The 107652-nt window shown below is 72.4% G+C and carries 89 protein-coding genes, 1 rRNA gene and 2 pseudogenes; 35 read left to right on the top strand and 57 right to left on the bottom strand.

The window, feature by feature from the left end:
* Window positions 1-250: 250 nt before the first annotated feature.
* Window positions 251-550, bottom strand: a complete 300-nt coding sequence (locus tag AC07GB_RS31950; protein WP_144320352.1) for a WXG100 family type VII secretion target — start codon at window positions 548-550, stop codon at window positions 251-253.
* Window positions 551-914: 364 nt separating this feature from the next.
* Here AC07GB_RS31950 and AC07GB_RS31945 point away from each other — a divergent pair, with 364 nt between their 5' ends.
* Entirely contained in the window at window positions 915-5522 is a 4608-nt protein-coding gene (locus tag AC07GB_RS31945; protein ID WP_478851555.1) for an FtsK/SpoIIIE domain-containing protein, read from the top strand.
* Window positions 5523-5722: 200 nt separating this feature from the next.
* Here the strand turns inward: AC07GB_RS31945 and AC07GB_RS31940 are convergent, their stop codons facing one another.
* The 5 genes and pseudogenes from AC07GB_RS31940 to AC07GB_RS31920 form a co-directional block, all read right to left on the bottom strand.
* The gene (locus AC07GB_RS31940) at window positions 5723-6070 is read right to left on the bottom strand and encodes a hypothetical protein (protein WP_478851553.1); all 348 of its coding nucleotides are present in this window, start codon (window positions 6068-6070) and stop codon (window positions 5723-5725) included.
* A 27-nt stretch (window positions 6071-6097) separates the two neighbouring features.
* Window positions 6098-7006 carry a radical SAM/SPASM domain-containing protein gene (locus AC07GB_RS31935; RefSeq protein WP_478851551.1) on the bottom strand — a complete coding sequence of 303 codons (909 nt, stop codon included), beginning with the start codon at window positions 7004-7006 and terminating at the stop codon, window positions 6098-6100.
* A gap of 925 nt (window positions 7007-7931) precedes the next feature.
* Window positions 7932-9110, bottom strand: coding sequence for a helix-turn-helix domain-containing protein (locus AC07GB_RS31930; RefSeq protein WP_478851549.1), 1179 nt, complete (start codon window positions 9108-9110; stop codon window positions 7932-7934).
* Between the two features lie 447 nt (window positions 9111-9557).
* Window positions 9558-10193 (bottom strand): annotated as a pseudogene (locus AC07GB_RS31925) (recombinase family protein); the annotation flags it as partial.
* 126 nt (window positions 10194-10319) lie between these two features.
* Complete coding sequence (locus tag AC07GB_RS31920) at window positions 10320-12005, bottom strand: serine/threonine-protein kinase (RefSeq protein WP_478851563.1); 1686 nt, start codon at window positions 12003-12005, stop codon at window positions 10320-10322.
* Window positions 12006-12150: 145 nt separating this feature from the next.
* On the opposite strand from AC07GB_RS31920, the gene AC07GB_RS31915 reads away from it, so the two are divergent.
* Window positions 12151-13176: an alpha/beta hydrolase gene (locus AC07GB_RS31915; RefSeq protein WP_478851547.1), complete on the top strand. Its 1026-nt coding sequence runs from the start codon at window positions 12151-12153 to the stop codon at window positions 13174-13176.
* A gap of 18 nt (window positions 13177-13194) precedes the next feature.
* Here the strand turns inward: AC07GB_RS31915 and AC07GB_RS31910 are convergent, their stop codons facing one another.
* On the bottom strand, window positions 13195-14073 hold the full coding sequence (locus tag AC07GB_RS31910) for a menaquinone biosynthetic enzyme MqnA/MqnD family protein (RefSeq protein ID WP_478851561.1): 879 nt from the start codon (window positions 14071-14073) through the stop codon (window positions 13195-13197).
* Window positions 14074-14542: 469 nt separating this feature from the next.
* Between AC07GB_RS31910 and AC07GB_RS31905 the strand changes: the two genes are divergently transcribed.
* Complete coding sequence (locus AC07GB_RS31905; protein WP_016645643.1) at window positions 14543-14746, top strand: cold-shock protein; 204 nt, start codon at window positions 14543-14545, stop codon at window positions 14744-14746.
* Between the two features lie 719 nt (window positions 14747-15465).
* On the opposite strand, the gene AC07GB_RS31900 is transcribed toward AC07GB_RS31905, so the two are convergent.
* From AC07GB_RS31900 to AC07GB_RS31875, 6 genes are read right to left on the bottom strand one after another with little or no spacing between them, the layout of a single operon-like run.
* Window positions 15466-16293 (bottom strand): ABC transporter ATP-binding protein, encoded by an 828-nt coding sequence (locus AC07GB_RS31900; RefSeq protein WP_478851545.1) that lies wholly within the window; start codon window positions 16291-16293, stop codon window positions 15466-15468.
* Complete coding sequence (locus AC07GB_RS31895) at window positions 16290-17237, bottom strand: ABC transporter ATP-binding protein (protein WP_478851544.1); 948 nt, start codon at window positions 17235-17237, stop codon at window positions 16290-16292. The genes AC07GB_RS31900 and AC07GB_RS31895 overlap by 4 nt, the downstream gene beginning before the upstream one ends.
* Window positions 17237-18085, bottom strand: a complete 849-nt coding sequence (locus AC07GB_RS31890; RefSeq protein WP_478851542.1) for an ABC transporter permease — start codon at window positions 18083-18085, stop codon at window positions 17237-17239. Before AC07GB_RS31890 ends, AC07GB_RS31895 begins: the two co-directional genes overlap by 1 nt.
* Complete coding sequence (locus AC07GB_RS31885; RefSeq protein WP_478851540.1) at window positions 18082-19041, bottom strand: ABC transporter permease; 960 nt, start codon at window positions 19039-19041, stop codon at window positions 18082-18084. Before AC07GB_RS31885 ends, AC07GB_RS31890 begins: the two co-directional genes overlap by 4 nt.
* 6 nt (window positions 19042-19047) lie before the next feature.
* Window positions 19048-20730, bottom strand: a complete 1683-nt coding sequence (locus AC07GB_RS31880; RefSeq protein ID WP_478851538.1) for an ABC transporter substrate-binding protein — start codon at window positions 20728-20730, stop codon at window positions 19048-19050.
* Complete coding sequence (locus AC07GB_RS31875; RefSeq protein ID WP_478851536.1) at window positions 20727-21971, bottom strand: C45 family autoproteolytic acyltransferase/hydolase; 1245 nt, start codon at window positions 21969-21971, stop codon at window positions 20727-20729. The genes AC07GB_RS31880 and AC07GB_RS31875 overlap by 4 nt, the downstream gene beginning before the upstream one ends.
* A 91-nt stretch (window positions 21972-22062) precedes the next feature.
* Between AC07GB_RS31875 and AC07GB_RS31870 the strand changes: the two genes are divergently transcribed.
* A complete protein-coding gene (locus AC07GB_RS31870; protein ID WP_478851534.1) occupies window positions 22063-23079 on the top strand; it encodes a MurR/RpiR family transcriptional regulator in 1017 nt (338 codons plus the stop codon).
* A gap of 15 nt (window positions 23080-23094) precedes the next feature.
* On the opposite strand, the gene AC07GB_RS31865 is transcribed toward AC07GB_RS31870, so the two are convergent.
* Window positions 23095-23754, bottom strand: a complete 660-nt coding sequence (locus tag AC07GB_RS31865; RefSeq protein WP_478851531.1) for a helix-turn-helix domain-containing protein — start codon at window positions 23752-23754, stop codon at window positions 23095-23097.
* Between the two features lie 81 nt (window positions 23755-23835).
* On the opposite strand from AC07GB_RS31865, the gene AC07GB_RS31860 reads away from it, so the two are divergent.
* Window positions 23836-24570: an AzlC family ABC transporter permease gene (locus AC07GB_RS31860; RefSeq protein WP_478851529.1), complete on the top strand. Its 735-nt coding sequence runs from the start codon at window positions 23836-23838 to the stop codon at window positions 24568-24570.
* A complete protein-coding gene (locus tag AC07GB_RS31855) occupies window positions 24567-24881 on the top strand; it encodes an AzlD domain-containing protein (protein WP_478851527.1) in 315 nt (104 codons plus the stop codon). Before AC07GB_RS31860 ends, AC07GB_RS31855 begins: the two co-directional genes overlap by 4 nt.
* 406 nt (window positions 24882-25287) lie before the next feature.
* Here AC07GB_RS31855 and AC07GB_RS31850 read toward each other — a convergent pair whose 3' ends face one another.
* A complete protein-coding gene (locus AC07GB_RS31850; protein WP_478851525.1) occupies window positions 25288-27189 on the bottom strand; it encodes an AMP-dependent synthetase/ligase in 1902 nt (633 codons plus the stop codon).
* Window positions 27190-27354: 165 nt separating this feature from the next.
* Between AC07GB_RS31850 and AC07GB_RS31845 the strand changes: the two genes are divergently transcribed.
* Both AC07GB_RS31845 and AC07GB_RS31840 read left to right on the top strand, forming a co-directional pair.
* Window positions 27355-28380 carry an AraC family transcriptional regulator gene (locus AC07GB_RS31845; protein WP_478851523.1) on the top strand — a complete coding sequence of 342 codons (1026 nt, stop codon included), beginning with the start codon at window positions 27355-27357 and terminating at the stop codon, window positions 28378-28380.
* Window positions 28381-28477: 97 nt separating this feature from the next.
* On the top strand, window positions 28478-29695 hold the full coding sequence (locus tag AC07GB_RS31840; protein ID WP_478851520.1) for a lipase family protein: 1218 nt from the start codon (window positions 28478-28480) through the stop codon (window positions 29693-29695).
* A gap of 153 nt (window positions 29696-29848) precedes the next feature.
* Here AC07GB_RS31840 and AC07GB_RS31835 read toward each other — a convergent pair whose 3' ends face one another.
* The gene (locus tag AC07GB_RS31835; protein WP_478851518.1) at window positions 29849-31348 is read right to left on the bottom strand and encodes an MFS transporter; all 1500 of its coding nucleotides are present in this window, start codon (window positions 31346-31348) and stop codon (window positions 29849-29851) included.
* A gap of 151 nt (window positions 31349-31499) precedes the next feature.
* Here AC07GB_RS31835 and AC07GB_RS31830 point away from each other — a divergent pair, with 151 nt between their 5' ends.
* On the top strand, window positions 31500-32369 hold the full coding sequence (locus AC07GB_RS31830; protein WP_478851516.1) for a helix-turn-helix transcriptional regulator: 870 nt from the start codon (window positions 31500-31502) through the stop codon (window positions 32367-32369).
* Between the two features lie 13 nt (window positions 32370-32382).
* Here AC07GB_RS31830 and AC07GB_RS31825 read toward each other — a convergent pair whose 3' ends face one another.
* Entirely contained in the window at window positions 32383-33906 is a 1524-nt protein-coding gene (locus AC07GB_RS31825; RefSeq protein WP_478851513.1) for an alpha/beta hydrolase, read from the bottom strand.
* Between the two features lie 663 nt (window positions 33907-34569).
* Between AC07GB_RS31825 and AC07GB_RS31820 the strand changes: the two genes are divergently transcribed.
* Both AC07GB_RS31820 and AC07GB_RS31815 read left to right on the top strand, forming a co-directional pair.
* Entirely contained in the window at window positions 34570-35886 is a 1317-nt protein-coding gene (locus AC07GB_RS31820; protein WP_478851510.1) for a 3-oxoacyl-ACP reductase, read from the top strand.
* 169 nt (window positions 35887-36055) lie between these two features.
* The gene (locus AC07GB_RS31815) at window positions 36056-36889 is read left to right on the top strand and encodes a MaoC/PaaZ C-terminal domain-containing protein (RefSeq protein ID WP_478851507.1); all 834 of its coding nucleotides are present in this window, start codon (window positions 36056-36058) and stop codon (window positions 36887-36889) included.
* Window positions 36890-37200: 311 nt separating this feature from the next.
* On the opposite strand, the gene AC07GB_RS31810 is transcribed toward AC07GB_RS31815, so the two are convergent.
* The 4 genes from AC07GB_RS31810 to AC07GB_RS31795 form a co-directional block, all read right to left on the bottom strand.
* Entirely contained in the window at window positions 37201-38541 is a 1341-nt protein-coding gene (locus AC07GB_RS31810) for a dicarboxylate/amino acid:cation symporter (RefSeq protein ID WP_478851505.1), read from the bottom strand.
* 352 nt (window positions 38542-38893) lie between these two features.
* On the bottom strand, window positions 38894-39184 hold the full coding sequence (locus tag AC07GB_RS31805; protein WP_478851504.1) for a DUF4229 domain-containing protein: 291 nt from the start codon (window positions 39182-39184) through the stop codon (window positions 38894-38896).
* Window positions 39185-39290: 106 nt separating this feature from the next.
* Window positions 39291-40454 carry an aminofutalosine synthase MqnE gene (gene mqnE, locus AC07GB_RS31800; protein WP_478851503.1) on the bottom strand — a complete coding sequence of 388 codons (1164 nt, stop codon included), beginning with the start codon at window positions 40452-40454 and terminating at the stop codon, window positions 39291-39293.
* A 105-nt stretch (window positions 40455-40559) separates the two neighbouring features.
* Window positions 40560-41015, bottom strand: a complete 456-nt coding sequence (locus AC07GB_RS31795) for an Lrp/AsnC family transcriptional regulator (protein WP_030685400.1) — start codon at window positions 41013-41015, stop codon at window positions 40560-40562.
* Window positions 41016-41154: 139 nt separating this feature from the next.
* Between AC07GB_RS31795 and AC07GB_RS31790 the strand changes: the two genes are divergently transcribed.
* Complete coding sequence (locus tag AC07GB_RS31790; protein ID WP_478851565.1) at window positions 41155-41280, top strand: hypothetical protein; 126 nt, start codon at window positions 41155-41157, stop codon at window positions 41278-41280.
* Window positions 41281-41361: 81 nt separating this feature from the next.
* Here AC07GB_RS31790 and AC07GB_RS31785 read toward each other — a convergent pair whose 3' ends face one another.
* Genes AC07GB_RS31785 through AC07GB_RS31775 form a run of 3 tightly spaced genes read right to left on the bottom strand, consistent with a single transcriptional unit; the run spans window position 41362 to window position 44428 of the window.
* Window positions 41362-42042: a UbiX family flavin prenyltransferase gene (locus tag AC07GB_RS31785; protein ID WP_478851501.1), complete on the bottom strand. Its 681-nt coding sequence runs from the start codon at window positions 42040-42042 to the stop codon at window positions 41362-41364.
* A gap of 35 nt (window positions 42043-42077) precedes the next feature.
* Window positions 42078-42980 (bottom strand): menaquinone biosynthesis prenyltransferase MqnP, encoded by a 903-nt coding sequence (gene mqnP / locus AC07GB_RS31780; protein ID WP_478851499.1) that lies wholly within the window; start codon window positions 42978-42980, stop codon window positions 42078-42080.
* Window positions 42977-44428 carry a menaquinone biosynthesis decarboxylase gene (locus AC07GB_RS31775; protein ID WP_478851497.1) on the bottom strand — a complete coding sequence of 484 codons (1452 nt, stop codon included), beginning with the start codon at window positions 44426-44428 and terminating at the stop codon, window positions 42977-42979. Before AC07GB_RS31775 ends, mqnP begins: the two co-directional genes overlap by 4 nt.
* 88 nt (window positions 44429-44516) lie before the next feature.
* Between AC07GB_RS31775 and AC07GB_RS31770 the strand changes: the two genes are divergently transcribed.
* Together AC07GB_RS31770 and AC07GB_RS31765 are read left to right on the top strand one after the other, a co-directional pair.
* A complete protein-coding gene (locus AC07GB_RS31770; RefSeq protein WP_478851495.1) occupies window positions 44517-44825 on the top strand; it encodes a PLDc N-terminal domain-containing protein in 309 nt (102 codons plus the stop codon).
* A 68-nt stretch (window positions 44826-44893) separates the two neighbouring features.
* Window positions 44894-45815 (top strand): annotated as a pseudogene (locus AC07GB_RS31765) (isopenicillin N synthase family dioxygenase).
* Between the two features lie 18 nt (window positions 45816-45833).
* Here the strand turns inward: AC07GB_RS31765 and AC07GB_RS31760 are convergent.
* Window positions 45834-46160, bottom strand: a complete 327-nt coding sequence (locus AC07GB_RS31760; RefSeq protein ID WP_478851493.1) for an ArsR/SmtB family transcription factor — start codon at window positions 46158-46160, stop codon at window positions 45834-45836.
* A gap of 157 nt (window positions 46161-46317) precedes the next feature.
* On the opposite strand from AC07GB_RS31760, the gene AC07GB_RS31755 reads away from it, so the two are divergent.
* Window positions 46318-47295 (top strand): quinone oxidoreductase family protein, encoded by a 978-nt coding sequence (locus AC07GB_RS31755; RefSeq protein WP_478851491.1) that lies wholly within the window; start codon window positions 46318-46320, stop codon window positions 47293-47295.
* Window positions 47296-47417: 122 nt separating this feature from the next.
* On the opposite strand, the gene AC07GB_RS31750 is transcribed toward AC07GB_RS31755, so the two are convergent.
* From AC07GB_RS31750 to hemL, 8 genes are all read right to left on the bottom strand, one after another.
* Entirely contained in the window at window positions 47418-47921 is a 504-nt protein-coding gene (locus tag AC07GB_RS31750) for an SRPBCC domain-containing protein (protein ID WP_478851489.1), read from the bottom strand.
* Window positions 47922-47976: 55 nt separating this feature from the next.
* On the bottom strand, window positions 47977-49089 hold the full coding sequence (gene ccsB, locus AC07GB_RS31745) for a c-type cytochrome biogenesis protein CcsB (RefSeq protein ID WP_478851487.1): 1113 nt from the start codon (window positions 49087-49089) through the stop codon (window positions 47977-47979).
* Window positions 49086-50969 (bottom strand): cytochrome c biogenesis protein ResB, encoded by a 1884-nt coding sequence (gene resB, locus AC07GB_RS31740; protein ID WP_478851485.1) that lies wholly within the window; start codon window positions 50967-50969, stop codon window positions 49086-49088. The genes ccsB and resB overlap by 4 nt, the downstream gene beginning before the upstream one ends.
* Before the next feature lie 3 nt (window positions 50970-50972).
* Window positions 50973-51743, bottom strand: a complete 771-nt coding sequence (locus AC07GB_RS31735; RefSeq protein WP_478851559.1) for a cytochrome c biogenesis CcdA family protein — start codon at window positions 51741-51743, stop codon at window positions 50973-50975.
* A gap of 17 nt (window positions 51744-51760) precedes the next feature.
* Window positions 51761-52408 carry a TlpA family protein disulfide reductase gene (locus AC07GB_RS31730; RefSeq protein ID WP_478851483.1) on the bottom strand — a complete coding sequence of 216 codons (648 nt, stop codon included), beginning with the start codon at window positions 52406-52408 and terminating at the stop codon, window positions 51761-51763.
* A gap of 102 nt (window positions 52409-52510) precedes the next feature.
* On the bottom strand, window positions 52511-53863 hold the full coding sequence (locus AC07GB_RS31725) for a polysaccharide deacetylase family protein (protein WP_478851481.1): 1353 nt from the start codon (window positions 53861-53863) through the stop codon (window positions 52511-52513).
* Between the two features lie 280 nt (window positions 53864-54143).
* Window positions 54144-54791 (bottom strand): histidine phosphatase family protein, encoded by a 648-nt coding sequence (locus AC07GB_RS31720; protein ID WP_478851557.1) that lies wholly within the window; start codon window positions 54789-54791, stop codon window positions 54144-54146.
* Between the two features lie 32 nt (window positions 54792-54823).
* Window positions 54824-56149, bottom strand: coding sequence for a glutamate-1-semialdehyde 2,1-aminomutase (hemL, locus tag AC07GB_RS31715; protein WP_478851479.1), 1326 nt, complete (start codon window positions 56147-56149; stop codon window positions 54824-54826).
* Window positions 56150-56527: 378 nt separating this feature from the next.
* On the opposite strand from hemL, the gene AC07GB_RS31710 reads away from it, so the two are divergent.
* The 5 genes from AC07GB_RS31710 (at window position 56528) to fxsT (ending at window position 65706) form a co-directional block, all read left to right on the top strand.
* A complete protein-coding gene (locus tag AC07GB_RS31710) occupies window positions 56528-56965 on the top strand; it encodes a hypothetical protein (protein ID WP_030565229.1) in 438 nt (145 codons plus the stop codon).
* A gap of 202 nt (window positions 56966-57167) precedes the next feature.
* Window positions 57168-58130, top strand: a complete 963-nt coding sequence (locus AC07GB_RS31705) for an effector-associated domain 2-containing protein (RefSeq protein WP_478851477.1) — start codon at window positions 57168-57170, stop codon at window positions 58128-58130.
* Entirely contained in the window at window positions 58127-59758 is a 1632-nt protein-coding gene (locus AC07GB_RS31700) for a VMAP-C domain-containing protein (protein ID WP_478851475.1), read from the top strand. The genes AC07GB_RS31705 and AC07GB_RS31700 overlap by 4 nt, the downstream gene beginning before the upstream one ends.
* Before the next feature lie 84 nt (window positions 59759-59842).
* The gene (locus tag AC07GB_RS31695; protein ID WP_478851473.1) at window positions 59843-61141 is read left to right on the top strand and encodes an AAA family ATPase; all 1299 of its coding nucleotides are present in this window, start codon (window positions 59843-59845) and stop codon (window positions 61139-61141) included.
* Window positions 61138-65706 carry an FxSxx-COOH system tetratricopeptide repeat protein gene (fxsT, locus tag AC07GB_RS31690; protein WP_478851472.1) on the top strand — a complete coding sequence of 1523 codons (4569 nt, stop codon included), beginning with the start codon at window positions 61138-61140 and terminating at the stop codon, window positions 65704-65706. The genes AC07GB_RS31695 and fxsT overlap by 4 nt, the downstream gene beginning before the upstream one ends.
* Window positions 65707-65713: 7 nt before the next feature.
* Here fxsT and AC07GB_RS31685 read toward each other — a convergent pair whose 3' ends face one another.
* Window positions 65714-67609 (bottom strand): aKG-HExxH-type peptide beta-hydroxylase, encoded by a 1896-nt coding sequence (locus tag AC07GB_RS31685; protein WP_478851470.1) that lies wholly within the window; start codon window positions 67607-67609, stop codon window positions 65714-65716.
* Window positions 67606-67812 (bottom strand): hypothetical protein, encoded by a 207-nt coding sequence (locus tag AC07GB_RS31680; protein ID WP_478851468.1) that lies wholly within the window; start codon window positions 67810-67812, stop codon window positions 67606-67608. The genes AC07GB_RS31685 and AC07GB_RS31680 overlap by 4 nt, the downstream gene beginning before the upstream one ends.
* A 242-nt stretch (window positions 67813-68054) precedes the next feature.
* On the opposite strand from AC07GB_RS31680, the gene AC07GB_RS31675 reads away from it, so the two are divergent.
* The 5 genes from AC07GB_RS31675 (at window position 68055) to AC07GB_RS31655 (ending at window position 70905) form a co-directional block, all read left to right on the top strand.
* Window positions 68055-68867 (top strand): DUF6597 domain-containing transcriptional factor, encoded by an 813-nt coding sequence (locus tag AC07GB_RS31675; protein ID WP_478851466.1) that lies wholly within the window; start codon window positions 68055-68057, stop codon window positions 68865-68867.
* Between the two features lie 56 nt (window positions 68868-68923).
* Window positions 68924-69475, top strand: a complete 552-nt coding sequence (locus AC07GB_RS31670; protein ID WP_478851464.1) for a GNAT family N-acetyltransferase — start codon at window positions 68924-68926, stop codon at window positions 69473-69475.
* 28 nt (window positions 69476-69503) lie between these two features.
* Window positions 69504-69839 carry a YnfA family protein gene (locus AC07GB_RS31665; RefSeq protein WP_144320309.1) on the top strand — a complete coding sequence of 112 codons (336 nt, stop codon included), beginning with the start codon at window positions 69504-69506 and terminating at the stop codon, window positions 69837-69839.
* Between the two features lie 71 nt (window positions 69840-69910).
* Window positions 69911-70699, top strand: coding sequence for an SDR family NAD(P)-dependent oxidoreductase (locus tag AC07GB_RS31660; RefSeq protein WP_478851462.1), 789 nt, complete (start codon window positions 69911-69913; stop codon window positions 70697-70699).
* A complete protein-coding gene (locus AC07GB_RS31655) occupies window positions 70696-70905 on the top strand; it encodes a hypothetical protein (RefSeq protein ID WP_478851460.1) in 210 nt (69 codons plus the stop codon). The genes AC07GB_RS31660 and AC07GB_RS31655 overlap by 4 nt, the downstream gene beginning before the upstream one ends.
* Window positions 70906-70927: 22 nt before the next feature.
* Here the strand turns inward: AC07GB_RS31655 and AC07GB_RS31650 are convergent, their stop codons facing one another.
* Window positions 70928-72121, bottom strand: coding sequence for an RtcB family protein (locus AC07GB_RS31650; protein ID WP_478851458.1), 1194 nt, complete (start codon window positions 72119-72121; stop codon window positions 70928-70930).
* 192 nt (window positions 72122-72313) lie between these two features.
* On the opposite strand from AC07GB_RS31650, the gene AC07GB_RS31645 reads away from it, so the two are divergent.
* Both AC07GB_RS31645 and AC07GB_RS31640 read left to right on the top strand, forming a co-directional pair.
* Window positions 72314-73264 (top strand): DUF3558 domain-containing protein, encoded by a 951-nt coding sequence (locus tag AC07GB_RS31645; protein WP_478851456.1) that lies wholly within the window; start codon window positions 72314-72316, stop codon window positions 73262-73264.
* 135 nt (window positions 73265-73399) lie between these two features.
* Entirely contained in the window at window positions 73400-74344 is a 945-nt protein-coding gene (locus AC07GB_RS31640) for a DUF3558 domain-containing protein (protein ID WP_478851454.1), read from the top strand.
* 69 nt (window positions 74345-74413) lie between these two features.
* Here AC07GB_RS31640 and AC07GB_RS31635 read toward each other — a convergent pair whose 3' ends face one another.
* Window positions 74414-75349 (bottom strand): trypsin-like serine peptidase, encoded by a 936-nt coding sequence (locus AC07GB_RS31635; RefSeq protein ID WP_478851452.1) that lies wholly within the window; start codon window positions 75347-75349, stop codon window positions 74414-74416.
* Between the two features lie 230 nt (window positions 75350-75579).
* Between AC07GB_RS31635 and AC07GB_RS31630 the strand changes: the two genes are divergently transcribed.
* On the top strand, window positions 75580-77097 hold the full coding sequence (locus AC07GB_RS31630; RefSeq protein WP_478851450.1) for a DUF2637 domain-containing protein: 1518 nt from the start codon (window positions 75580-75582) through the stop codon (window positions 77095-77097).
* 186 nt (window positions 77098-77283) lie between these two features.
* On the opposite strand, the gene lysS is transcribed toward AC07GB_RS31630, so the two are convergent.
* Window positions 77284-79059 carry a lysine--tRNA ligase gene (lysS, locus tag AC07GB_RS31625; protein WP_478851448.1) on the bottom strand — a complete coding sequence of 592 codons (1776 nt, stop codon included), beginning with the start codon at window positions 79057-79059 and terminating at the stop codon, window positions 77284-77286.
* 229 nt (window positions 79060-79288) lie between these two features.
* On the opposite strand from lysS, the gene argS reads away from it, so the two are divergent.
* Window positions 79289-81046: an arginine--tRNA ligase gene (gene argS, locus AC07GB_RS31620; RefSeq protein ID WP_478851446.1), complete on the top strand. Its 1758-nt coding sequence runs from the start codon at window positions 79289-79291 to the stop codon at window positions 81044-81046.
* A gap of 70 nt (window positions 81047-81116) precedes the next feature.
* On the opposite strand, the gene AC07GB_RS31615 is transcribed toward argS, so the two are convergent.
* From AC07GB_RS31615 to AC07GB_RS31605, 3 genes are all read right to left on the bottom strand, one after another.
* Window positions 81117-81686, bottom strand: a complete 570-nt coding sequence (locus AC07GB_RS31615) for a Uma2 family endonuclease (RefSeq protein ID WP_478851444.1) — start codon at window positions 81684-81686, stop codon at window positions 81117-81119.
* Between the two features lie 51 nt (window positions 81687-81737).
* Window positions 81738-82955 carry an aminotransferase-like domain-containing protein gene (locus AC07GB_RS31610; RefSeq protein ID WP_478851442.1) on the bottom strand — a complete coding sequence of 406 codons (1218 nt, stop codon included), beginning with the start codon at window positions 82953-82955 and terminating at the stop codon, window positions 81738-81740.
* Between the two features lie 93 nt (window positions 82956-83048).
* Window positions 83049-84557 carry a helix-turn-helix domain-containing protein gene (locus AC07GB_RS31605; protein WP_478851440.1) on the bottom strand — a complete coding sequence of 503 codons (1509 nt, stop codon included), beginning with the start codon at window positions 84555-84557 and terminating at the stop codon, window positions 83049-83051.
* Window positions 84558-84763: 206 nt separating this feature from the next.
* Between AC07GB_RS31605 and AC07GB_RS31600 the strand changes: the two genes are divergently transcribed.
* From AC07GB_RS31600 to AC07GB_RS31590, 3 genes are all read left to right on the top strand, one after another.
* Entirely contained in the window at window positions 84764-85519 is a 756-nt protein-coding gene (locus AC07GB_RS31600) for a DUF4232 domain-containing protein (RefSeq protein ID WP_478851438.1), read from the top strand.
* A 131-nt stretch (window positions 85520-85650) separates the two neighbouring features.
* Window positions 85651-86181: a DUF4232 domain-containing protein gene (locus AC07GB_RS31595; RefSeq protein WP_478851436.1), complete on the top strand. Its 531-nt coding sequence runs from the start codon at window positions 85651-85653 to the stop codon at window positions 86179-86181.
* Window positions 86182-86377: 196 nt separating this feature from the next.
* Window positions 86378-87259, top strand: a complete 882-nt coding sequence (locus tag AC07GB_RS31590; protein WP_478851434.1) for an NAD(P)-dependent oxidoreductase — start codon at window positions 86378-86380, stop codon at window positions 87257-87259.
* Between the two features lie 10 nt (window positions 87260-87269).
* On the opposite strand, the gene AC07GB_RS31585 is transcribed toward AC07GB_RS31590, so the two are convergent.
* The 7 genes from AC07GB_RS31585 to AC07GB_RS31555 form a co-directional block, all read right to left on the bottom strand.
* The gene (locus AC07GB_RS31585; protein ID WP_478851432.1) at window positions 87270-88232 is read right to left on the bottom strand and encodes a zinc-binding dehydrogenase; all 963 of its coding nucleotides are present in this window, start codon (window positions 88230-88232) and stop codon (window positions 87270-87272) included.
* A 92-nt stretch (window positions 88233-88324) separates the two neighbouring features.
* On the bottom strand, window positions 88325-89314 hold the full coding sequence (hemB, locus tag AC07GB_RS31580) for a porphobilinogen synthase (protein ID WP_478851430.1): 990 nt from the start codon (window positions 89312-89314) through the stop codon (window positions 88325-88327).
* A 143-nt stretch (window positions 89315-89457) separates the two neighbouring features.
* Window positions 89458-91128, bottom strand: coding sequence for a bifunctional uroporphyrinogen-III C-methyltransferase/uroporphyrinogen-III synthase (locus tag AC07GB_RS31575; RefSeq protein WP_478851428.1), 1671 nt, complete (start codon window positions 91126-91128; stop codon window positions 89458-89460).
* Window positions 91125-92084: a hydroxymethylbilane synthase gene (gene hemC, locus AC07GB_RS31570; protein WP_478851427.1), complete on the bottom strand. Its 960-nt coding sequence runs from the start codon at window positions 92082-92084 to the stop codon at window positions 91125-91127. Before hemC ends, AC07GB_RS31575 begins: the two co-directional genes overlap by 4 nt.
* Window positions 92081-93751, bottom strand: coding sequence for a glutamyl-tRNA reductase (locus AC07GB_RS31565; RefSeq protein ID WP_478851426.1), 1671 nt, complete (start codon window positions 93749-93751; stop codon window positions 92081-92083). The genes hemC and AC07GB_RS31565 overlap by 4 nt, the downstream gene beginning before the upstream one ends.
* Window positions 93748-94503: a redox-sensing transcriptional repressor Rex gene (locus AC07GB_RS31560; protein ID WP_030687529.1), complete on the bottom strand. Its 756-nt coding sequence runs from the start codon at window positions 94501-94503 to the stop codon at window positions 93748-93750. The genes AC07GB_RS31565 and AC07GB_RS31560 overlap by 4 nt, the downstream gene beginning before the upstream one ends.
* Before the next feature lie 408 nt (window positions 94504-94911).
* Window positions 94912-95235, bottom strand: a complete 324-nt coding sequence (locus AC07GB_RS31555; protein WP_478851424.1) for a glutaredoxin family protein — start codon at window positions 95233-95235, stop codon at window positions 94912-94914.
* Between the two features lie 129 nt (window positions 95236-95364).
* Between AC07GB_RS31555 and AC07GB_RS31550 the strand changes: the two genes are divergently transcribed.
* The 3 genes from AC07GB_RS31550 to AC07GB_RS31540 all read left to right on the top strand — a co-directional run bounded on the left by AC07GB_RS31550 (window position 95365) and on the right by AC07GB_RS31540 (window position 100133).
* Window positions 95365-96303, top strand: a complete 939-nt coding sequence (locus AC07GB_RS31550; protein ID WP_478851422.1) for an HAD family hydrolase — start codon at window positions 95365-95367, stop codon at window positions 96301-96303.
* A 1475-nt stretch (window positions 96304-97778) separates the two neighbouring features.
* Window positions 97779-98549: an ECF subfamily RNA polymerase sigma factor, BldN family gene (locus AC07GB_RS31545; RefSeq protein WP_150512413.1), complete on the top strand. Its 771-nt coding sequence runs from the start codon at window positions 97779-97781 to the stop codon at window positions 98547-98549.
* 348 nt (window positions 98550-98897) lie between these two features.
* Window positions 98898-100133, top strand: coding sequence for a DUF5667 domain-containing protein (locus AC07GB_RS31540; protein WP_478851420.1), 1236 nt, complete (start codon window positions 98898-98900; stop codon window positions 100131-100133).
* Between the two features lie 92 nt (window positions 100134-100225).
* Here AC07GB_RS31540 and AC07GB_RS31535 read toward each other — a convergent pair whose 3' ends face one another.
* The 9 genes from AC07GB_RS31535 to rrf form a co-directional block, all read right to left on the bottom strand.
* Window positions 100226-101353: a lysophospholipid acyltransferase family protein gene (locus AC07GB_RS31535; protein WP_478851418.1), complete on the bottom strand. Its 1128-nt coding sequence runs from the start codon at window positions 101351-101353 to the stop codon at window positions 100226-100228.
* A gap of 14 nt (window positions 101354-101367) precedes the next feature.
* The gene (locus AC07GB_RS31530; protein WP_478851416.1) at window positions 101368-102471 is read right to left on the bottom strand and encodes an NAD-dependent epimerase/dehydratase family protein; all 1104 of its coding nucleotides are present in this window, start codon (window positions 102469-102471) and stop codon (window positions 101368-101370) included.
* A 316-nt stretch (window positions 102472-102787) separates the two neighbouring features.
* The gene (locus AC07GB_RS31525) at window positions 102788-102886 is read right to left on the bottom strand and encodes a 30S ribosomal protein bS22 (protein WP_003948845.1); all 99 of its coding nucleotides are present in this window, start codon (window positions 102884-102886) and stop codon (window positions 102788-102790) included.
* A gap of 132 nt (window positions 102887-103018) precedes the next feature.
* Window positions 103019-103228, bottom strand: coding sequence for a helix-turn-helix domain-containing protein (locus tag AC07GB_RS31520; RefSeq protein WP_157164103.1), 210 nt, complete (start codon window positions 103226-103228; stop codon window positions 103019-103021).
* Between the two features lie 129 nt (window positions 103229-103357).
* Window positions 103358-104173, bottom strand: coding sequence for a phosphatase (locus tag AC07GB_RS31515; RefSeq protein WP_478851414.1), 816 nt, complete (start codon window positions 104171-104173; stop codon window positions 103358-103360).
* 196 nt (window positions 104174-104369) lie between these two features.
* Window positions 104370-105542 carry an acetoin utilization protein AcuC gene (locus tag AC07GB_RS31510; RefSeq protein WP_478851412.1) on the bottom strand — a complete coding sequence of 391 codons (1173 nt, stop codon included), beginning with the start codon at window positions 105540-105542 and terminating at the stop codon, window positions 104370-104372.
* The gene (locus AC07GB_RS31505; RefSeq protein WP_478851410.1) at window positions 105493-106737 is read right to left on the bottom strand and encodes an MFS transporter; all 1245 of its coding nucleotides are present in this window, start codon (window positions 106735-106737) and stop codon (window positions 105493-105495) included. The genes AC07GB_RS31510 and AC07GB_RS31505 overlap by 50 nt, the downstream gene beginning before the upstream one ends.
* A gap of 43 nt (window positions 106738-106780) precedes the next feature.
* Window positions 106781-107497, bottom strand: a complete 717-nt coding sequence (locus AC07GB_RS31500) for an HAD family hydrolase (protein ID WP_478851408.1) — start codon at window positions 107495-107497, stop codon at window positions 106781-106783.
* A gap of 62 nt (window positions 107498-107559) precedes the next feature.
* Window positions 107560-107652 (bottom strand): 5S ribosomal RNA (rrf, locus tag AC07GB_RS31495); the annotation flags it as partial.

Below are 107652 nucleotides of genomic sequence, written 5' to 3'. Positions count from 1 at the left end.
GGACATCCGTCGAGGGTAGCCCTCGCGGTGCGCCCCGGGCCCGCCCCTTCCCGATCGGGGGGGGGGGGGGCCCCCCCCCCCCCCCCCCCTCCTCTCCCCCCCCCCCCCCCCCCCCCCCCCCCCCACCCCCCCACCCCCCCCCCCCCCCCCCCCCCCCCCCCCCCCCCCGCCCCTGGTGCGGCGTGGCCGGCGCGCCGCCGGGCCCTAGGGCCTGTCCGATGGGTCGGCGCGGCGACCCACCGGACAGGCCCTAGCCGCGTGCGGCCTTGCCCAGCTCGTCGTCGATCTGCTCGAACTTGTCCGCGGCGTTCGTCAGGTAGTCGCCCATGCCGTCCAGGCCGTCGAGCATGTCCTTGGCGCCGCGCACGAACTCGTCGAAGTTCTCGTCGAACGCCTTCGAGGAGCTCTTGGTGACATAGCCCGTCTCGACGAGGTTCGCGATGTACTTGCGGAGGCCGTCGAGCTTCTCCTTGAGCTTGTCCTTCTCCTTGACGACATGCTTGGCCGCATCCCGCATGTCCTGATATGTGACATCAAGGTCCTTGGCCATGAAGCCCACTCCCTATCCCACACGCCGCAGGGCCAACCCCCGTGGCTCCACTGATTGGTGCGAATCGCACCTGAAACGGCGCGAATCACGCTGTCGGCACCGCGGATCCGCCCGAACACGCCCGGTGCGATCGTCCGCTTGTGCGCCAGCAGCTTACGGGTGTGGTCATGGAGGGAATACCCCAGTTGAGTCACAGCTCTGCTATGAGCACGTGCCGGGGCGCGGGTGAGGCGACTGCCGGGCGTTGCCGGTGGAAAGCGTGCCCCGCCGGGCCGTTGCCGCCGACCGGGAGGGAGCGGTTATCGTCGCTCCCACTGGGGGCCGTGGTCCGGAAGCGGCCACGGGGGGCCATGGGAGGACGAGCGTGCGCCTGACACTGACCGTCGTCGATCCGGTCGGCGGCGGTTCCACCGACGTCGTGCTCGACGCCGATCCCGAGTCCTCCGTCAGGGACATCGCCGCCGAACTGGCCCGTGCGGCGGGCCGTGGCGGCGCGCGGGTCATTCCGCTCGGCCAGCACCAGCCCGGGCCCGAGGGCGCGCCCGCGGTCTACATCGACGGGTACGCCGTCGACCCGGACGCCACGGCCGTCGGCTCGCCCCTGCGCGAGGGCGCCGTCGTCAGCCTCCACGACCCCGCGGGCTGCGTGCCCGGCGAGCCGACCGGGCTCGTCGAACTGCGCGTGGTGGGCGGCCCCGGCGCGGGCGCCGTTCACCGGCTCGGCATCGGCCGGTACGACATCGGCGGCGGCCCAGCCGCGTACGTCCGGGTCGATGACCCCGAACTGGCCGCGCGCGCCCTGACGTTGTCGGTCGCGGCCGACGGCACCTGCCGCGTCACCGTGCACGGCAGCGACGAGGAGAAGGGCGAAGTCACCCTCGAAGGCGAGAAGTTCACCGATGCCGAGTCCGACGCCTGGCCCCTCGGCGCGCAGATATCCGCCGGGAACACCCTCTTCGAGCTGGTGCGGTACGCGCCGCCGAACGCGGCCCTCAAGTGGTCCGACGACGGCACGGGCCTCGACTACAACCGGCCGCCGCGCCTCCGCCCGCCCGAGCGGCAGACCACCTTCCGCCTGCCGTCACCGCCGCGGGACTTCGAGGCCCGGCCGCTGCCGTGGCTGATGGCGCTGTTCCCGCTGGTCGGCGCCGTGATCGCAGCGATGATCTTCAACCGCTGGTACTACCTCATCATCGCCGGGCTCAGCCCGATCATGCTCTTCGGCAACTACTTCCTGGACAAGAAGCACGGCCGCAAGTCTCACGCCAAGCAGGTCAAGGAGTACAAGGAGACCAAGGAGCGGATCGAGAAGGACGCGCAGGACGCCCTGGTCGCCGAGCGGCTCGACCGGCGCCACGCCGTCCCCGACCCGGCCACCGTCCTCACCCTCGGCACCGGCCCGCGCACCCGCCTGTGGGAGCGGCGCCGCACCGACGCCGACCACCTGCTGCTGCGCTTCGGCACCGGGCGACTGCCGTCCGACGTCGTCCTCGACGACCCGGAGCAGGACGAGCACAAGCGGCAGGTCACCTGGACGATCGAGGACGCGCCGGTGGCCCTCGGCCTGAAGCAGCTCGGCGTCATCGGCCTGGCCGGGCCCGGCGACTCGGCGGCGGCGCTCGGCCGCTGGGCGGTCGCGCAGACCGCCGCGCTGCACAGCCCGATGGACGTCCAGTTCTACGTCCTGACGGAGAACTCCGCCTGGGAGACCTGGGACTGGCTGCGCTGGCTGCCGCACGCACGCCCCACCAGCGGCCAGGACGTCAACGTGCTGATCGGCACGGACGCCGAGACCGTCGCGGCCCGTATCGGCGAGCTGACGCAGGTCCTGGACGCGCGCGAGAAGGTCAAGCAGGAGACCCGGGGTCAGACCGGCGGGTTCAGCGACCCGGACGTCGTGGTCGTCTGGGACGGCTCGCGGCGCCTCCGCTCGCTGCCCGGCGTGGTCCGGCTCCTGCGCGACGGCCCGGCCGTGGGCATCTACGCGCTGTGCCTCGACACCGAGCAGCGGTTCCTGCCCGGCGAGTGCCAGGCCTTCGTGGTGGCCGAGCCCAAGGCACGGGAGCCGGCCGAACCGGGCGCCGGGGCCGCGCCCGCGGCGGGCGGCATCCCCCCGCGGCCCGCCACCGCGCCCGCGGGCGGCGGCTTCCCCTCCTTCCCCTCCTTCCCCTCCTTCCATGCCTGGCACACCACGGACGCCGGAGCCGACCGGGCGGGCGCCCCCGAGGAACTGCGCCTGCGCGTCGAGCAGACCGGCGCCCGGCGCCTGCTCGACGTACGCCCCGACTTCGTGTCGCCCGCGTGGTGCCTGCGGCTCGCGCGTGCCATGGCGCCGCTGCGGGACATCAGCGGTGAGACCGAGGACTCGGCGCTGCCCGGCGCGAGCCGCCTGCTCGACGTGCTCCAGCTGGAGCCGCCGACCCGCGAGGCGATCACCGCGCGCTGGCAGTCGGGCGGACAGTCCACGACGGCCGTCATCGGCGAGTCGTACGACGGTCCGTTCGGCATCGACCTGCGCAAGGACGGGCCGCACGGCCTGATCGCGGGCACCACGGGGTCCGGCAAGTCGGAACTCCTCCAGACCATCGTGGCCGCGCTCGCCGTCGCCAACACGCCGGAGAACATGACGTTCGTCCTCGTCGACTACAAGGGCGGCTCCGCGTTCAAGGACTGCGTGAAGCTGCCGCACACCGTCGGCATGGTCACCGACCTCGACGCGCACCTCGTCGAGCGCGCCCTGGAGTCCCTGGGCGCCGAGCTGAAGCGGCGCGAGCACATCCTCGCCGACGCCGACGCCAAGGACATCGAGGACTACCAGGACCTGGTGCGCCGCGACCCCACGCGCGCGCCGGTGCCCCGGCTCCTCATCGTCATCGACGAGTTCGCCTCCATGGTCCGTGACCTGCCCGACTTCGTCACCGGCCTGGTCAACATCGCCCAGCGGGGCCGCTCCCTCGGCATCCACCTGCTCCTCGCCACGCAGCGGCCGAGCGGTGTCGTGTCGCCCGAGATCCGCGCCAACACCAACCTGCGCATCGCGCTGCGCGTCACCGACGGCGGCGAGTCATCGGACGTCATCGACGCGCCCGACGCCGGGCACATCTCCAAGAACACGCCCGGCCGCGCCTACGTCCGCCTCGGCCACGCGTCCCTGGTGCCCTTCCAGTCCGGCCGCGTCGGCGGCCGCCGCCCCGGCGCCGCCGACCCGCGGGCGCTCGCGCCCTGGGCGGACGAGCTGAGCTGGCCCGGCCTCGGGCGCGCCGCCGCCACCCGGCCCAAGGCGCAGGCCCGCGAGGAGGAGGAGATCACCGACCTGAAGGTCCTCGTCGACGCGGTCCGCGAGGCCACCACCGCCCTCGCCATCCCCGCCCAGCACAGCCCCTGGCTGCCCGCGCTCGACGAGACCCTGCTGCTCGACGCCATCACGGCGCCGCCCGCCCCCGCCGGGGCGCTGCCTGCCGCTCCGTACGGCGTCGAGGACCTGCCCGCCGACCAGGCGCGCCGCCCCGTCACGGTGGACTTCGCGACCTTCGGGCACCTGATGATCGGCGGCGCCCCGCGCAGCGGCCGCTCCCAGGTGCTGCGCACGATCGCGGGCTCCCTGGCGCGCACCCACTCGTGCGCCGACGTCCACCTGTACGGCATCGACTGCGGCAACGGCGCGCTCAACGCGCTCACCCGGCTCCCGCACTGCGGCGCCGTCGTCAGCCGCAACCAGACCGAGCGCGTGGTCCGCCTCGTCAACCGGCTCAAGGGCGAACTCACCCGCCGCCAGGACCTCCTCGCCGAGAAGGGGTACGCCGACATCGGCGAGCAGCGGTCCGGGGCCGCGCCCGACGAGCGCCTGCCCCACCTCGTGGTCCTCCTCGACCGCTGGGAAGGCTGGCTGCCCACGCTCGGCGAGATCGACCACGGCAGCCTGACCGACGAGGTCACCACGCTCCTGCGCGAGGGCGCGAGCGTGGGCATCCACCTGGTCCTCACCGGCGACCGCCAGCTCCTCGTCGGCCGCGTCTCGTCCCTCACCGAGGACAAGTACGGCCTGCGCCTCGCCGACCGCTCCGACTTCTCCATGCTCGGCATCCCCGCCCGCAAGGTGCCCGAGGAGATCCCCCCGGGCCGCGCCTTCCGCAACGAGAGCGGTACGGAGACGCAGTTCGCCCTGCTCTCCGCCGACGCCACCGGGCAGGGCCAGGCCGCGGCGCTCGCCGCCATCGGCGAGGCCGCCACGGTCCGCGACGCCGGTGTGCCGCGCCGCCTGCGCCCGTTCCGCGTCGACACGCTGCCCGGCCGGATCTCCTTCGCCGAGGCCTGGGAGCTGCGCGACCCGGACGCCGCGCGCTCGAAGCTGTGGGCCCTGGTCGGCGTCGGCGGCGACGAACTCATGGGCCACGGACCCGACCTGGCCGAGGGCGTGCCCGCCTTCGTCATCGCGGGCCCCGCCAAGTCCGGCCGCTCCACCGTCCTGATGAACGTGGCCCGCTCCTGCCTCGCGCAGGGCGTACGCCTCGTCGTCGCGGCGCCCCGGCAGTCCCCGCTGCGCGGGCTCGACGGCACCGAGGGCGTCCTGAAGGTCTTCACCGGCGACGACATCGACGAGGACGACCTCGAAGAGGCCATCGAGTCGGCGACCCCCGAGTCCCCGATCGCCGTCCTCGTCGACGACGGCGAGATCCTGGAGGACTGCGACGCCGCGAGCCAGTTCAAGCGGATCATCCAGCGGGGTGCCGACGAGGGCCTCGCCCTCGTGCTCGCCGGGGACGAGGAGGACGTGTGCAGCGGGTTCTCCGGGTGGCAGGTCGACGCGAAGAAGGGGCGGCGGGGCATCCTGCTCTCCCCGCAGGACTCGTCCAGCGGGGACCTCATCGGCGTCCGGATCTCCCGCAGTATGGTCGGCGGCCCGGTGACCCCGGGGAAGGGTCTGCTCCACCTGGGCTCGGGGGAATCGGCGACGGTGACGACTCCCCTGTAGCAGGGGACAATTTCAGCCCGTCCGGCGTTTGAGGACGAGGCGCGGAGCACCGATTGACGGGGGTCCAAGGGGGCGGAGCCCCCTTGTTCGGGAAGGCCCGATGCTCGCTAGTAGGAGTTCTGAGGATATCGGCTGGTCAGAGCATGCAAAGCCCTCCCCGTGCGCCTCTCAGGTGAGCGCACGGGCAGGGGTCGTGCCGGTCACTGCTGAATGTGTTCGGAGCTGTCCAAGGCGCGAAGCTGAGCGAGCCGCTGCTGATACAGGGGTCCGGCCACATGCGCGGCTCGTGCCTCGCTCGGCGCTGACTGCTCAATGAGGTGATGGGCCACGGCTTTCAGGTGTGCTGCCCACGCCAGCACGTGTTGCTGAGCGGTCCGCCCGCACTCCTGCGGCTCGCCAGGGAGGCACAGCGGGAGATCAGGGCCGACCTTGTTCGCGGCGTGCCGGACGTACCTGGCGATTGCGGCCCACTCCTCCTCGCTCCGCTGCACGGCAGCGTGGGAGGTCGCCACTCCCCACCTGCCGAAGTCGTCTCCGTGGTCGTCCATCCGTGCACTCCTGCGGTTCTCGGAGGGTCAAACGGGTGCGCCGATCGTAGCCGTCGCCGTCGTGGCGTCTGCCTCTCTTGGGTCGCAGTGCCCCACAGAGGGGACGCACGGGCCGCAGGGCCCGCACATGGGGAGGAACTGAGGCGGTGTGCACGACTGGGCGCCCTCCCCGTGCACGGCCGTGATCTCGGCCTTCACCGTGGCCGTCTGCGCTCCTCCCCAGACATCGGCCAGCGGCGTTTGCAGCACGTTGCCCAGGAGCAGGAACCGACCCAGCACGCACGGCCACACGTCCCCCGTCGGACCGATGGCGCACTTCTCGTGGGCGCAGTGCCCGCATAGGTCAGCGATCGTCGGCATGGCTCCTTTGCCGGCCCGTCCGAACGCCCGCGTACGGTCCCCGCCGACCGTTTCCACCCCCAGCGCCGCCAGGTCCCGCGCCGCCTCGTGGACGCGTTGGCCTTGGTTCACGGCGACGACTCCGCCCCGCAGCGGGATACCGAGGCTGAGTGCCTTGGCCACGTTCGCGCGGGTCCGCTTGTGCGAGCCTCGGAGCCGGGTCACCTGATCGTGCTCGCTGGCCGTGTCCGAGTAGTACGACGTGGCGAGCTTGACTCCGCACGCCTTGAACGTCTCCCACAGGTGGCCCCGGACCTGGGTCAAGTTGGAGAACACTTCGACGGAAAGACCTGCTCCGTGGGCGCGCGTGATCAGCTCTCCCAGGTGCGGGTACAAGGTCGGCTCGCCGCCGATGAACTGGACGTCCTTCACACCCATGGCGGCCAACTGGTCGATGGTGCGCGTCCAGTGTCGAGCGGTCATCGTGCCGTGTGTCCCCTTGGGGGACGAGTCGGCGTAGCAGTGATCGCAGAACTCATTACAGAGTCCCGTGACCTCTAACCACGCGAATTTCAGATGGTTTTGGGCAGCGCTCATCGGAACACTCCTTGCTGCTGGGGTGAGGATTGCGCGACCCGCCCGGCCGACTCCGCTTCACGGGAATGAGGGCGTGCGGCCGGACGGGCTCTTGCCCTCCCGGGACAGAGCGGGGTCTAGGCAGCCGTCCAGAGAGGGAGCCTTGGGGGCGCCTGGTGCTGGATCAGGAGGTTCGCAGGCGTCCTGCCGCGCGGCAGTGTCGACAGGGGAAACGGCAGGATGGGAGTTCGCGGGCGCGGTCCTGCGGGACGTGGACGACGCCGGAGCGTTGGTCTAGAGCGCCGTCATACTTGGTCCACCAGCCGGGCGGAGAGTCTGCGTACGGGCTGCTGGCGTCGTCTGCGAGGTCGGTCAACTCCGGAACCGGTACGGGGCGCCCAGCGTGCCAGTGGGGACGCCGTGCCGCCGTCATCGCTGCGCCGCCCTCAAGACCAGGACACGCAGTTCGTCAAGGTCGCTGGCGGGGCCGAACGTGTCCGTCTCCCAAAGTTCCCCATCCCGCAGCGAAGCCAGCGTGACCGTGTCCGTCGCACCGTCCCACGCGAGCACTTCCCCGACCCTGCCGCGTGCGTCCTTGACCAGGTCGCCCGGCGCTGGAACCCAAGGAGCCGTCACGGCAGCGACCCAACCGGGCGCGTCCAGATACGCGCCTTCCATGTCTCGTCATCGGTCGGCTTGCGCAGTCGGCCAGGCGGTGCAGCCCATTCGATCCCGCCGCCCGGAGGGACTAGGTACACGTGCCCCGCACTCAGTCTGCGAACTTCTCCGATGCGGCCCTCTGCCGTGTCCACCGCGTACGTTCCCGTGGTGGGGGCCCATTCGTCAGCCATGGCTTCTCGCCGTCCCCTCGCGTCGTGTGTGTCACGACCATCGGACGGCAATGAGCTTCAAACAATTGGGAGTTTGGGAGTCGCCTGAGCAGAAGTCACATATCCGCAGGTAGGCGTACCACGTCGGCCAGGTCCCGCATCTCAGGGGTCAACCGCCTACGCCGACGTACCACTTTGCCGAGGATGTCCCGCGCGAACCGCTGGTTCGGCAGCCACTCAGGGGAGTTGTTCCTGATCTCGACCAGCTTCTCTACGGCACGCCCGTAGTTCCGTAGCTCCACTTCGGCATTCGCCACGTCGAGCAGGTGACGGTTCCAGTTGTTCGACGTGGGGCGGCGACCACCTACGGGTACGAGGGCGGAAAGCCTCAACACCTCATCCGGGCGCTGCGTGACCGAAGCGTTCTCCGCCCGCTTCATCGCTACGGTGGTCGGCCCGAAGGCGCGCAGAAAGTCTCCACCCGGCGCGTGCTCCTGCCCCAGGGCCACAGCGGCGGCATGAGCCAAACGGAGCGCATCGACAGCGTCGCCAGGCCGCGCGTCCCGAACGCTGGCAGCGGAGAGCCGCAGTAGTGCCCAGCCCCATGCACTCAACTCATCCGGCGTCGCTCTGGACATGCGGGGCTCAAGGTCGTCAGCCCATCGGACAGCCAGCTCACGAGCTGCTGACAGCCGTCCCTGACGGAGGAGCAGCCAACACTGCGTGGTGACCGTGGCGGCTCCTTCCAACCTGTCGGCGGAGCCGTCCAACGCGCGCGCGAGGGCCACCTCTGCGGCCTCGAACTGGCGGGTCTGGACCATGAGCCACCCGGCGAGCTGCAAGAGCCGTACGCGTACTCTTCGCCCCTCGGCGCCGAGTAGTTCAGCCTCACGAAGCAACGGCGGGAGCACCGTGGACAGCTCCGCGAACTGGTCCCCTGAGAACAGGGGCGTCATGTCCTGCACGAGGGACCGAACGCCCGCCACAGTCGGCGGCGCGTCATCCGGGCCCAGTACCGGCGGCGGGCCAAGGAGAGTGGCCCGTACGCCCGCCCAGCGATCCACCGTGTCAGCGTCCGGGTCACCGGCCTCTGTCTGGTCGCCCCGTAGGTAACTGGTGGTCGTACGCAAGGGGACGGCTAGCTTTCGGAGCGTCTCCAGGCGAGGCGTGCCGCCCCTGCCTTGCTCTAGGTTCTCGACAGTCCGGAATGACACCCGGGCCTCTTCGGCCAGCTCGCGCTGCGTGAGGTCTGCACGCTTGCGGAGTTCCCTCAAACGATCCCCGACAGTGCTCATGGTTCGCAGCGTACGCCGGAGGTGTTACGGCAGGCAGGGGGTAACTTGCGTCCGGCGGGTGGCCTCGGAAACACGAAAGGCCCCCGCCCTCGCCGCCCCGAAGGGTGACGAGCACGGGGGCTCTGTGAAGCCTCAGCCGTTCAGGACGTTTGTGAGGCGTGCGGCTGCCTTGCCCCCGAACAGGGCGAGTCCGCAGTAGAAGTCGATGCGGGTGCGGTAGACGGGCTTGTCGTGGGACTCGCCGAGGTCGGTGACCTGGATGCCGCCGTTGGTCAGTCCGGAGACAGCGGCATCGGCTTCGGAGGAACCGAAGCGCACGGCGTAGATGTCGCCGGTCTGCTTGCCGCCCGTGCCGGTGGTCAGCGGCAGGACGTCGGTGCCGTCGAGCTTCTGCCCGGCGTCCAGGAGCTGGATGCCGTTCCAAGCAACCGTGATCTTCACCGCGTCCGCGTCCGGGTCCGGGACCAGGGTCCAGCCGATGCCGTCGTGCTCGGCGGGCATCGCAGCGGGCAGGTAGCCGTACGCGGGCTTGCCGCCGCCCCGCCACCGCAACGGCATCTTCCGCATGGCCGCTTGCGCCCCGGTGACGCGGTCCTTGATGCTCTGCGACTCGACCTGAGCGGCAAAGGCCAGCATGAGCATCATGAGCTGACCCATGGGGTCCATGGGGTTGCGGAAGTCGAACACGAGCCGACCCCCGCCGATGCCCTCGGCGAACGCGATGAGCTTGCGGTGCTTGCGGGCCCACTTGGCAAGCTCGTGCATGTCGCCCATGTCCCGGATGGCGCGGTCGAAGCGCCAGAACACCAGGGCGTCAAAGTCCTCCGGACGCGTCAGCCATCCACCGAGCTGCGGACGGTCGAAGGGGCCGGCCTGAGACGCGGACACGTCCAGGTCGACCGCTTCCCGCAGGGCGGCGCCCTCGCCGAAGGTGATGCCGAGGGCTGCCGCCGCCGCGTCGTCGGCCTCGCGCTGCCGCTCCGGGCTCGTCGTCTCATCCGTACGGACGGACAGCCGGACGCAGCGGACGCCCCACAGGGTCTCCGTGCCGGTCTGCCTCGTACTTTCGTTCCAGTCCCCCATGCCTCCCGGGAGGAGCGGAGGTTGCTGTACGTCCCTGACCTGCGTAGATGCCGCCATGACCCGACCACTCCAGAAGTGTCACTCTGGAGCATCGGGAAGGGGAGGGCCTGGGGCGCCCCGTGAGGGTCAGCCCCGGACGCGCCGCAGCCGGGCCTCCGGGTCACCGGCCTTGGGATCCTCGGAGGTGTACTGCAACTCCGTCCCCACCGGCCGCAGCGACACCGTGTGGGCGGCCTGTGAGCAGCCCCCGCCGTTGGACTTCGCCCCGACCCCCTTCACCACCAGCTCCTTCTCCGTGGCCGACTTGAGGGTGAGCAGGTCGACGCACGTGCCGCCGATGAGGTCCGTCTGCGTCACCGTGCCGACCCGCTGCCCCGGCTTCGCCGCCTGGCGGATCGTCACGTCGAAGGTGCCGAGCGCGACGAGGCCGTTCTGCGCGGAGGCCTTGCCGCGCCACTTGCCCAGGTACCGCTTGGGGACGAGGCCATCGGGCCGGGGGCCGCCGCTCTCCGAGGTGTCGCCGGACGCGGCGGGCGGGCGCCCGGTGTCACTTGAGCCATCCGTGCCGGACCCGGGCAGCACGTCGAACAGGAACGCCGAGGCCACCATCACCGCCGCGAGCGCCCCCGCCACGGCGAGCGCGACCGTGCAGCTCACCTTCCGCCCCCGGCCGTCCGGCGTCCCGGGCGCGCTCGTCGCCGCGACGGAGAGGGAGACCTTGCCGGGGGCCGACGTGGCAGAGGGGGCCGACGTGGCAGAGGGGGCCGGCGGGGTCGGTGAGGCGTCGGCGGGGCCGCCCTGCGAGGGCGCCGCCGCGCCCGCCGCCCCGTACGACGTGTCCGGCGGTCCGAACACCCCTACGGCCGGACCCGCGAACGCCACCGGCCCCGAGGCCGCCGCGCCACCGCCGTCCTCACGCGCCTCCAGGTCGAGCAGCCGCACCGCTCTGCGGCTCACGCGCTCCACGAGCGGCCCGGGCAGCCAGCCCGCCGCCACCAGCGGGGCCGCTCCGGCGGGGGCGAGGCGGCGGGCGACCAGGGCGGGGGCGGGCCGCGCCGCCGCGTCCTTCGCCAGGCAGTCGGCGGCGAGGTCGCGCAGGTCACCGTCCAGCGTGCCCAGTTCGGGCTCCTCGTGGACGACCTTGTAGAGCAGCGCGGCGGACGTGTCGCCGGTGAAGGGAGGCGCCCCCGTCGCCGCGTACACGAGTGACGCGCCGAGGGAGAAGACGTCCGCCGCACCCGTGACGGCCTTGCCGAGGATCTGCTCGGGCGCCATGTAGCCGGGCGAGCCGATGGACACGCCGGTGGACGTGAGCGAGGCCGTGCCGTCCGTCGCGCGGGCGATGCCGAAGTCGATCAGACGCGGGCCGTCCAACGTCAGCAGGACGTTCGACGGCTTCACGTCGCGGTGCACCAGGCCGAGGCCGTGGACGTGCGCGAGCGCCTCCGCGAGGCCCGCGCCGAGGACGCGCACCGAGTGCTCGGGCAGCGGGCCCGCGTCCCGTACGGCCTCCGTGAGGGAGGGGCCCGCCGCGTACCCGGTCGCCACCCAGGGCTGGGCGGCCTCGGGATCGGCGTCCAGGACGGGGGCCGTCCACTCGCCGCCGACCCGCCGGGCCGCGTCGACCTCGCGGCGGAAGCGGGCGCGGAACTCCTCGTCGAGGGCGAAGTGCGGGTGCACGACCTTCACCGCGACCGTACGACCGCCCGTACTGCGGCCCACGTAGACGCGGCCCATGCCGCCGGAGCCGAGCCGGCCGAGGAGTCGGTAGGGCCCGACGGCCGTGGGCTCGTCCGGTTCGAGCGGGTGCATCGCGAAGGCCTCCCCCTGGTGCGCCGTACGCATACCACTGCCTCGGATCAGCCTACGGCCCCGGGAACCCGGGCCCCGGTTTCCCCCTCTACCCAGAAGGAATTGACCGTATTGCCACCCTTGTCCCCCGGTCCGTCGAGGTCACATGAACGTCCGTCGCACCACCGTCCCCCTGGCCGCCGCCGCGCTCGTCACCGTCGCGGCGCTGCTCACCGGCTGCTCGTCCGACCGGAGCGAGCCCATGAGCTTCGACGGCCCGAGCGCGTCCGCCCCGGCCCACGCCAAGGCCCCCGGGGGTCCCGGGGCCAAGGACACGGGGACCCGGCTCCCCACCGGCCCGCGCGCCTCCTTCACCACCGAGAGCACCCTCGACGACGGCACCAAGATCGGCGTCACCACCTTGCGCGGCAAGAAGTCGGGGTTCACCGGAAAGGTCTGGGTCTGGGCGCCGAAACAGTACTTCGACCCGAAGTACTCCCGTAGTGGCTTTCCCGTACTCATCGCGCTGCCCGGCGGCCCCGGCTACCCCAATAACTATTGGATGGGTACGGACCTGAAGCTGGAGAGTTCGATCGCCAAGTGGTCGAAGGAGGGAAAGAGCCTGCCGTTCATCGTGGTGATGCCCGTGCTCAATCCCGACGACAAGTTCTATTACGACGGCAGTGACATACCGGGGCAGCCGAAAATGGGCACCTGGATGACCGAGGACGTACCGGATTTCGTCAAGGCGAATTTCCGCACCTTCACGTCCCGGGACGGGTGGGGCTTCATGGGGTCCTCGTCGGGCGGCTTCGTGGGCCTGAAGTCCGTCCTGAAGCACCCGGACAAGTTCAGGGCCGTCATCGCCTCGGGCCCTGACACCGTGCCCGACTCGCCGCTGTGGCGCGGGCACGAGGCGCAGCGGCTCGCCAACGACCCGGGGCGCCTCGCCGAGAAGCTCATCCGGCGCGGGGGCCCCGAGGTCGACATCGCCTTCCAGGTCGGCACGGCCGAATCCGGCCAGCCGAACCTGCGGGCCTTCATGAAGAAGTACGGCAAGGGGCCGGTCAAGACCCGGCTCAACGTCATCCCCGGCGGCACTCACAGCGCCCGCTCGTACGTCCCCGCCATGGAGAACGGGCCGATCCAGTGGATCAGCAAGAAGATGAAGGGCCCGGTCCCCAGCGGCTGAGGTCCGGGCCCGGCACGGCTACGGCCGCAGCAGCTCGACCTTCACGTCCCCGGGGAAGCCCGTCGTCGGCCCCACCCGGCGCGCGAACTCCTCGACGCCCTCCAGCTGCGGGCCGCCGAAGCGGAAGTCCAGCGTCGTGAAGTACCGCTCCAGGACACCCGCGTCGAAGGACTCCCAGCGCGAGGCCTGCTCGGCGACCTTCGTGACCTCCTCCAGGGACAGGTCCCGGGAGGCCAGGAACGCCTTGTGCACCTCGCGGACCACCTCGGGCTCGCGCGCGAGGTAGTCGCGACGGGCCGCCCACACCGCGAAGACGAACGGCAGGCCCGTCCAGTCCTTCCACATCTGCCCGAGGTCGTGCACCTCCAGGCCGAGCTTGGGCGCGTCGATCAGGTTCGCGCGCAGCGCCGCGTCCCCGATCAGGACGGCCGCCTCGGCCTCCCGCATCATCAGGCCCAGGTCGGGGGGGCAGGTGTAGTACTCGGGCCGCACCCCGTGGCGCTCGGCGAGCAGCAGCTGCGCCAGGCGCACGGAGGTGCGCGAGGTGGAGCCGAGCGCCACGCGCGCCCCGTCCAGACGGTCGAGCGGCACCTGGGAGACGATCACGCACGACATGACCGGGCCGTCGCAGCCCACGGCCAGGTCGGGGAAGGCCACCAGGTCGCCGGCGTTGCGCAGGAACTCGACCAGGGTGACCGGCGCCACGTCGAGGTCACCGCGCACGAGCTGCTCACTGAGCTTCTCCGGGGTGTCCTTGGTCAGCTCGAAGTCGAGGAGGGTGCCGGTCCGCGCGAGGCCCCAGTACAGGGGCATGCAGTTCAGGAACTGGATGTGGCCGACGCGCGGCCGTGCGGTGCGGCGGGAACTGGGGACGGGGTGTTCCCCGCCCGAGCGCAGCCGGGAGCTTGGGGAAGGGTCGGCTTCGACCGCCCCGCCCGAGGGGTCAGCGGGAGAATTGTCCACATCCGTGAGGCTAGCCCCCACCCGGCGCGGCACGACCGCCGGGTCCCGCCACGCCCCCGGCGGGGCCTCCGCACGGGCCGGGTCCCACCTCCGCCAGGGCTCCCGCCGCGAGCCGCGCCACGGCTCCCCCTCGGGCCGCGCCTCGCGTCCGCCGCGAGGCCTCATGGGGCCCCAGTCAACCCGGCGCGCGGGCCCGTCAAACCTATGAGTGACGTGATCTTGATCCCTATTGCTTCCGGGTGCCTGCGTGCTAAGCTCGCCGCAAGTTGCAGTTTGGTTTCCCTTGCAGTACAGAGCCTGCGGAGCATGTGACCCGCAGGCTCTCGTCGTTTTCAGACTTTTGCAGTTGTTTCAACAATCGCAGGTTCTGGAGCAGGGCAACCCTTTGGCCCAAGGAGGGCTTATGGCTACCGGAACCGTGAAGTGGTTCAACGCCGAAAAGGGCTTTGGATTCATCGCCCAGGAAGGCGGCGGCCCCGACGTCTTCGTTCACTACTCCGCGATCAACGCCAGCGGTTTCCGTTCCCTCGAGGAGAACCAGGCCGTGACCTTCGACGTCACGCAGGGCCCGAAGGGCCCGCAGGCGGAGAACGTCACCCCTGCCTAGTCAGGGACGGCTTGATCCTCCCGTAAGGGTGGCTTGATCCAACGGAAGCAGTACCCAAGGGGCCCCGCGCCCTCGCTTCGGCGAGGCATCGGGGCCCCTGCCTTCTTCTGGCGTGGGCGCCTTGAACCGGATGCTCCCTCGGGCGGGGTGGGCCTCTCTTGGCGCGGGTCGATCGGCCTGCGGCCTCGTCCTCAAACGCCGGACAGGCTGAATCTTCCCTGCGGCGCCGTCGTCACCCATCGCGCTCCGCGCTCGTCCTCAAACGCCGGACAGGCTGGAGAGTGCCGGTGCGCGCCGGATCTCGGCTGCGGGCCTCGCCCGTCCCCAGCTGACGCACTCGCCCTCAAACGCCGGACAGGCTGGAGAGTGCCGGTGCGCGCCGGATCTCGGCTGCGGGCCTCGCCCGTCCCCAGCTGACGCACTCGCCCTCGAACACCGGACAGGCTGGAGAATGCCGGAGCGCGCCGGATCTCGGCTGCGGGCCTCGCCCGTCCCCAGCTGACGCACTCGCCCTCGAACACCGGACGGGCTGGAAGGTGCCGGTGCGTGTCGGGTCTTGGGTGTGGGCTTGGCGGTCCGCAGATGAGATGTCGACTGCGCCGGGGACTCTCAGCCCGTCCGGCGTTTGAGGACGAGGCGCGGAGCGCCGATGAAGGCGGGGGTACGGGGGCGGCAGCCCCCGGAGCGGGAAGGGGTGGGCCAGGGGCGCCCCGCGAGGGTCAGCCCGCGGCCAAGGCCTCGCGGGTGCGGGACACCGCCGCCGGGTCCCAGTTCTCGCCGGGCACGCTGGCCAGGAGGAGCCGGGTGTAGGCGTGCTCCGGGGCCGCGAGGACCCGGCCCGTCGGCCCCTGCTCCACCACCACGCCCCGGCGCATCACGAGGACCTCGTCCGTCACGTGCCGCACCACCGCCAGGTCATGGCTGACGAAGACCAGGGCCACCCCCGTGCTCTCCCGGATCTCCTCCAGAAGCTGGAGTATCTGCGCCTGGATCGACACGTCGAGCGCGGCGACGGCCTCGTCGAGGACCAGGACCCGGGGATCCACCGCCAGGGCCCGGGCTATCGCCAGGCGCTGGCGCTGACCACCGGAGAGATCGCGGGGGCGCGCGGCCGCCTCGCGCGCGCCGAGCCCGACGCGGTCCAGGAGGTCACGGGCCGCCGCGCCGCCCTGCTCGTCCTTGCCGTGCAGGCGCAGCGCCGTACGGAGGCACTGCGTGGCGGTGAGCCTCGGGTCCAAGGAGACGTACGGGTCCTGGAAGACCATCTGGATCTCCCTCGCCCTGGCGAGACGGGCCCGGGAGGTGCGCGGGGTGCGCGGCTCGCGGCGGCGGCCCGCCACCGTGATCTCCCCCCGGTCCGGTGGGACGAGTCCCACCAGCATGCGGGCCACGGTCGTCTTGCCGGAGCCCGATTCGCCGACGATGCCGAGGGCGCCGCCCTCGGGGACCGTGAAGCTCACGTCGTCCGCGGCCCGGTGGCCGCCGCCCCCGGGCAGGGCGTACGTCTTGCTCAGGCCGGTGGCCCGGAGCAGTGCGGTCGTCGTCACGGCTTCACCTCGATCTCAAGAGTGCGGCCGGCGGCGAGGCAGGCGGACGCGCCCCCGTCCGGCAGGGGCACCGGCGCCGGGGACCACGTCCCGCACTCCGGCAGCGCCTCACCGCAGCGCTCCACGAACGCGCACCCCTCGAACACGTCCGAAAGGGACGGCGGCCTGCCCGGGATCGGCCGGAGCGGGGCGTCGAGGGCGTCCAGGGTCGGGGAACAGGCCAGCAGGCCGCGGGTGTACGGATGGGCAGGGGTGGTGAACAGGGACTTCGCCGTGCGCTCCTCCACCACCCGGCCCGCGTACATCACGTACACGCGGTCGCTGTACGCAGCCGCCAGATGCAGGTCGTGGGTGATGAACAGCAGGCCGAGGCCGTGCTCGGCGCGCAGGCGGCGCAGCAGGGCGAGGATGTCGGCCTGGGTGGTGACGTCCAGGGCGCTGGTGGCCTCGTCGGCCAGGAGCAGACGGGGGCGCGCGGCGAGGGCGCCCGCGATGACGACGCGCTGGAGCATGCCGCCGGACAGCTCGTGCGGGCGCTGGCGCACGCGGCGCTCGGGCTCCGGCAGGCCGACGGAGGCGAGGAGCGCGACGGCCTCGGCGCGGGTGGCGCCCCGCTCGGTGAGGAAGTCACCGACACGCCGCACCGGGTTGAGGGCCGCGCGCGGGTCCTGGTGGACCAGGGCGACCGACCCGGCGCGGTGGGCGCGAAGCCGCTCGCCGGTCAGGGCGAGGACCTCGGTGCCGTCGAACCGTACGGAACCGGAGATTCCCGCGCCGTCCGGCAGCAGGCCGAGCGCCGTGCGCGCGGTCGTCGACTTGCCCGAGCCCGACTCGCCGACCAGGGCCACCACCTCGCCCTCGGCGACCCGCAGGGACACGGAGTCGAGGAGCGGGCGGGCGGCGCCCGGCACGGTCACGGTCACGTCGTCGATGTCGAGCAGCATCACTGCCTCCCCAGGCGGTCGGCGGCCCAGACGCCGACGACGTTGAAACAGACGACGACCAGGGCGATCGCGGTGCCGGGCACCAGGGCGGGGAGCATCGCGCCCTGGACGATCGCCGCCTGCCCCTCCTGCACCATCAGGCCCCAGTCGGAGGACGGCGGCTGGGCGCCGAAGCCCAGGTACGAGAGCGTCGCCAGGGACATCAGGGCCTCGCCGAAGAGGACCACGAGATAGCCGAGGACGGACCGGCCCAGGTTCGGTATCAGATGGCGGACGCAGATGCGGGCGCCGCCCATGCCCTGCACGCGGTACGCGTCGACGTACGGCTTGCGGGCCTCGGACAAGGCCAGGGAGCGGGTGTACTTGGCGACGGTGGGCGTGAAGGCCAGGCCGAGGGCGAGGACGGACGTCGTCGTGCCGGTGCCGGACACGGCGATGATCAGGACGGTGAACAGCAGGCCCGGGAAGGCGTACATCACGTCCGTGACGCGGGAGACGAGCGTGTCCACCCAGCCCCCGCGCCAGGCCGCGAGGACCCCGAGCGTGACGCCGAGCACCCCGGCCACGGCGAGCAGCAGGAGCGGCGCGACGAGGCTGGTCCGCGCGCCGTACAGGGCGCGGGAGAGCAGGTCCTGGCCGGAGGAGTCGGTGCCCAGGAGGTGCTCGCGGCCGGTGCCCACCAGGGAGGAGGACAGGTCGATCGCGTCCGGGGCGTAGGGCGCGAGGAGGGGCGCGAAGACGGCCGCGAGGACGACGAGGCCGAGGAGCGCGCCCGCGGCCAGGACGCCGAAGGGGCGCCGTCCCCGGGCCGCCTTCACGGCACTCGTCCCAGTCAGGGTCAGGGTCATGGGCGCACCTCCTTCACGTGCGGGTCGAGCAGCGGGTGGACGGCGTCCACGGCCGTGGTGACGACGATGTAGCCGGTGACCATCAGGAGCAGGACGGCCTGCGCCACGGGGAAGTCGTGGGTGTTGACGGCACCGACGAGCAGGGATCCGATGCCGCTCAGGCCGAAGGCGGTCTCGACGACGACGGTGCCGGCGAGCATGCCCGCCATGACCAGGCCGCACATGGTGACGATGGGCCCCAGCGCGTTGCGCAGGACGTGGCGGCGGACTATCTCCCGCTCGGGCACGCCGGACGCGCGGGCCGCCGCCACGTGGTCGGAGGCCGCCGCGTCCGCCATCGCCTGCCGGGTCACGCGGCTGACCAGGGCGAGCGCGCCGAGCGCCAGCGAGAGGGCGGGCAGCGTGAGGTGGTGGACGGTGCCGAGGAAGCCGGAGCCGCTGCCGGTCACCGGGAACCAGCCGAGCCGCACCCCGAAGAACGACACCAGGGCGATCGCCGCGACGAACGACGGCACCGACGCGGCGAGCGTCGTGATCCCCACGACCGCCGAGTCCACCCAGGTGGACCGCTTCACGGCGGCGAGGACCCCGGCGCCCACACCGAGGACGACGAACAGGACCGTGGCGTACAGGACCAGTTGGAGCGTCGTCGGGAAGCGGGCCGCGACCAGGTCGGACACCTGGTCGCTGTACTTGAAGGACCGGCCGAGGTCGAAGTGCAGGCAGTCCCACAGCCAGCGGCCGTACTGCGCGGCCAGCGGCTCGTCCAGGTGGTACTCGGAGCGCACCTGGGCCAGGCGCTCGGGGGTCAGCTTGTCGCGGCCGCCCGCGAGGAAGACGGCGGGGTCGCCGGGCGCGGCGTACACGGCGGCGAAGATGACGAACGACGCGGCGAGGAGCGTGGCGAACACGCCCGCGAGACGCCGTACGAGACGGACGACGATGCCCTTTCCCATGGCGGCCTAGCCTTTCCGCGCGCCCAGGCGGGCGGCCCACGGGTAGTAGAGGTAGGACTGGGAGGCGGGTGGCCCGGTCAGCCGATCGCTGAGGACGAGTGCCGTCGGCACCTGCGCGACGGGGATCCACACGGCGGCGTCGACGAACCGCCGCTGGACTTCGGTGGTGAGCCGGGCCCGCTCGGAGTCGTCGAGCGTGGCGAGGGCCTCGCGGACCAGGCGGTCGTACGTCGCGTCCTTGAAGCCGACCCAGTTGTTGGACGAGTCGGACAGGCCGTTGTCGTAGAAGCCCATGGGGTCGGCCTTGGAGATGTACCAGTCGCCGACGAGGACGTCGATGCCGTCGCGGGCCTGGGGGTCGCTGTAGAACTCCTCGAACTGCGCGGGCGGCACGGTCTTGATCTGCGCCTTGACCCCGATGCGCTGGAGCGCGGCACGGGTGGCGTTGGCGACGACGATGCGGCCCTGGCTGCTGTCGGTGCCGATGACGACCGGGTCACCGGGGGCGCCGGCCTCCTTGACCAGCTTCTTGGCCTCGGCGATGCCGGCCGCGGTCGGGGTCGCGGGGGCGGCGGCGCCGAGCTTCTTCTGGGCGGCGGCGAACCGGGGACGCTCATACCCCCAGGCCCCGGCTCCGACGGGGGCGGCCCAGGGCTGCACCAGGCCGCCGTAACCGGAGTCGGCGATGCCCTTGCGGTCCAGGGAGAGGGACAGGGCGCGGCGGATCGCGGGGTCCTGGAGGCCGCCGCGCGCGGTGGGGATGAGCACGAGCGAGGCGGTGGAGGGGCCGTAGTACTGCCGGAGGTTCTTCGCGCGGCGCAGCGCCGCCGCCGTGTTCGGCGACTCGGCGTACGTGCCGTCGGCCGCGCCGGTCCTCAGCGCGTTGACCAAGGCGCTGTCGGAGGCCCAGCGGAAGACGACGCTTCGGGTGAGGGGTTTCGGGCCCCAGTAGTCCTCGTACGCCTCGATGGTGAGGGAGTCGCCGGACTTCCACTCCTTGAGGCGGTACGGGCCCGAGCAGGCGTCTTCCTGGCCGGGGGTGCCGAACTCCTTGCCCGCCGCGGTGACCCCTCGGGGGTTCCACACGATGCCCGCGTCTCCGGCGAGGGCCTTGGTGAACAGGGCGTCGGGCTCCTTGAAGCGGATCGTCAGCTCGCGGGGGCCTGTCCTGCGCATCGAGGCCACGTTGCCGAACTCGTCCGACTGCTCCATGTCTTGCGCGGCATGCCGCTTGAGGCTCCACAGGACGTCGGCGGCGGTGAGCTTCGAGCCGTCGTGGAAGGTGACGCCGTCGCGGACGGTCAGGACGAGCGTGCGGTCGTCCGGCGTGCGGGCCTTCTCGGCGAGGAAGGGCTTGACGCTCATGTCGGGCTGGAGCTGATACAGCCGCTCGCAGACGTTGGTGAGGACGACGCGGCCCGCGCTGCCGCCCTGGCGGTCCAGGTCGAGGGAGTCCGGCTCGTCCTCCAGGAGCCAGTCGGCCCGGTCCAGGCGGCCCTGGGCGGGCGGCGTGGTGGCGCGCAGGGTCAGCTTCGCGGCGTCGGCGGGGGCGCCGCCGAGGGCGCTGGTGTCGGCTCCCGCGCAGCCCGCCGCGAGCAGGGCCGTGGCGACGAGCCCGGCGGCGGCGCGCGCCCCGCGCCGTGGCGCGGCTCCGCCCCGGCGCGTCGGCTTCCTCGGTCGGTTCGTCATCTGGGGTCTCCGCCCGGGCCGTCGTACAAGTTCCACGGAAGGTGTTGGTAGTCGCGGTCGCAGGGGGTGCCCGCCGTGACGCGGTAGTCGCCGGTGGTCAGGTCCACGCAGGAGGAGACGAGCGTGGCCCAGCGCCGCAGCTCGGGGCGGCGCGGGTCCGGGTGGGTGCACAGGGACTCGGGGTGGCCCAGGTGGTCGGACATGGCCTGCTTGATGATCTTGAGCGATTCGTCGGGCCCGGTGGCGCCGCGCAGGGCGGCCAGGCCCTCCTCCGCGCGCGGGACGCGGACCAGGGAGTCCGGGGACAGGGGGCGGTAGCCGGGGGCCAGGGCGGCGGGCACTCCTGCCTGGTAGTGGTTGCCGTGCACGAGCAGGCCGTCCTTCGGATACATCCAGCCGTGCCCCGCGGGTGTGGTCTCCAGGTCGATGGCGAAGCCCTCTCGGCAGGTCAGGAGCGCGTTCGACGCGATGTGGGCGCGGGTGCGGCAGAGCACGTCCACGGCGTCGGTGACGGCGTGCTGGTCGAGCACGCTGCGGCGCACGACCGTCTGCGGCAGGCCCACGGCGTCGCTGAAGCGTCCGCCCAGGCCGTTCGCATTGAGGGCGATGCCCGCCGAATTGGCTCCCTGGCGGCCTATCTGGCCCGCCTCGACCTGCATGATCAGGGTGGGCCTCGGCGGCTGCACGACGCGCAGCATCACCACGGTGTCGGCCACTCCGGCGCGCCAGTCCCAGTTCTGTCCGGCGTACACATGGCCGTCGCCGCTGGCGGGGCCGTAGGCCGCGAAGGAGGTGCAGCCGTCGGAGGCCTCGGAGGCGGCTTCGGCCTCGGAAGCGGCTTCGGCCTTGGCTTCGGCTTCGGCTTCGAGGGGCGTGCCCTCCGTCCGCCCGGGGGCCGCCATCCGCTTGAAGGATCTGTCGTAGATCACCTCACCGCGCGCGTTCAACGCGAGGACGTCGAGCAGGTCCACCCCCGCGCCGTCCGCGATGCCCGCCATCTCCTCCTCCAGACGCGGCGCGAACTCCCGCACGGGCCGGAGCCAGCGGGCGGCGCGGGCGGTCACCTGGTCCCAGGTGAGGCCCGCCGACTGGCCGAACGCTTCCGCGTAGTACCCGAGCGCCGCGTGCAGCTGGGGGCGGACGGCCTCGCCGTACTGCCGGCCGCGCTCGGTCGGCGTGCCGGAGATCTCGACCACGGGGAGGACCCGGGCGGATCGGTCGGAGGTGGTGCGCGGCGCCATTCTTCTCCTGTAACGTCGGTTACGAAAAGCTCGATGCTTGGAACGTGCCATCCAGCATGTAACGTCCATCACACGGGAGTCAAGACCTGTAATGAAGATTTCAGAGCCGTCGGAGGGCGGAGCTGTGGACGGACCCGAGGGGCCGGGCGACGCGGGCGGCAGGGGCAGCCCGGACGGCAAGGGCAGCGCGGACGGCAAGGGCGGTCCGGACGACGCGGGCGGTCCGGACGACGCGGGCGGCGCCGCGCGGCTGCGCTCCGCCGTGCTCGGGCAGTGGGAGACCCTCTCCGCGTCCGAGCGCGCCGTCGCCCAGTACCTGGCGAGCGTGCCCGCCGAGTCCCTGCTCTTCGCCTCCGCGCAGGAGCTGGGTTCGGCCAGCGGGACCAGCAACGCCACGGTCGTCCGCGCCCTCCAGCGCCTGGGGTACGCGGGCCTGCCCGCGCTCAAGCGCGACCTGGCCACGGACTTCACGGCGGCGGTCGCGCCCGAGGTGCGGCTCGCCAAGCGCATCGCGCACGTCGGCCGCGACCTCGGCGGCATCTGGGACGAGGTCTTCGACGAGGCGCAGGAGCGCATCGAGCACGCCCGCCGCCTCACCCCCGACGACGCGCTGCGGACGGCCGTCGGCGTCCTCGCCGACGCGGGCGAGATCCACGCGTACGGCGTCGCCGCGTCCGAGCTGGCCGCGCGGCACCTGGCCCTGACCCTCGGCCGCGTCGGGCGGCGCGCGCGGTACGTGGGCGCGACCGGCTTCGCCCTCGCCGACCACCTGCTCGCGCTGCGCCAGGGCGACGCCGTGGTGATCTTCCAGCCGGGGCGGGACCTGGCGGAGCTGTCCGTGTTCATCGAGCGGGCACGGGCGGTCGGGGCGCGGGTCCTCCTGGTGACGGACGAGCTGGCCGAGCGGTACGGGGGGCGCGTGGACGCCGTGCTCACCGCGCCCCACACACCCACGGGGATCACGACCGAGGCACTGACCGCCCTGGTCGTGGCGGACGTGCTGCTGCTCGCGCTGACCACGCTCGACGAGGCCCGGGCCGTGGACACGTCACATCAACTGACGGCCCTGCGCGAGCAGTTGCTGGCACCGCGACCGCGGAAGGGCTAGCGCCACCCCGGCCGCCTACACGTGCTGCATCACCAGCACGAACGTCGTCCCCGGCGCCAACGCCTCGTACGCGTGCGGCACATCGCCCCGGTACGCCATGTAGTCCCCGGGAAACAGCTCCACCGGCTCCTCGCGGGGCCCCGCGAGAAGGTGGCCGGTGGAGACGATCAGGTGCTCCACGGTGCCCGGGTTGTGCGGGTCGGACTCGCGCGCCGGGCCGGGCTCCATGGCGCCGTGGTAGATGTCGCGACGGAGGCCTGACGGGCCCCTGGAGAGCAGCGTGCCCGCGTACGAGGAGCGTTCCGCGTGCATGGTCGGGCCCTCGCCCGCGCGGATCACGGTGACGGCGGGGGCGGGCGACTCCATGAGCGCGCTGAACGGCACGCCGAGCGCCACGGCGAGCGCCCAGACGGTCTCGATGCCCGGGTTGCCCGTCGCCGCCTCCAGCTGGGACAGCGTGGACTTGGCGATGCCGGCGCGCTTGGCCAGTTCGGAGAGGGAGAGCCCGGCGCGCGCCCGCTCCCGGCGGAGCGCCTCGGCGACCCATTCGCGCGGGGCACGGGGGGCGCGGGCGCCCTCGGGAGCGCCGGGCCCCTGCGGGGTGCGCGGGGCGCGAGAGAGGGCCGCGCCACCCTCGGGGTTTTCGGTGGCTTCGGTGGTGCGATCCGTTCTCACACTTACGACTCCCATCGTTCGGTACGCAAGTCCATTCGTTCGCCTTGACGAACGCACTTCTCCTGAACCATCCTACGGCGCATGCGTTCGACACAGCGAACGGATGACCCGGCAGAACGAACACCTGGGGTCGTCCGTCTCTCCGACCTGCCCTCCGACGTGCTCCGCGACATCGCGCTCGTCCTGCTCGCCGACCTCGTCGTCGGCGTGTCCTTCGGCGCGATCGCCGTCGCGGGCGGCCTGCCGGTGTGGCTGCCGGTCGCCATGTCGCTGCTCGTGTACGCGGGCTCCGCCCAGTTCAGCGCGGTCGCCGTGCTCACGTCGGGCGGCGGCGCGGTGACCGCGGCCGCGACCGGCCTGCTGCTCAACACCCGCACCGCGGCCTTCAGCCTGGCCGTGGCCGACAGCATCGGCCGCTCCTGGGCCGCGCGGCTCGTGGGCGCGCACCTGGTCACCGACGAGACGGCGGCGTTCGTCCTGGCCCAGCCCGACCCGCGGCGGCGCAGGGCCGCGTTCTGGATATCGGGGCTCGGCCTGTTCGTCGCCTGGAACGTCAGCGTGCTCGCGGGCGCGCTCGCCGGCTCCGCGCTCGGTGACACCGCACGGTTCGGTCTCGACGCCGCGTTCCCCGCCATGCTCGTGGCCCTCGTCCTGCCCGTCCTGCGGGACGCCGGCTCCGGTGCGCGCCGGGCTGCCGCCGTCGGGGCGGTGCTCGCGGTGGCGGCGACCCCGGTCCTCCCCGCGGGCCTGCCCGTGCTCCTCGCACTCCTCGGCCTGCTCGCGTCGGGCCGCCGTCCCGCCGGAGGTGCGGCGTGAACGCCCAGATCGTCTGCGTCCTGGCCCTGGCCGCCGGCACGTACGCCTTCCGGCTCGCCGGGCCACTGCTCCAGGGGCGGGTGGAACTGCCCGCGCGCTTCCAGGAGTTGCTGACCGTCGGGGCCGCGGTGATCCTCGTCGCCCTCCTCGCGACCGGCGCGTTCACCGAGGGACACGACTTCGCGGGCTTCGCGCGCCCGGCGGGAGTGCTCGTGGGGGCGGCGCTCGCCTGGAGGCGTGCGCCGTTCGTGATGGTGGTCGCCGGCGCGGCGGGCACCACGGCCCTGCTGCGCCTCGCCGGCCTGTCGTGATCGAAAGCCCGGCAGCACGAAAGCCGGGCAGCCCGAAAGCCGGGCAGCCCGAAAGCCGGGGAGCCCGGCAATCCCCGCCGTCCGGCAGACCGACAGACCGACAACTCGGCAACTCGGCAACTCGACAGACCGACAACCCGGCAGACCGACAGACCGACAGCCCGGCAGCCCGACAACCCGGCAGACCGACAGACCGACAGCCCGGCAGCCCGACAACCCGGCAGCGCGGCCACCCCACAGCCAGGCAGACCAACAGCCCGGCAGCCCGACAGACCGACAGACCGGCAGCCCGACAGACCGGCAGCCCGACAACCCGGCTACCCGACAGCCCGGCAGCCCGACAGCCCGCCTCCTCCACCTCACCGGCCAACCGCCGCAACCCAGTACCGGTACCGGCACCCGCCCCCTACGCCCCACCAACCCCCCGCAGCACCCCGTACAACCCCTCCACCACCGCCCCGTACCGCTCCGTCACCGCCCGTCGCCGCACCTTCAGACTCGGCGTCAGGAGTCCCGACTCCACCGTGAAGTCCTCGTCCAGGACGGCGAAGCCGCGGATCCGTGCCGGGCGCGAGACGCCCGCGTTCGCCTCGTCGACCGCCTCCTGGACGAGGGCGCGGACCGTCGGATCGGCCGAGAGCGGCTCGGTGAGCACGACGCCCGTGCGCTCCGCCCACCCCGTGACCTCCTGCGCGTCGATGGTGATCAGCGCGACGGGGTAGGGGCGCCGGTCGCCGACCATGACCGCGCGGGAGACGAACCGCGAGGCCTGGACGGCCCGTTCGGCCAGGGAGGGCGTCAGGTTCTTGCCGCCCGAGGTGATGATGAGGTCCTTCTTGCGCCCGGTGATGGTCAGATAGCCGTCCTCGTCGAGCGCGCCCAGGTCCCCCGTGTACAACCAGCCGTCGGCGTCGAGCGCGGCGCGGGTCGCGGCCGGGTCGCCGTGGTAGCCGGGGAACACGTTGGGCCCGCGCGCGAGGATCTCGCCGTCGTCCGCGATCCGCACCTCGCAGCCCGCGACGGGCCGCCCCACCGTGCCGTACTTGACCGCGCCGGGGTGGTTCAGGCTGATGAGACCGCCGGACTCCGTCATCCCGTACCCCTCGAAGACCTGGATGCCGCAGGCCCGCAGGAAGTCCAGGACGTGCGGGGCGATCGGCGCGCCGCCGGTGAGGGCCCACCGCAGCCGGCCCCCGAGCGCCTGCCGTACCGGCGCGAACAGCGCCTCGTCGGCGGCCTCGTAGGCCTCCCGAAGCTCCGGCGGCAGCGCCCCGTCCGCCGCGAGGACGCCGACGCGCACCGCCTCCGTGAAGCGCTCGCGCCCACCCTCCTGCGATTCGGCGAGCGAGAGCACCGTCGAGTACACCTTCTCGAACAGGCGCGGCACGGACGGAAGATGCGTCGGCCGCGCCTCGGCCAGCTCGACGACGACGTCCTCGATCCGGCCCCCGAAGTACACGAGCGTGCCGCCCTCGATGAGCGTCGTGAACTCGATGAGCTGCGCGAGCAGGTGCGCCAGCGGCAGATACAGATACGTCGCGTCGCCGGGGCCGCCCTCGATGAGCGGAAGCGAGGCGTCCTGCACGGCCCCGAGGTTGCCGTGGGTGAGCACACAGCCCTTGGGCGGGCCGGTGGTGCCGGAGGTGTAGATGACGGTCGCGGGGTCGGCGGGCCCGCGACCGTCCGCCCGGCGGAGCAGCTCCTCATCGGTGCCCCCGGAGGTGTCCGTGACCCCGGAGGCGTCCGTGCCCCCGGAGGTGTCCGTGACCCCGGAGGCGTCCGTGCCTCCGGAGGCGCCCGTGACCCCGGCGGCGTCCGTGACCCCAGAGGCGTCCGCGTACGCCTCCGGGCCCGTCATCGCCACGAGCCGCCGCACCCCCGGCAGCTTGTCGCGCAGCCGCTCCACGTCGGCGACACGCGCCGCGTCCTCGCACAGCACCACCGAGGTGCCGGAGTCCCCGAGCACCCACGCCAGTTCGTCCGCGCCCGCCGTCGGGTAGACGGGCACGACGACCGCGCCCGCCGCGAGCGCGCCGAGGTGGGCGTACGTCCACTCGGCGCGGGTCTCGGCGAGCACCGCGACGCGGTCGCCGGGCGCGACGCCCATGCCGACGAGCGCGCGGCCCACCCGCCGCGCCTCGTCGCGCAGGGCCCCGTACGACACCTCGCACCACCCCTCGGCGCGCTTGAACCGCAGCGCGGGCAGCGCCCCGTGGCGGTCCGCCGCCCACTCCGCGAGCACGGCCAGGGTCGGGGGCCGCCGCTCCTGCCGCGTCCGCTGTGTCCGCTGTGTCCGCCGGTCCGTCATGCGTACGACGCTAGGGACGCGGACCGACCGGACGGCATGACGCGAAACGTCACCCGGGCTGACCCGAGCGCTCACCACCGCACGCCCCGCGCGAATCAGCCAACCCCGCGCGCCCCCACGAGCGCCCCCTTCTTGACCTCGCGCCCTGCGGCTAACGTCATGGTCATGGCCAGGCGGACGATCACCGTGCACCACGTGCGGGCCGTGCTGCGCGGCGCCGAGCGGCGCGGCGTCGACACCGTGCCGCTGCTCCAGACCGCGCAGATCCCGCCCCTGCTGCTCGGCGACGACCGCGCCCGGATCACGGCGCCGCAGTTCGCCCGGCTCTTCCGGGGTCTCTACCGGGTGACGCAGGACGAGTTCCTCGGCCTCGGCTCCTCGCCCAGCAGGCCCGGCACCTTCGCGATGATGTGCTACGCCGCGCTCGGCTGCCGCGACCTGGGCTCGGCCATGGAACGCGGGGTCACCTTCTACGGCCTCTTCCCCAGCGGCCCCGACCTCGCCCTCACCCGCACCCCGGACGCCGCCGTCTTCACCGTGCGCAACGACCTGGAGCAGGACTTCTTCCTCGCCGAGTGCCTCGTCATCATCTGGCACCGGCTGTGCAGCTGGCTGATCGGCCGGCGCATCCCGCTGCGCTGGGCCGACTTCGGGCATCCGCCGCCCCCGCACAAGGACGAGTACGAGCTGCTCTTCGGCTGCCGCGTGCGCTTCGGCGCCGAGCGCACCGGCGCCGGGCTCGACCCGCACTGGCTCGACGCGCCGCTCGTGCGCGACGAGGACGCGCTCGCGGCGATGCTGCGCCGCGCCCCCTTCGACCTGCTCTCGCGCCGCGACTACGGCACCACGGTCGCCGAGCAGGTGCGCAGGAGCCTCGCGGTCGCGCTGCGGGCCTCGCCGCGCCTGCCCTCGCTCGGCGAGATCGCGGCGCGCCTCGCGCTCAGCCCCTCGACGCTGCGCCGCCGCCTCGCACAGGAGTCGACGTCGTACCAGGAGCTGAAGGACGCGGTGCGGCGGGACGCGGCCATCGCGGGTCTCGCGGAGGGCCGGGAGCCGATCGCGGACCTCGCGGCACGGCTCGGCTTCTCCGAGGACACGGCGTTCCACCGGGCGTTCCGGCGGTGGACGGGGACGACGCCGGGCGCCTACCGGTACGCGTACCGCGATGGTTCCGGCGGTCAACGAAGCTGAGCGTTCCCGTCAGCCCCGTCCTTACTCGCGGGTCACTACGGTCGTCGCGTCTGGGCGACCGACGGCCCAGCTCTCCACGCACAGTTGGGAGACCCGCATGCACGTACGTACGTCCTTCAGATGGCTTGCGGTGACGGCGGCGGCGGGCCTGACGGCCGCGACGCTCGCCACCGCCCCCGCACACGCGGACGACACGAACGCTTCGGACCGTACGACGGCGTCGGACGGCGCGAAGGGCGCCGTGAAGGGCGCCGCGAGCGCCCCCGGCGACCTCGTCACCACGGAGCCGAGCGCCTTCCACCCCCTGCCCGGGCAGCCCACGAACACCAAGGCCTGGAAGATCCACTACCGCTCGACGACGGCGAAGGGCGAGCCGAACACCGTCTCCGGCACGGTCATCGTGCCGCAGGACGGGCGCACGGGCCCGCGCCCGCTGATCACGTACGCCGTCGGCACGGTCGGCGTCGGTGACCGCTGCGCGCCGAGCGCGGGCTTCCCGCGCGGCACCACCCTCGAAGCCAACCTCATCCAGCAGCTCACCCTGCGCGGCTGGGCCGTCGTCGTCACCGACTACGAGGGCCTCGGCACCCCCGGCGACCACACGTACACGGTCGGCCGCTCGGCGGGCCACGCCGTCCTCGACGCGGCCCGCGCCGCGATCCGGCTGCCCGGCGCAGGCCTCTCCCCGAACTCTCCGGTCGGCATCATGGGCTACTCCCAGGGCGGCCAGGCCAGCTCCTGGGCGGCCGAGCTGCACGGCAGTTACGCCCCCGAACTGAAGGTGAAGGGCACGGCGACCGGCGGCGTACCCGGTGACCTGCGGAAGGTTGCGGCCTTCAACGACGGCTCGTACGGCGCGGGCCTGATCTTCATGGCGGCGATCGGCCAGAACGCGGCGTTCCCCGAGCTGAACCTGGAGTCGTACCTCAACCCGCTCGGCAAGTCCCTCATCGGCGCGCTGCGCGACAGCTGCGTGGCCGACGGCGCGGTCCTCGGCGCCTTCAAGAAGATCAGCGACGTGACCACCAAGAACCCCCTCGACCAGCCCGACTGGCGCCAGCGCCTGCGCGAGTCCCAGGTCGGCACCCGCGCCCCCGAGGCGCCGGTGTACCTCTACCACGCACTCGCCGACGAACTGATCCCGTACGGCGTCGGCAAGCAGGTCCGCGAGGACTGGTGCGCGAAGGACGCGAAGGTCGAGTGGCACACGATCCCGCTGGGCGAGCACGTCAGCGGCGTCATCACCCAGTCGCCCCTGGCGGCCCAGTGGCTGGCGGACCGCTTCGCGGACAAGCCCGTACGCGGCAACTGCTAGCCCCTTCCCGCTGACCCGGCACCCCGGGCCCGGCGACGCGCCCCGGTCGGCCCCCGCGGCCCGCCGGGGCGTCTCCGTCCCGGGCACTACGTCCAGCGGCCCCGGTGGCGGTCGGTCCGACGCGCCGATGTCGATGCTGTTCTCGCCGGGCGCTCAGCGGCCGCGGCCCCGGGGCAGCCGCCACACCGAAAGCCCCGCCGTGCCCAGGAGTACCAGGCCCACCACCACGAGCCCCTGCCGCATGCCGCCCACCGAGAAGCCGCCGCCGCTGCCGATGAGGGCGCCGAACAGCGCCACCGACAGGGCCCCGCCCGTCTGGCGCAGCGAGTTGAGGAGGCCGGATGCGGTGCCCGCGCGGTGGCCGGGGACCGCGTCCATCAGCAGGGCCGTCAGCGCGGGCACCGCGAGCGCGCCGCCGATGCCGGTCGGTACGAGCAGGACGAGGACCAGCCACATCGGGGTGTCCGCCGCGAGCGGAAGGAGGGCGAACATGGCGGTGGCCAGGATGAGTTGGCCGGTCACGATCACCGGGCGGCGGCCCGCCCGCTCCGCGAACCGGGGCGAGACCAGGTTCGTCGAGGTGATGAGCACCGCGAGGGGCACGAACATCAGGCCCGCCGCCACCGCCGACATGCCCCGCAGCTGCTGGAGGTACAGGCCGAGCAGGAACACCACGCCGTAGAAGCCCGCGTTGACCGCGAAGCCGACGGCCAGCGAGACGCCGACCTCACGGCGGCGCAGCAGGGGCAGCGGCACCATCGGCGCCGGGTGCCGCCGCTCGGCGGCGCGGAAGGCGAAGGCCGCCGCCACCGCGAGCCCCGCGGCGAGCAGCACCGAGGGGCTCGTCGGGCCCGCGTGCCCGCCCTCGATGACGGCGTACGCGAGCGCGCCGAGACCGAGCACGGCGGTCAGCTGGCCGGGCACGTCCAGGGGCGCCGGGCGGCGCGGCGACGGCGCGGTGCGGGCGAGCAGCGCCAGGATCAGGGCGCCGAGCGGCAGGTTGAGCAGGAAGACCGCGCGCCAGCCCACCGCCTGGGTCAGGACGCCGCCGAGCACCGGGCCCACCGCCATGGCCGTGGAGCCGCCCACCGTCCACAGCGCGATGGCGCGGGCGCGGCGCCCCGGCTCCTCGTACGCCTGCCGGATCAGGGCGAGCGAGGCGGGCATCACGACGGCGGCGGCCGCGCCCTGGCCGATCCGGGCGGCGATGAGCGCGCCGATGCCGGGCGCGAGGGCGCAGGCGAGCGAGGCCAGGGTGAACAGGGCGGTGCCCCAGGCGTAGGCGCGCCGCGCCCCCGCCCGGTCGGCGAGCGCGCCCGCGGAGATCATCAGCGCCGCGAACATCAGCGTGTACGAGTCCACCACCCACTGGAGGCCCGTCATGCCGCCGTGCAGGGAGGAACGGATGTCCGGCAGGGCGATGTTGACGGCGGAGACGTCGACGGTGATGACGGTGAAGCCGAGGAGGGAGGCGAGGAGGGCGGTGCCGGCTCGCGGTGTCGAGCGGGGCGCTCCCGGTGCTCCCGGGGCTCCCGGCGCTCCCGGCGGGGCCGGCGCTCCCGGCGGGGCCGGCGCTCCCGGCGGGGCCGGTGCTCCCGGCGGGGCCGGTGCGGTGGCCGGAGCGGCGGCCGGGACGCGAAGGGTGGTGGACATCGGAGTTCCTCTCTGGGGCCCGTCACGGAGCGGCGGGGACGACACCACCCTCCGTCTCCCGCCCCGCCCCCGGCAGACCGCCGCGTTCCTGGCCCTGACACGGCCCCCCACCGCCCCTCCGCCCACCCCACGGGCCAGGGACAATGACCGTATGAAGACCAACGGCGGGACCGAGCTGGGCCGCTATCTGCGGGCGCGCCGCGCCCAGATCCGCCCCGAGGACGCCGGGCTCCCGGCCGGCGCGGGGATCCGGCGCACGCCGGGCCTGCGCCGCGAGGAGCTGGCGACCCTGGCCGGGGTGAGCGTCGACTACTACACACGCCTGGAGCGCGGCCGCGAGTCCAACCCGTCACCGGCCGTCATCGACGCCCTGGCGCGCGTTCTGCATCTGCGCGGCGACGCCCACGAGCGCCTGCACGAGCTGGCGGAGCTGGCCTCGGGCCGCCTCACGGAACCGCGCCCCACCACGGAGTTCACCGTGCGCGACTCCGTGCACCGGATGCTGGAGGCGCTGCGCCCGCTGCCCGCGTACGTGGTGAGCCCGCACAGCGACATGCTGGCCGCGAACGCGCCGGGCCGCCGCCTGATGCCGGGCCTGTGGGACTGGCCCCCGCACGAGCGCAACCTCATGCGCTATCTCTTCCTGCACCCCGTCGGCCGCACGCTGTACGTGCCGTGGGAGGAGACGGTCGCCCTGTCCATCGCGCACCTGCGCGCGGTCGGCGGCCGTGATCCGGACTCCCCGCGCCTGACCGCCCTCGTGGGCGAGCTGATGCTCAAGTCCCCCGACTTCGCCCGACTCTGGGACCGCTACGAGGTCTGCGAGCGCGGCGGCGGCGTCAAGTCCTTCGCGCACCCCAAGGCCGGGCCGATGACCCTCACGTACGAGGTCATGTCGCTCGCCCGCACCGGCGGCCAGCGCCTGGTCACCTACCAGGCCGAGCCGGGCACGGCCGACGAGGCCGCGATGCTGCGCCTGGACCCCTCGTCCCGCACTGCGGCGGACCCGGACCGGCGCTAGCGGCGCGCGGCGGTCACTCCGTCCACTCCGCCGCGCACGAACTCCCGTTCGCCGGGAGCTGCTTGTACAGCAGGAACCCGTCGACCTTCGCCTTCACGCACTTGGAGCCGAAGTACCCGGTGTGCCCGTCGCCCTTGTTGTCGAGCACGACCGCCGCCGAGCCGAGCCGCCGCGCGGTCTCCTCCGTCCAGCGGTACGGCGTCGCCGGGTCGCCGCGCGTCCCGACGAGCAGGAGCTTCGGCGTGTCGACGTCGCGTACGTCCTTACGGATGTACGAGGTGCCCGCGGGCCACCCGAAACACATCAGGACGAGCGTGAGGTTGTGCTCGCCGAAGACGGGCGAGACCTCCTCGAACTCCCGCTGGAGGCGCCCGATCTCCTCCTCCACCTTCCGCGCGCCCGGCCGGTCGGGGTCGTCGGCGCAGTTCACGGCCGCGAGCGCGGCGGTCTCGTTGTCCAGGGGCACGTCCTGGCGCCCCATGCCCCCGGCGCCGCCGACGCGCAGCAGCGCCCGCGGGTCGCCGTCGGCGAGCAGCGCGCCGAGCGCCTGCGACAGGGCGGGCCAGGCCTGCCGGCTGTACAGGGCGGAGCCGAGGACGCTCACCACGTTCTGCCCGGTGAACTCCTCGCCGCTCGCGGAGCGCAGCGGCATCGCGTCGAGGTCCTCGATGACCTTCACCATGGTCCGGCGGGCCTGGCGCGAGTCGTCGCCGAACACGCACCCGGCGTTCTTCGTGCACCACTTCAGGAAGTTGTCGAGGGCGGTCTGCTGTCCCTCGGCGGACGCGAGCCCCTGCTCGTCGACGGGCTCGGTCAGCGTGTCCACCCCGTCGAGGACCATGCGGCCGACCTTCTTCGGGAACTGCGCCGCGTACACCGCGCCGAGCCGCGTCCCGTACGAGAATCCCAGGTAGTTGAGCTTCTTGTCACCGAGGGCCGCGCGCATGACGTCCATGTCGCGCGAGACGTTCACGGTGCCGATGTGCTTGAGGACGGGGCCCGACTCCTTGGCGCACCGCTCGGCGGTCCGCCGCAGCTGTGCCAGGACGGCCCCCGCGTCGTCCGGGTCGTCAAGGCCCTCGGGCTCCGGTTCGTCGCCGCAGCTCACGGGCTCGCTCAGGCCGACCCCTCGCGGGTCGAAGCCCACGACGTCATAGCCCTTGCCGAGGTCGCCGAAGCCCTTCAGATCGGCCGCGAGCCCGGCCACCCCGGGCCCGCCCGGGCCGCCGAAGTTCACCAGGAGCGAGCCGCGCTCCTTGCCGCTCGACCTCACCTTCAGCATGGCCAGGTCGACGGTGCCGTCCTGCGGGCGGGCGTAGTCGAGCGGCACGGTGAGCGTGCCGCAGCGGACGTCCTTGTTCTTGGTGACCGTCTCCGGAAGGTTCTGCTTCTCCGGCTCACAGGCGGCCCACTTGACCTTCTGGGCGTAGAAACGCCTGAGGTCCGGCTGTGGCGCGTCGGAACGGGTCGCGGTGGCGGGCAGGGCCGTGAGGGCCAGGGCGAGGGCGGTGACGCCCGTGAGCGCCGGTATGCGCACGGCGGCCTCCAAGAGGTGCGGTCCCCCAAGAGGTGCGGTCTACGGTCCACAGGTCCTGCCCCCTTCCGCAAGGCTAGGCTCCCTGGCCGCGCCTCGCCCGTCCAGTGGGTCTACGGTCCGTGATCGGCGCTGGTCAGGGGGTGGGCATCGGGGGGCTTGAGGGGTGCGTGATCCGTGTGCCGGTGGCGGCGAAGGGGGCCCGGGGGCCGGGGGCTAGAGGGCCCGGGGGCCGGGGACGGGCAGCCGGGCCCGGTTCGCCGGGGCGCCCCCTCCGCCGCTCCAGTGGCCGCGGCACCGCGTGCGCCCGGGGTGGTACCGGCGCCGGTGCTGACGGTCGGGCCGCGGGGGCCGTGCTCCGGGGGGCACGCTTCGAGGGAGGGGATTCGCGGTCCCGGCGAGGGGGCTCCTGCGCCGGGGAGGGGATTGGTCCTCCGGGCGAAGGGATTGGTGTTTCGGGCCAGGGGGTTGATGTCCGGGCCAGGGGATTGGTGTCCAGGGCAGGGGATTCGTGCTCCGGGCCAGGGGATTCGGCGGCATCTCTCGACCAGCTCCTGACCCTTGAGTAACCTTACTCAAGGGTAAATTCAAGCAGACGAGGGCCCGTTGGGAAGCGGGCGGACGCCTGCTCGCGCCGCCGAGACCGACCGAGCTGGGAGCTGGGCCATGGCCGACCGCTATCTGACGTTCACCCGCACCGCCCCCGGCCGGTTCCTCACCCGCAGGCTCGGCCTGCCCCGGCCCGTGCCGCTGCGTCGCTGGTCGTCCGAACACCCGGCGCTCGAAGGGCCGTTGTTGCACCTCACCGCCGGTGACGTGCCACTGCCCGGCCTGCACGAGGTGCTGACCCGCACCGGACTTCCGCCGCACGCGGGGCCGTTGGGCACTCGGCGCCCGGCCGCCGTGGTCCTCGACGCGACCGGCGTCGCCACCGTCACCGCCCTCATGGATGTGCACGCCACGCTGCACCCCGTGGTGCGGGCGGTCGCGGACTGCGGCCGCGTCGTCGTCCTCGGCGCGCCGCTCTCCCCCGCCGACCACCACCAGGCCGCCGTGCAGCAGGCCCTCGACGGGTTCGTCCGCTCCCTCGCGAAGGAGCTGGGCCGGGGCCGGACCGCGACGCTCGTCCGCACCACCTCCGCGCCCGCCGCCCTGCCCGTCCTGCGCTTCCTCCTCTCCCCGAAGTCCGCGTACGTCAACGGCCAGACCATCGAGGCCGCCCCCCACGACGAGGGCGCCCCCGAACCCCTGGACCCGGCGCGGCCGTCGGCGGGCCGCACCGCGCTCGTCACCGGCGCGGCGCGCGGGATCGGTGAGGCCGTCGCCCAGGTCCTGGCCCGTGACGGCGCCCGCGTCGTCGCCCTCGACGTGCCCGCCGCGCGAACCGACCTCGTACGTGTCGCCGAACGCGTCGGCGGTGTCCCGCTGGCCCTCGACATCACCGCCGACGACGCGGGCGAGCGCATCGCCGCCGCCCTGCCCGAAGGCCTGGACGTCCTCGTCCACAACGCGGGCATCACCCGCGACCGGCGCCTCGCCAACATGGCCGCCGACCGCTGGAGTTCGGTCCTCGACGTCAACCTCGCCGGCGTCCTGCGCACCACGGACTTCCTCCTGAAGTCCGGCACGCTGCGGCGCGGCGGCAGCGTCGTCGCCACCGCGTCCATCGCGGGCCTCGCGGGGAACGCCGGGCAGACCAACTACGCCGCCAGCAAGGCGGGCATAGTCGGCCTGGTCCGGTCCCTCGCGCCCCGGGCCCTCGCCGAGCACGGCATCGCCGTCAACGCGGTGGCCCCCGGCTTCATCGAGACCCGCATGACCGCGGCCGTGCCTCTCCTCATCCGCGAGGCCGGGCGCCGCATGAACTCCCTCGCGCAGGCGGGGCAGCCCGTCGATGTCGCGGAGGCGGTGGCGTGGCTGGCCCTGGGCGGGGTGAACGGGCAGGTGGTGCGGGTGTGTGGCCAGAGCTTCCTAGGCGCGTGACGCTACCGCTGAGCTTGAACCGTGCCCTTGGCGAGGCTCCCCCACCCCGCACCGCGCACTCCCACCCACCCGGAACACCTGGGCGCAGCCCCGGGCCCGGTGCGGCGTCCCCGCCCTGGTCGCGCGCGGCGCCGAGCCACCGCCAAGCCGACCCAACGGAAAGGCCCCCATGACCCGGCCCCCGCTCCCCCTCACCCTCCTCAAGGGCGCCCTCCTCTCCCCCTTCAAACACCCGGGCACGGGACACGGCACCCTCCCCCCGGGCCGGCGGGAGCACACCCGGGCCGTGCCCGACCGCACGGACGCCTTCCGCCGGATCTGCGGCTTCGCCCCCACCGGGGACACCCTCCCCCTGCCGTACCCCCACGTGCTGGCCTTCCCCCTCACCATGCGCCTCCTGGCCACCAGAGCCTTCCCGCTGCCCCTGCTCGGCCTCGTGCACACCTCCATCGAGGTGGTCCAGCACCGCGCCCCGCGCGTCACGGACGCGCTCGACCTCACGGCGTACGTGGAGAAGCTGACACCGCACCACCGCGGCACGGAAGCCACCGTCACCGTGGAGGCAGCCGCCGCGGGAACGGCCCTGTGGGAATCCCGCAGCACCTACCTGGCCCGCCACCGGACGAGCACACCACCGAGCCGGGGCCTGGACGCCCCCGCCCCGCTGCCCGCCACGGCTCAATGGCGACTCGCGGCCCGCCTGGGCCGCCGTTACGCCGCCGTCTCCGGCGACCGCAACCCCATCCACCTGCACCCACTCACCGCCCGCCCCTTCGGCTTCCCGCGCGCGATCGCCCACGGCATGTGGACGTTTGCCCGCTGCCTCGCGGAGTACGGGCTTGACGACAACACCGAGCCGGTCCGCGTGACCGCCGAGTTCCGCGCGCCCGTACTCCTGCCGTCGACGGTCACGTACGGCCGCCGCGGCCAGGACTTCGAACTGCGCGACAGCACAGGCCGTCCACACCTGCGCGGCCGGGTCGAGCCGCTAGCGGGCCGGTGACCAGGGGCGCCCCTCCATGAGGTCACCGAGCCCCGCCCAGGCGAAGTTCATGAGTGCGGGGGTGGCCCCGGGCAGACGTGTCCGGACGGGTACTCGCTTCAGTGGTCCCCGCGCCTGCGGGGGTGCTCCCTCCTCGTGCTGACGGACCGCGTACGGCGCGTCGCAGTCCCCGCGCATGCGGGGTAACCCCCCAGCCTCAACCCACCCCAAAACCCCCTCCCAAACACCCCCAAGCCCCCCACCAAAAAGTCGGCAGGGGGCTCGGCCCAGCGGTCAGCGCGCGCGGGAGGGAGGAAGGGGGCGAGAGAGGATCAGGCCGCCGCAGGCAGGGGTCCCTCGTCCAGGGGGTCGTCGAGGGGGGAAGCGGAGGCGTGGTCGTAGGCCTCGCGGTCGAGGATGTTCTCGCGGGCCGCGACCACGACCGGAACCAGCGCCTGCCCGGCGACATTCGTGGCGGTACGCATCATGTCGAGGACCGGGTCGATGGCGAGGAGCAGGCCGACGCCCTCCATGGGGAGGCCGAGCGTGGACAGGGTCAGGGTCAGCATGACCGTGGCGCCGGTGAGGCCCGCGGTGGCGGCGGAGCCCACGACGGAGACGAAGGCGATCAGGAGGTACTCCTTGATGCCCATGTTCACATCGAAGATCTGCGCGACGAAGATCGCGGCGATCGCCGGGTAGATCGCGGCGCAGCCGTCCATCTTGGTGGTGGCGCCGAACGGCACCGCGAAGGACGTGTACTCCTTCGGCACGCCCAGGCGCTCGGTGACCTTCTGGGTGACCGGCATCGTGCCGACCGAGGAGCGCGAGACGAAGGCCAGCTGGATGGCGGGCCAGGCGCCCTTGAAGAACTGGAGCGGGCTGACCTTGGCGACGAAGGCGAGAAGCAGCGGGTAGACGCCGAACATCACCAGGGCGCAGCCGACGTAGATGTCCGCGGTGAAGGTGGCGTACTTGCTGATCAGGTTCCAGCCGTAGTCGGCGATGGCGAAGCCGATGAGGCCGATGGTGCCGATCGGGGAGAGCTTGATGACCCACCACAGGGCCTTCTGGAGCAGCGTGAGGATCGACTCGCTGAGGTCCAGGATCGGCTTGGCCTTCTCGTCGCCGATCTTCAGGACGGCGACGCCGGCGACGGCGGCCATGAAGACGATCTGGAGGACGTTCAGCTCGGTGAACGGCGTGATGACGTCGGTCGGGATGATGCCGGTGAGGAAGTCGATCCAGGACCCCTCGTGCTCGGGCTTGGCGCCGTCCTTCGGGGTCAGGCCGGTGCCCGCGCCGGGGTTGGTGACCAGGCCGATGACGAGGCCGATGGCGACCGCGATCAGCGACGTGATCATGAACCAGAGCAGCGTGCGGGTCGCGAGCCGTGCGGCGTTGTTGACCTTCCGCAGGTTGGTGATCGAGATCAGGATGGCGAAGAACACCAGCGGGGCGACGGCCAGCTTCAGCAGGCCGATGAAGGTGTCGCCGACCTTCGACAGGGTGGTGACGAGCCAGCTGATGTCCTGGCTGCGGGCGAGCCAGCCGAGCAGCACGCCCAGGACCAGACCGCCGAGGATCTGGGCCCAGAAGGGCAGCTTCAGGAACTTGGGTATCCGGAAACCGGATCGGGGCTCGTCGGTCGGGGACGCGGAATTCGCGGACACGGACACACTCCGGGTAATGACGGGGGACGTGAGGAGCGGCGGCCCGAAGGGGTCACGGGCACCGCTGCAGTGCAGATGTCGAAGTCGTTCAGATGACGCGACAGGCCGCGGACATGCAGCGGCAGAGATCGACATGCAGGCGCGCCACGAGCGGGACGCTCATGGCGTGGTGGTGCGCGGCTGCTGTCTTCATGTCGAACACGTTAACACTTGAACTTTGAGTGCATCAAAGGTCTTGTTTGAGGTAGAGGGGCCCAAGGGTCTCAGAAACGTCGAAACCCCGGTAGCGGAGCGGCATGCTCCGGTACCGGGGTTCCCTGCGTCCAGGGGGAGGGTGTGACGAACCTTACGGCTACTGCGCGGTGCGCGCGGCGTCGTCGGCGCCGTCCTCCTGGGTGCGGTTGCGCTCCAGGCTTGCCTTGACGTTGTCCACCTTCGCGACGACCTTCTCCGAGGCCCGGTCGCGCTCCTTGCGCAGGAGTACGAAGCTGATGGGCGCGGAGACCACCAGGGACAGCAGCGCCACCCACAGCAGGTTGGAGCCGCCGAGCCCGCGGGGCACGATGCCGGAGTAGACGAGGCCCCAGACGACCAAGAAGCAGCCCGCGAAGACCCCGAGGCGCATCAGCGTGTAGCGGAGCATGTCAATCCACTCTTCCGTTCCGACATAGGCCCGAGCGACCCGGATCAGCCCGAGCCGGACGAGCCCCTCCAGTGAAGCACGGCGGGGCGCCCCGGCAGGAGCCGGGTCAGAGCCGCATCGGCTGCGGCGACTCGCGCAGCTCCCGGTCGGGGCCCGGGAACTCGCGGATGACCTCGTAGCGCGTGTTGCGCTCCACCGGGCGGAAGCCGGCCTCGCGGATCAGGTCGAGCAGGTCGTCGCGGGTCAGCTTGTTCGGCGTGCCGAAGTCGTCCGCGTCGTGGGTGATCTTGTACTCGACGACGGAGCCGTCCATGTCGTCCGCGCCGTGCTGGAGTGCGAGCTGGGCGGTGGCGAGGCCGTGCATGACCCAGAAGACCTTGACGTGCGGCACGTTGTCGAAGAGCAGCCGGGAGACGGCGAAGGTCTTGAGGGCCTCGATGCCGGAGGCCATCTTCGTGCGGGCCTGGAGGCGGTTGCGGACCTTGCCGTCCTGTACGTCCACGAAGTCGTGCTGGTAGCGCAGCGGGATGAAGACCTGGAAGCCGCCGGTCTCGTCCTGGAGTTCACGCAGCCGGAGCACGTGGTCGACGCGGTGCCGGGGCTCCTCGATGTGCCCGTACAGCATCGTCGCGGGGGTCTTCAGACCCTTCTCGTGCGCCAGGCGGTGGATGCGGGACCAGTCCTCCCAGTGGGTCCTGTGGTCCACGATGTGCTGGCGGACCTCCCAGTCGAAGATCTCGGCGCCACCGCCGGTCAGCGACTCCAGGCCGGCGTCGATCAGCTCGTCGAGGATCTCGGAGGCGGACAGGCCGGAGATGGTCTCGAAGTGGTGGATCTCGGTGGCCGTGAAGGCCTTCAGGGAGACGTCCGGCAGCGCGGCCTTCAGCTCCCGCAGCGAGCGCGGGTAGTAGCGCCAGGGGAGGTTCGGGTGCAGGCCGTTGACGATGTGCAGCTCGGTGAGGTTGTCGGCCTCCATCGCCTTGGCGAGCCGGACGGCCTCCTCGATGCGCATCGTGTACGCGTCCTTCTCGCCCGGCTTGCGCTGGAAGGAGCAGTAGGCGCAGGAGGCCGTGCACACGTTGGTCATGTTGAGGTGGCGGTTGACGTTGAAGTGCACCACGTCGCCGTTCTTGCGGGTGCGCACCTCGTGGGCGAGACCGCCGAGCCAGGCCAGGTCGTCGGACTCGTACAGGGCGATGCCGTCCTCGCGGGACAGCCGCTCCCCGGAGCGGACCTTCTGCTCAAGGTCGCGCTTGAGCCCTGCGTCCATGTGCCGTACCTCTAACTTTCCGCCGACCGACGACCTATGACAGACCCGACCAACCGTACTCCCCCACCCTTCGGGCGGGAGGTGCCCCCTGACGGCCCTCCGCGCCTAGACCTCCTCCGGAAGTTCCCCGACCCGGTTCTCCCACTTGGTGGAGAGGACGATCGTCGTCCGCGTGCGCGAGACGCCCTTGGTGCCGCTGAGGCGGCGGATGGTCTTCTCCAGGCCGTCCACGTCGCTGGCGCGGACCTTGAGCATGTACGAGTCGTCGCCCGCGATGAACCAGCAGTCCTCGATCTCGTGCAGGTCGCGCAGGCGCCGGGCGACGTCCTCGTGGTCGGCGGCGTCGGACAGCGAGATGCCGATCAGCGCGGTGACGCCGAGGCCCAGGGACGCGGAGTCGACCGTGGCGCGGTAGCCGGTGATGACGCCGGCCGCCTCCAGGCGGTTGATGCGGTCGGTGACGCTGGGGCCGGAGAGGCCGACGAGGCGCCCCAGCTCGGCGTAGGAGGCACGCCCGTTCTCGCGCAGAGCCTGGATGAGCTGCCTGTCCACGGCATCCATAGGTCGAAGCCTTTCATTATTTAGCGTTTTCGCGAGTCTACGTGTAGAATCTAAGGCGTAACAGGGTTCATACCCTGTGAATCTTCCAGAATCTCAGCCGATCAACGACGATCCTTCGAATTCTTCAGGAGTGTTCCCCGTGTACACGATCGAGATGGCCTACGCCCGTATGCGCGAGCTTCAGGACCAGGCCAACCGCTCGCGTGCCCACCTGTCCGCCACCGCCGCGCGCAAGGCCAAGAAGCGCGCCGCCAAGAAGCGCTGACCCCGTCGCGGGGATGCGGCGCGGTATCAGCTGCGGAGTCGTCGTGGCTGGTCGCGCAGTTCCCCGCGCCCCTTCGGGGCGCTACCTACCTCCCAGCTCCCCCTTCCAGCGGCGGTACAGCTGGTGCGGCACCCCTGCCGCGTCCAGCGTCCGGCCCGCGACGAAGTCCACCAGGTCCTGGATGTGCGTCGCCCCCGCGTAGAACGCCGGAGAGGCGGGCAGCACGATCGCGCCCGCCTCGTCCAGGCTCACCAGGTGCCGCAGCGTCTGCCCGTTCAACGGGGTCTCCCGTACGCAGACCACGAGCCGCCGCCCCTCCTTGAGCGTCACGCTCGCCACGCGCTGGAGCAGGTCCTTCGAAAGGCCGAGCGCCACCCCGGCCACGCACGCCGTGGACGCGGGCACGATCAGCATCCCCTTCGTCGCGTACGAACCCGACGAGGGCCCCGCCGCCAGATCGCCGGCCGCCCAGTAGCGCACGTCGTCCACGCACACCTCGTACGTGTCCGGCTTGCCATCCGCGCCGCGCGCCAGCCACTGCTCCAGGTCCTCGCGCCAGTGCGCGTCCCGGAACGCGATGCCGGTCTCGTCGAGCAGCGTCAGGCGCGAGGCCCGCGAGACCACCAGGTCCACGCTCTCCCCGGCCGCGAGCAGCGCCCGCAGGACCGCGGCGGCGTACGGGGTGCCGGATGCGCCCGACACCCCCACGACCCAGGGCCTGCGCTCCGTGTCTCCCGCATCTCCCGCGTCTTCCGCGTTCACGCCCCGCAGCCTATCCACGGGCCCGGTACGTCCCGTCATACCGTGAGCCCGCGCACCAGCAGGTCGAGCAGCGCGCACCCGAAGAGGGCGATCCCGATGAAGCCGTTGACCTGGAAGAAGGCACGGTTGAGGCGGGACAGGTCGTGCGGCCGCACGATCGAGTGCTCGTACAGGAAGGCGCCGGCGACGATCACGAGGCCGAGCCAGAAGAACGCGCCCGCGCCGGTGGCCACCGCGTACCAGACGAACAGCGCCGTCGTGACGGCGTGGCAGCCGCGCGCGCCCCAGATCGCGGCCGGGATGCCGAACCGCGCGGGCACCGACATCACGCCGACCTCCCGGTCGGTCTCCACGTCCTGGCAGGCGTAGATCAGGTCGAAGCCGCCGATCCACACGCCCACCGCGAGGCCCAGTATCACCGCCGTCCATGACCACTCGCCGGTGATCGCGAGCCAGGCGCCGATGGGCCCGATGGCCTGCGCGAGGCCGAGGATCGCCTGCGGGAAGTTGGTGAACCGCTTGCCGTACGGATAGACCACCATCGGGATCACCGCGACCGGCGCGAGCGCCAGGCACAGCGGGTTGAGCAGCGCGGCGGAGCCCAGGAAGACCACGACGGCGATGAGCGCGCCGGTCCACGCGGACTTCACCGTGACGGCCCCGGTGACCAGCTCGCGGTGCGCGGTGCGCGGGTTACGGGCGTCGATCTCGCGGTCGATGATGCGGTTGGCGGCCATCGCGAAGGTACGCAGGCCCACCATGCAGACGGTGACCAGGAGCAGCCGGCCCCAGTGGATGTTCTCGTCCCACTCGTACATCGCCGTCAGGGCGGCGATGTAGGCGAAGGGCAGCGCGAACACGGAGTGCTCGATCATGACGAGCCGCAGGAAGGCTTTCGTACGTCCCGGCTGCGGCAGCGCGGCGGAAGCGGAACTCACAGGCCGTACTCCCTCCAGCGGCGGTCCACGAGCGCCGCCGTGTCCGGGTCCGACTCGACCATGTCCGGCCAGCCACCGTCGCGTGTGTAGCCCTCCTCGGGCCACTTCTTCGTCGCGTCGATGCCTGCCTTGCCGCCCCAGAACTGCTGGTAGGAGGCGTGGTCGAGGTGGTCGACGGGGCCCTCCACGACGGTCAGGTCACGGGCGTAGTCGGTGTTGCCGAGCGCGCGCCAGGAGACCTCGTGCAGGTCGTGGACGTCGCAGTCGGAGTCCACGACCACGATCAGCTTGGTCAGGGACATCATGTGCGCGCCCCAGATGGCGTGCATGACCTTCTGCGCGTGCTTCGGGTACTTCTTGTCGATCGAGACGATCGCGCAGTTGTGGAAGCCGCCCGACTCCGGCAGGTGGTAGTCCACGATGTCCGGCACGATGATCTTCAGCAGCGGCAGGAAGAACCGCTCGGTGGCGCGGCCGAGGGGGCCGTCCTCCGTCGGCGGGCGCCCCACCACGATCGACTGGAGCAGCGGCCGCTTGCGCATCGTCACGCAGTCGATCGTCAGCGCGGGGAACGGCTCCTGCGGCGTGTAGAAGCCGGTGTGGTCGCCGAAGGGCCCCTCGGGGAGCATCTCGCCCGGCTCAAGCCAGCCCTCGATGACGACCTCGGCCTGCGCGGGCACCTGGAGCGGCACGGTCTTGCAGTCGACCATCTCGATCCGCTTGCCCTGGAGGAAGCCCGCGAAGAGGTACTCGTCGATGTCACCGGGCAGCGGCGCGGTGGACGCGTACGTCACGGCGGGCGGGCAGCCGAAGGCGATGGCCACCGGCAGCTTCTCGCCCCGGCGCGCGGCGACTTGGTAGTGGTTGCGGCTGTCCTTGTGGATCTGCCAGTGCATGCCGATGGTGCGCCGGTCGTGGCGCTGGAGGCGGTAGAGCCCGAGGTTGCGCACCCCGCTCTCCGGGTCCTTCGTGTGGGTGAGCCCCAGGTTGAAGAAGGACCCGCCGTCCTTCGGCCAGGTGAAGAGGGCGGGCAGCCGGTCCAGGTCCACGTCGTCGCCCCGGAGCACGACCTCCTGCACCGGCGCGTCCTTGACCTTCTTCGGCGGTACGTGCGTCATCGCGCCGAGCTTGCCGAAGGCCTCGCGCACGCCGACGAAGCCCTGCGGCAGCTCCGGCCTGAGCAGCCCGCCGATCTTCTCGCTGATCTCGCCGTACGACTTCAGGCCGAGGGCCTTCAGGAGGCGCCGGTCGGTCCCGAACACGTTCATCGCGAGGGGCATGTCACTGCCCTTGACGTTCTCGAAGAGGAGCGCCGGGCCGCCGGACTTCTGGACGCGGTCGACGATCTCGCCGACCTCCAGATACGGGTCGACCTCGGCCTTGATCCGCTTCAGCTCGCCCTCGCGCTCCAGTGCCCTCAGCAGAGAGCGGAGATCGTCATAAGCCATGCGGTCAAGTATCGGTCACCGGCTACCCTGGCCCCGTCACCGGGTACGCCCGGCGCCCGTGCTCCGCTCTCTGGGGGATCTCCGACACATGCTCAGGTATCTGCCGTTCCTGCTGGTCCTGGCCGTGTGGATCTACGCCTTCATCGATGTGCTCAACACCCCGGAGAAGGAGGTGCGCCACCTGCCCAAGGTGGTGTGGGTCATCATCGTGCTCCTCTTCGGCGAGGTCCTCCTCGGCCCGATCGCCTGGTTCGTCACCGGCAAGAAGAAGCGCCCCACGGGCCCTGCCCGTGCCAGGGGCGGCTGGGTCGCCCCCGACGACAACCCCGAGTTCCTGAAGAACCTGAACAAGGACCTGGACCTCGACAAGGACACCGACAAGCGCGACGAGGCCTGAGGGGGCGCCCGCGCGCGGAGCGCGCCAATGGACACAGCGGGGCGTCCCGCGAGGGCACCATAGCCACCATGACGATCCCCACCGTCGATCTGCGCGCCTGGCGCGCCGGCACTCCCGGCGCCCGCCAAGAGATCACCGAGGCCGTGGACGAGGGCCTGCGCACCGCCGGCTTTCTCCTCGTCACCGGCCACGACGTGGCACCCGACCTGCGCACAGCCATCCGCGAACAGGCCCGGTCCTTCTTCCGGCTGCCGCCCGAGGCCAAGCAGCCGTACGCCGTGCGGGTGGGAGCCCGCGGCTGGCTCGGGCCCGGCGCGGAGGCCAACAGCTACGCGGAAGGCACCCCGTCGCCGCCGGACCTGAAGGAGTCGCTGTCCTTCGCCGCGGACGAGCCGACCGGGGACGCGGCCGTCGACGCGGAGTGGTTCGCGCCCAACACCTGGCCCGCCGAGACGCCGGGCCTGCGCGGCCCCGTGGAGACGTATCTGGCCCTGATGCGGACGCTCTCCGACCAGCTCCTGGAGCTGCTCGCGGCGGCGCTCGGCGAGCCCGAGGACTTCTTCACCCGCCACACCGGCCATCCCACCTGGGGCTTCAACATCAACTGGTATCCCGGCCGGGACCGCGTCGGCACCCCCGAGCCGGGTCAGTTCCGTATCGGCCCGCACACCGACTTCGGCACGGTCACCGTCCTCGACCGGCAGGCGGGCCGGGGCGGACTCCAGGTGTTCACGGACGCCGACGGCTGGCAGGACGCGCCCTGGGACCCGGACGCCTTCACGATCAACATCGGCGACCTGATGGCGCGCTGGACCGGCGACCGCTGGCGCTCCGGCCGCCACCGCGTCCTGCCCCCCCCCGGCCGACGCGCCCGCCGAGGAGCTGCTGTCCCTGGTGTACTTCTACGAGTGCGACCCCGGCACGGACGTGCGCGGCACCGACTCGCACACCTACCTACGCGCCCAGCTGGACGCGATCGCCTCCGACTGAGGCCTTGGCCGGGCCGGGTCAGTCCCCGCGCAGCACCAGGGCGAGGAGCCCCGGGAAACGCGCCTCGAACTCCTTACGCCGCAGCCGGTTCACCCGGCGCGGTCCCTCGTCGCGCTGCTCGACGACACCCGCCGCCCGCAGCGTCGCGAAGTGATGGCTGAGCGCGGCCTTCCCGACGGGCACGTCGAAGCTGCCGCAGGCCCGCGACCAGTCCGCCGAGCCCGCCAGCTCCCGTACCAGGTGCATCCGCACGGGGTCGGCGAGCGCGGCGAGGGCCTCCTGCACGGTGACGTCGTCGAGGCGCGCGTGCACGGGGGCCGCGCGGTGGCCGGTGCGTGGGGCCATGGGCCCGCCTCCCGTTTCGTGAGGGTGTTCGTGAGGGTGTTCGTGAAGGTCTTCGCGAAGGTCTTCGTGAGGGACAGGGACTTGCCGAGTGTTCGATGAAAACCATACAGTCCCGAGTGTTCAATGCAGATCGAACACCGAGTACCGGGAGACACCCATGCGCGCAGTGCAGTTCCGCGAGTTCGGCGGACCCGACGTCCTTGAGGCCGTCGGGGCCGACACCCCCGAGCCCGGGGCGGGCCAGGTCACCGTCGACGTCGCGTACGCCGGTGTGAACTTCGCCGACCTCAAGGCCCGCGCCGAGGGCTACCGCGTGCCGGGCCTGCCGTTCGTGCCCGGCCTGGAGGTGGCGGGGCGGGTGCGCGCGGTGGGCCCGGGTGTCGAGGGCGTCGAGGTGGGCCAGGAGGTCGCCGCGCTCACCGGGGGCGGCGCGTACGCCGAGGTAGCCGTCGCCGACGCCGCCACCGTCTTTCCCGTACCGGACGGCGTGGACCTGCGCACCGCGGCCACGCTCCCCACGGTCCTGCCCACCGCCCACGCTCTCCTCCATGAGGTCGGCCGCCTGCGCGCGGGCGAGACCGTGCTCGTGCAGGGCGCGGCGGGCGGCGTCGGCACGGTGGTCGGCCAGCTGGCGAAGGCCGCGGGGGCCACGGTGCTCGGCGTGGTGTCGAGCGCGGCGAAGGCCGAGTACGCACGCCGGTACGGCTACGACGAGGTCTTCGTCGACAGCGGGGCAGGCTTCGCGGGCCCGGCCCGCGCGGCCACCGGCGGGCGCGGCGTCGACCTCGCCCTCGACCCGGTCGGCGGCGCCACCTTCCGCGCGGGACTCGACGCGCTCGCCACCTTCGGCCGCCTGGTCTCGTACGGCAACGCGGGCTCGGCCGAGCCGTGGCGCGTGGGCCAGGCCGAACTGTTCCCGGGCACGCGGTCCGTGGCGGGCTTCTCCATCCTCACGCTGGCGCGGGAGGACCCGCGGGCGCTGCGCGCGATCGCCGAGCGCGCCTTCGAGGCGGTCGCCGACGGCACCGTCACGCTGCCCGTCACCGCCGAGTTCGCGCTCGAAGAGGCCGCGCGGGCCCATGAGCTGATGGGCGGCCGCACCACGACGGGCAAGCTGCTGCTGCGCGTGAACTAAGCGGTCTTGTGGAAGTGCGGTGCGGTTCGGCAGCGCCCCGGAGGGGCGCGGGGAACTGCGCGACCAGCAACGACGGACCCGCAGGCGATCGACGGCCCATCGCGGCCATTCCAGCAAAGCGCTCAGGCGTACGTCTCCCGCAACTCGCGCCACCGGTCCAGGTTCCTCGTCGACCAGTCCTTCGGCCGCCCGTCGAGCGCCGCCACCAGGAACTCGAAGTGGTGGTGCCACCCGGCGAGGCAGTCGAGCCGGAAGCTGTCGTCGCCGGTCAGCTCGTTGGTGAAGCGCAGCGTCGCACCGGTGTCCCCCGCGGGCTCCAGATGGAACCGGCAGCGCCCGTGCAGGTCGATCGTGTACTCGGCCACGACGTCCGGGTCCCAGGCGGTGATCTGCCCGGAGTGGACCGCGGCGGCCGGGTCCTCCTGGTTGAGCCAGCGCAGGCTCACGGCCCCGCCGAGGCGCGGCTCGAACACGTCGGCGGCGGCGAGCCACCCCACAAGCCCTTCCGGGGTGGCCACCGCCGCCCAGACCCGCTCCACCGGGTGCGGCAGGCGCACCACCCAGTGGAGCGTGTGCGTGTCCCCCTCGGACCGGCTCGTCCCCTGTTCGACCGTCGTCTCACTCATGGATCCCAGGGTCACGCACCCGGCGCCTCAGGTCACGCAGCCGGGCCGTCGGGGATCAGACCCCGGCGTACGAGTGCTTGCCGCTGACGAAGATGTTCACGCCGTAGTAGTTGAACAGCCAGCAGCCGAAGGCGATGAGCGCCAGGTAGGCGGCCTTGCGGCCCTTCCAGCCCGCGGTGGCGCGCGCGTGCAGGTAGCAGGCGTACGCGACCCAGGTGATGAAGGACCAGACCTCCTTGGGGTCCCAGCCCCAGTAGCGGCCCCAGGCGTCGCCCGCCCAGATCGCGCCCGCGATGATCGTGAACGTCCACAGCGGGAAGATCGCCGCGTTCATGCGGTACGTGAACTTGTCGAGCGAGGCCGCGGCGGGCAGCCGCTCCATGACAGAGGTCGCGAACCGGCCCGGCGTGCCGCCGCTCTGCAACTTGGCCTCGTAGCTGTCCTTGAAGAGGTACGCGGCCGTGGACACCGCGCCGACGTAGAAGGCGGCGCCGCAGAAGATCGCGGTGGAGACGTGGATCCACAGCCAGTACGAGTGCAGCGCGGGGACCAGCTGGTCGCTCTCGGTGTACAGGACGGTGACGGCGAGTCCCAGGTCGAGCAGGACCGTGGTGATCAGCGGCAGGCCGATCCAGCGGACGTTCTTCTTCAGGGCGAGCAGCGCCAGGAAGACGCCGATCGCGACGGTGGAGAAGGTGATGTTGAACTCGTACATGTTGCCCCACGGCGCGCGCCGCACCGAGAGCGCGCGGGTGAGGACACCACCGGCCTCGACGAGGAAGCCGAGGGCGATCAGGGAGACGGCGATGCGGCCGTAGAGGTCGCCCTGCTCGTCTCCGGCGGCGGCACCCGGGCCGTCCGGCACGTCACGGCTGCCCGCGGCGGCACGCGTGACGACCTTGGGCGCGGCCTTGGGCCGCTCCAGGGTGGCCGTGCCGCCCTTGGCCCGGACCGTGACGGCGGGGCCCGCGGAGGCCGCCGCGGCGCTGTCGCTCGCGGTGAGCGCGGCGGCCGTGCGGGCGACCTTGCTGCGGCTGCCGAACAGCCACTCCGCCATGAGCGCGAAGAAGGCGAGGAGGTAGACGGCCATCGCGGAGTAGATCAGCACATTGCTGATGTGCGCGAGGTTCTCATTGGGTTCGGCGGCGAGGGTCGTGGCGAGCGTCACTTCTCAGCCCCTTCGGCAGGAACAGCGGGGGTGGGGTGGGGTTCGTCGGTATCTGGGGCGTCGGTGTCCGTACCCGTGCTCTTACGGGACGACGGGGCGGCCTCAGAGGTATCGGCGGCGGCCGCCGTGTCGGCAGCCTCAGCGGGCTCAGCCGCGGCGGCCTTGTCAGCGGCGTCAGCGGGCTCAGCCGCCCCCGGGGCCGCGGCGGTCCCCGGTTCCGCTGTGCTCGGAGCACGCTCGTGCAGGCTCTCCGCGAGCGCGGCCAGCTCCTCGGGCACCTTGGCGGACTCGCTGCGGCCGAGGCCCGCCATCTCCACGACCGTGACGCCGTCGGCACCGCGCACCGCCCGGACCCAGACGCGGCGGCGCTGGATGAACAGCGACCCCGCGAGGCCCGCGATCGCGGCGATCGCGCCGCCGAGCGCCCAGCCGCTGCCCGGCTCCTGGGAGATCTGGAAGGTCGCCCACTGCTTCAGCTCCTTCTCGAAGGTGATCGAGCCGGCGCCGTCGGGCAGCTTCATGGTCTCGCCGACCTTGAGCCGCTTCTTCAGCAGCTCGCCCTTGGCGTCCTTGAACTTCTGCATCTTGCGCGTGTCCAGCTGGTACACGTTCTGCGGGATGCCGGAGTCCACGCCGAGGCTGCCGTGGTACGCGGACAGCGCGAGCCGCGGATTGAAGGGCGCGGGGAACTGGGAGAACATCTGGCCGTTGCCCTCGCCCGCGAACGTCGGCACGAAGAAGGCGTTGAAGCCGAGCTGCTCCTTCTTGCCGTTCTTGTCGCGGTAGCCGTCGAGGATCTTGATGGCGCCGGTGGCCGTGCCCATCGAGTCGATGGGAAGGAGCGGCACGGAGATCCGGTTGACGACCTTGCCGCGCCCGTCGCGGACGGTGACCGTGGGCGCGTAGCCGTGGCCGATCAGATAGACCTTGGTGCCGCCCACCTCAAGGGGCTTGTTGACCTCGATGGCCTTCGTCTTCTCCGGCCCGTCGGCGCCCTCGGTGTAGGTCACGTGCGCCTTGTAGGTGCGGGCCGTGCCGCGCTGCGGTCCCGACGTCTCGTACGTGCCCTCGAAGCTGCGCAGCTTGAAGCTGAACGGCTCCAGTTCGTCGGTGCTGAACAGGCTGCCGGACTTGAAGTCGTCGTACTGCGTGAGCGTGTTGGAGAACCCGTCGCCCTCCATGATCAGCTTGCCGCCCTCGGACTTGAAGAGCTGTCCGGCGGCGAAGGCGAGCAGAAGCACGATGAGGGCGATGTGGAAGGCCAGGTTCCCGGCCTCACGCAGATAGCCCTTCTCGGCGGCGACGGCCCCGCCCACCTGGTGGGAGCGGAAGCGGCGCTGCTTGAGCAGCGCGAGCGCGGCCTCGTCGACCTGCTCGGGCGAGGCGTCGGTGCGCCAGGTGGTGTACGCGGGCAGCCGGTTGAGCCGCTTGGGCGCGGCCGGCGGGCGGCCGCGGAGCTGGCCGACGAACTGCCAGGTGCGCGGCACGATGCAGCCGATGAGCGAGACGAAGAGCAGGATGTAGATCGCGGAGAACCACACCGAGCTGTAGACGTGGAACAGGCCGAGCTTCTCGTAGACCGGCGCGAGCGTGGTGTGGGTGTCCTTGAAGTCCTGGACCTTCAGCTCGTCGGTGCCCTGCTGCGGGATGAGCGAGCCGGGGATCGCGCCGAGCGAGAGCAGGAGCAGCAGCAGGAGCGCGACCCGCATGGAGGTCAGCTGCCGCCAGATCCACCGGAACCAGCCGATGACGCCGAGCGAGGGCAGGTTCGGGCCGCCGCCGGTGGCCTCCTCGAGGGGCGCGGTGGACAGCTGCGCGCCCGCCGCCCCGAGGTCGTCCTGGGCGACGGGCTCGTCCCGGGTGGTCGTGGTCTTGCTCATGGATCAGATCCCCACCGAGTAGCTGTTCGACCAGACCTGCATCTGCTGCATGACGCTGTCCCAGACGCCGGTCAGCATCAGCAGCCCGGTCACGATCATCATGCCGCCGCCGATCCGCATCACCCAGGCATAGTGCCGCTTCACCCAGCCGAACGCGCCGAGCGCCTTGCGGAACGCGACGGCCGCGAGGATGAACGGGATGCCGAGCCCCAGGCAGTACGCGACGCCGAGGAGCGCGCCCCGCCGCGGGTCCGCGCCCTCGAAGGACAGGACGTTGACGGCCGCGAGGGTCGGGCCGATGCACGGCGTCCACCCTACGGCGAACAGCGCGCCCAGTATCGGGGCCCCCACGAGCCCGGTGGCGGGCCGCTTGTGGAAGCGGAACTCGCGCTGGGTGAGCCAGGGCATGAGGCCGAGGAAGAACAGCCCGAGCAGGAGCATCACCACGCCGAGCACGTTCGTGACGGTGCTCTGGTGCTCCTTCAGGGTCTGCCCGAGCGCCCCGACGAACATCCCGGCGGGTACGAAGATCGCGGTGAAGCCGAGCACGAAGAGCCCGGCCCCCGCGACCATCCGGCCCCGCTTGGCCTCCTCCAGGTCCTGCCCGGTCACGCCGGTCACGTACGAGAGGTAGCCCGGCACCAGCGGCAGGACGCACGGCGAGAAGAACGAGACGAGACCGCCGAGGATCGCGACGGGGATCGCGAAGAGCAGGGCCCCGCTCATGACGGTCTGGTTGGGATCGGACACGGCGAGCGTATGGGCGGCGGCGATGGCGGTCGACACGTCGGTCACTTCTCCGCGACCACGGGGTCGATCATCTTGCGCAGCTTCTCCTCGCTGAGGGCCCGCTGCGAGCGCGCGGCGATCTTCCCGTCCTTGTCGATGACGAGGGTGGACGGGATGAAGTTCGGGTTGAGCGTGCCCCGCGGGAAGCGCAGCATCAGCTTGCCCATCGGGTCGTACAGGCTCGGGTACGGCACGCCCTTGTCCTTCTCGAAGGCGATGGCCGGGCCCTTCTCGGGGTCGCGGGCGTTGATGCCGACGAACTCCACGCCCTTGGCCCTGGTCTCCTTGGCCACCTTCGCGAAGGTCGGCGCCTCGGCGCGGCACGGCGGGCACCAGGAGCCCCAGACGTTGACGACGAGGACCTTGCCCTTGTAGTCACCGAGGCTGAGCTTCTTGCCGTCGAGGGTCTCGCCTTCGAGGTCCGGCGTGTCGTGCCGGTCGGCCTTCTTCACGGTGGAGATGCCGTCGGAGCCGATGACGAAGTTCGTGTTGCCGCTGCCGCCCGACGTGCCGCCCGAACTGCACGCCGTCAGGGTGAGCGCGGCGGCCGCCGCGGCCGCCGCCAGCGCCGACACGCGACTGCGACGGCGGCTGGCACGGCGGTCGAGACTGCGGTTCTGGCTGCGGGGGGCGCGGCAGGCGGCACTCATGTGAAAAGTTTCGCATGCCCGATCCGGGGATCTTCGACGCCCCCCGCGGTAGCGGAAAGTCCCATTTCAGACAGGGTTTCCGCGCGCTTTCCAGCCGGTGGTTCAGGCTGTGTTCCCGGCGTTCCCGGTGCCGGTGTCCTTCTCGGCGTCCTTGCGGCTGCCGCCGGAACCGGTGTCGGAGAGGAAGCTCTTCCAGCCGCCCGCGGGCTTCTGGCCGACCTCCAGGCTGCGCAGCTTGGCGAGCACCTCGGGCTTCTGCACGTCGAGCCAGTCCACGAACTGCTTGAAGGAGACCAGGCGTACGTCCTTCTTCCCTGCGATGCCCTTGAGCGCGGCCTCGACGGCGTCCATGTAGATGCCGCCGTTCCACTCCTCGAAGTGGTTGCCGATGAAGAAGGGCGCGCGGTTCGACTCGTACGCGCGCTTGAAGCCGGCGAGGTAGGCCTCGGTGGCCTGCTTGCGCCAGCCCGGGTAGTTGGCCGGCGGGGCCTTCGTGGAGTTCTTCGACTGGTTGGCGAGGATGTTGTAGTCCATCGACAGGACCTCGAAGGAGTGCCCCGGGAACGGGATCTGCTGGAGGGGCAGGTCCCAGACGCCCATCTTCTTCTCCGGCCACTTCTGGCGGCCGCCGGGCGAGGAGGCGTCGTAGCGCCAGCCGAGCTTCTTGGCGGTCGGCAGCAGGTTGTCCTGGCCGAGCAGGCACGGCGTGCGGCCGCCGACCAGCTCCTTCTCGTAGTCGAACGGCAGCGGCGGCAGGTCCGTCCAGCCCGTGTTCGTACGCCACTTCTTGACGAAGGACTTGGCCTGGTCGATCTCGCTCTGCCACTGGGCGGGGGTCCAGTTGCCGACGGTGCCGGTGCCCGCGCAGAAGTGGCCGTTGAAGTGCGTGCCGATCTCGTGGCCCTCCAGCCACGACTGGCGGACGTACTTCAGGGTCTCCTTGATGTGGCCGTCCGTGAGGTAGCCGATGTCGGAGGCGCCGACGGCGTTGTTCGGCGGGCGGTAGAGCCGCTTCTTCGACTCGGGCAGCAGATAGAGCCCGGAGAGGAAGAACGTCATCTTGGCGTCGTGTTCCTCGGCGAGCTTCAGGAAGCGCGGGTACAGGCCGTTGCCGACCTCACCCGCGCCGTCCCAGGAGAAGATCACGAACTGCGGCGGCGTCTCCCCCGGCTCAAGGGGGCGGGGGGCCTCCGGCTGCTTGGGCTGCTTGCCGGTGAACGCCGTGGAGCCGTCACCGATCGGCTTCGCGGGGCGCTCCGGCGTGGCACCGCCGCCCCCCTTGCCCTTGTCGGCGGCCGTACCCGACTCCCCGGAGCCGGAGCCGCAGGCGGTCAGCCCGAGGGCCGCCGCGGTGCCTATGCCCAGGCCTATCGCGCCCCGCCGGCTGAGCGCACCACGGCTCGCGGCCGGTGCTCCGCCGCCCAGGTCCGTGTCCGTCCGGCTGTCGTCGCGCATTCCATCCCCATTCGTCGCGCCCTCGGTTGTGCAAAGGACAACCACTTAGAGGGCACGACGCCGGGGCGGGTTCCGGCCAAGCCGGACATATTCGGGGCCTATTACAGAGAACAGACATTCCACGCCATAGGGTGGCCACCCCATCACCCGCCGCACACAGCAACCACACAGAAACCGCCCCGCACGGGAGCGCCCCAAAGGGGCGCGGGGAACTGCGCGCCCAGCCACGACGAACCCGCAGACGCAGCCACGACGAACAAGCGGCACCACGAGCAGACGGCTAGGCCCCGAAGGCCTTGGCCTTCCCCTTGACCGGTTTGGCCCCTGCCAGGAGATGCTTCGGCACGAGATCCCGCGCCGGCTCCGAATACCCCACCGACACGATCTTGTCACCGCGGTAGGTGAACGAGGTCAGCGAAGCAAGCGTGCACTGCCGCTTGCGCGGGTCGTGCCACAGCCGCCGCTTCTCCACGAAGCTGCGCACGATCCAGATCGGCAACTGGTGGCTGACGCACACCGCCTCGTGCCCGCGCGCCGCGTCCTTCGCAGCGTCGAGCGCGCCCATCATCCGTACGACCTGCTCGACGTACGGCTCCCCCCAGGACGGCTTGAAGGGGTTGACCAGGTGCTTCCAGTTGTCCGGGTTCTTCAGGGCACCGTCGCCGACACCGAAGGTCTTGCCCTCGAAGACGTTGGCCGCCTCGATCAGGCGCCCGTCCGTCGCGAGGTCGAGCCCGTGCGCCTTGGCGATCGGCGTCGCCGTCTCCTGCGCCCGGTCGAGCGGCGAGGCGACGACGTGCGTGATGTCGCGCGACGACAGGTGCTCGGCGACGCGGTCGGCCATCTGCCGCCCGAGGTCGGACAGGTGGTAGTCGGGCAGGCGCCCGTACAGGATCCCGTCGGGGTTGTGCACCTCGCCGTGGCGCATCAGGTGGACGACGGTCAGCTCATCGGCCCGGCTCACGCGCCGACCTCCTCGGCCTCGGCGGCGGCACGCGCGGCGGCCGGAAGGGCCGCCGCGATCTTCTCGACGGCACGCTCGTCATGGGCGGTCGAGACGAACCAGGACTCGAAGGCCGACGGCGGCAGATAGACGCCCTGCGACAGCATCGAGTGGAAGAACGCGGTGAAGCGGAACGACTGCTGCGCCTTCGCGCCCTCGTAGTCGCGCACCTCGCGGTCCGTGAAGAACACGGAGAACATGTTGGAGGCGTTCTGGACGCGGTGCGCCACGCCCTCCTTGGTGAGCGCCTCGCTCACCAGCGTGCGGATCCGCTCCGAGACCGCGTCGACCTTCGCGTACGCGGCGTCGTCGAGCAGCCGCAGCTGCGCGAGGCCCGCGGCGGTCGCGACCGGGTTCCCGGAGAGCGTGCCCGCCTGGTAGACGGGCCCGGCCGGGGCCAGGTGCGCCATCACGTCGGCACGGCCGCCGAACGCGGCGGCCGGGAAGCCGCCGCCCATGACCTTGCCGAAGGTCATCAGGTCGGGCACGACGCCGTCCACGCCGAACCAGCCGGCCCTGCTCGTGCGGAAGCCGGTCATGACCTCGTCGGAGATGAACAGCGCGCCGTTCTTCTCGCACGCGGACTTCAGGCCCTCGTTGAAGCCAGGCCCCGGCGGCACCACGCCCATGTTGCCCGGCGACGCCTCCGTGATCACACAGGCGATCTGGCCCGGGTGGTTGTGGAAGGCCTCGTGCACGGCCTCGATGTCGTTGTACGGAAGGACGATGGTGTCGCCCGCCTGGGCGCCCGTGACACCCGGGGTGTCGGGCAGGCCGAGGGTCGCGACGCCGGACCCGGCCGCGGCGAGGAGCGCGTCCACGTGCCCGTGGTAGCACCCGGCGAACTTGATCACCTTGGCGCGGCCGGTGAACCCGCGGGCGAGCCGGATGGCGGACATCGTCGCCTCGGTGCCGCTGGAGACGAGGCGGACCTGCTCCACGGGGGCGATCCGGGCCACGATCTCCTCGGCGAGCGCGACCTCGCCCTCACCGGGCGTACCGAAGGACGTGCCGCGCGCGACGGCCTCCTGCACGGCCGCGGTCACCTCGGGGTGGGCGTGGCCGAGGATCATGGGGCCCCACGAACACACGAGGTCGACGTACTCGCGGCCGTCGGCGTCCGTGAGGTACGGACCGGTACCGGACACCATGAAGCGGGGCGTACCACCCACCGCGCGGAAGGCGCGCACGGGCGAGTTCACACCGCCGGGCGTCACGGCCGCCGCACGGTCGAAAAGAGTCTGCGAAACTGGGGCGCTATACGGGAAGCTCACATGAACCATGGTGTCAGAGGGTCCGGACGTCGTGCCGGGGCCTCCTGCGCGCCGGCTTTCCGCCCGTGCGTCCTTCCTCGGGGTTCCCCCGGGGCGGGTGGTGCGGAGATCCTGTGGACTGGTGTTTCACCCCACGTTTCGGCGGGTGACCGTGGGGGAGGTCACTGACACGATGATCGGGTTGCGCGGCAAGGTCCGCGCGCCCTGGAAAAGCAGTCGGGTGGAGATATGCAGCGCGGTGGTGGACTGGGCGAGGGGACCGACGGCCTGGGTCCCCGGCGTGCCCGGCGGGGAAAGCACCGGCGAGATGCGGAGGCGGTCCCGGCCCCCGAGCAGCGGGCGCCGGGCGGGGCGCGGCGGGAGCGCACGGGAAGCAGGAGCGGCGGGGTGGGGGTGACCTACAAGTACTTCGGGGCCCCGGACGGCGCGACCGCGGCCCGGGTACCGATCTCGATGCGGCCCGAGGAGCTGGGCGGCGACGAGCTGGGCATGGGCGGCATGTTCACGAAGATCAAGCCGGAGACGATGGCCGCGATGGTCCTCACCGGCATCGAAGGCATACCCCTGCACAAGGTCCCCCCGCTGGAACTGGTCGTCCTCCACCCCGACTACGCGGTCGTGAAGCTCCCGATGACGGTCGTCGACCCGCTGCGCGGCGTCGGCGAGGAGTCGGTCGGCGCCGCGGCCTTCATCTGGTCCACCGTCCCGGACCGCGGCGGCCCCCGGGACGCGTTCAACGTGTATCAACTCCTGCACGAGTGGCAGGACTTCAGCCACCGTCTGCACGACGCGGGACATCAGGCGTACTGCCTGGTCTGGCCCTGATCGCCCGGTCGCCCGGGCAGTCGTCGGGCAGCCGGCGGGCGCGGGCCCGGGTCGCCCCGGTGCGCGCAGCGCCGGTGCGCGGAGCGTGCGTCCTTCGTACGCTGGCTTCATACGGGCAAGTGCGCGCCGTCGGATCCGTGCCGGGGGAAGGGGCGGGGCAGTGGCCGAGGGGGATGGGCAGAGCACGCCCGCGGCGGGGCGCGTGCGCGTCCTAACGCCGACGGGCGCGTTACGGGGCGCGGCCGTCATGGTGGCGCCCGGCCTGGTGCTGACCTGCGCGCACGTGGTCGCGGGCGCCCTGCGCCAGGACAGCTCCACCGCCCCCGCGGGCGCGGTCCTCCTGGACGTCGGCGGCCGCCCGGACCTCGCCCCGGGCGAGGCCACGGTCGTGGCGGGCGGCTGGTTCCCCGGGCCGCTGGACGGAGTGTCCGGCGTCGACCTCGCGGTCCTCACCACCAGCTGGCTCCCGCCCGACGACGTCGGGTTCGCGCGCCTCGGCCCCTGCGGCGACCCCGACCGGCGCGAGGTGAGTGTGTACGGCCACCCCGCCCGCGCGCCCGACGGGCTGTGGTCGAGAGCGGGCCTCGTGGGCCGCGGCGGGCCGCACATGGACTGGGTGCAGCTCGACGGGCTCGACTCCGCCGCCGCCTGGATCGAGCCGGGCTTCAGCGGCGCGGGCGTCTGGGACCCCGCCACGCGCCGGGTGGTCGGCATGCTCACGGCCGCGCTCGGCGACCGGCGCACCAGGGCGGCGTGGATGCTCCCCATGGAGGCGGCGGCCCGTGTGTGGCCCGCGCTCGCCCCCGCGGTGCACGGCGGGACCGCGACAGCGCCCCCGGCCCGGGCCCCCGTACCGGAGCCCCCCACCGACCACCAGCAATTCGCCCTCGCCGACGCCCTCCTGAGGGTGCCCCTGGTCGAGGAGGACCGCGCGGCCACCCTGCGGCGGCTGCTTCCCGCGCACATCCGGCACGGGGTCCGGGAGCACCCGAGACCCCGGCTCCAGGTCTTCTACGTCGTGCAGGCGTGCGCCGACCACCGCGACGGCAGGGAGACCCTCGTGGCCGCCCTGCGCATGCTCGACGACACGTCAGCTCCGGCGCGGGCGGCGCTCGCCCTGTTCGACGAGGTGTGGCCGCAGGCGCCGGGCGGCGGTGCCCCGTGACGCAGCCCTGGGGACCGCCCAAGATCGTGCTCGACGCCCTCGACGGCGTACCGGCCTTCGACGAGCCGGCCACCCTGCGCGAGTGCACCCGCATGGTGGGGCGGGCCCTCGGCGCGACGGTCACGGTGCCGGACAGCGCCCGGCGGCGGACGTACCTCTCCTCGCTCCTCATGGCGGTCCTGGAGTACGCCGACGGGCTCCAGGTCCTCGGCGGCGTCGTCGAACTCCTCGAAGGCAACACGCGCTACACCGAGCGCGTACGGACCGCGATCGCGGTGGCGGAGGTGCCCTTGTTCCCGCCGGAGGACTGGTCCCGTCTGATGGAGGCGCTCGGCGGCCTCGAAGTGCTCGACATCGCGGGCGCGTACCAGGAGGTCATGCGGTACGGCGCCGACCCGCTGCCCGCCCACTGCACCGAGCCCTGGCTCGCCGTCGTGCACGCCGCGACCCTCAACGCGCGCCCCGGCGAACTGCCGCCCTGCGTCCTGCTCGTCGAGCACCTCGCGCGCTACGCCAAGGGCCAGCAGCAACAGGACCTGCTCGACTGGGCGGCCCGGCACCGCGCACGGCCCGAGCCGTACGGCGACGGGCCCGCCGCGCCGGCCGCCTGCCGGGGCGAGCGGGGCCGGCCCGCGCGGCCCGAGGGCCCGCCCGGCGGACCCGGCCTTCCGGCCGTACCGGTCAAGAGCGGCGATACCGCCCTCCCCGTGGCGGCAGGGGCGGAATCCGGCCTTCTTGGGCGCGGGGTGCGTGCGGCGGTGCCCGTCCCCGCGCCCCCGGTGCGTGCCGTCGGGCAGGAGCCGGTGTGGGCGCCGAGCGCCTGTCTGCTGATCCGCCTGCGCCCCCTGCCCGACCCCGACCACGCGGGTGAGCGGCTGCTCTCGTACTGGTGGCAGATCGAGGGCCCCGAGCCCTACCCGGTGCGCGGCGGTGACCTGCGCGTCGACGTGACCGAGCTGCCCGAACAGGTCAAGTCCCTGGTGGAGGAGGCCGAGACGGGGTGGGCCTACTTCTGCAAGGAGGACCTCACGCTGGAGTTCGTGCTGCCGCGGGAGCTGCTGGGGCTGCCGGTCGAGCAGTGGGCCAAGCGGGGCTTCCACGGCGCGGACGGCAGCCTCGGGGAGGACCACCCGGTGCTGCTCCGCAGCCTCGAGAGGATGGAGCGCACGGACACCCACGGCCGCTGGGCGCGGCGCTGGGACGCGCTGCTCACCGGCTGCGCGGGCCCCGTGCACTGGTTTCCCGACGACGGCCGCTCCCGGCTGCTCTCGGACCCGCGGCGCGTCATGGTGGTCCTCAGCGAACCGCCGGGCGGCACCGGCGGCGACGGTTCCGGGGTGGACGAGCTGGCCGAGTCGCTGCGCGCCGGGGTGCCGATCGTGGTGTGGGACAGACGGGGCGGCATAGATCCGGTGTTCCGCGGCGAGCTGGCCGACTTGGCCGCTCGCACAGGAATCCATCAACTACCTGATGCCGTCCGGTCGTTGCGCATAGAGGCGAAAGCCGGGGATGCTGCTGAGGGCGACTCTACGATCGGTCGCCACGCAGCACTGCTCTGGGACGATCCGTACCGCCTTCCAGGAGGGGGCGGCGCCATGGCGGGTTCTTCCGCACAGGGGGGAGGGTAGGACGCGATGCTTCCCGAGGACGGCGTGCCTCAAGGGATCCGTCCGGTCGGCGGCGCAGGCGCCGAGGACGTCCGGTCACAGGACATGACTCCTGACGCCAACATGACTCCTGACACGGATACGGCTCCCGGCGCACAAGCGGCGGGCCCGGCGGTCACGGGCACGGCTGCGGGCACGGCCGCGGGCGCGGGCTCCACCGACGGCGGCCCCGGCCCGTCCGGCTCGCCAGGCTCCCCCGGCCCATCCGGCTCATCGGGCCCATCCGGCTCATCCGGCTCATCCGGTCAGAACCGCTGGTGGATCTACCGCGGTTCGGGACAGCCCCTGTACGACACCAGCCTGCGCGAGCTGCTTCCCGAGCCGCCGCCCTGGCGACGGTTCACCGGCGGCCCCGTGGTGCCGCCGCCGCCCGCGGACGACGAGGAGGTCGAGCGCAGGCTCGGCAGGCCGTCGGGCCGCTCCCCGGCCTCCGGCCAGCTGCGGCGCGAGGCCGACATGGTCAACGCGGCCTTGCTTTTGCGAAGGCCGCTCCTGGTCACGGGCCGCCCCGGCACGGGCAAGAGCAGCCTCGCCTACCGCATCAGCCGCGAGCTGCGGCTCGGCCGCGTCCTGCGCTGGCACATCACCAGCAGGACGACCCTGCGCTCGGGCCTGTACGAGTACGACGCGATCGGCCGCGTCCAGGACTCCGCCGCACTGCGCGCGCTGCACACGGCGGAATCCGCCGCCGCACCCCAGGGAGGCGACCCGGCGGCGGGCGACGAGCAGCTCCCCGGCATCGGCGACTACGTCCAACTGGGGCCCTTGGGCACGGCATTGCTCCCGTACGAGACGCCGCGCGTCCTGCTGATCGACGAGCTGGACAAGAGCGACCAGGACCTGGCCAACGACTTGCTGAGCGTCTTCGAAGAGGGCCAGTTCACCGTCTCCGAGCTGCTGCGGGCCCGGCGGCGCCACCCGCGCGTGACCGTCCTGACCGACGACCCGGAGGGCGGCGCCGAGATCGTCGGCGGGGTGGTCCGCTGCCGGGCCTTCCCGATCGTCGTCATCACGTCCAACGGCGAGCGCGAGTTCCCTCCCGCCTTCTTACGTCGCTGTTTGCGGCTGCGTATGCCGGATCCGGATCGTGCGCAGCTCGTCGACATGGTGACGGCCCACCTCGCGGAAGGCGCCGCCACCCGCGCGGGCGACGGCGGCGATCTGATCGAGCGGTTCCTCCGGCGCAGCCGTGAGCGCGGCGGCCTCGCCGTCGACCAACTGCTCAACTCCGTGTACCTGGCGACATCGGGACGCCTCCCCACCGACGCGGGGGCGCTCGACGAACTGGTCGACGCCCTGTGGCACCGGCTCGACGGGGCGGGGGCGGAATCGAGGCCGGGATGACGGCAGCCTCCGCGGAGCCGCCGCCCCGGGCCGCACGGGAGTCCGCGCGCGCCGGGCGGGCCCCGGACACCCCGAGCCCGGACGGGCCCACGTGGACGGAGCTTGCGGACGCCCTGTACCTGGCCGCGTACCAGGACGCGGCCCTGCCGGTGTTCCCGCCGCCGGCGCCGCGCGGCACGGCCAGGCCCGCACGGCCCGGGCGTCCCGACGAGACACCGGCGCCACCGCCGGGGCCGCCGACGCCGCCCCCGGGGCCGCGGCGCCCCGCCCCGGACGCCCCGCGGGAGCACCCCGGGACCGCGCACGAGAAGGCGCCGCCGCCGGCCGCGGCCCCCGTCAGGCCGCTCGTCGGCCTGCGCGGCGGCGCCGCCGGGGCCATGGGCGCCGAGCAGGCCGCGCGCCCCGAGGCCGCGGGGCTCGCCGACTCCCTCGCGCTCGGCCGCGCCCTGCGCCCGCTGCGCCTCTACCGCTCGTCGCCGTACGAGGTGGAGCTGGACGAGGAGGCCACCGCCGAGCAGGCCGCGGTGGACGGCCTGTGGACGCCGGTGTGCCGCGCGCTGCCGGAGCGGCGGCAGGACCTGCTGCTGCTCGTGGACGACGGCCCCTCGATGGCCCTGTGGCGCACGACCGCCCGCAGGATCGGCGAGCTGATGGAGCAGACCGCGGCGTTCCGCACGGTGCGGCGGGTGCGCTGGAGCCCGCACGGGGCCGCGCCGCCCGCCCTGTCCCCGAGCGCGCGCCAGATGGTCCTGGTCGTCACGGACGGCGGCCACGACGCCTGGCGCGACGGCAGCGCCGCCGCGTTCCTGCACCGCCTCGCGGGCACCTCCCCCACCGCCGTCCTGAGCGTGCTGCCGCAGCACCTGTGGGACCTCACCCTGCCCACGGTCACCCCCACCCGCCTGCGCGCGGCGTCCCCGGCCGAGCCCAACCGCCGCTACGACGCCGAGACCTGCCCCCTGGAGGCCGACGCCCTCGCGCCCCGCGCCGTCCCCGAGCCCGGCCCCGCGGACGCCGTCGCCGTCCCCGTCGTCGAACTGCGCCCCGAGTCGCTCGGCCGCTGGGCCCGCCTGGTGGCCGCGGCCGACACCGGCGAGTGGCACCGCATCGCCGCGCTCCTGACGGCACCGGCCGGTGACCTGCGCGCGGAGGCCGTCGGACCGGTGCCCGAGCGCCTGGCCGACGTGCTCCTGGAGGGCCTCGACGAGCCCGCGGACGCGACGCGGCCGGCCGCCCTGCCCGCGCCGCCGCCGGAGCGGGACCGCGCCGCGCGGGCGGCCACCGTGGTGCGCCGGTTCCGCGCCACCGCCTCACCCGCGGGCTTCGCCCTCGCCAAGCGCCTCGCGGCGGTGCCGCTGAACCTGCCGGTCATGCGGCTGCTCCAACAGGCCGTCCCGGGCACCCGGTTCTGGAACCTGGCCGAGATCGTGCTGCTCGGCCTGGTGCGCCGCAGGGACGACGCCACCGACGTCGAGGACGCGTACCACGTGTCGTACGACTTCGTGGACGGCGTGCGCGAGGAACTGCTCGCCCTGGGACGGCGCGCCGACACCATCGGGGCGCTGCGGCAGGTCCAGGGCTATCTGGGGCCGCGGCTCGAGGCGCTCTGGGAGGGCGGCGGCGCCCTGGTCGCGCCCGATGGCGAGGTCGCCGACCCGCCGATCACGGACCAGACGCGCCCTTTCGTCACCCACCTCTACACCGCGCTCTGCGCCCTCTCGGGGCCCTATCTCGCCCGCGCCAACCACCTGGGAAGGCTGTTGCAGAGTCATGCGGCAGGCCCGCGCGCCCTGACGTCCAGCGACACCTCTCATGCCTTTACATCAGGACATAAGCCGTCATTACAGTACTCACAGGCTGATAGCGGGTCAAACTTGAAAAAGAGTCATCAAACTGCGATACGGTACCGGGCGCAAGCCCAGCCGGACACCCCGGACCGCGTGGGCCACTCGTCGCCGCCTCCATCCCAGGCCGCGCCCCCCACCGCCACACCCCCCTCCCCCTCAGCTCCCCCTCGCTCCCTCACTGGAGGCCCCGCCGTGTCTGCCGGTCTACCGGTCGCCCCGGGCCCGCGCGGCCCGCACGACCCGCCCCGCATCTGGGGGAACGTACCGCAGCGGAACAGGAACTTCACCGGCCGTGAAGCCCTGCTCGAACAGTTGCAGGACCGCCTGGGCACCGGAGTCACCGCGGTACTCCCCGAGGCCCTGCACGGCATGGGCGGCGTGGGGAAGTCACAGATCGCCGTCGAGTACGTGTACCGGCACAGCCGCGACTACCGGCTCATCTGGTGGGTGGCCTCCGAGCAGGAGAACCAGATCGTCCAGTCCCTCATCGAACTGGGCGAGCAGATGGGACTCCAGGTCGGCTCCGAGATCTCCGCGGTCCCGGCGGTCCTGGACGCCTTGCGCAGGGGCGAGCCCTACAGCGATTGGCTGCTGGTGTTCGACAACGCCGAAGACCCCAAAGAAGTACGCAAGTACTTCCCCAGCGACGGCCCCGGCCGCATCCTCGTCACCTCGCGCAACGTCCAGTGGTCGCATACGGCCAGCTCCCTCGAGGTCGACGTCTTCGCGCGCGAGGAGAGCGTCTCGCTGCTCCGCCGCCGCAGCCCCGAGCTGGCCGACGAGGCCGTCAACCACCTCGCGGCCTCCCTCGGCGACCTGCCCCTGGCCGTCGAGCAGGCCTCCGTCTGGCTGGCCGAGACGGGCATGCCCGTCCAGCAGTACCTCGAACTCTTCGAACGCAAGTGGGCCGAACTCCTTCAGTCCGACCCGCCGCCGGACTACGAGATGCCGGTCGCGGCCGCCTGGAACGTGTCCCTGGAACGCCTCCGCGAGGACCGCCCCGACGCCCTCCAGCTCCTCCAGGTCTGCGCGTTCTTCGCCCCCGAACCCATCTCCTGGGACCTGTTCTCGGCCGTACGCGGCATCTCCGTGCCCCAGGAACTCCAGGCCGCGCTCGACGACCCCGTCAAACTCGGCCGCGCCGTGCGGGAGATCGGCCGCTACGCCCTCGCCCGCATCGACCACCGCCAGTCCACCGTCCAGCTGCACCGCCTGGTCCAGCGCGTCCTCGTCGAGCAGATGAACCCGCAGGAGCGGGCCCAGATGCGGCACGCCGCCCACCAGCTCCTGTCCAACGCCGACCCCAGGAACCCCCAGCGCGCCACCTTCTGGCCGCGCTACTCCTCCCTCCTCACCCATCTGCGGGCCTCCAACGCCGTCGAGTGCGAAGAGGGCTGGACGCGCCGCCTCGTCCTCAACGAGGTGTGGTTCCTGCGCGCCCGCGGCGACTACGCCGCCGCCCTCAACCTGGGCGAGCGCGCCGCCGAGATCTGGCGGGAGCGGCTCGGCGACGACCACGAGGAAGTCCTCGGCATCGACCAGCAGATCGCCGAGACCCTCCGCGAGCAGAACCTCGACCTCGACCGCGCCTTCCACCTGCAGTCCCAGCTCGTCGACCGCTACCGCAGGGTGCTCGGCGACCAGCACGAGAACACCCTCCAGGCACAGAGCTACCTGGCCGGGAACCACCGCAACCGCGGCAACTTCTACGAGGCCAAGGAGATCGACCAGCGCGTCTACGAGACCAGCCTCGCCCAGTTCGGCCCCGACGACCCGGCCACCCTCCTGACCGCGAACAACTACGCCGTCAGCCTGCGCCTGGCCGGCGACCCCGTCCGCGCCAGGGAGCTGGACCACGACACCTGGCAGCGCCGCGTCGAGGTCCTCGGCGACGACCACCTCTACACGCTGTCCACGTACAACGCCTACCTCCTCGACCTCCAGGAGCTGGGCCGCTACGACGAGTCCCTCGAAGGCTACGAACAGCTCGCCGCGAACCTGCGCGAACAGCTCGGCGGCGACCACTGGTTCACCGTCCAGGTCGTCCGCAACCTGTGCGTCACCCGCCGCAAGAAGGGCGACCACGAAGGCGCGTACGAACTGTCCACGCCCTACATGTCCCTCGTCCGCAGGCGCTTCGGCACCGGCACCCGGCAGTTCATGCAGATGGCCATCAGCCACGCCAACGACCTGCGCCAGGTCGGCAAGATCCAGGAGTCCCGGGCCCTCACCGAACAGGCCCTGGAACAGCACCGCACCCTCTACGGCCGGGAACACCCCCACAGCCACGCCATCGCCATGAACCTCGCGGTGACCCTGCGCCTGCTCGGCGAGAACGAGGCCGCGCTCGACCTCGACCTCGAAACCGTCGAGGGCCTGACCCGCACCCTCGGCGCGGAGCACCCCCGCACCCTGCTCGCCCGCATGAACCTGGCCAGCGACCACTTCGCCCTCGGCCACCCCGACACGGCGTACGAGATCGACGCCTCGGCCGCCGAGGACTCCGTACGGCTGCGCGAGAGCCACCCGGCGAACCTCGCCGTGCAGCTCAACCTCAGCCACGACCTCAAGGCACTGGGCCGCACCGAGGAGAGCAGGCGCCTGCTCGACGAGTCCCTCGACACCTACCGGACCATCCTCGGCCCGTCCCACCCCGCGACCCGGGACGCCGAGAAGGGACTCAGGGCGAACGCGGACATCGACCTGATCTCGCTGTGAGCACGGCCTAGGGGCAGGCCCCGGAGGCCTGGCCCGCGGCGAACCAGGCGGCCAGCTCCATCGGGTCCGCCGCCCTGGCGACCGCCCGGTGGACCGCGAACACGGTCTCCGGGCGGTCGAGCAACAGCGCCGCCGCACGCGACTCCCCACGCCGCACCAGCGCGACGCCGAGCCACGCCTCGGCGTCGCCCGGGTCCGCCGCCGCGCACCGCTCGTACCCGCGCGCGGCCGCCGCGCCGTCCCCGGAGACCACCGCGCAGGCGGCGGCGAGCGCCGCGTCCCCCGCGGCCTCCGCGCGCCGCGCACGGCGGGCGAACACGCCCGGCGCCGAGAGCGAAAGCCGCGCCAGCGTGCCGAACACGGGCGTACGGTGCGCCTCCTCGCTCGGCGCGAGCACCGGGGCGGGCGGCGGCGGGGCCGGGCGTCCCGCCGCCCACTCCCGCGCGGCCCGCGCCGCCCACGCCTCGCCGACAGCCCGGTGCCGGGCCCGCCACAGGGCGCGGCTCAAGGCGCAGTAGTGCGCGGCGAGCCGCGCGGGCTCCGCCCGCACGTCCTCCTTCCGCCACCTCTCCACCGGGGCCGCGACCTCCTCGACGAACACCCGGCCCGCCTCGGTCAGGTCATCACCCTCGAGCAGCGCCACGACCGCCTCCCGCACCTGCTCGCGGAAGACCGCGAACTCGAAGTCCGCGCGCCGCGCCCCCGCCCCGTCCGCGGCCTCCCGGCACGCGCGCCAGAAACGCGCCACACCGGCGAACGCGTACACGCCGTGCAGAACACCGCGCGCGGGGCGCGGATCGCCGCGCCACGGCGCGTAATAGAGCCGCTCCACGGGCTGCACGGACCCCGCTGCGGGCGGCCGTACCAGCCGGACCAGGCTCAGCAGCGCCGTCAGCTGCTGGTGCCGCGTCTCGTGCACGAGTACGGCCGCCGTCTGCGGCTCGTCGTACGGCAGCGAGAGGGCGACCGCGCCGAAGGCCTCCGGCGACGACGCGCTGGCCACCAGGCCGCCCGCCGACGTCGGGAACGCCCGCGGCACCACCACGCGCACCAGCGCCGCGAGGGCCGCCGCGTCCGGCGCCGACTCCCGCGCGAGGAGACCGCACGCGCCCCGCATCCGCTCCCGCCACAGCCGCACCCGCCGCTCCCCGAGCCGCGCCGGGGCGCGCGGGGACACATCGAAGTCGCGGTAGGGGCTGACCGCGTCCAGGCGCAGCGTGCCGGCCGGGGCATCCCCGCGCGCGGGCTCCGCCGGCCCGCACAGGCCGATCAGCGGCCGCCAGCCCGGGGCGGGCTCCTCCAGGGCCCCGGGCAGGCGCACCCGGGCGTCCTCGCCGTGCACCACCGCCCCGCCCGCCCCGGTGACGGCGAACGCGGCCTCGCTCCAGCGGCGCCGGGACACCGGCCCCACGACCCCCGCGCCCGGCACCCAGACCAGGCCCCGGAACGCGGGCACCCGTAAGGAGACCGGAACGCCGGCACGCAGGGCCGCCGCCGCGGCCAGGCTCGCGAACTGGCCGAGATCCGCCCACAGCGGCGCCGCGGCGGCCGTCGGCACGGCCTCGGCGCCCGAACCGACGCGGCGCAGCAGCCGCAGGGCCCATGCCATCACCGACGGGTCGGCGAGCACCGCGTCCACGGCACCGGCGTCCCGCTCCTCGACGGCGGCGAGCACCTCCCAGGCCGACCTCGCCGACCCTGGCGCCCGCACCGGCCCCACCGCCCTCGCCGACCGGCCCGGCGAGCCGTCGCCGTGGTCGAGCAGCGCCCGCAGCACGAGCAGCAGCTGGCTGCGCTGGGCCGCGCACAGCAGCCGCAGCTCGGCGGTGCCGGCCTCACCCGCGGCGATGGACCTGAGCGACTTCTCGGAAAGCCGGTGGAGGTCGAGCCGCGGGGCGGTCACCGCGACCGCTGCCTCGCCCCGCGCAGCAGTCTCATCTCCTCGCTGTTGGTCTGCTCAAGGGTGCCCAGGACCGCGCTCGCCCGGTGCCCGGCGCAACGCAGGGCCCGCCGCAGCAATGGGTCGTCACTCGCTTGCAACTCCGCGAAGGAGATCCCGGAGAGGTCGACCAAGTCGGAACAGAAGTCCTTCGCAGACTCCGCCATACCGTGGTTCCCCCTGACGTAACGCTTCCGCGACTCAGAATCCGCTTCCATGGTGGCTGCAATGGCACGCCAGCGGAAGACTGGCGCTGGTCATCCCGCGTGCGAACGCCCGGTGAAATCCGGTTACTTGAGCCACGCGAGATCCCACCGCCTCCGCGCGTGGGCGACCCTGGCAGTGCGACACCCCACGCGCGGGGCCGCCGCTCCCGGGCTCCGCCGGGCCCCGCGCATACGATCCCGGCATGCCAGCTCAGAGCCCCCGCCGTGCGACCCGGGGCACCGTCGAGGCCGCCGACCCCATGCGGCACGTCCGGTTCCGGCGCCACGCGCCCGCGCCGCCGCTGCGCCCCTACCTGGACCACTACTGGCTGATCGACTGGGACCTGCCCGAACCGTACGTGTCACACGTGGTGCCGCACCCCTGTGTGAACGTCGTCTTCCAGCGCTCGGCGGCGGGCGAGGCCTTCGGCGAGGTGGCGGGCGTCGGGCTCGGCCTGTCCGGCAAGAAGCTCGAAGGGCGCGGCCGGATGTGCGGGGCGCGGTTCCGGCCCGGCGGCTTCAGGCCGTTCGCGCCGGATCACCCGGTGGCGGAGCTGACCGGGCGACAGCTGCCCCTCGGGCACGTCTTCGACGCCGTACCGGAACACGCGGCGCGGGACGTGACGGGGCCCGAGGACGAGCACGCGCGCGTGGCCGCGTTCGACGCCTTCCTGACGCGGCTCGGGCCCGTGCCCGACCCGCAGGCGGACCACGCCATGGCCCTGGCGGACCGCGTCCGCGCCGACCGCGCCGTCCGGCGCGTCAGCGCCTTCGCGCGCGCCGAGGGCGTCTCGGTCCAGGCGCTCCAGCGCCTCTTCGCGACGTACGTCGGGGTCGGGCCCAAGTGGGTCATCCTGCGGTACCGCGTCCACGAGGCCCTGGAGCGGGCCGGGACCGAGGCCGCCGTGGACTGGGCGGGCCTCGCCGCCGACCTCGGGTACGCCGACCAGGCCCATCTCGTACGGGACTTCACCGCGACCGTGGGTGTCCCGCCGACGGCGTACGCGAGCCGCTAGCGGCACGAACGCCCAGCTCAGGCCGGATTGTCAGACCCTGCGCCTACCGTGAGGACATGGCGCGCACCCCCACCTCGGCACAGCCGGCACCGGTCCACCTCGTCCCCTACGGCCAGGGCGACTTCCCGCAGCTCGTGCGGCACAACACCCCGGAGATGACCGCGCATCTGGGCGGCCCGGAGCCGGACGAGCGGCTGCGCGACCGCCACCACAGATATCTGAACCTCGGCGGCACGGGCCGGATGTTCAAGATCGTGACGGGGGAGACGGGCGAGGCCGCCGGACTCGTCGGCTACTGGGAGGCGATCCACGCGGGCCGGACGATCTGGGAGACCGGCTGGGGCGTCCTGCCGGAGTTCCAGGGCCGCGGCCTCGCCGTCGCCGCGACCCGCCTGGCCGTCCAGGAGGCCCGCGCGGCCGGCCGGCACGACTCCCTCCACGCCTTCCCCGCCGCGACGAACGCCCCGTCGAACGCGGTCTGTCGCAAGGCCGGCTTCACCCTCGTGGGCGCGGGCGACTTCGAGTACCCGAAGGGCCGCTGGAGCCGGTGCAACGACTGGGCGCTCGACCTGACCGGCGGCCCGGCGCCCGAGCCGCGCACCGGCTGACACCGCCCGCCGTGACACCCTGTCCGCCATGCTCGTCGCACGCTCCGCCGCTCTCTTCGCCGTCGCCGCCCTCTTCGAGATCGGCGGCGCCTGGCTCGTCTGGCAAGGCGTGCGGGAGCACCGGGGCTGGGTGTGGATCGGCGCGGGCGTCCTCGCCCTCGGGCTCTACGGCTTCGTCGCGACGCTCCAGCCCGACGCCGAGTTCGGGCGCATCCTGGCGGCGTACGGCGGGGTCTTCGTGGCGGGGTCGCTCGCCTGGGGCGCGGTCGCGGACGGCTACCGGCCCGACCGGTGGGACGTCATCGGCGCCCTCGTGTGCCTCGCGGGCATGGCCCTGATCATGTACGCGCCGCGAGGCGAGTGAGGCACCAGGCCTATTCTGGCTGCCGGAGCGAGAACGCCCGTACGAGCCCCGTACCCGAGGGAGCAGCCCCCATGCCGTCCACGCCGCACGCCGACACCTCCCGCAAGCCCGGCATCGCCGTCGTCACCGGCGCCAGCGGCGGCATCGGCGCCGCGACGGCACGCGGCCTCGCCGAGGCCGGGTACCGCGTCGTCCTGACGGCCCGCCGCAAGGACCGCGTCGAGGCGCTCGCGGAGGAGCTGACGCGAGCGGGCCACAGCGCGGTGGCGTACGGGCTCGACGTCACCGACCGCGCGGCCGTCGACACCTTCGCCACGGCCTTCCAGCGGATCGCCGTCCTGGTGAACAACGCGGGCGGGGCCCTCGGCGCCGACCCCGTCGCCACCGGCGACCCGGCCGACTGGCGCCAGATGTACGAGACGAACGTCATCGGCACCCTGAACGTCACCCAGGCCCTGCTGCCCGCCCTCACCGCGAGCGGCGACGGCACGGTGGTCGTCGTCTCCTCCACGGCGGGCCACGCCACCTACGAGGGCGGCGCGGGCTACGTGGCCGCCAAGCACGGCGCCCACGTCCTCGCGGAGACCCTCCGCCTGGAGATCGTCGGCACCCCCGTCCGCGTCATCGAGATCGCCCCCGGCATGGTCAGGACGGAGGGCTTCGCCCTGACCCGCTTCGGCGGCGACGCGGAGAAGGCCGCCAAGGTCTACGCGGGCGTGGCCGAGCCCCTGACCGCCGAGGACGTCGCCGACACGATCACCTGGGCGGTCACCCGGCCGCCCCACGTGAACGTCGACCTCCTGGTGGTCCGCCCCCGCGCCCAGGCCTCCAACACGAAGGTCCACCGGGAACAGCCGTGACCTACGCCGCCGACGACCCCGGCACCCCCGGCGGCTCCCCCGACTCCCCGGACCCCCTCGACCGGCTCCGCTACGAACAGGAGTCCCGCCGCCTCCAGCAGGAGAAGAAGAACGAACGCATGGTGTGGTGGTACCTCGCGTACTTCCTCTTCGGCATCCACATCGTGGCCTTCGTGATGATCTACGCGGTCTCCCACGCGAAGTAGGCCTGGGCGCGGAGGGGGGGCGTCAGCCCTTCACGCACACCACCTGCTTGAGCTTCGCCACCACCTCGACCAGGTCGGTCTGCTGGTTCATGACCTGCTCGATCGGCTTGTACGCGCCGGGGATCTCGTCCACGACGCCGGAGTCCTTGCGGCACTCCACGCCCCGCGTCTGCTCCTCCAGGTCCTGCGTCGAGAAGCGCTTCTTCGCGGCGTTCCGGCTCATCCTGCGACCCGCGCCGTGCGAGGCCGAGTTGAACGACGCCTCGTTGCCGAGGCCCTTCACGATGTACGAGCCGGTGCCCATGGAGCCCGGGATGATGCCGTAGTCGCCGGAGCCCGCGCGGATCGCACCCTTGCGGGTGACGAGCAGGTCCATGCCGTCGTACCGCTCCTCGGACACGTAGTTGTGGTGGCAGGAGATCTCCTGCTCGAACGTCGGCTTGGCCTTCTTGAACTCCTTGCGGACCACGTCCTTCAGGAGCGCCATCATGATCGCGCGGTTGTACTTCGCGTACTCCTGGGCCCAGAAGAGGTCGTTGCGGTAGGCCGCCATCTGCGGGGTGTCCGCCACGAAGACGGCCAGGTCGCGGTCCACCAGGCCCTGGTTGTGCGGCAGGTCGCGGGCCACGCCGATGTGGTGGTCGGCCAGCTCCTTGCCGATGTTGCGGGAGCCGGAGTGCAGCATCAGCCACACAGAACCCGACTCGTCTACACAGACTTCGACAAAGTGGTTCCCGCTTCCGAGCGTTCCCATCTGCTTTGTGGCACGCTCCTGACGGAATTTGACCGTTTCGGCAACCCCCTCGAACCGCCCCCAGAACCCCTCCCACCCCGCCGTGGCGAAGCCGTGGAAGCCCCCCGGGTCCACGGGGGAGTCGTGCATCCCCCGGCCCACCGGGATCGCCTGCTCGATCTTCGAGCGGAGGCGGGACAGGTCGCCGGGGAGGTCGTTCGCCGTGAGGGACGTGCGGACGGCGGACATGCCGCAGCCGATGTCGACGCCGACCGCCGCCGGGCACACCGCGTCCTTCATGGCGATCACGGAGCCGACCGTCGCCCCCTTGCCGAAGTGGACGTCCGGCATGACGGCGAGGCCCTTGATCCACGGCAGCGTGGCCACGTTCCGCAGCTGCTGCATCGCGACGTCCTCGACCGTGCCGGGGTCGGCCCACATCCGGATGGGCACCTGCGCGCCCGGAACCTCTACGTACGACATACCGTCCTCATTCCCCCGTAACCAAAGCAAAAGCACTGGAGCGCAAATACCGGCGCCAAGGTCGACGAATGGGAAAACGGACCGGCGTCCACGGCAGCGCGTGCGATACACATTGTGTCCACCGGCCGCCCGCCGGCGGCAACCCAATAACCAGGCCGGACGGACCGGACAGGACCGAGAGGAGCCAGCACGGTGCAGCGGAGGAAGCTCTATGTACCGGGTGCCGCGGCCCTTCTCGTGGCGCTGCTCGCCGGCTGCACCGGCGACTCGGGCCACGACGACGGCGGCGACGGCAAGTCCGGCGAGACGGGAAGTACGACGACGGCCGCCGAGCCCGGCAAGTACCGCACCCTGCCCGAGCCCTGCGGCGCGGTCGACAGCTCGACGCTCGGCGCGATGCTGCCCGGCATCGAGGAGATCGAGGACGCCCAGCAGCGCGAGAAGGCGTACGAGGGCTCCCCCACGGTCACGTACGACAACGACCGGCGCGTGGGCTGCCGCTGGAAGGTGGAGTCGCCCGACGCCACGCACCACCTGCTCGTCGACTTCGAGCGCGTCGTCTCGTACGACAGCACGGTGAGCGACGACGCCCGCGCGCAGGAGGTCTACCGGACCAAGCTCCGCGAGGCGGACGTCCCGGAGCCGGCGGCGTCGGGGTCCGGCGAGCAGTCCCCGTCCCCGTCCGGCTCCGAGGGGCCCGACGGCTCCGACGGCTCCGACGGCTCCGACGGCTCCGATGGCTCCGATGGCTCCGAGGGTCCCGCCAAGGAGTCCAAGGGCTCCGCGGGGGCCGAGGGCTCGCAGGTCGCCGCCAAGCCGCAGGGCGGCACGTCCGCCGAGGTCAGGAAGGGGAACGGGGCCGGGCCCACGGAGACCGGCGATGCCGACGCCACCCCCGAGGGCCTGGAGTCCCGCACGCTCGACGACCTCGGCGACGAGGCGTTCGTCGCGGACGTGCTCAGCACCGCGTCGTCGGCGAGCCGCCACCGGACCGTGACTGTGGTGTTCCGCACGTCGAACGTCGTGGTCACCGTCGAGTACGACGAGCAGCCCGCCCGCCGCACCGAGGTCCCGGACTCCAAGGAAATGCAGGACAACGCGCGCGAACTGGCTGAAAACCTCGCCGACCGGATCAACGGCTGACGGGTCCGCGATGCCGGTCCGGGCTCCCGGGAAGCCGGGTCACCCGCGTCGCTCACCGCGTACGGTGGCCCAACGGACCCAGTGGCCCGTACGCACCCGGCACGGACGCCCCGAGCGAACACGAGTGAAGGAACCATGCACCGACCCGCACAGCGACAGCGACAGCGACTCACCCGCGTTCTGGTGGGCGCGGCCGCCGCACCGGTGATCCTCTTCGCCGCCGCATGCAGCGGCGACGACTCCGGCTCCGGTTCGGACGACGGCAAGAAGGACTCCGCGGGCAAGCCCTCCGCCTCGGCGTCGAAGGGCTCCGGCGGCGAGGCCGCGACCGTCGAGAAGGCCGCGTACGGCAAGCTTCCCGAGCCCTGCAAGACGCTCTCGAAGAAGACGCTCGGCGAACTCGTCCCGTCCGCGAAGGACAAGACGGGCAAGACGGGCACGTCGGACGATGTGTCGACGCGCGGCAACTGCACCTGGGAGAGCCTCGAGGACAACGGCGTCGACGGCTCCCAGTTCCGCTGGCTGCGGGTCTCCCTGAACCGCTTCGAGTCCGACCAGTCCCTGGGCAGCGGCGCCAAGCGCGCGCAGGTCAACTTCGCCAAGCAGGTCGCGGACGCGCAGGCGGTCAAGGGCGCGAAGAGCGTGAAGACCACCCCGGTGCCGGGCACGGGCGACCAGGCGACGCTGGTCAGCTACGACGTGGCCAAGGGCAAGGAGACGTTCAAGCAGCAGACCCTCGTGACGCGCGTGGAGAACGCCGTCGTCACCGTCGACTACAACGGCGCGGGCCTCGCGGGCGACAAGCAGCCGAACGCCGCCGACCTCGCCAAGGACACGCAGAAGGCCGCGAAGGAGGCCGCCGCGGCGGTCGTCGCGGCGAACAAGGCGGGCGGCCCGGCGACTTCGGACAAGCCGAAGGACGGCGCGAAGAGCGACGCGAAGGACACGTCGAAGGACGACGCCAAGGGCGACGCGAAGGACGGCGCGAAGAGCGACGCCGAGGACAGCGGCGCCAAGAGCGACGACAAGGGCGGCGACGGCAAGGGCGCGGCCCTGGACGGCGCCAAGCCCAAGAGCTAAGAGCTAAGAGCTAGCGACACCGACGTCAGGGAGCCCGGCCGCCGCGCGCTGCCGGGCTCCCTGACGTCGTCAGCGGCCCTGGGCCCGGTCGTAGACCTTCTTGGCCGTGGCCTTCCACACCTCTCCGTACATCTTGGTCGGCGTCAGCGAGTCGAGCGCGCTGTTGACCGAGACCAGGACGCCGCCCTTGCCCGTGGTGGTGTCGAAGCCGGCCAGCCACGGGCCGCCGCTGGAACCGCCGCTCATGTCGCAGGAGATGGCCTGCTGGCCGTGCTCCTTCTTCGCCGTGCCGGTGCAGCGCAGGAGTTCCTCGCCGCGCTGCGGGCGGGTGGCGGAGTAACCGAAGGCGGAGACGGTGCCGCCGACCGGGCGGTCGAAGGCGATGGCCTGGCCGCCCACGGCGTCGGTGAGCTTCTTTCCGTTCTTGCCGGCGTCGACGGTCAGCGCGGCCATGTCGTTGACGGAGTCCGTCTCCCAGCCGCGCGGGGTCGCGGCCTGCCGGACGGCGAACGCCCCGTACGGCGCCTTGCCCTTGTGGTAGGCGGGGACGAACACCATGTCGGTGTTGGTGTTGTAGGGCGAGGAGCCCCGGCGCACGCAGTGGGCCGCTGTCATCACGGCGGAGCGGTTGGCGCTCTTCACGGCCGTGGCCGTGCACCAGGTGTCGGCGCCGCTCGCGTTGACGAAGAAGAGCCGCCCCACGGTCTTGAGGGTCTTGCCCCGCCACGGCTTGGCCTTCGGGCCGGTCGGCCCGAGGTCCACGGACTTGCCTACCGCCGTCATACGGGCGGGCGTCCAGTAGGCGAGGGCGTCCTTGCGCTCCTTCGCGGTGTACTTCAGGACGGAGACCGGGTCGGCCGCAGCGGCGGTGTCCCGGGCCGCGGGGGCCGTCGCGGGGGCCGTCGCGGAGGCCGGGGCGGCGAGGGCGAGGACCGTACCGGCCACGGCGAGTCCCGTGGCCCCGCGCCGGAGGGTGCGGGTCCTGGAAGGGGTGGTCTCGGGCATGGCGGCGGTCTCCTCGGGTGGTGGCGGGTGGGGCGGACGCGGGCTTTCCGTCCGTGCTGCAAGAGAGCGGAACTTCCCGTTCGGTTGGCGCTGTTGACGACCTGTGACACGGGGGCCGGGCGGTGTGCCGGGCCCCCGGCCAGCGGTACCGGCTCACGCTCGGCCGCACACATGTGCCACGCTGTCGCTCGCAACAACCGGAAAGAGGGAGGGGTTCGCGGGTGGCCGCGATGCAGCTGACACGCATGCACCGGATACTCATCGGGGTCGTGGTCTTCGGTGCGCTCGTCATCGCCGGGATCGGCTTCGCCGGTTCGTACGCGGCCGTACGTGAGCTGGCCGAGAAGAAGGGCTTCGGCTCCTTCTCCGTGGTGTTCCCCATCGGCATCGACGCGGGCATCTGTGTGCTCCTCGCGCTCGACCTGCTCCTGACGTGGATCCGCATTCCGTTCCCGCTGCTCCGCCAGACGGCGTGGCTCCTGACGGCGGCGACGATCGCGTTCAACGGCGCGGCGGCGTGGCCGGATCCGCTGGGCGTGGGCATGCACGCCGTGATCCCGGTGCTCTTCGTGGTGGCGGTGGAGGCCGCGCGGCACGCGGTCGGCCGGATCGCCGACATCACGGCCGACAAGCACATGGAGGGCGTGCGCATGACGCGCTGGCTGCTCTCCCCGCTGCCCACCTTCCTCCTCTGGCGCCGCATGAAGCTGTGGGAGCTGCGCAGTTACGACCAGGTCATCAAGCTGGAGCAGGAGCGGCTCGTCTACCAGGCGCGGCTGCGCTCCCGCTTCGGCCGCCGCTGGCGCAGCAAGGCTCCGGTGGAGTCCCTGATGCCGCTGCGGCTCGCCCGTTACGGCGTGCCGCTCGCGGAGACCGCGCCCGCGGGTCTCGCCGCCGCGGGCATCGAGCCGGCGGTCCTGCCGCCCGTGGCTCCCGTGGCCGCCCCCGTGCCCGTCGCCGCGCCCGCCGCCCAGCAGCCGGAACTGGCCCCGGCTCCGGCCCCCGCTGTCGTGCCCGAGCGGCCGGTGGACCTCCAGAAGCCCCAGCAGCCGCAGCAGCCGCAGCAGGTCTCGGAGCCGCGGCCGCAGGGGCGGCCCGAGGGGGTCGAGGGTCCGGAAGGACCTGAGGGGCAGTGGGCGCCGGGCCAGCACGGCAGCCCGTGGTTCGCGACACCGCAGCAGCAGCGCCCCCAGGGCGAGGCGCCGCTCCCGTACGACCCGGAGGGCCCGTACGACGAGTGGCACGAGGAGCAGGTGGCGTACGAGGAGCAGCAGGCCTACGAGGAGCAGCAGGCCTACGAGGACCACGAGCCGTTCGAGGGCGCGCGGCCCTACGCCCGTCCCGCGGAGCCGGAGGCTTCCGAGGTCCGGGTCCCGTCGGGTCCGGGCCGCACCCGCCCGCTCGCGAACGGCCAGGCGAACGGCCGGCTGATCCCGAACCCGCGCGCGGAGCAGGCGCCCGCCGACGAGCCCGAGCAACTGCCCGAGCCCGTCGAGCCCGTCGACGGGGGGCCGGGTCTTCCGGACGACATGACGCGCGAGGAGGCGTACTTCAGCGCCTTCCGCAAGTACGTGAGCGAGATGGGGGACTACCCCAACGCCCGCCAGTTCAGCCTGTACCTGATGGACCTGTACGGGGTCACGGGCCAGGCGGGCGGCCCCCTCACGGAGAGCACGCTCCGCCCCTACCTGCGCGGCTTCCGGGACCGCTACCAGCAGGACCTGGACGCCGAGGAACACATCGCCTGACCGAGCGCGGCTGAACGGGTTCCCTCTCCCACCCGCGACACCAGGCTCCGCCCGCAGCGCCGCCCCTCCCCCTCCCGCTGTGGGCAATCGTCCCGCAGGGCGGGACGGGTGGGCACAGCCCCCGGCGCCGAGCAACCGTGGCACCGGGGCCCGCCCGAGGCCCCGGTTCAAGGCCCAGGGGCCAGGTCAGGCTCCGAGGAGCTTGCGCACCCGCTCCGCCCCCACCGCGAGCAGCAGCGTGGGCAGCCGCGGCCCGGTCTCCCGGGTGACCAGGAGGCGGTAGAGGAGGGCGAAGAAGGTGCGCTGCGCGACCTTGATCTCCGGCGGCAGCTCCTTGGCCGTCGCGTCCGCGGAGAACCCGGCCCGCACCTTCGGCACGCCGTACACGAGGTGGGTCAGACCGTCCAGGGACCAGTGCGAGTCGAGGCCCTCCAGGAGGAGGCGGAGCGAGTCACGGGCCTCGTCGTCCAGGGACGAGAGCAGCTCCGTGTCCGGCTCGGCGCGCACGATCGTGCGGGCCTCGGCGGGGACCTGCGTGGTGATCCAGTTCTCGGCGCGGTCGAGCCGGGGCCGGACCTCGTCGAGGGAGGCGAGCGGCGCCGACGGGTCGAGGTCGCCCAGGATCCGCAGGGTCTGGTCCTCGGCGCCCGCGGTGATGTCGGCGACGGAGGCCAGCGTGCGGTAGGGCAGCGGCCGCGGCGTGCGCGGCAGCTCACCCGCGGCGGTGCGCACCGCGCGCGAGTGGGCGGCGGCGTCGGCGGGCAGCGCGCTGCCGTCGGCGACCTTGGCCTCCAGCTTGTCCCACTCGTCGTAGAGCCGCTGGATCTCCTGGTCGAAGGCGATCTTGAAGGACTGGTTGGGCTTGCGGCGCGCGTACAGCCAGCGCAGGAGCGGCGCTTCCATGATCTTCAGGGCGTCGGCCGGGGTGGGCACGCCGCCGCGCGAGGACGACATCTTGGCCATGCCGGAGATGCCCACGAAGGCGTACATGGGGCCGATGGGCTGCACGCCGTCGAAGATCTGCCGGACGATCTGCCCGCCGACGACGAACGAGGAGCCGGGGGACGAGTGGTCCACGCCGCTGGGCTCGAAGACGACGCCCTCGTACGCCCAGCGCATCGGCCAGTCGACCTTCCAGACGAGCTTGCCGCGGTTGAACTCGCTCAGCAGGACGGTCTCGCCGAAGCCGCACGCCGTGCAGACGTAGGCCAGCTCGGTGCTCTCGTCGTCGTACGAGGTGACGGTGGTCAGGTCCTTCTCGCACTGCCCGCAGTAGGGCTTGTACGGGAAGTACCCGGCGGAGCCGCCGCTGCCGTCGTCCTCGCCGGCGGCGCCGGAGCCCTCCGCGGCCTCCAGCTCGGCCTCGTCGACCGGCTTCTGGCCCTGCTTCTGGCCCTGCTTCTTGCCCTGGGCGGGGTCCTTCTTCGTGCGGTACTGGTCGAGGATCGCGTCGATGTCGGCGCGGTGCCTCATCGCGTGCAGGACCTGCTCGCGGTACACGCCCGAGGTGTACTGCTCGGTCTGGCTGATCCCGTCGAACTCGACGCCCAGCTCGCGCAGGGAGTCGATCATCGCGGACTTGAAGTGCTCGGCCCAGTTCGGGTACGCGGACCCGGCGGGCGCGGGCACGGACGTCAGGGGCTTGCCGATGTGCTCCGCCCAGGACTCGTCGACGCCCGGGACGCCGGCCGGGACCTTGCGGTAGCGGTCGTAGTCGTCCCAGGAGATCAGGTGCCGCACCTCGTGGCCGCGGCGGCGGATCTCGTCGGCGACCAGGTGCGGGGTCATGACCTCGCGCAGATTGCCCAGGTGGATGGGGCCGGAGGGGGACAGGCCCGAGGCCACCACGATCACCGGTGCGGCGGTGGCGGATTTCGCGCCCGCGGCACGACGCTCCGACTCGGCGATGACCTCGTCCGCATAGCGGGAGACCCAGTCGGTGGTATCGGTGCTCTGAGCCACGATCGGCGCCCCTCTTTTCCTGCCTCGATGCCGGTACGTACGGGCGTACCGCTGGACCGCACCATTCTCCCAGGTCGCCCCGCGAGCGCGAAAACGCCTTTCCGTTCCGCCCGCCCACCTGCGGTGGAGCAGGGGCCCGCGGCCCCGTCGCGACCGCGAAATCCGCTGGACGCCCCATGGGATACTGACCAGGTCTACCCACACCCTCGAGGAGAACGGCACCCACTCCATGGCCTCGGTCCAGTCCCTCACCGCCTCCGTCCACCAGCGCCTCGCGGACGCCCTCTCGGCAGCCCTGCCGGAGGCAGCCCCCGCCGACCCGCTGCTGCGACGCAGTGACAGGGCCGACTTCCAGGCCAACGGGATCCTCGCGCTCGCCAAGAAGCAGAAGGCCAACCCGCGCGACCTGGCGGCCCAGGTCGTCGAGGGCATCGACGCCCCGGAACTCCTGAAGGACGTCGAGGTCTCGGGCCCGGGCTTCTTGAACATCACGGTCACGGACCGGGCGATCACCGAGACCCTCGCGGCCCGCGCGGCCGACGCCGACCGCCTCGGCGTGCCCCTGAAGGCCGAGCCGGGCACCACGGTCATCGACTACGCCCAGCCGAACGTGGCGAAGGAGATGCACGTCGGCCACCTCCGCTCGGCGGTCATCGGTGACGCGCTGCGCGGCATGCTCGACTTCACCGGCGAGCGGACGATCGGCCGGCACCACATCGGCGACTGGGGCACGCAGTTCGGCATGCTCATCCAGTACCTGATCGAGAACCCGGACGAGCTGTCGGCCGAGACCGACACCGACGGCGACCAGGCCATGTCGAATCTGAACCGGGTCTACAAGGCCTCGCGCGCGGTCTTCGACGCCGACGAGGACTTCAAGGAGCGGGCCCGCAAGCGGGTCGTCGCCCTCCAGTCCGGCGACAAGGAGACCCTGGAGCTGTGGCAGCGGTTCGTGGACGAGTCGAAGGTCTACTTCTACTCGGTCTTCGAGAAGCTGGACATGCGGATCCGTGACGAGGAGATCGTCGGCGAGTCCGCGTACAACGACATGATGGCCGAGACGGCCCGGATGCTGGAGGAGTCGGGCGTCGCCGTCCGCTCCGAGGGCGCGCTCGTCGTCTTCTTCGACGACATCAAGGGCAAGGACGACAAGCCGGTCCCGCTGATCGTGCAGAAGGCCGACGGCGGCTTCGGCTACGCGGCGTCGGACCTGTCCGCGGTCCGCGACCGCGTCTTCGGCCTGCACGCGACGACGCTCCTGTACGTCGTGGACGTACGCCAGTCCCTGCACTTCCGGATGGTCTTCGAGACCGCGCGGCGGGCCGGCTGGCTGAACGACGACGTCACCGCGCACAACATGGGCTACGGCACGGTGCTCGGCGCGGACGGCAAGCCGTTCAAGACGCGCGAGGGCGAGACCGTGCGCCTGGAGGACCTCCTCGACGAGGCGGTGCAGCGCGCCGCCGAGGTCGTGCGCGAGAAGGCGCGGGACCTCACCGAGGACGAGATCCAGGAGCGGGCCGCGCAGGTCGGCATCGGCGCGGTGAAGTACGCGGACCTGTCCACGTCCCCGAGCCGCGACTACAAGTTCGACCTGGACCAGATGGTCTCGCTCAACGGCGACACCTCCGTCTACCTCCAGTACGCCTACGCCCGCATCCAGTCGATCCTGCGCAAGGCGGGCGACACCGCTCCGGCCGCGCACGCGGACCTCGAACTCGCCCCGGCGGAGCGCGGCCTCGGCCTGCACCTGGACGCGTTCGGCGACACGGTCTACGAGGCCGCCGCCCAGTACGCCCCGCACAAGCTGGCGGCGTACCTCTACCAGCTGGCGTCCCTGTACACGACGTTCTACGACAAGTGCCCGGTCCTGAAGGCGGACACCCCGGCCCAGGTCGAGAACCGCCTGTTCCTCTGCGACCTCACGGCCCGCACCCTCCAGCAGGGCATGGCCCTCCTGGGCATCAGGACGCCTGAGCGCCTCTGATCCCGGCGTACGCACGACTGAGGCCCGGCCCCCTACGGAGGGTGCCGGGCCTCAGTCGTGCGTACGCCGCTCAGCCGTAGAGCGGGAACCCTTCGGTGCCCAGCGTCAGCCCGAGCCCCGGAATGTCGATGTCCTCCCCGAACTTCCCGCGCCTGCGCCCCTGGAACTCACCCTCGCGCGGCACGGTGTAGAGGATCCAGGTGCCGTCCCTCGGGTCCACGAGGAGATACGCCGGGATGCCCGCGTCGGCGTACCACTCGACCATGTCGCGGGTGTCCTTGCTGCTGTTGCTCTTGGACACCACCTCGACGACCAGCTCGACGTCAGCCGGGTCGACCAGCCAGTCGTCGGAGTCACCGAAGGCCGCGTCGCAGATAAGGAGGTCGGGGGTGGCGTAGTCGTCGGGGTCGTCGGGCATGCAGACCGAGGAGACCTGGAACGCGCTCAGGTGCTCCGGCAGCGCGGGACGCAGTCGGTCGTACAGGTCGTTGATGGCCTTCGCGTGTTTGCCACGCGGCGTCGGCGACATCATGAGCACTCCCCGGATGATCTCGGCACGCAGGCCACTGGCCTCTTCGGCCGCCTCGGCAGCCTTACGCAGCCGCGTCATCGACGTGTGCTCCGGGTTCGAGAGAGTCATGACAGCCTCCCTTCCGACATCACCGAGTGTAACGAGGCCTCCTCACGGAGGTCACTCCGCTTGTCCGATCAACGCCGACTTCAAGCGCCGCAGCCCTTCCGCGATCTCCTCCGGCGTCTGCGTCACGAAGCACAGGCGCAGCGTCGCCGGGTCCGGGGTGCCCGCGTAGAACGGCGCCCCGGGCACGTACGCCACGTCGTGGGTGATGACCTCGCGGAGCCGGGCCGTCGCGTCATAGCCGTCGGGCAGCCGGACCCACAGGAACATGCCGCCCTCGGGGCGGTTCCACGTGGACCCTTCGGGGAGCGCGGCGGCGAGGCCCGCGAGCATCGCGTCCCGCCGCTCCCGGTAGGCCCCGGCCACCTTCGCCACGTGCGCGTCCAGGTCGTAGTGCTCCAGGTACCAGGCGGCGGCGAGCTGGTTGACGGTGGGTGTGTGCAGGTCGGCGGCCTGCTTGGCGATGGCGCAGGCACGCCGCAGCGCGGCGGGGGCGCGCAGCCAGCCGAGCCGCATGCCGGGCGCCATCACCTTGGAGAAGCTGCCGAGCAGCGCGGTCCGGTCCTCGGCCCCGGCCTGGCCCGCGATCCACGGCACGCGCTCGCCCTCGAACCGCAGCTCCCCGTACGGGTCGTCCTCGACGAGCCAGAGCCCGCGCCGCCCGGCCACGGCGGCCACCTCGGCGCGCCGCTCGGCGGACATGGTGCGTCCCGTCGGGTTCTGGAACGTCGGCACCGTGTACAGGAGCTTGGGCCGGTGCTCGGCGACGAGCGTCTCCAGGGCCCCGGGGTCGATGCCCTGCTCGTCGCCGGGCACGGCGACGACGCGCGCGCCCGCGAAGGCGAACACCTGAAGGGCCGCGAGGTAGCAGGGGTTCTCGACGAGCACGGTGTCCCCGGGCTCGACGAGGGCCGTCGCGAGCAGCGAGAGGGCCTGCTGGGAGCCGGTGGTGACGAGGACGTCGTCGGCGTCCGTGGCGAGCCCGTTGTCCGAGTACCGCCCGGCTATGCGGGCCCGCAGCGCGGGCTCCCCCTCGGTCGTCGAGTACTGGAGCGCCTGCCCGGGCCGCGCGGTGAGGACGGCCTGGTAGGCGGCGGCGACGCCCTCGCTGTCGAAGAACTCGGGCGCGGGCAGGCCGCCCGCGAAGTTGATGACCTCAGGGCGTGCGGTGACCGCGAGGATGTCCCGTACGGGCGAACCGCCGACGGCGGCGGCGCGGGCCGCGAGGGCCGGGACGGGGGCGGTGCTGGGCGCGGGGACGGTGGCGGTCATCGGCGGCTCCTTCGGTTTTCGAGCAGCCTAAGCGGCGAGTCGGCCGCTACCGGAGCCGTTTCGCGATGCGGACGTGGACCGGGGGGCCGGCTGTCACTGCGGGCCGCCCTCCCAGTCGTAGCCGTCCTGCCCGTTGGGGCGGCGCCACGCCTTCACCCACTCCCGGTCCTGGAGGCTGTAGCCGTAGATGGGGTTCTTCCCCGCGGCGCTCGTGCGGAACGGCTTGCCCTCGTCGTCGATGATGACCGTCCCGTGCCGGGAGCCGCTGGACCACTCCAGCTCCAAGTACCAGCGCACGTAGCGGCTGTTGGTGGCGCCGAAGACGTAGAAGGCCTCGGGGTCGTTCTCGCTCACCTTGTAGGGGAAGGTGTCGCCGCCCTGGGGGACGAGAGCGGCCTGCCCCCGGTCCAGCTGCACGTCGAAGCCGTGCTTGGGCATGCCGCCGCCGCAGCCCACGCCGAGGTACCCCATGAGGTACATGTTCCTGGCGGGGGGCGCGCTCTCGCCCACGACGCGGACGTTCAGGGACTCCAGGACGACGGTCTCCTTGCCGGTGCCCTGGACGGTGAACCTCACGGCCTGCTTCTCGGCCGAGACCGCGTCGAACGCGGACACCCACCTCTCGGCGTCCTGAGCGGTGGGCGGCGTGGGCAGCCGCTTCGGTGAGCGGTCGATGAGGTAGGGGTGCCCGCAGTCGTCCGGCCAGTACTGGGACCGGGTGGAGACGGTGATGGGCGCGCGGCCCTGGGTGCCGCCGCTCCCGGAAGCCGTGCCGCCGGAGCCCGGGGCGCGGCCCTCGCTGCCTTCCCCGCTCTTGGGGGCGCCCTTGGTGCGGCCGCCCTGCCGCTGGTCCGCGTCCTTCTCGGGGGGCTTGGCCGAGGGCGGGGCGGAGGGCTTGCCGGACGGCTCCTTCCTGTCCGTGCCGGACGGCGAGCGCTCGGCCCCCGGGCGGGGTCCTTCGCCCGTGGCGGAGTGCTTGCCGTCGCCGCCGGAGTTCCCCGACGCCGCGTGCACGGCGAGGGCGGTGCCCCCGAGGGCGAGCACGACGCCCATGGAGGCGAGCACGACGAGCCGCTGCCGCTTCCTGCCGGGCGGGCGGGGCTTCGTCCGGGGGTGGGGCCGCGGTTCGTAGCCGGGGTCGGGGGCGGGCTCGGGGTCGGGTTCGGGTTCGGGGTCAGGTCCGGGGCCGGGCCCGGGTTCGGGTTCCGGCTCCCGCGGGGTTTCCGCTTGCTCGGCTTGCTCGGCGGTGTCCGGCTCCGGTTCCGCCTTGGGCTGTGCCTGCGGGTGCTCCTGGGGCGTGTGGTCACTCGCGGGGGCCGGGCCGGGCGCGGGCTCCGGCTCGGGCGCCGGCTCCGCCTTACGCCCGCGCGTCGCGTCGGCGACGATCCACCTGCGGTGGACCTCCACCAGCTCCTCCGGAGTCGCCTTGCACAGCCGGGCGAGGCGCTCGACCGGGGCGAACTCCGTGGGCACGGCGGTGCCGTTCACATAGCGGTGGAGCGTGGACGTGCTGACGTGCAGTCTCTTGGCGAGGGCTCCGTAGCTGAGCCCGGACCGCCCCTTCAGTTCTCGCAGCAGCTCCGCGAGATCGCCCGCCCCCACGTGTACTCCTTCCCGCGCCGCCGTTCCAGGCGGCACCTATTCCCCCAGGTCAGGGCCGGTAAGAACATTCCAGCGTCCCGAACGCCGCAGCGAGGCTAACGGCTGGGACGAAACCCCGCACAAGCTGGTGGTCATCCAAGCACGCCGCTCACCACGGCCCGGCCGAGCGGCACGCGTCTACCCCGTCACACGAGAAGAGACCAGCCATGCGTGCGCCCGTCCGACGTCCCCGTACCCGCTTGTTCGCCGCCGTGACGATCGCGGTCGCCGCGCTCTCGCTCACGGCGTGCGACGACGAAGACGGCACGCGGGACGAGGGCGCCGCGAAGTCCGCGCAGTCGTCCAGCGGCGACGCCGCGCAGCAGCCCGACAAGCCCGACAAGCCCAACAAGACTGACGGGGAATCCGGGGCCAGCGGTTCCGGTGCGACCAACGGAGGCGCGGGCTCCGACAGCGCGTCCGGAAGCGGCGGCGAGGACTCGTCCGGTACGTCCGGCGGCGGTGACTCCTCCGGCGCGTCCGGCGGCACGGGCTCCGACCCGTACGACCCGGCGAACCGCGTCGCCTGCTCCGCCGCCAACACCTCGATCACCGCGACCCCGGTCCAGCGCCCCCTCAACTACATGCTCATCACGGTCACCAACACCGGCTCCAAGATGTGCGACCTGAAGGGCTACCCGAGGCTCAAGTTCGAGAGCGCGCAGTCCGTCCCGCCGGTCATGGAGAACACCAAGCCGCAGGCCGTGACCTCGCTCAAGCCGGGCGCGAAGGGCTACGCCGGCGCGATCCTCTCCGCAGGCGACGGCAGCGGCGGCGAGGGCTACACCGCGCGGAGCCTGGAGGTCGGCTTCGAGGGCAGCGACCGGATGGCCGAGGCCGCGCTCCAGGCGAAGGGCGTCCACGTGGACGACAAGCTGCGCGTCACGTACTGGCTGAGCAGCTCGACCGACGCGCTCAACTGACCACCCGCGTCCGGCCACCCGGCCGGACCGCACCCCCGCACACCACCCACCGCACACCCACCTCCCGCACTCCACCCACCGCACACCCACCTCCCGCACACCACCCACCGCGAAAAGAGACGGAACCGCCCATGCGCACCAACCGCCGCACCGCCGCCGCCCTCGTCACCCTCACCGCCGCGCTCTCCCTGACCACCCTCGCCGGGACGGCGGCCACGGCCGCGCCCGCCAAGGCCGCCGCGCCGGTCACCTGCTCCGCCGCCAACACCAAGGTGACCGTCAAGGAGGTCCAGCGCCCGGTCAACCACCTGCTCCTGACCGCCAAGAACACCGGCACGAAGCCGTGCTACGCCTACAACGCCCCGTACCTGCGCTTCGACGACGCGCAGTCCCCCACCCAGATCCTCCGGGACAGCGTGCCGCAGGCCGTCGTCACCCTGGAGCCGGGCGAGTCCGCGTACGCGGGCATCGCCACGTCCTCGCCGGAGGGCACGGACGGCTACCAGGCCAAGAAGCTCGGCGTCCTCTTCGCCAACCGCGCGGACAACGGCGGCGTGGGCTCCACGACGCACCCCAAGCTCCCGAGCGGCGGGGTGTACGTGGACAGCTCGGCCTTCGTCACCTACTGGCAGTCGACGGCCGCGGACGCCCTTTACTGGTAGCCCCCTACCGGTAGTCCGCGAACCCGTACGGCTCGCCCCGGCCGCGCCCGCGTACCTCTCCCCCTGGTGCGCGGGCGCGGCGTGTTCACTGACTTTTTCGTAAGTACCGCACTTAATAGTCGGTACTTGTCCGATGGATCGCGGGGCCGGAGGATCGAGGCATCACCTCGATCCGCCCCCTTCCCCAAGGAGCCCCATGTCCTCCGCGTCCCCCAAGCCGCCCGTGTCCGTCCTCGGCCTCGGCAACATGGGCAGCGCCCTGGCCGCCGCCCTGCTCAGGGCGGGCCACCCCACCACGGTCTGGAACCGCACGGCCGCGAAGACGGGCCCCCTCGCCGCCCAGGGCGCGACCCCCGCGGAGACGCCCCTTGCGGCCGTCACCGCGAGCCCCCTGGTGATCGCCTGCCTCACGCTCAACGACCACGTCCGGGACGTCTTCGAGCCGCTCGCCGAAGAGCTGCGCGGCAAGACCGTGGTCAACACCACGAACGGCACCCCCGCGCAGGCCCGCGAACTCGCCGCCTGGGCCGCGAAGCACGACATCGCGTACGTCGACGCCGGGATCATGGCGGTCCCGCAGATGATCGCGACCCCGCACGCCTACATCCTCTACAGCGGCGACGAGAAGGCCTTCGAAGAGCACCGCGGGACGCTGGCCGCGATGGCCGCCCCCAAGTGGGTTGGCCAGGACGCGGGCCTCGCCGCGCTGTGGGACCTCTCGCTGCTCACCGGCATGTACGGGATGATCCAGGGCGTGGCGCAGGCGTTCGCCCTGACGGGCAGGGCGGGCGTGGAGCCGCGGGAGTTCGCGCCGCTCCTGTCCGAGTGGATCGTCGCGATGACCCAGGGCATCGTGCCCGGCACCGCCGCGGCCCTGGAGTCCGGGCAGCACCTGACGGACGTGTCCAGCCTGGAGGTCAACCAGGCGGCGTTCCCGAACCTGCTCGCGACGTTCGCCGAGGTGGGCGTCAGCGACGAGCTGTTCACGGGCCTTCAGCCCCTCCTCGACCGCGCGGTCGCCCAGGGGCACGGCGCGGACGGCCTCTCCCGCCTCGCCGAACTCCTCAAGCGGGGCTAGGCGTTCGCCCTCAGGGCACGAGCACGACCTTGCCGGTGGTCTCCCGGCGCTCCAGGGCGGCGTGGACCTCGGCGGCGTGGGACAGCGGGAAGGACTGCACGGCGGGCACGAGGTCACCGCGCGCACCCGCCTCCAGGGCACGCCGCTCGTAGCCGGGCCGGTCCTCGGGGCGGGCGAGGAGTGCGAGCAGCGCGTCGACGTACGCGACCGGGCCCGGCGGAGGCGTGAAGTCGACCTGCGAGGCGGACCCGATGGACACGAACCGGCCGCCCTCACCGATGAGTTCGAAGGCGGTGGCGGCCAGGATGCCGCCCACCCCGTCCAGGACCACGGTCACGGGCCGGTCGGCGCCGAGCAGTTCGCGGACGGTGTCGTCCCAGCCGTCCTCGCGGTAGTCGACGGCCTGAGCACCGAGCTTGCGCACGGCCTCGGCCTTGGCGGGCCCGCCCGCCGCGCCGACCACGGTGGCGCCCACGGCGAGCGCGTGCTGGATCACGAGGCGCCCCACGCCCCCGGCGGCGGAGGTCACGAGGACCACGTCGTCGGCGGTGAGCCGGGCGATGTCGAGCAGCCCGACGGCGGTGGCCCCGGTGACGACCATGGCCACCGCGTCCTGGAACCCGAGCCCCTCCGGCAGCGGGTGGACCTGGTCCACCTGGGCGACTGCCAGCTCGGCGTACCCCCCGGGCGTCCCGGATGACGTCACCACGGACCGCCCGAGCCAGGAGCTGTCGACCCCCGGGCCCACCACGTCGACGACCCCGGCGACCTCGCCGCCGAGGACCGCGGGCAGCTCGGGCAGCGGCGGGGCCAGGTCGCCGGCGGCCCCCGCCCGCATCACGGTCTCGATGAAGTGGACTCCGGCCGCCCGCACGGCGACCCTGACCTGGCCGGGCCCCGGCTCGGGGTCCGGCACGGTCTCCTGGCGGAGGTTCTCGGCGGGTCCGAATTCGCGCAGTACTACGGCGTGCATCTGTGGTCCTCCCCAGCGGGCGACGAACGACCTGACGCACCCCACTCTGGAAGGTGAACCGAAGTTGAGGTCAAGCGCGCGCGGCGAACCGCTCAGAGTTGCCGGGCCACCTCGGTCGCCCAGTAGGTGAGGATCATGTCGGCCCCGGCCCGCTTGATCCCGGTGAGGGACTCCATGATCGCCGTGTCCCGGTCGATCCACCCGCGCTCGGCGGCGGCCTGGATCATCGCGTACTCACCGGAGATCTGGTACGCGGCCACGGGCACGTCCACGCGCTCCGCGACCTTGGCGAGGACGTCGAGGTAGGGCCCCGCGGGCTTCACCATCACCATGTCGGCGCCCTCCTCCAGGTCGAGCGCCAGCTCCCGCAGGGACTCACGGGTGTTGGCCGGGTCCTGCTGGTAGGTCTTGCGGTCGCCCTTCAGCGAGGACCCCACGGCCTCCCGGAAGGGGCCGTAGAACGCGGAGGAATACTTGGCGGTGTAGGCGAGGATCGCCACGTCCTCGTGCCCGGTCTGGTCGAGGGCGTCGCGGACGACGCCGACCTGGCCGTCCATCATGCCGCTCGGCCCCACCACGTGCGCGCCCGCGTCGGCCTGCACCTGCGCCATCTCGGCGTACCGCTCCAGGGTGGCGTCGTTGTCGACGCGGCCCTCGCTGTCGAGGACACCGCAGTGCCCGTGCGCCGTCGTCTCGTCCAGACACAGGTCGGACATCACCAGGAGGTCGTCGCCGACCTCGGCCCGCACGTCGCGGATCGCGACCTGGAGGATCCCGTCCGGGTCGGTGCCCGGCGTGCCGACGGCGTCCTTCTTGGACTCCTCCGGCACCCCGAACAGCATGATCCCGGAGACCCCCGCCTCCAGCGCCTCGACGGCGGCCTTCTTCAGGGTGTCCCGCGTGTGCTGGACGACGCCCGGCATCGAGTCGATCGGCACGGGCTCGTCGATGCCCTCCCGCACGAAGGCGGGCAGGATCAGATCGGCCGGGTGCAGCCGCGTCTCGGCGACCATGCGCCGCATCGCGGGGCTGGTGCGCAGCCGCCGGGGCCGCGAGCCGGGGAACGAACCGTAGGTGCTCACTCTTGACTCCCTTCCGGCGGGCTGACCCAGCCCGTCCGGCGTGTTGAGGACGAGCGCGAAGCGCGATGAAGGGGGTCCAGGGGGGCGCGGGCCCCCCTGGCTCCACGTGCCGGGGCGGGCCTTGAGCCGCCCCACGGGGCACCTTACGGCGCCGTGGCCCTCCGCCTGCGCGCGCCCGGGCGCCGCTCGCTGGGCCGGGTCACGGGGTCGCCGGCCTCCAGGGCGGCCGTGCGGCGGCGCGCGCCGAACTCCGCGAGGGCCGCGGCCAGCTTGTGCACCGACGGCTCCGGCGCCATCACGTCCACGCGCAGGCCGTGCTCCTCGGCGGTCTTCGCCGTGGCGGGCCCGATGCAGGCGATGACGGTCACGTTGTGCGGCTTGCCCGCGATGCCGACCAGGTTCCGCACGGTGCTGCTCGACGTGAAGAGCACGGCGTCGAAGCCGCCGCCCTTGATGGCCTCGCGGGTCTCCGCGGGCGGCGGCGACGCCCGCACGGTCCGGTAGGCCGTGACGTCGTCGACCTCCCAGCCGAGGTCGATGAGCCCGGCGACCAGCGTCTCCGTGGCGATGTCGGCCCGGGGCAGGAACACCCGGTCGATCGGGTCGAAGACCGGGTCGTACGGCGGCCAGTCCTCCAGGAGGCCCGCGGCGGACTGCTCCCCGCTCGGCACCAGGTCAGGCTTCACGCCGAAGGCGATCAGCGCGGCGGCCGTCTGCTCGCCCACGGCCGCGACCTTGATGCCCGCGAAGGCACGCGCGTCGAGCCCGTACTCCTCGAATTTCTCCCGCACCGCCTTGACGGCGTTCACCGAGGTGAAGGCGATCCACTCGTAGCGCCCTGTGACGAGCCCCTTGACGGCCCGCTCCATCTGCTGGGGCGTGCGTGGCGGCTCGACGGCGATCGTCGGCACCTCGTGCGGCACCGCGCCGTAGGAGCGCAGCTGGTCGGAGAGCGACGCCGCCTGCTCCTTCGTGCGCGGCACGAGCACCCGCCACCCGAAGAGCGGCTTCGACTCGAACCACGACAGCTGGTCGCGCTGGGCTGCGGCGGAACGCTCACCGACCACGGCTATGACCGGCCGGCCCCCGTCGGGCGAGGGGAGGACCTTCGCCTGCTTGAGGACCTGCGCGATGGTGCCGAGCGTCGCCGTCCAGGTGCGCTGGCGCGTCGTCGTACCGGCGACCGTCACGGTCATCGGGGTGTCGGGCTTGCGGCCCGCGGCCACCAGCTCGCCGGCGGCGGCCGCCACCGAGTCGAGGGCCGTGGAGACCACCACGGTCCCGTCCGACGCGCCGACCTCGCTCCAGCACCGGTCGGAAGCGGTCCGCGCGTCGACGAAGCGCACGTCGGTGCCCTGCGAGTCCCGCAGCGGCACCCCCGCGTAGGCGGGCACGCCGACCGCGGCCGCGATGCCCGGCACCACCTCGAAGGGGATGCCCTCGGCGGCGCAGGCGAGCATCTCGTCCGCGGCGTCCGTGTCCAGGCCGGGGTCACCGGTCACCGCACGCACGACCCGCCTGCCGCCCCGCGCCGCCTCCATGACAAGATTGGCCGCAGCCTGAGCCGGTGCGGCTGTCGGCGCCTGAGCGCTCTCTGACGTGCCGTCAACCGGCCGCGGCAGCGGTGTGTCCACACCCCCTCGGGCATGCACGCGTACGACATCGAGAACATCCGGCTCGGCGATCAGCACATCCGCTCGGGCCAGCGCCTCGACGGCGCGCAGAGTCAGCAGTCCCGGATCTCCGGGTCCGGCACCGAGAAAGGTGACGTGCCCGTGTGCGGGAAGGCCGGGAAGGTTCGAGGTGGGGCTCAAAGTGCTCGCTCCCCCATCAGACCGGCCGCGCCCTTGGCGAGCATCTCGGCGGCGAGTTCCCGCCCGAGCGCCGTCGCCTGGTCTTCCGTCCCGGGCACGGGACCGGTGGTGGACAGCTGCACCAGCGACGAGCCGTCGGTGGCACCGACGACGCCGCGCAGGCGCATTTCCTTGACAACCTGCCCGTCGGCCAGCAAGTCGGCCAGCGCGCCCACGGGCGCACTGCAACCGGCTTCCAGGGCGGCGAGCAGGGATCGCTCGGCGGTCACGGCGGCCCGCGTGTACGGGTCGTCGAGTTCGGCGAGCGCGGCGACGAGGTCCGCGTTGGACGCGGCACACTCGATCGCCAGTGCCCCCTGGCCGGGGGCGGGCAGAATCATGTCGACCGACAGGAAGTCGGTCACCTCGTCGAGCCTGCCGACGCGGCTGAGTCCGGCGGCGGCCAGGACGACGGCGTCGAGCCGCCCGTCGTGCACGTATCCGATCCGGGAGTCGATGTTGCCGCGGATCGGCACGGTCTCGACGGTGAGGCCGTGAGCGCGGGCGTACGCGTTGAGCTGCGCCATGCGGCGCGGCGATCCTGTGCCCACGCGGGCCCCGTCCGGCAGCTCCGTGAAGGCCAGGCCGTCGCGCGCGATCAGCACGTCCCGCGGGTCCTCGCGCACCGGCAGCGCCGCGAGCGTGAACTCGGCGGGCTGCGCGGTCGGCAGGTCCTTCAGGGAGTGCACGGCGAAGTCGACCTCGCCGTCGCGCAGCGCGTCGCGCAGCGCGGTCGCGAACACACCGGTGCCGCCGATCTGCGCGAGGTGCTCGCGCGAGGTGTCGCCGTACGTGGTGATCTCGACCAGCTCGACGGGACGCCCCGTCAGCTGCCTGACCTCCTCGGCCACCTGGCCGGACTGGGCCATCGCCAGTTTGCTGCGCCTGGTCCCGAGCCTGAGGGCCCTCTCGGTCATGCCCGGCCTCGCTTCGGGTCGTCGTTCATGTCGTGCTGGTCCTGCCTGCCCGCGGGGGCGCCGGGGGCGTCCCGCAGGTGGTCGGCCCGGGAGACGGCCGCGACCGTCTCCGGGTCGAGGTCGAAGAGGGTGCGCAGGGCGTCCGCGTACCCGGCGCCGCCGGGCTCGCTCGCCAGCTGCTTCACCCGCACCGTCGGCGCGTGCAGCAGCTTGTCCACGACGCGGCGCACGGTCTGCGTGATCTCGGCCCGCTCCTTGTCGTCCAGCTCCGGCAGGCGCCCGTCGAGCCGGGCGATCTCGCTGCTGACGACGTCGGCGGCCATGGTGCGCAGCGCGACCACGGTCGGCGTGATGTGCGCGGCCCGCTGGGCGGCGCCGAACGCGGCCACCTCGTCGGACACGATCGTGCGTACGGCGTCCACGTCCGCGGCCATCGGCGCGTCGGCGGAGGCCTCCGCGAGCGACTCGATGTCGACGAGCCGGACGCCCTCGACGCGGTGCGCGGCCGCGTCGATGTCCCGCGGCATGGCCAGGTCGAGCAGCGCGAGCGCGACGGCGCGGGCGGGGGCCGCGGTGTGAGCGCGGACCACGGCCGTGGCCGTGCGCGACGCGGCGCCACCGCCCACGGCGGGGCTGTTGTCGACGAGCGCGCCGTGCTGTTCGTACGCGTGGGCGTCGCCGATGTGGGGGCCGACGGCGGGGTCTTCGGTGCTGTCGGGGTCTTCGCCGGGCGTGACGAGGCAGGTGTCGTCCGCGCAGGCCCGCGGGGCGTCGCCGGTGGCCGCGGGCGTGCCCGTCTGGCCGGGCAGCGTCACCGCGGGCGCGCCCGTCCGGCCGGAGACCGCCGCCGCGACGTCGGCGCCCGTGAGCACGAGGCCCGTCGCGCCGGTGCAGGAGACAGCCACGTCGGCACGTGTCAGCTCGGCCGCCACCGCGTCCATCCGGACCGCACGGGCGCGCACGCCGGTGCCGCCCTCGGTCAGGATCTCGGCGAGCCGCTCGGCCCGCTCCAGGGTGCGGTTGGCGATCACGACCTCCTCGACGCCGGAGCGCGCGAGGGTCGCCGCCGCCAGGGACGACATGGAGCCCGCGCCGATCACCAGGGCGCGCTTGCCCTTGGCCCACGCCTCCACCGGCTCGCGCCCGGCGAACTGCTCGAGGCCGAAGGTCACCAGGGACTGCCCGGCCCGGTCGATGCCGGTCTCGGAGTGCGCGCGCTTGCCGACGCGCAGCGCCTGCTGGAACAGGTCGTTGAGCAGCCGCCCCGCGGTGTGCAGGTCCTGCGCCCGCGCCAGGGCGTCCTTGATCTGGCCGAGGATCTGCCCCTCGCCCACGACCATCGAGTCGAGACCGCACGCCACCGAGAACAGGTGGTGCACCGCCCGGTCCTCGTAGTGCACGTACAGATAAGGGGTCAGCTCTTCGAGGCTCACGCCGCTGTGCCGGGCGAGCAGCGTCGACAGCTCGGCCACGCCCGCGTGGAACTTGTCCACGTCCGCGTACAGCTCGATGCGGTTGCAGGTGGCGAGCACGGCGGCCTCGGCCGCGGGCTCGGCGGCCACCGTGTCGTGCAGCAGCTCGGACTGCGCGTCGACGGTGAGCGCGGCCCGCTCCAGGACGCTCACCGGAGCGCTCCGGTGGCTGAGGCCAACGACGAGGAGACTCATGCCGGCATCACCGCGGGGACGTCCCCGTCGGGGCCCTTCCGGTGCTCCTGGGAGGCGGCGGGCGCGGCGGCGCCGTCGCCCGCCCCTTCCTCGCCGGCCTTGCGCTGCTCGTGGAAGGCGAGGATCTGCAGCTCGATGGAGAGGTCGACCTTGCGCACGTCGACGCCGTCCGGGACGGTCAGGACGGTCGGCGCGAAGTTCAGGATGGACGTGACACCGGCGGCGACGAGACGGTCGCAGACCTGCTGGGCGGCGCCCGCGGGGGTCGCGATCACGCCGATCGAGACACCGTTGTCCGTGATGATCTTCTCGAGGTCGTCGGTGTGCTGCACCGGCATGCCCGCGACGGGCTTGCCCGCCATCGCCGGATCGGCGTCGATCAGGGCCGCCACGCGGAACCCGCGCGAGGCGAACCCGCCGTAATTGGCCAGGGCGGCGCCGAGGTTACCGATGCCGACGATGACAACCGGCCAGTCCTGGGTCAGGCCCAGCTCACGGGAGATCTGGTAGACGAGGTACTCGACGTCGTAGCCGACGCCCCGCGTTCCGTACGAGCCGAGGTAGGAGAAATCCTTGCGCAGCTTCGCGGAGTTGACTCCCGCGGCGGCCGCCAGCTCCTCGGAGGAGACCGTGGGCACGGAGCGCTCCGACAGTGCGGTCAGCGCCCTCAGGTACAGCGGAAGTCGGGCGACGGTGGCCTCGGGGATCCCTCGGCTACGGGTCGCCGGTCGGTGAGTTCGGCCAGTTGCCACGGTGCTCCTGCGGGTAGAGCGGGGCTGTGGGCGGGCCTGCGCCACTCGTCGTGTCCCAAGACCGCCCCGTCGAATGCAGGCTATGTCTTTGTGAACGCGTGCACAAAGATGGTGTCCGATTTGCCCGCCCAACGTGACCGGGGTCACGCGCCCCTGGCGCACTTTCGTGGAACCGGCGCACGGCCAGGAACGACACTCACCTGACGGGGGCAAAGCCGCACACACTCCTCATGATCATCGCCCCCGAGACCTCAAAACCGCACCCGATGCTAAACGACTTTCCGGACAGCTCCGGACGTCATAACCAGCCATCGGCACACACGGCCCGCGCCATGACCGTGCTAGGTCCGTGCTACGTCCGTGCTATGGGGTCGGCGCGGGGCCGGCACGAGGCCGGCCCGCGGGTCGCTACGAGGTCAGCGCCCGTCGCAGCCGCTCGGCGTCGACCTTCCAGAAGGTGTGCTGCTCCCCGTCCACGAGCACCACCGGGATCTGCTCCCAGTACTCCCGGTGCAGCGCCTCGTCCTCGGTGATGTCCTTCTTCTCCCATACGACGTCCAGCTCGCCGCACACCTTCTCCACGACCGCCTCGGCGTCCTCGCACAGGTGGCACCCGGGCTTGCCGATCAGCGTGACGAGCCGGTGCCCCGGCGCCTTCGCGGCGCCCCTCGCGGTGCTCTCCGCGGCGTTCTTCGCCGCCTGCTTCGCCGTCCTGCGAAAAATCGGGCTCATGCCTCCAGCTTCCTACGCGCCGCCCGCGCGTGGTGGACCTCGTACTGTGACCAGCGCGACACAGCGAGTTGACGGGTTCGAATCCTCGCATTCACGGGGCACCCGAACAGAGTGGCTATGCTCGACGGCATGGCCGCTCTCGGTTGGCTCCATCCCCGTAGGCGCTCCGCCACCGCGCGCAGCGTCCTGGCAGGCGAGGCCTCGGCGGAGGCCGCTCGCAAGTCCTCGCAGGAGCTGGAAGACCTCGCCCGGACCCCGACACCCGACGAGGCCGAAGGCCCCGAGTTCCCGGTGGTCGGCGACGACAAGGCCGCAGCCTTCTTCGACCTCGACAACACCGTGTTGCAGGGCGCCGCGCTCTTCTACTTCGGCCGCGGCCTGTACCAGCGCAAGTTCTTCCAGCGCCGCGAGCTGACCCGCTTCATCTGGCAGCAGGCCTGGTTCCGGCTCGCGGGCGAGGACCCCGAGCACCTCCAGGACGCCCGCGAGAGCGCCCTGTCCATCGTCAAGGGCCACCGCGTCGCCGAGCTGATCTCCATCGGCGAGGCTGTGTACGACGACTATCTGGCCGACCGCATCTGGGGCGGCACCCGCGCCCTCGCCCAGGCCCACCTCGACGCGGGCCAGAAGGTCTGGCTGGTCACCGCGGCCCCGGTGGAGATGGCCACGATCATCGCCCGCCGCCTCGGCCTGACCGGCGCCCTCGGCACGGTCGCCGAGTCCGTGAACGGGGTCTACACCGGCAAGCTCGTCGGCGAACCCCTGCACGGCCCCGCCAAGGCCGAGGCGGTCCGCGCACTGGCCGCCGCCGAAGGCCTCGACCTCACCCGCTGCGCCGCCTACAGCGACTCGCACAACGACATCCCGATGCTGTCCCTCGTCGGCCACCCGTACGCGATCAACCCCGACGCCAAGCTGCGCAAGCACGCCCGCGCCCGCGACTGGCGGCTGCGCGACTACCGCACGGGGCGGAAGGCCGCGAAGGTCGGCATCCCCGCGGCCGCGGGGGTCGGGGCGCTGGCGGGCGGGGCCGCGGCCGCGGTGGCACTGCACCGCCGCCGCCACTGAGCCCTCGGGGCCCGCCCGCAGGTTATCGGCGCTCCGCGCCTCGTCCTCAAACGCCGGACGGGCTCAAATCTCGCGCTCCGCACTCGTCCTCAAACGCCGGACGGGCTCCCCCGTCGCACCGCACCTCTCGACCCCGAGCACCAGACCAGCTCCCCTGCCGCACCGCACCTCTCGACCCCGAGCACCGGACCAGCTCCCCTGCCGCACCGCGCGTCTCGACCCCGAGCACCGAACGGGCTTCCCCTGCGCGCCGCACGTCCCGGCCCCGGTCGCCGGACTGGCTCCCCTTCCGCGCTCCGCGCTCGTCCTCAAACACCGGACGGGCTCCCCCTTCGCACCGCACGCCTCAACCCCGGTCGCCGGACCGGCTTCCCCTTCGCGCTCCGCGCTCGTCCTCAAACACCGGACGGACTTCCCCTTCGCACCGCACCTCTCGACCCCGAGCACCAGACCAGCTCCCCTGCCGCACCGCACCTCTCGACCCCGAGCACCGGACCAGCTCCCCTGCGCGCCGCACGTCCCGGCCCCGGTCGCCGGACTGGCTCCCCTTCCGCGCTCCGCGCTCTGCCTCAAACACCGGACGGGCTCCCCCGTCGCACCGCACGCCTCAACCCCGGTCGCCGGACCGGCTTCCCCTTCGCGCTCCGCGCTCGTCCTCAAACGCCGGACGGGCTCCCCCGTCGCACCGCACCTCTCGACCCCGAGCACCGGACCAGCTCCCCTGCCGCACCGCGCGTCTCGGCCCCGGTCACCGGACGGGCTTCCCTTGCGCGCCGCACGTCTCTGCCCCGGTCGCCGGACCGGCTCCCCTGCCGCGCTCCGCGCTCGTCCTCAAGCGCCGGGCGCCTTCCCCTTCGCGCCGCGCGTCTCGGCCCCGAGCACCGGACCAGCTCCTCTGCCGCGCCGCGCGCCTTGCCCCCGAGCGCCAGACGGGCCTCCCCTTCGCACCGCATGCCTCGGCCCCGAGCACCAGACCGGCTTCCCCTTCACGCCGTGCGTCTCGGCCCCGGTCGCCGGACCGGTCCCTCTGCCGCACATCTCGGCCCCGGGCACCCGGACCAGCTCCCCTTCCACCCTGCGCGCTCGTCCTCCAGCGCCAGGCGGGCCAGGTCCGCATCGATCGCGTGTGCGGCCCGGTGGTCGCCACGTACCGTCACCTGTGCGAAAACCGCGGGTAATCGTTCTCTCTTACCCGTCGGGCCTCCCGCCAGTCCCGTTCGTTCAACTCGGCCACAACACGCCCCCCGCTCAGCCGGAATGCGCACTGATTCGATCAACAAGCGTTCAATAACCGGTACTTGTCCGACCGCTGATCGGTAAGAGAAGCGACGTAATCGATGATTTGAGCAACTGGGTGTAGCGCTGCCTGTACGAAGCGTTATTCTCCTCAGACGCATGACAGGACCTTGCACGTCGCTACGACGGGTGAATGGTCCCGCACTGCACGTGATGGAAGCTCTGCCTCTGGGAGTCCCGTGTACCCACACGTCGGGGTTGACGCCTCGGGCCTGGCTACGCTGCGCGCAACGGTCCTCGACCGCCTGCGCGGCTTCGTCCCCACCGCGTACGCCGTCCCCGCCTTCGCCGTCCCGGCACCCGCCGGGCCGTGCTACGCCTTGGCGGACGGCGGTGCCGCGGTCAGCAGACGGACGCGCTCCGGCGCCGCCACCACCACCCGCCGCCCCGCCGCGGACAGTGACAGCGCCCGCATGATGGACCTCGTCGAGCGCGCCCAGGCGGGCGAGGCCGACGCGTTCGGCCGCCTCTACGACCAGTACAGCGACACGGTCTACCGCTACATCTACTACCGCGTCGGCGGCAAGGCGACCGCCGAGGACCTCACCAGTGAGACCTTTCTGCGCGCCCTGCGCCGGATCGGCACCTTCACCTGGCAGGGCCGCGACTTCGGCGCCTGGCTGGTCACGATCGCCCGCAACCTCGTCGCGGACCACTTCAAGTCGAGCCGGTTCCGCCTCGAAGTGACCACCGGCGAAATGCTCGACGCCAACGAGGTGGAGCGCAGCCCCGAGGACTCCGTCCTCGAATCCCTGTCGAACGCGGCACTCCTGGACGCCGTCCGCCGCCTCAACCCGCAGCAGCAGGAGTGCGTGACGCTGCGCTTCCTCCAGGGCCTGTCCGTCGCCGAGACCGCACGCGTGATGGGCAAGAACGAAGGCGCGATCAAGACCCTCCAGTACCGAGCGGTCCGCACGCTCGCCCGACTCCTCCCGGACGACGCCCGCTGACCCGTCCCCACCCGGCCGCGACGCGGTCACCCCAGCGGCCACCGCCCCGGCCGGGCACCCCCGCCCGCTACCCACGGCGACGGCCAACTCACCGTCCGTGGCGGCCAGATGGCCGTCGCGGCGCTTCCCCATTCTCTGGCGGTCCGATCATCCTCCGTCCGTAACCCAAGTGCCGCGACGCTCGTTGTGCGGGATGCAGGCTCCCTGTGGTCGCATCCTGACCTCCTCCTAGCTCCGAAAGAGCAGGGGGACGTTCCATTCGCTCACCCGATCGTGTGGAAGCGCTCAGGACCTGCAACCCTCAGGAACCCTGGGGAGTCGACGTCATGACGAGAGGAGGTGCCGCCAGTGATCGCGAACGTATCGGCCCACCGGCGGGCGAACGCCTTCGCCCAGGCCCTGGAGGAGCACTCCGGCCAGGACCCGGCGGCCGAGCAGCCCGAAGACCCCGCCGACCCCACGGTCGCCCGCACCGACACCACGGCCCCCGGGCCGGCCGAGCGCGACCGTCTCCTGGCGCTCGCCGACGGCCTGGCCCAGCTCCCGAGGCCGGGCCTTGACCCCGAGGTCAAGGTGGTGCAGCGGGCCCAGCTCGTGGCGGCCATGGAAGCCATGCTCGCGGAGGGCACCACGGGCGACACCGCTTCCGTACCGCGCCAGCGCTCCCGCAAGGGCGCCCACCGCGCACTGCGGAAGCTCAAGCCGCGCAGCCGCCTGTCCAAAGGCATCGCGGCCGGCGGACTCACCGTGGGCGTGGCCGCGGGCGCCTTCGGCGGCATCGCCGCCGCCAGCAACGACGCGCTGCCCGGCGACTCGCTCTACGGCCTCAAACGCGGCATGGAAGACCTCAAGCTCGGCATGGCGGACAGCGACACCGACCGCGGCCGGATCTACCTCGACCAGGCCTCCACCAGACTCGGCGAAGCCCGCCGCCTGATGGAGCGCACCCGCTCCGGCCAGCTCGACCACGAGTCCCTCGGCGAGGTCCGCCGCGCCCTCTCCGGCATGCGCCACGACGCGTCCGAGGGCCACCGCCTCCTCCGCCAGGCCTACGAGCGCGACGGCTCACTCGGCCCCATCCAGGCGCTGTCATCCTTCGCCAAGGCCCACAGCGCCAGCTGGCGCGACCTGCGCGCCAAGCTCCCCGTCCAGCTCGGTGACGTGGGCGAGGAAGTCACCTCCGTCTTCGACGCCATAGAGGAGCAAGTCGACCCGCTGCGCTCCCTGCTCCCCCGTACACCCGGGAAGCACCGCGCGACGGACGACCGCCCCCGTCAGGAAGCCCCCGACACGCCCCGCCGGGACCGGCCGTCCCCGCACACCGCGGACGAGACCCCGTCCCAGCGCGCCCCGGGCGGCAAGCCACGGCCCCCCGCCCCCTCCCACAAGGAGAGCGACAGCCTCCTCCCCGGAGTGACGGACGGACTGATCGACCCGCCCAAGCCCCACACCCCGCCCCCCTCGCACCACGCCCCCGAGAAGACCCACGACAGCCCGGCCCCCGCCAAGCCGGAAGTGACGCTCCCGCCCCTCATCCCCGGCCTCCTGCCGGAACTGGGAATCGAGGACGAGGAACAGAAGTAGCGCTCCACGGCTCCACACCTCTGCCTGCCCGCTCCCTTCAGGAACGGGCAGGCAGAAGTGTTCGTGAGTCCGTCGCCCGTCGGCTCATCCGCTCAGAAGAACACCGACCTGCGCTGCACCAACAACTTGTACAGCGTGTGCTGAATCTGCTCCCTCACCTGGTCCGTGAGGTTGAACATCAGCATCGGATCCTCCGCCGCCTCCGGCGGATACCCGTCCGTGGGAATCGGCTCCCCGAACTGAATGGTCCACTTCGTGGGCAGCGGCACCACACCCAAAGGCCCCAGCCAAGGAAACGTGGGCGTCAGCGGAAAATAGGGAATGCCGAGGACCCGGGCCAACGTCTTCGCGTTGCCCACCATCGGGTAGATCTCCTCCGCCCCCACGATGGAGCACGGCACGATCGGCGACCCGGTCCGCAGCGCCGTGGACACGAACCCGCCCCGCCCGAACCGCTGGAGCTTGTACCGCTCCCCGAAGGGCTTCCCGATCCCCTTGAACCCCTCGGGCATCACCCCGACAAGCTCCCCCCGCTCCAGGAGCGCCCCCGCGTCCTCCGCACAGGCCAGCGTGTGCCCGGCCTTGCGCGCCAGCTCGTTCACCACCGGCAGCATGAACACCAAGTCGGCCGCGAGCAGCCGCAGATGCCGCTGCTGCGGATGGTGGTCGTGCACGGCAACCTGCATCATCAGGCCGTCCCACGGCAGCGTCCCCGAGTGGTTGGCGACGATCAGCGCCCCGCCGTCGGCGGGCACGTTCTCGATGCCCTTGACCTCCACCCGGAAGTATTTCTCGTAGACCGGCCGGAGCAGCGACATCAGCACCTGGTCGGTCAGCTCCGCGTCGTACCCGAACTCGTCGACCTCGTAATCCCCCGTGAGCCGCCGCCGCAGGAACGCCAGGCCGCCGGCGATCCGCCGGTCCCAGCCGCCCCCGCCGCCACCGCGCGGCTCGGGCACGCGCCGCGCCACCGCCTCCGCCGCGGGGGCGCTCTCCCGCCGCGCCGCGGGAGGACGGGGGGACGCCTCGCCGACGCTCCCCCGCTCCGTCTCCTCCGCCGCCGTCGCGCCCGCGTCCTGCCCGGTCGGCACCGCCTTGACCTCGCGCACCTTCGCCGCGTCGCCCTTGCGGCGCGACACGGTGGTCCTGCGGCGCGGCGGCCGCTGTCCGGCCCCACGCGACCGGTCGTCGTCGAACGGAATGACCTTGGCGTCCGCCATCGTTGACGATCTCCTCAGTTGGCGCTGTGGTGGGCACTGTCGTCGGCTTCGCGTCCGGCGCCCACGGGGGCGCCGCGCTCCGTGCCGCCGCCCGCGAACGGCAGCGCCGCGACCTTGTCGACGGCCGCCGCGAGCGCCTCCGGAGGCAGCAGCCCGGGCCCTCGGCTGCGTACGAAGTCCGCGAAGGTCTCAGCGGTCGTGTACTTCGGCTTGAAGCCCAGTGTCTCGCGCATCTGCCGCGTGGCCACGACCCGGCCGTGGGTGAGCAGCCGGATCTGCTCGCGGGAGAAGTCCGTGACGCCGAGCGTGCGCAGCGCGGTGCCCACCCAGGTGACGGCGGGCAGGAGCACGGGCAGCGTCGGGCGGCCGAGGCGGCGCGCGCACTGCGAGAGCAGCACCAGGCCGTCACCCGCGATGTTGAAGGTGCCGCTGTTGAGCGTGGAGCGCGCCGGTTCGTGCGAGGCGAGGCGCAGCACGTCGATCACGTCGTCCTCGTGGACGAACTGGAGGCGCGGGTCGTAGCCGAACACCGTCGGCAGGACCGGCAGCGAGAAGTACTCGGCGAGCGGCGAGTCCGCGGCCGGGCCGAGGATGTTCGCGAACCTCAGGACGCACACCGCGACGTCCGGGCGGCGGCGCGCGAAGCCCCGCACATAGCCCTCGACCTCGACGGTGTCCTTGGCGAAGCCGCCGCTCGGCAGCGACTTGGGCGGCGTGGTCTCGGTGAAGATCGCGGGATCGCGCGGCGCCGAGCCGTACACGTTGGTGCTCGACTTCACCACCAGGCGCTTGACCGTCGGCGACTTCTGGCAGGCGCCGAGCAGCTGCATGGTGCCGATGACGTTGGTCTCCTTGACCGAGCCGCGGCTGCCGCCGGCGAGCGCGGTGCCCGTGACGTCCATGTGCACGACCGTGTCCACGGAGTGCTCGGCGAGCACCCGGGCGATCGTGGGCTGCCGGATGTCGGCCTGGACGAAGTCGGCGCCGCCCAGATGGTGCTCGGGCGGGATCGCGTCGACGGCGATCACCCGCTCGACCTCGGGGTCGCGCTGAACGCGCCGGACGAACCTGCCGCCTAGCTGCCGGGCCACCCCGGTCACGAGCACGACCTTGCCCAAGATCAGCGCCGCCTTTCCCCAGCCCCGCGTTGCTTCGGTTGCTCCGGGCCGCGTACCGCGCTTCGGCCTCTTCAGACCTCGCGGCGCGTCCGGCCTCGCGTTACGTGCGTGGCCAACGCTAGCGGTTCGGCGTTGCGCTGTGATGACTGCGAGCTGCGTGAAGTGACGACGGCCACACGACTTCGTAGAGATCAAGCCGTTCGCCCGCCTTTGAACAATTGAATCCCTTATGAGAGGCCCCTGAATGCACTGAAGCCCTCCCGTCGAACGACGGGAGGGCTTCGGTACGTGCGCTGGCTCGCGCTCCAGCGGCCGCTTACTTCTTGTTGCGGCGCTGAACGCGCGTGCGCTTCAGCAGCTTGCGGTGCTTCTTCTTCGCCATCCGCTTACGCCGCTTCTTGATAACAGAGCCCACGACTACCCTCGCTCACTTCTCGGATCACCCCCGCGTCAGCGGGGATATTGGTGCGGGGCGTCTGGGCCCACACGACCTACGTCGGCCTAGCCTACCCGCCCCTTTGCCGAGGCTGTAATCGAGGGACGTCGATCAGGCCGTCTCCACCCCCACGTATGAGTCGCGAAGGTACTCGTGAACCGCGTTCTCGGGCACTCGGAAGGACCTTCCGACCCGGATTGCGGGCAGATGACCGCTGTGCACCAGCCGGTACACGGTCATCTTCGAGACTCGCATCACCGCGGCGACCTCCGCCACGGTCAGGAACGCAACCTCGCTGAGAGGCCTCTGGTCAGCAGCCATGACACACCTGAACCTTCCGCACATGACGCGCACCGGCTTCCCCTTCCGGTGACTCCTCGTCGCTGTGCGCTCACTCCCCAGAGTAGGGGCGGGTGATGCGAGTGGGGAAGAGGAGCTGCCATCGGCCGTTTACTGTGACAGACACGCTCGATTGAGTACATAGCGAGTAAGCGGTCGGTAGTAATCAGACCGCACAGCGTCATCAAGCGGAACGACGACGGACACTCGCCCCTCCGCCTCTCCGACGAACAGGGCAGGATCGTCCGTATCCGCCAGACCGATCGCCTCAAACCCCAGCTGACCTGCTCCGCAGACCCATCCGTGGTCCCCGATGACCAGCTCCGGCAGGGGGCCACCGGACTCCGCCCGAGCCCCGAGAGCCCGTCGAACCGGCAAGGGCGAATGGCTGTGTGCGCCGGTCTCACTCCCGGTGGGACGCACGCCGGGTTCGCGCACCAGCGCGACACCTTGTACGTAGTCAAGGTTGTACGTGCGTAGGCCGAACCGGGTCGTTATGTCGACACGGCAACCCTGCGCGGGGGTGAGGATCTGACAGCCGGCCGCCGACAGGGCATCGGCCAACGCGGCGTAGAAGCCCAGGAGCCGGTGCGGGTGCCCGGTCCCGAGCAGCACGGGGACCCGCCGCCGGGCCGCCTCCCTGAGCCGCTCGGCGAACGCGTCGAGCGCCGCCAACGTCCGCTCGGGGTCGATGACATCGGCCCCCGTAGTGTGCCGGGGGTCGCCGGACACACCGCACTTGTCGGCCATGAGGCGCAGCAAGTCCCCGGTGCCCCAGGTCCATTCGGGATCGAGCCCCAGCAGTATCCGCGGATCCCGGGCGGCGAAGAGCCGGTAACTCCGCAGGCTCTCCTCCCGCGACGTGGCCACGGGCCCGGCGAGCCGGGCCGCCAGCAAATGCGCACGCAACGCTCCGGTGCTCAACACGCCCCGATGCTTCCGCACCCTCCCCACCCCCACCCCGAAAACCCCGAAAACACCGCACAGTTGGGCTAACACCCCTACGCTCGGGCACTTCGCCGCCACCCGCAAGCCCACCCGGCGTATGCACAGGGGTCACGAGCCGACGAGAAGCGGCGCCCTGGCCGGGAAGGGGCGAGCCCCGGGCGCATCCGCGCGCTCCCTAGGCGAGCAGGCCCCGCAGCGGGAACACCGCCCGCCGGGCCGCGAGCACGGCTTGATCCACCCGGTCAGCGGGGTCGTACCCCTCGTCCCAGCCACGCCATCGCACCGGCCACCGGCCGTCCGTCATCCGCCCCGGCGCGAGCGCCCGCGCCCGCGCGAAGACCTCCCGCCCCCACTCCTCCGGCACGCCCGACGAAGGGTCGACCTCCCGCCCGGCCGCCACCGCCACCAGGTGCGTCCAGGACCGCGGCACCACGTCCACCACCGCGTACCCGCCCCCGCCGAGGGCCACCCAGCGCCCCTCCGCGTGCTCATGGGCCAGCGCGTGGCAGGCGACCTGCACCGCCCGCTGGGCGTCCAGCGACACGGCCAGGTGCGCCAGCGGATCCTCGAAGTGCGTATCCGCGCCGTGCTGCGTCACGAGGACCTGCGGGCGGAACTCCGCGAGCAGCTCCGGCACCACCGCGTGGAACGCCCGCACCCAGCCCTCGTCCCCTGTCCCCGCCGGCAGCGCCACGTTCACCGCACTGCCCTGCGCCGCCTCGCCTCCCGTCTCCTCCGGCCACCCCGTCTGCGGGAACAGCGTCCGGGGATGCTCGTGCAGGGAGATCGTCAGAACCCTCGGATCGTCCCAGAACGCGGCCTGCACCCCGTCCCCGTGGTGCACGTCCACGTCCACATAGGCGACGCGCTCCGCGCCCAGCTCCAGGAGGCGCGCGATGGCCAGCGCGGCGTCGTTGTACACACAGAAGCCCGAGGCCGCACCGGGCATGGCGTGGTGCAGCCCGCCCGCGAAGTTCACCGCGTGCAGGGCCTCTCCGCGCCACACCGCCTCGGCGGCACCGACCGACTGCCCGGCGATCAGCGCGGACACCTCGTGCATCCCCGCGAACGCCGGTACGTCCTCCGTGCCGAGGCCGTACTCCCCGTGCGCCGAGCGCGGGTCGGCGGAGGCCGCCTTCACCGCCGCCACATAGTCCTCGCGGTGGACGAGGCCCAGCGTCGACTCGCCGGCCCGTTTCGCCGCGACGACGTCCAGCTCCCGGTCGAGCCCGAAGGCGCCGATCAGGCTCCTGGTCAGCGCAAGCCGGACCGGGTCCATGGGGTGCTCAGGACCGAAGTCATAGCCCGTTACCGCTTCGTCCCACATCAGCTGTGCGCGCCCGCTCATGTCCGTCACCGTATCGGTCCGGTCCGGGGGCGAAGGACCGGGCGTACCGCAGGATCACAAGCACCAACACCAAGGGAACGACCATCGCGCCGCGATAGTTCCACGCGTCCCCGAGCGCCCCCACCAGCGGCGAACCCACCAGGAATCCCACATAGTTGAAGATGTTCAACCGCGCCACGGCCACGTCCGAGGCCCCGGGGAACAGCCGCCCCGCCGCCGCGAACGTCTGCGGCACGATCACGCACAGGCCGAGCCCCAGCAGCGTGAAACCCCCGATCCCCACCCACGCCCCAGGAGCCACAGCCACCACGCCGAACCCGATCGCGCCCAGTACCGCGCCGGCCCGCACCACGGCCACCGCGCCGAACCGCCGCACTCCCAGGTCCCCAACTCCCCGCCCCACCAGGGTCATCACCATGTACACGTTGTACGGGACCGTCGACAGCTGCTCCGAACTCCCCAGCACGTCCTGGAGGTACTTGGCGCCCCAGTTGGAGACGGTGGAGTCCCCGATGTACACGAACGCCATCACCAGGCACAGCGGCAACAGCGTCCGAAAAACGACCACGTCACCGGCGCCCTGGGCCTGTTCGGCCTCGACCTGGTCCTGCGCCGCCGCCTCGCCCCCTCGGCCGCGCACGTCGTCGACGTACCACCGACTCCCCAGGAACGCGGCGGGCAGCAGCACCACGACCACCGGCAGATACAGCACGAACAGCGACAGGTCCCAGTGCGCGCCGGCCCACGCGAGCGAGGCTCCCACGATGCCGCCCAGGCTGTACGCCGCGTGGAAGCCGAGCATGATGCTGCGCCCGTAGGCCCGCTGGAGGCTCACCCCGAGCATGTTCATCGAGGCGTCGAGCGCCCCCACCGCGACCCCGAACACCGCGAGCGCCACCGCGATCTCCCACATCGCGTCGCCCGCCCCCGCGGCGAGGAGCGCGAGCAGCGCCGCGGGCTGCGACCACCGCATCACCCGGCTGGGCCGCACGCGCCTCACCAGCCACTCGGCTCCCACGCTGCCGGCCCCGGCCAGCACGGGCACGCCCGCCAGGAAGACCGGAAGGAGTCCGTCGGATATCCCGTACTGGTCCTGGAGCGCCGGTATCCGCGTCACAAGGAGCGCGAACGCGACGCCCTGCGCCAGGAAGCCGAACGCCAGTGAGGCTCTGCCCCGTCGCAGCGTCTCCGTCATGACCGCGAAGCGTAGGCCCGAGCGCTACCGCTGGGTAGATAGATCACTCATCGACTTTGGCCTGGGCCTCGTCGCGGACCGTGCGGTCGCCTTCGCCTTCGCCTTCGCCTTCGCCTTCGTCGAGGAGCGCGGTCAGTTCCCGCAGGTCCCCGAAGAGCCGGGTGGCGCCGGTGAGCCGCTCGGCAGGGGTCATGCCCGTGAACCCGTAGACGTCCATCCCCGCCGCTCTCGCGGCCTGTACTCCGAGAGGGCTGTCCTCCACTACGACGCACCGCTCCGGCGCTACTCCCATCCGCTCGGCGGCGTGCAGGAAGAGGTCGGGCGCCGGCTTTCCCCGCCCCACGTCCTGCGAGCTGAAGACGCGCTCTTTCCCGAACCACTTGTCGAGGCCGGTCTTCCGGTGCCCGACCCGGATCCGCTCGTGGCTCCCCGAGGAGGCGAGACAGTAGGCGACCCCGTTGGCGGTGAGCTTCTCCAGCACTTCGAAGGCTCCGGGCATGGGTTCCAGATCCCGCTCGAATGCAGCGAAGACCTTGCCGTGAAAGACATCGTCGAAATCTCCGGGCAGCCGCTGCCCGGACCGCTCCAGAACGGTGTCGTGTACGCGGTGGAGCGCGGCTCCCATGTAGTCGCGTACGGAGTCCTCATAGGTGGTGGGGTGTCCCAGCTCGGTCAGATATCCGGCGAGGATGGTATTGGAAAGCGGCTCGCTGTCCACCAGGACGCCGTCGTTGTCGAAGATGACAAGGTCGTATCGCATGGTTCGACCCTAAACGCAGAAAACCCCCGTGCCATCAGGCACGGGGGTTTCCCTCACAATTTGTTCGGCGGCGTCCTACTCTCCCACAGGGTCCCCCCTGCAGTACCATCGGCGCTGAAAGGCTTAGCTTCCGGGTTCGGAATGTAACCGGGCGT

It is taken from the genome of Streptomyces sp. NPDC045778 (assembly GCF_056431945.1).
The sequence above is the reverse complement of the archived record's forward strand: the minus strand, read 5'-3'. Positions and strand labels throughout refer to the sequence as shown.

Excerpts from the sequence above, each read along its gene's own strand:
- AC07GB_RS31950 (WP_144320352.1), bottom strand. The coding sequence starts at position 550 with ATGGCCAAGGACCTTGATGTCACATATCAGGACATGCGGGATGCGGCC.
- AC07GB_RS31940 (WP_478851553.1), bottom strand. The coding sequence starts at position 6,070 with ATGGACGACCACGGAGACGACTTCGGCAGGTGGGGAGTGGCGACCTCC.
- AC07GB_RS31935 (WP_478851551.1), bottom strand. The coding sequence starts at position 7,006 with ATGAGCGCTGCCCAAAACCATCTGAAATTCGCGTGGTTAGAGGTCACG.
- AC07GB_RS31930 (WP_478851549.1), bottom strand. The coding sequence starts at position 9,110 with ATGAGCACTGTCGGGGATCGTTTGAGGGAACTCCGCAAGCGTGCAGAC.
- AC07GB_RS31920 (WP_478851563.1), bottom strand. The coding sequence starts at position 12,005 with ATGCACCCGCTCGAACCGGACGAGCCCACGGCCGTCGGGCCCTACCGA.
- AC07GB_RS31915 (WP_478851547.1), top strand. The coding sequence starts at position 12,151 with ATGAACGTCCGTCGCACCACCGTCCCCCTGGCCGCCGCCGCGCTCGTC.
- AC07GB_RS31905 (WP_016645643.1), top strand. The coding sequence starts at position 14,543 with ATGGCTACCGGAACCGTGAAGTGGTTCAACGCCGAAAAGGGCTTTGGA.
- AC07GB_RS31895 (WP_478851544.1), bottom strand. The coding sequence starts at position 17,237 with ATGCTGCTCGACATCGACGACGTGACCGTGACCGTGCCGGGCGCCGCC.
- AC07GB_RS31890 (WP_478851542.1), bottom strand. The coding sequence starts at position 18,085 with ATGACCCTGACCCTGACTGGGACGAGTGCCGTGAAGGCGGCCCGGGGA.
- AC07GB_RS31885 (WP_478851540.1), bottom strand. The coding sequence starts at position 19,041 with ATGGGAAAGGGCATCGTCGTCCGTCTCGTACGGCGTCTCGCGGGCGTG.
- AC07GB_RS31880 (WP_478851538.1), bottom strand. The coding sequence starts at position 20,730 with ATGACGAACCGACCGAGGAAGCCGACGCGCCGGGGCGGAGCCGCGCCA.
- AC07GB_RS31875 (WP_478851536.1), bottom strand. The coding sequence starts at position 21,971 with ATGGCGCCGCGCACCACCTCCGACCGATCCGCCCGGGTCCTCCCCGTG.
- AC07GB_RS31870 (WP_478851534.1), top strand. The coding sequence starts at position 22,063 with ATGAAGATTTCAGAGCCGTCGGAGGGCGGAGCTGTGGACGGACCCGAG.
- AC07GB_RS31860 (WP_478851529.1), top strand. The coding sequence starts at position 23,836 with ATGCGTTCGACACAGCGAACGGATGACCCGGCAGAACGAACACCTGGG.
- AC07GB_RS31850 (WP_478851525.1), bottom strand. The coding sequence starts at position 27,189 with ATGACGGACCGGCGGACACAGCGGACACAGCGGACGCGGCAGGAGCGG.
- AC07GB_RS31845 (WP_478851523.1), top strand. The coding sequence starts at position 27,355 with ATGGCCAGGCGGACGATCACCGTGCACCACGTGCGGGCCGTGCTGCGC.
- AC07GB_RS31840 (WP_478851520.1), top strand. The coding sequence starts at position 28,478 with ATGCACGTACGTACGTCCTTCAGATGGCTTGCGGTGACGGCGGCGGCG.
- AC07GB_RS31835 (WP_478851518.1), bottom strand. The coding sequence starts at position 31,348 with ATGTCCACCACCCTTCGCGTCCCGGCCGCCGCTCCGGCCACCGCACCG.
- AC07GB_RS31830 (WP_478851516.1), top strand. The coding sequence starts at position 31,500 with ATGAAGACCAACGGCGGGACCGAGCTGGGCCGCTATCTGCGGGCGCGC.
- AC07GB_RS31820 (WP_478851510.1), top strand. The coding sequence starts at position 34,570 with ATGGCCGACCGCTATCTGACGTTCACCCGCACCGCCCCCGGCCGGTTC.
- AC07GB_RS31815 (WP_478851507.1), top strand. The coding sequence starts at position 36,056 with ATGACCCGGCCCCCGCTCCCCCTCACCCTCCTCAAGGGCGCCCTCCTC.
- AC07GB_RS31805 (WP_478851504.1), bottom strand. The coding sequence starts at position 39,184 with ATGCTCCGCTACACGCTGATGCGCCTCGGGGTCTTCGCGGGCTGCTTC.
- mqnE (WP_478851503.1), bottom strand. The coding sequence starts at position 40,454 with ATGGACGCAGGGCTCAAGCGCGACCTTGAGCAGAAGGTCCGCTCCGGG.
- AC07GB_RS31795 (WP_030685400.1), bottom strand. The coding sequence starts at position 41,015 with ATGGATGCCGTGGACAGGCAGCTCATCCAGGCTCTGCGCGAGAACGGG.
- AC07GB_RS31775 (WP_478851497.1), bottom strand. The coding sequence starts at position 44,428 with ATGGCTTATGACGATCTCCGCTCTCTGCTGAGGGCACTGGAGCGCGAG.
- AC07GB_RS31770 (WP_478851495.1), top strand. The coding sequence starts at position 44,517 with ATGCTCAGGTATCTGCCGTTCCTGCTGGTCCTGGCCGTGTGGATCTAC.
- AC07GB_RS31760 (WP_478851493.1), bottom strand. The coding sequence starts at position 46,160 with ATGGCCCCACGCACCGGCCACCGCGCGGCCCCCGTGCACGCGCGCCTC.
- AC07GB_RS31755 (WP_478851491.1), top strand. The coding sequence starts at position 46,318 with ATGCGCGCAGTGCAGTTCCGCGAGTTCGGCGGACCCGACGTCCTTGAG.
- AC07GB_RS31750 (WP_478851489.1), bottom strand. The coding sequence starts at position 47,921 with ATGAGTGAGACGACGGTCGAACAGGGGACGAGCCGGTCCGAGGGGGAC.
- resB (WP_478851485.1), bottom strand. The coding sequence starts at position 50,969 with ATGAGCAAGACCACGACCACCCGGGACGAGCCCGTCGCCCAGGACGAC.
- AC07GB_RS31730 (WP_478851483.1), bottom strand. The coding sequence starts at position 52,408 with ATGAGTGCCGCCTGCCGCGCCCCCCGCAGCCAGAACCGCAGTCTCGAC.
- AC07GB_RS31725 (WP_478851481.1), bottom strand. The coding sequence starts at position 53,863 with ATGCGCGACGACAGCCGGACGGACACGGACCTGGGCGGCGGAGCACCG.
- AC07GB_RS31720 (WP_478851557.1), bottom strand. The coding sequence starts at position 54,791 with ATGCGCCACGGCGAGGTGCACAACCCCGACGGGATCCTGTACGGGCGC.
- hemL (WP_478851479.1), bottom strand. The coding sequence starts at position 56,149 with ATGGTTCATGTGAGCTTCCCGTATAGCGCCCCAGTTTCGCAGACTCTT.
- AC07GB_RS31695 (WP_478851473.1), top strand. The coding sequence starts at position 59,843 with ATGACTCCTGACGCCAACATGACTCCTGACACGGATACGGCTCCCGGC.
- fxsT (WP_478851472.1), top strand. The coding sequence starts at position 61,138 with ATGACGGCAGCCTCCGCGGAGCCGCCGCCCCGGGCCGCACGGGAGTCC.
- AC07GB_RS31680 (WP_478851468.1), bottom strand. The coding sequence starts at position 67,812 with ATGGCGGAGTCTGCGAAGGACTTCTGTTCCGACTTGGTCGACCTCTCC.
- AC07GB_RS31675 (WP_478851466.1), top strand. The coding sequence starts at position 68,055 with ATGCCAGCTCAGAGCCCCCGCCGTGCGACCCGGGGCACCGTCGAGGCC.
- AC07GB_RS31670 (WP_478851464.1), top strand. The coding sequence starts at position 68,924 with ATGGCGCGCACCCCCACCTCGGCACAGCCGGCACCGGTCCACCTCGTC.
- AC07GB_RS31665 (WP_144320309.1), top strand. The coding sequence starts at position 69,504 with ATGCTCGTCGCACGCTCCGCCGCTCTCTTCGCCGTCGCCGCCCTCTTC.
- AC07GB_RS31660 (WP_478851462.1), top strand. The coding sequence starts at position 69,911 with ATGCCGTCCACGCCGCACGCCGACACCTCCCGCAAGCCCGGCATCGCC.
- AC07GB_RS31650 (WP_478851458.1), bottom strand. The coding sequence starts at position 72,121 with ATGTCGTACGTAGAGGTTCCGGGCGCGCAGGTGCCCATCCGGATGTGG.
- AC07GB_RS31640 (WP_478851454.1), top strand. The coding sequence starts at position 73,400 with ATGCACCGACCCGCACAGCGACAGCGACAGCGACTCACCCGCGTTCTG.
- AC07GB_RS31635 (WP_478851452.1), bottom strand. The coding sequence starts at position 75,349 with ATGCCCGAGACCACCCCTTCCAGGACCCGCACCCTCCGGCGCGGGGCC.
- AC07GB_RS31630 (WP_478851450.1), top strand. The coding sequence starts at position 75,580 with ATGCAGCTGACACGCATGCACCGGATACTCATCGGGGTCGTGGTCTTC.
- argS (WP_478851446.1), top strand. The coding sequence starts at position 79,289 with ATGGCCTCGGTCCAGTCCCTCACCGCCTCCGTCCACCAGCGCCTCGCG.
- AC07GB_RS31615 (WP_478851444.1), bottom strand. The coding sequence starts at position 81,686 with ATGACTCTCTCGAACCCGGAGCACACGTCGATGACGCGGCTGCGTAAG.
- AC07GB_RS31610 (WP_478851442.1), bottom strand. The coding sequence starts at position 82,955 with ATGACCGCCACCGTCCCCGCGCCCAGCACCGCCCCCGTCCCGGCCCTC.
- AC07GB_RS31600 (WP_478851438.1), top strand. The coding sequence starts at position 84,764 with ATGCGTGCGCCCGTCCGACGTCCCCGTACCCGCTTGTTCGCCGCCGTG.
- AC07GB_RS31595 (WP_478851436.1), top strand. The coding sequence starts at position 85,651 with ATGCGCACCAACCGCCGCACCGCCGCCGCCCTCGTCACCCTCACCGCC.
- AC07GB_RS31590 (WP_478851434.1), top strand. The coding sequence starts at position 86,378 with ATGTCCTCCGCGTCCCCCAAGCCGCCCGTGTCCGTCCTCGGCCTCGGC.
- AC07GB_RS31585 (WP_478851432.1), bottom strand. The coding sequence starts at position 88,232 with ATGCACGCCGTAGTACTGCGCGAATTCGGACCCGCCGAGAACCTCCGC.
- hemC (WP_478851427.1), bottom strand. The coding sequence starts at position 92,084 with ATGACCGAGAGGGCCCTCAGGCTCGGGACCAGGCGCAGCAAACTGGCG.
- AC07GB_RS31565 (WP_478851426.1), bottom strand. The coding sequence starts at position 93,751 with ATGAGTCTCCTCGTCGTTGGCCTCAGCCACCGGAGCGCTCCGGTGAGC.
- AC07GB_RS31555 (WP_478851424.1), bottom strand. The coding sequence starts at position 95,235 with ATGAGCCCGATTTTTCGCAGGACGGCGAAGCAGGCGGCGAAGAACGCC.
- AC07GB_RS31550 (WP_478851422.1), top strand. The coding sequence starts at position 95,365 with ATGGCCGCTCTCGGTTGGCTCCATCCCCGTAGGCGCTCCGCCACCGCG.
- AC07GB_RS31535 (WP_478851418.1), bottom strand. The coding sequence starts at position 101,353 with ATGGCGGACGCCAAGGTCATTCCGTTCGACGACGACCGGTCGCGTGGG.
- AC07GB_RS31520 (WP_157164103.1), bottom strand. The coding sequence starts at position 103,228 with ATGGCTGCTGACCAGAGGCCTCTCAGCGAGGTTGCGTTCCTGACCGTG.
- AC07GB_RS31510 (WP_478851412.1), bottom strand. The coding sequence starts at position 105,542 with ATGAGCGGGCGCGCACAGCTGATGTGGGACGAAGCGGTAACGGGCTAT.
- AC07GB_RS31505 (WP_478851410.1), bottom strand. The coding sequence starts at position 106,737 with ATGACGGAGACGCTGCGACGGGGCAGAGCCTCACTGGCGTTCGGCTTC.
- AC07GB_RS31500 (WP_478851408.1), bottom strand. The coding sequence starts at position 107,497 with ATGCGATACGACCTTGTCATCTTCGACAACGACGGCGTCCTGGTGGAC.